Origin of the sequence: Enterobacter pseudoroggenkampii, from assembly GCF_026420145.1 — a bacterium.
Taxonomy (GTDB): domain Bacteria; phylum Pseudomonadota; class Gammaproteobacteria; order Enterobacterales; family Enterobacteriaceae; genus Enterobacter; species Enterobacter pseudoroggenkampii.
Genome location: NZ_JAPMLV010000010.1, coordinates 1 through 91,581 on the forward strand (window position 1 = coordinate 1; position 91,581 = coordinate 91,581).

Annotated in this window: 85 protein-coding genes and 1 riboswitch; of the genes, 42 read left to right on the forward strand and 43 right to left on the reverse strand. The window is 54.8% G+C overall.

Annotated features, from left to right (window positions below; genetic code table 11):
- Positions 1–332 precede the first annotated feature (332 nt).
- Positions 333–1,184 (reverse strand): glutamate racemase, encoded by an 852-nt coding sequence (murI, locus tag OTG14_RS22795; protein ID WP_048989427.1) that lies wholly within the window; start codon positions 1,182–1,184, stop codon positions 333–335.
- Positions 1,129–2,982 (reverse strand): TonB-dependent vitamin B12 receptor BtuB, encoded by a 1,854-nt coding sequence (btuB, locus tag OTG14_RS22800; protein ID WP_024909851.1) that lies wholly within the window; start codon positions 2,980–2,982, stop codon positions 1,129–1,131. The genes murI and btuB overlap by 56 nt, the downstream gene beginning before the upstream one ends.
- A 66-nt stretch (positions 2,983–3,048) precedes the next feature.
- Positions 3,049–3,224: riboswitch (cobalamin riboswitch) on the reverse strand.
- Positions 3,225–3,328: 104 nt separating this feature from the next.
- Between btuB and trmA the strand changes: the two genes are divergently transcribed.
- On the forward strand, positions 3,329–4,429 hold the full coding sequence (gene trmA, locus OTG14_RS22805) for a tRNA (uridine(54)-C5)-methyltransferase TrmA (RefSeq protein WP_024909850.1): 1,101 nt from the start codon (positions 3,329–3,331) through the stop codon (positions 4,427–4,429).
- An 89-nt stretch (positions 4,430–4,518) separates the two neighbouring features.
- Here trmA and OTG14_RS22810 read toward each other — a convergent pair whose 3' ends face one another.
- Positions 4,519–4,878 (reverse strand): YijD family membrane protein, encoded by a 360-nt coding sequence (locus tag OTG14_RS22810; protein WP_008501783.1) that lies wholly within the window; start codon positions 4,876–4,878, stop codon positions 4,519–4,521.
- A 9-nt stretch (positions 4,879–4,887) separates the two neighbouring features.
- The gene (fabR, locus tag OTG14_RS22815; RefSeq protein WP_008501784.1) at positions 4,888–5,526 is read right to left on the reverse strand and encodes an HTH-type transcriptional repressor FabR; all 639 of its coding nucleotides are present in this window, start codon (positions 5,524–5,526) and stop codon (positions 4,888–4,890) included.
- A gap of 196 nt (positions 5,527–5,722) precedes the next feature.
- Between fabR and sthA the strand changes: the two genes are divergently transcribed.
- Entirely contained in the window at positions 5,723–7,123 is a 1,401-nt protein-coding gene (gene sthA / locus OTG14_RS22820; RefSeq protein ID WP_267215791.1) for a Si-specific NAD(P)(+) transhydrogenase, read from the forward strand.
- Here sthA and oxyR read toward each other — a convergent pair.
- From oxyR to argC, 4 genes are all read right to left on the reverse strand, one after another.
- Positions 7,097–8,023 carry a DNA-binding transcriptional regulator OxyR gene (gene oxyR, locus OTG14_RS22825; RefSeq protein WP_023333839.1) on the reverse strand — a complete coding sequence of 309 codons (927 nt, stop codon included), beginning with the start codon at positions 8,021–8,023 and terminating at the stop codon, positions 7,097–7,099. The genes sthA and oxyR overlap by 27 nt on opposite strands.
- Positions 8,024–8,330: 307 nt before the next feature.
- Entirely contained in the window at positions 8,331–9,704 is a 1,374-nt protein-coding gene (gene argH / locus OTG14_RS22830) for an argininosuccinate lyase (protein WP_048989422.1), read from the reverse strand.
- Positions 9,705–9,781: 77 nt separating this feature from the next.
- Entirely contained in the window at positions 9,782–10,558 is a 777-nt protein-coding gene (gene argB, locus OTG14_RS22835; RefSeq protein WP_090420882.1) for an acetylglutamate kinase, read from the reverse strand.
- Between the two features lie 6 nt (positions 10,559–10,564).
- Positions 10,565–11,569 (reverse strand): N-acetyl-gamma-glutamyl-phosphate reductase, encoded by a 1,005-nt coding sequence (gene argC / locus OTG14_RS22840; RefSeq protein ID WP_024909174.1) that lies wholly within the window; start codon positions 11,567–11,569, stop codon positions 10,565–10,567.
- A gap of 88 nt (positions 11,570–11,657) precedes the next feature.
- Between argC and argE the strand changes: the two genes are divergently transcribed.
- The 5 genes from argE (at position 11,658) to gldA (ending at position 18,493) form a co-directional block, all read left to right on the forward strand.
- The gene (argE, locus tag OTG14_RS22845; protein ID WP_008501790.1) at positions 11,658–12,809 is read left to right on the forward strand and encodes an acetylornithine deacetylase; all 1,152 of its coding nucleotides are present in this window, start codon (positions 11,658–11,660) and stop codon (positions 12,807–12,809) included.
- 271 nt (positions 12,810–13,080) lie between these two features.
- Positions 13,081–15,732, forward strand: coding sequence for a phosphoenolpyruvate carboxylase (gene ppc, locus OTG14_RS22850; RefSeq protein ID WP_024909175.1), 2,652 nt, complete (start codon positions 13,081–13,083; stop codon positions 15,730–15,732).
- Between the two features lie 95 nt (positions 15,733–15,827).
- Positions 15,828–16,592 carry a helix-turn-helix transcriptional regulator gene (locus tag OTG14_RS22855; protein WP_248273392.1) on the forward strand — a complete coding sequence of 255 codons (765 nt, stop codon included), beginning with the start codon at positions 15,828–15,830 and terminating at the stop codon, positions 16,590–16,592.
- Positions 16,593–16,720: 128 nt separating this feature from the next.
- Positions 16,721–17,383 carry a fructose-6-phosphate aldolase gene (fsa, locus tag OTG14_RS22860; RefSeq protein WP_208763348.1) on the forward strand — a complete coding sequence of 221 codons (663 nt, stop codon included), beginning with the start codon at positions 16,721–16,723 and terminating at the stop codon, positions 17,381–17,383.
- 12 nt (positions 17,384–17,395) lie between these two features.
- Positions 17,396–18,493, forward strand: coding sequence for a bifunctional L-1,2-propanediol dehydrogenase/glycerol dehydrogenase (gene gldA, locus OTG14_RS22865; RefSeq protein WP_248273393.1), 1,098 nt, complete (start codon positions 17,396–17,398; stop codon positions 18,491–18,493).
- A 90-nt stretch (positions 18,494–18,583) separates the two neighbouring features.
- On the opposite strand, the gene katG is transcribed toward gldA, so the two are convergent.
- The 4 genes from katG to metB form a co-directional block, all read right to left on the reverse strand.
- Positions 18,584–20,764, reverse strand: a complete 2,181-nt coding sequence (gene katG, locus OTG14_RS22870) for a catalase/peroxidase HPI (RefSeq protein WP_090420868.1) — start codon at positions 20,762–20,764, stop codon at positions 18,584–18,586.
- A gap of 209 nt (positions 20,765–20,973) precedes the next feature.
- Positions 20,974–21,864, reverse strand: a complete 891-nt coding sequence (metF, locus tag OTG14_RS22875) for a methylenetetrahydrofolate reductase (RefSeq protein ID WP_024909186.1) — start codon at positions 21,862–21,864, stop codon at positions 20,974–20,976.
- A 226-nt stretch (positions 21,865–22,090) separates the two neighbouring features.
- A complete protein-coding gene (locus OTG14_RS22880; RefSeq protein ID WP_024909187.1) occupies positions 22,091–24,523 on the reverse strand; it encodes a bifunctional aspartate kinase/homoserine dehydrogenase II in 2,433 nt (810 codons plus the stop codon).
- 2 nt (positions 24,524–24,525) lie between these two features.
- Positions 24,526–25,686, reverse strand: a complete 1,161-nt coding sequence (metB, locus tag OTG14_RS22885) for a cystathionine gamma-synthase (RefSeq protein WP_032648472.1) — start codon at positions 25,684–25,686, stop codon at positions 24,526–24,528.
- A gap of 276 nt (positions 25,687–25,962) precedes the next feature.
- On the opposite strand from metB, the gene metJ reads away from it, so the two are divergent.
- The gene (gene metJ, locus OTG14_RS22890; RefSeq protein ID WP_015966498.1) at positions 25,963–26,280 is read left to right on the forward strand and encodes a met regulon transcriptional regulator MetJ; all 318 of its coding nucleotides are present in this window, start codon (positions 25,963–25,965) and stop codon (positions 26,278–26,280) included.
- 48 nt (positions 26,281–26,328) lie between these two features.
- Here the strand turns inward: metJ and rpmE are convergent, their stop codons facing one another.
- Complete coding sequence (rpmE, locus tag OTG14_RS22895; protein WP_003862040.1) at positions 26,329–26,541, reverse strand: 50S ribosomal protein L31; 213 nt, start codon at positions 26,539–26,541, stop codon at positions 26,329–26,331.
- Positions 26,542–26,740: 199 nt separating this feature from the next.
- Here rpmE and priA point away from each other — a divergent pair, with 199 nt between their 5' ends.
- From priA to rraA, 7 genes are all read left to right on the forward strand, one after another.
- Entirely contained in the window at positions 26,741–28,936 is a 2,196-nt protein-coding gene (gene priA / locus OTG14_RS22900; RefSeq protein WP_267215792.1) for a primosomal protein N', read from the forward strand.
- A 119-nt stretch (positions 28,937–29,055) separates the two neighbouring features.
- A complete protein-coding gene (cytR, locus tag OTG14_RS22905; protein WP_023309683.1) occupies positions 29,056–30,081 on the forward strand; it encodes a DNA-binding transcriptional regulator CytR in 1,026 nt (341 codons plus the stop codon).
- A gap of 93 nt (positions 30,082–30,174) precedes the next feature.
- Positions 30,175–31,164, forward strand: coding sequence for a cell division protein FtsN (gene ftsN, locus OTG14_RS22910; RefSeq protein ID WP_267215793.1), 990 nt, complete (start codon positions 30,175–30,177; stop codon positions 31,162–31,164).
- A gap of 94 nt (positions 31,165–31,258) precedes the next feature.
- On the forward strand, positions 31,259–31,789 hold the full coding sequence (hslV, locus tag OTG14_RS22915; RefSeq protein ID WP_008501802.1) for an ATP-dependent protease subunit HslV: 531 nt from the start codon (positions 31,259–31,261) through the stop codon (positions 31,787–31,789).
- A 9-nt stretch (positions 31,790–31,798) separates the two neighbouring features.
- Entirely contained in the window at positions 31,799–33,133 is a 1,335-nt protein-coding gene (hslU, locus tag OTG14_RS22920; RefSeq protein ID WP_023309685.1) for an ATP-dependent protease ATPase subunit HslU, read from the forward strand.
- Between the two features lie 68 nt (positions 33,134–33,201).
- A complete protein-coding gene (gene menA, locus OTG14_RS22925) occupies positions 33,202–34,122 on the forward strand; it encodes a 1,4-dihydroxy-2-naphthoate polyprenyltransferase (RefSeq protein WP_032648463.1) in 921 nt (306 codons plus the stop codon).
- A gap of 92 nt (positions 34,123–34,214) precedes the next feature.
- Positions 34,215–34,700 carry a ribonuclease E activity regulator RraA gene (gene rraA, locus OTG14_RS22930; protein ID WP_023309687.1) on the forward strand — a complete coding sequence of 162 codons (486 nt, stop codon included), beginning with the start codon at positions 34,215–34,217 and terminating at the stop codon, positions 34,698–34,700.
- Between the two features lie 566 nt (positions 34,701–35,266).
- Here rraA and zapB read toward each other — a convergent pair.
- On the reverse strand, positions 35,267–35,506 hold the full coding sequence (gene zapB / locus OTG14_RS22935; RefSeq protein WP_010436935.1) for a septal ring assembly protein ZapB: 240 nt from the start codon (positions 35,504–35,506) through the stop codon (positions 35,267–35,269).
- A gap of 410 nt (positions 35,507–35,916) precedes the next feature.
- On the opposite strand from zapB, the gene OTG14_RS22940 reads away from it, so the two are divergent.
- The 4 genes from OTG14_RS22940 (at position 35,917) to fpr (ending at position 40,234) form a co-directional block, all read left to right on the forward strand.
- Positions 35,917–36,762, forward strand: a complete 846-nt coding sequence (locus OTG14_RS22940) for an MIP/aquaporin family protein (RefSeq protein WP_014885705.1) — start codon at positions 35,917–35,919, stop codon at positions 36,760–36,762.
- A 21-nt stretch (positions 36,763–36,783) separates the two neighbouring features.
- Positions 36,784–38,292, forward strand: a complete 1,509-nt coding sequence (gene glpK / locus OTG14_RS22945; protein WP_014885706.1) for a glycerol kinase GlpK — start codon at positions 36,784–36,786, stop codon at positions 38,290–38,292.
- Between the two features lie 88 nt (positions 38,293–38,380).
- A complete protein-coding gene (glpX, locus tag OTG14_RS22950; RefSeq protein WP_032662725.1) occupies positions 38,381–39,391 on the forward strand; it encodes a class II fructose-bisphosphatase in 1,011 nt (336 codons plus the stop codon).
- Positions 39,392–39,487: 96 nt separating this feature from the next.
- Positions 39,488–40,234 carry a ferredoxin--NADP(+) reductase gene (gene fpr, locus OTG14_RS22955; RefSeq protein WP_267215794.1) on the forward strand — a complete coding sequence of 249 codons (747 nt, stop codon included), beginning with the start codon at positions 39,488–39,490 and terminating at the stop codon, positions 40,232–40,234.
- Here fpr and OTG14_RS22960 read toward each other — a convergent pair whose 3' ends face one another.
- On the reverse strand, positions 40,235–40,654 hold the full coding sequence (locus OTG14_RS22960; RefSeq protein WP_148244648.1) for a DUF805 domain-containing protein: 420 nt from the start codon (positions 40,652–40,654) through the stop codon (positions 40,235–40,237). It abuts the gene before it with no gap.
- Positions 40,655–40,766: 112 nt separating this feature from the next.
- Here OTG14_RS22960 and OTG14_RS22965 point away from each other — a divergent pair, with 112 nt between their 5' ends.
- Complete coding sequence (locus OTG14_RS22965) at positions 40,767–41,363, forward strand: DUF1454 family protein (RefSeq protein ID WP_024909195.1); 597 nt, start codon at positions 40,767–40,769, stop codon at positions 41,361–41,363.
- Between the two features lie 111 nt (positions 41,364–41,474).
- Positions 41,475–42,242, forward strand: a complete 768-nt coding sequence (gene tpiA / locus OTG14_RS22970) for a triose-phosphate isomerase (RefSeq protein WP_014172206.1) — start codon at positions 41,475–41,477, stop codon at positions 42,240–42,242.
- A 48-nt stretch (positions 42,243–42,290) separates the two neighbouring features.
- Here tpiA and OTG14_RS22975 read toward each other — a convergent pair whose 3' ends face one another.
- The 6 genes from OTG14_RS22975 to cpxP form a co-directional block, all read right to left on the reverse strand.
- Positions 42,291–43,595, reverse strand: a complete 1,305-nt coding sequence (locus tag OTG14_RS22975; protein ID WP_267215796.1) for an SLC13 family permease — start codon at positions 43,593–43,595, stop codon at positions 42,291–42,293.
- A gap of 73 nt (positions 43,596–43,668) precedes the next feature.
- Positions 43,669–44,412, reverse strand: a complete 744-nt coding sequence (locus tag OTG14_RS22980) for a CDP-diacylglycerol diphosphatase (RefSeq protein ID WP_267215797.1) — start codon at positions 44,410–44,412, stop codon at positions 43,669–43,671.
- A 108-nt stretch (positions 44,413–44,520) separates the two neighbouring features.
- The gene (locus OTG14_RS22985; RefSeq protein WP_024909198.1) at positions 44,521–45,510 is read right to left on the reverse strand and encodes a sulfate ABC transporter substrate-binding protein; all 990 of its coding nucleotides are present in this window, start codon (positions 45,508–45,510) and stop codon (positions 44,521–44,523) included.
- Positions 45,511–45,720: 210 nt separating this feature from the next.
- On the reverse strand, positions 45,721–46,683 hold the full coding sequence (gene pfkA, locus OTG14_RS22990; protein WP_023309696.1) for a 6-phosphofructokinase: 963 nt from the start codon (positions 46,681–46,683) through the stop codon (positions 45,721–45,723).
- Between the two features lie 174 nt (positions 46,684–46,857).
- A complete protein-coding gene (fieF, locus tag OTG14_RS22995; protein WP_024909199.1) occupies positions 46,858–47,751 on the reverse strand; it encodes a CDF family cation-efflux transporter FieF in 894 nt (297 codons plus the stop codon).
- Between the two features lie 153 nt (positions 47,752–47,904).
- Positions 47,905–48,411, reverse strand: coding sequence for a cell-envelope stress modulator CpxP (gene cpxP, locus OTG14_RS23000; protein WP_024909200.1), 507 nt, complete (start codon positions 48,409–48,411; stop codon positions 47,905–47,907).
- A 150-nt stretch (positions 48,412–48,561) separates the two neighbouring features.
- Here cpxP and cpxR point away from each other — a divergent pair, with 150 nt between their 5' ends.
- Positions 48,562–49,260: an envelope stress response regulator transcription factor CpxR gene (gene cpxR / locus OTG14_RS23005; protein ID WP_006179159.1), complete on the forward strand. Its 699-nt coding sequence runs from the start codon at positions 48,562–48,564 to the stop codon at positions 49,258–49,260.
- Positions 49,257–50,630: an envelope stress sensor histidine kinase CpxA gene (gene cpxA, locus OTG14_RS23010; protein WP_023309731.1), complete on the forward strand. Its 1,374-nt coding sequence runs from the start codon at positions 49,257–49,259 to the stop codon at positions 50,628–50,630. The genes cpxR and cpxA overlap by 4 nt, the downstream gene beginning before the upstream one ends.
- Before the next feature lie 36 nt (positions 50,631–50,666).
- On the opposite strand, the gene OTG14_RS23015 is transcribed toward cpxA, so the two are convergent.
- The 6 genes from OTG14_RS23015 to OTG14_RS23040 form a co-directional block, all read right to left on the reverse strand.
- The gene (locus OTG14_RS23015; protein WP_152680688.1) at positions 50,667–51,917 is read right to left on the reverse strand and encodes an MFS transporter; all 1,251 of its coding nucleotides are present in this window, start codon (positions 51,915–51,917) and stop codon (positions 50,667–50,669) included.
- Between the two features lie 131 nt (positions 51,918–52,048).
- The gene (locus OTG14_RS23020) at positions 52,049–53,002 is read right to left on the reverse strand and encodes a sugar phosphate isomerase/epimerase family protein (RefSeq protein WP_048989395.1); all 954 of its coding nucleotides are present in this window, start codon (positions 53,000–53,002) and stop codon (positions 52,049–52,051) included.
- Between the two features lie 8 nt (positions 53,003–53,010).
- Complete coding sequence (locus OTG14_RS23025; RefSeq protein WP_048989393.1) at positions 53,011–53,715, reverse strand: UTRA domain-containing protein; 705 nt, start codon at positions 53,713–53,715, stop codon at positions 53,011–53,013.
- Positions 53,716–53,903: 188 nt separating this feature from the next.
- Complete coding sequence (gene yiiM, locus OTG14_RS23030; RefSeq protein ID WP_024909204.1) at positions 53,904–54,578, reverse strand: 6-hydroxyaminopurine reductase; 675 nt, start codon at positions 54,576–54,578, stop codon at positions 53,904–53,906.
- Positions 54,579–54,650: 72 nt separating this feature from the next.
- Complete coding sequence (gene sodA, locus OTG14_RS23035) at positions 54,651–55,271, reverse strand: superoxide dismutase [Mn] (protein ID WP_003861999.1); 621 nt, start codon at positions 55,269–55,271, stop codon at positions 54,651–54,653.
- A gap of 203 nt (positions 55,272–55,474) precedes the next feature.
- Positions 55,475–56,023 (reverse strand): helix-turn-helix domain-containing protein, encoded by a 549-nt coding sequence (locus OTG14_RS23040; RefSeq protein ID WP_023309744.1) that lies wholly within the window; start codon positions 56,021–56,023, stop codon positions 55,475–55,477.
- Positions 56,024–56,125: 102 nt separating this feature from the next.
- Here OTG14_RS23040 and OTG14_RS23045 point away from each other — a divergent pair, with 102 nt between their 5' ends.
- Positions 56,126–56,785 (forward strand): AzlC family ABC transporter permease, encoded by a 660-nt coding sequence (locus tag OTG14_RS23045; RefSeq protein WP_023333870.1) that lies wholly within the window; start codon positions 56,126–56,128, stop codon positions 56,783–56,785.
- Entirely contained in the window at positions 56,785–57,108 is a 324-nt protein-coding gene (locus OTG14_RS23050) for an AzlD domain-containing protein (RefSeq protein WP_024909205.1), read from the forward strand. The genes OTG14_RS23045 and OTG14_RS23050 overlap by 1 nt, the downstream gene beginning before the upstream one ends.
- A gap of 39 nt (positions 57,109–57,147) precedes the next feature.
- Here OTG14_RS23050 and OTG14_RS23055 read toward each other — a convergent pair whose 3' ends face one another.
- Positions 57,148–57,360, reverse strand: coding sequence for a YdgH/BhsA/McbA family protein (locus OTG14_RS23055; protein WP_023309747.1), 213 nt, complete (start codon positions 57,358–57,360; stop codon positions 57,148–57,150).
- A gap of 114 nt (positions 57,361–57,474) precedes the next feature.
- Positions 57,475–58,311, reverse strand: coding sequence for a formate dehydrogenase accessory sulfurtransferase FdhD (gene fdhD / locus OTG14_RS23060; RefSeq protein WP_267215798.1), 837 nt, complete (start codon positions 58,309–58,311; stop codon positions 57,475–57,477).
- 372 nt (positions 58,312–58,683) lie between these two features.
- Here fdhD and fdnG point away from each other — a divergent pair, with 372 nt between their 5' ends.
- The 4 genes from fdnG to fdhE are packed head-to-tail and all read left to right on the forward strand — an operon-like array spanning position 58,684 to position 64,207.
- Positions 58,684–61,734 (forward strand): formate dehydrogenase-N subunit alpha, encoded by a 3,051-nt coding sequence (fdnG, locus tag OTG14_RS23065; RefSeq protein ID WP_090420837.1) that lies wholly within the window; start codon positions 58,684–58,686, stop codon positions 61,732–61,734.
- 12 nt (positions 61,735–61,746) lie between these two features.
- Positions 61,747–62,649 (forward strand): formate dehydrogenase subunit beta, encoded by a 903-nt coding sequence (fdxH, locus tag OTG14_RS23070; RefSeq protein WP_267215799.1) that lies wholly within the window; start codon positions 61,747–61,749, stop codon positions 62,647–62,649.
- Positions 62,646–63,281 carry a formate dehydrogenase cytochrome b556 subunit gene (fdoI, locus tag OTG14_RS23075; RefSeq protein WP_008501832.1) on the forward strand — a complete coding sequence of 212 codons (636 nt, stop codon included), beginning with the start codon at positions 62,646–62,648 and terminating at the stop codon, positions 63,279–63,281. Before fdxH ends, fdoI begins: the two co-directional genes overlap by 4 nt.
- Positions 63,278–64,207, forward strand: coding sequence for a formate dehydrogenase accessory protein FdhE (gene fdhE / locus OTG14_RS23080; RefSeq protein WP_148769955.1), 930 nt, complete (start codon positions 63,278–63,280; stop codon positions 64,205–64,207). The genes fdoI and fdhE overlap by 4 nt, the downstream gene beginning before the upstream one ends.
- A 39-nt stretch (positions 64,208–64,246) precedes the next feature.
- Here fdhE and OTG14_RS23085 read toward each other — a convergent pair whose 3' ends face one another.
- Complete coding sequence (locus OTG14_RS23085) at positions 64,247–64,618, reverse strand: type II toxin-antitoxin system VapC family toxin (protein ID WP_032648446.1); 372 nt, start codon at positions 64,616–64,618, stop codon at positions 64,247–64,249.
- A gap of 2 nt (positions 64,619–64,620) precedes the next feature.
- Positions 64,621–64,863, reverse strand: a complete 243-nt coding sequence (locus tag OTG14_RS23090) for a ribbon-helix-helix protein, CopG family (RefSeq protein WP_045909092.1) — start codon at positions 64,861–64,863, stop codon at positions 64,621–64,623.
- 198 nt (positions 64,864–65,061) lie between these two features.
- Between OTG14_RS23090 and OTG14_RS23095 the strand changes: the two genes are divergently transcribed.
- Positions 65,062–65,982 carry an alpha/beta hydrolase gene (locus tag OTG14_RS23095; RefSeq protein WP_267215800.1) on the forward strand — a complete coding sequence of 307 codons (921 nt, stop codon included), beginning with the start codon at positions 65,062–65,064 and terminating at the stop codon, positions 65,980–65,982.
- Positions 65,983–65,990: 8 nt separating this feature from the next.
- Here OTG14_RS23095 and fabY read toward each other — a convergent pair whose 3' ends face one another.
- The 4 genes from fabY to yihX are packed head-to-tail and all read right to left on the reverse strand — an operon-like array spanning position 65,991 to position 68,885.
- Positions 65,991–66,932 (reverse strand): fatty acid biosynthesis protein FabY, encoded by a 942-nt coding sequence (gene fabY, locus OTG14_RS23100; protein WP_023309755.1) that lies wholly within the window; start codon positions 66,930–66,932, stop codon positions 65,991–65,993.
- Between the two features lie 44 nt (positions 66,933–66,976).
- Positions 66,977–67,414, reverse strand: a complete 438-nt coding sequence (dtd, locus tag OTG14_RS23105) for a D-aminoacyl-tRNA deacylase (RefSeq protein ID WP_008501836.1) — start codon at positions 67,412–67,414, stop codon at positions 66,977–66,979.
- Positions 67,411–68,292: a virulence factor BrkB family protein gene (locus OTG14_RS23110; RefSeq protein ID WP_032648442.1), complete on the reverse strand. Its 882-nt coding sequence runs from the start codon at positions 68,290–68,292 to the stop codon at positions 67,411–67,413. The genes dtd and OTG14_RS23110 overlap by 4 nt, the downstream gene beginning before the upstream one ends.
- Entirely contained in the window at positions 68,286–68,885 is a 600-nt protein-coding gene (gene yihX, locus OTG14_RS23115; protein WP_024909213.1) for a glucose-1-phosphatase, read from the reverse strand. The genes OTG14_RS23110 and yihX overlap by 7 nt, the downstream gene beginning before the upstream one ends.
- Before the next feature lie 406 nt (positions 68,886–69,291).
- Here yihX and OTG14_RS23120 point away from each other — a divergent pair, with 406 nt between their 5' ends.
- The 4 genes from OTG14_RS23120 to OTG14_RS23135 all read left to right on the forward strand — a co-directional run bounded on the left by OTG14_RS23120 (position 69,292) and on the right by OTG14_RS23135 (position 73,808).
- Complete coding sequence (locus OTG14_RS23120; protein WP_267215801.1) at positions 69,292–70,068, forward strand: hypothetical protein; 777 nt, start codon at positions 69,292–69,294, stop codon at positions 70,066–70,068.
- A gap of 2 nt (positions 70,069–70,070) precedes the next feature.
- Complete coding sequence (locus OTG14_RS23125) at positions 70,071–70,355, forward strand: hypothetical protein (RefSeq protein ID WP_023309759.1); 285 nt, start codon at positions 70,071–70,073, stop codon at positions 70,353–70,355.
- Between the two features lie 68 nt (positions 70,356–70,423).
- The gene (locus tag OTG14_RS23130; RefSeq protein ID WP_157189888.1) at positions 70,424–71,698 is read left to right on the forward strand and encodes an HlyD family secretion protein; all 1,275 of its coding nucleotides are present in this window, start codon (positions 70,424–70,426) and stop codon (positions 71,696–71,698) included.
- Positions 71,691–73,808: a peptidase domain-containing ABC transporter gene (locus tag OTG14_RS23135; protein WP_024909216.1), complete on the forward strand. Its 2,118-nt coding sequence runs from the start codon at positions 71,691–71,693 to the stop codon at positions 73,806–73,808. The genes OTG14_RS23130 and OTG14_RS23135 overlap by 8 nt, the downstream gene beginning before the upstream one ends.
- Before the next feature lie 156 nt (positions 73,809–73,964).
- Here the strand turns inward: OTG14_RS23135 and typA are convergent, their stop codons facing one another.
- Positions 73,965–75,788, reverse strand: coding sequence for a ribosome-dependent GTPase TypA (gene typA / locus OTG14_RS23140; protein ID WP_023331638.1), 1,824 nt, complete (start codon positions 75,786–75,788; stop codon positions 73,965–73,967).
- Positions 75,789–76,166: 378 nt separating this feature from the next.
- Here typA and glnA point away from each other — a divergent pair, with 378 nt between their 5' ends.
- The 4 genes from glnA to OTG14_RS23160 all read left to right on the forward strand — a co-directional run bounded on the left by glnA (position 76,167) and on the right by OTG14_RS23160 (position 80,440).
- Positions 76,167–77,576, forward strand: a complete 1,410-nt coding sequence (glnA, locus tag OTG14_RS23145; RefSeq protein WP_024909217.1) for a glutamate--ammonia ligase — start codon at positions 76,167–76,169, stop codon at positions 77,574–77,576.
- Positions 77,577–77,745: 169 nt separating this feature from the next.
- Positions 77,746–78,795 (forward strand): nitrogen regulation protein NR(II), encoded by a 1,050-nt coding sequence (gene glnL / locus OTG14_RS23150; protein WP_023333897.1) that lies wholly within the window; start codon positions 77,746–77,748, stop codon positions 78,793–78,795.
- 11 nt (positions 78,796–78,806) lie between these two features.
- Positions 78,807–80,219, forward strand: a complete 1,413-nt coding sequence (gene glnG, locus OTG14_RS23155) for a nitrogen regulation protein NR(I) (RefSeq protein WP_024909218.1) — start codon at positions 78,807–78,809, stop codon at positions 80,217–80,219.
- Between the two features lie 110 nt (positions 80,220–80,329).
- Positions 80,330–80,440 carry a YshB family small membrane protein gene (locus OTG14_RS23160; protein ID WP_267215805.1) on the forward strand — a complete coding sequence of 37 codons (111 nt, stop codon included), beginning with the start codon at positions 80,330–80,332 and terminating at the stop codon, positions 80,438–80,440.
- 100 nt (positions 80,441–80,540) lie between these two features.
- On the opposite strand, the gene hemN is transcribed toward OTG14_RS23160, so the two are convergent.
- Together hemN and yihI are read right to left on the reverse strand one after the other, a co-directional pair.
- The gene (hemN, locus tag OTG14_RS23165; RefSeq protein ID WP_267215802.1) at positions 80,541–81,914 is read right to left on the reverse strand and encodes an oxygen-independent coproporphyrinogen III oxidase; all 1,374 of its coding nucleotides are present in this window, start codon (positions 81,912–81,914) and stop codon (positions 80,541–80,543) included.
- A gap of 188 nt (positions 81,915–82,102) precedes the next feature.
- On the reverse strand, positions 82,103–82,618 hold the full coding sequence (gene yihI, locus OTG14_RS23170; RefSeq protein ID WP_014885763.1) for a Der GTPase-activating protein YihI: 516 nt from the start codon (positions 82,616–82,618) through the stop codon (positions 82,103–82,105).
- A 577-nt stretch (positions 82,619–83,195) separates the two neighbouring features.
- Here yihI and yihA point away from each other — a divergent pair.
- A complete protein-coding gene (yihA, locus tag OTG14_RS23175) occupies positions 83,196–83,825 on the forward strand; it encodes a ribosome biogenesis GTP-binding protein YihA/YsxC (RefSeq protein WP_023309768.1) in 630 nt (209 codons plus the stop codon).
- Positions 83,826–83,922: 97 nt separating this feature from the next.
- On the opposite strand, the gene spfP is transcribed toward yihA, so the two are convergent.
- Positions 83,923–83,970 carry a small protein SpfP gene (spfP, locus tag OTG14_RS23875; protein WP_071892919.1) on the reverse strand — a complete coding sequence of 16 codons (48 nt, stop codon included), beginning with the start codon at positions 83,968–83,970 and terminating at the stop codon, positions 83,923–83,925.
- Between the two features lie 166 nt (positions 83,971–84,136).
- Entirely contained in the window at positions 84,137–86,929 is a 2,793-nt protein-coding gene (gene polA / locus OTG14_RS23180) for a DNA polymerase I (RefSeq protein WP_032648428.1), read from the reverse strand.
- A gap of 440 nt (positions 86,930–87,369) precedes the next feature.
- Between polA and OTG14_RS23185 the strand changes: the two genes are divergently transcribed.
- Positions 87,370–88,278, forward strand: a complete 909-nt coding sequence (locus OTG14_RS23185; protein WP_267215803.1) for an acyltransferase — start codon at positions 87,370–87,372, stop codon at positions 88,276–88,278.
- A gap of 23 nt (positions 88,279–88,301) precedes the next feature.
- Here the strand turns inward: OTG14_RS23185 and dsbA are convergent, their stop codons facing one another.
- The 3 genes from dsbA to OTG14_RS23200 form a co-directional block, all read right to left on the reverse strand.
- Positions 88,302–88,925, reverse strand: a complete 624-nt coding sequence (dsbA, locus tag OTG14_RS23190) for a thiol:disulfide interchange protein DsbA (protein ID WP_024909222.1) — start codon at positions 88,923–88,925, stop codon at positions 88,302–88,304.
- A gap of 27 nt (positions 88,926–88,952) precedes the next feature.
- On the reverse strand, positions 88,953–89,939 hold the full coding sequence (locus tag OTG14_RS23195) for a serine/threonine protein kinase (RefSeq protein WP_024909223.1): 987 nt from the start codon (positions 89,937–89,939) through the stop codon (positions 88,953–88,955).
- 75 nt (positions 89,940–90,014) lie between these two features.
- Positions 90,015–90,284 (reverse strand): YihD family protein, encoded by a 270-nt coding sequence (locus OTG14_RS23200; RefSeq protein WP_008501866.1) that lies wholly within the window; start codon positions 90,282–90,284, stop codon positions 90,015–90,017.
- Between the two features lie 68 nt (positions 90,285–90,352).
- Between OTG14_RS23200 and mobA the strand changes: the two genes are divergently transcribed.
- Together mobA and mobB are read left to right on the forward strand one after the other, a co-directional pair.
- Positions 90,353–90,937: a molybdenum cofactor guanylyltransferase MobA gene (mobA, locus tag OTG14_RS23205; RefSeq protein WP_267215804.1), complete on the forward strand. Its 585-nt coding sequence runs from the start codon at positions 90,353–90,355 to the stop codon at positions 90,935–90,937.
- A complete protein-coding gene (mobB, locus tag OTG14_RS23210; RefSeq protein ID WP_024909225.1) occupies positions 90,934–91,437 on the forward strand; it encodes a molybdopterin-guanine dinucleotide biosynthesis protein MobB in 504 nt (167 codons plus the stop codon). The genes mobA and mobB overlap by 4 nt, the downstream gene beginning before the upstream one ends.
- The last annotated feature ends 144 nt before the right edge of the window (positions 91,438–91,581 follow it).

A 91,581-nucleotide genomic window follows, 5' to 3' on the forward strand; every position in this document is an offset into this window, starting at 1 on the left:
AGAGACTTGGTATTCATTTTTCGTCCGAGGACGTTAAGAATCCATGTCACTTTGAGTGCCCACACAGATTGTCTGATAAATTGTTAAAGAGCAGTTGCAACGCGGCGTTAAGCTCACCGTTGCGAGGTCCCGTATATTACGTTTTCCTCATTCAGAGTCAAGTGATTATTTTCGCTTTTCTCTGCTGGCGTTCATCTCTGAACCCCGCTAACCCGGCGGCCTGTAAGCCGTTGTTCCGTGTCAGTGGAGGCGCATTATAGGGAGTTCTCAGACGTTGACAACCCCTCTTTTAAAAAAAACTTTCAACCGTCTCTTTTTTGCTCAAAACCGTGCTACAGCGCCAGTTTTTCGAGCGTTTCAAAGCCATAACGGCGTAAAACGGGTAAAAGTTGCTCAGTCTCTTTCGTGATAGCCATACAAAACGCGATATTCGCATCGGTAGATTTCGCATCCGGCGCTTCATGCTCCAGCAACCAGGCCGTACGACGGGCAATAGCCGCACCGGAATCCACCAGGCGCGTCCCCTCCGGCAGCACCTCCAATAGCTCTTCCTGTAATAGCGGGAAGTGGGTACAGCCCAGCACAACGGTATCCGGAGGTTCGGGCATTCGCAGCCACGGACGTAGAATACGACGCAGCTCCTCGAGTGATACCGCCTTGCCATGCAGCTTCGCTTCAGCCATCTCCACCAGCTCAGCCGAACCCAGCATCGCTATCTGGCATTCGTTTGCAAAACGGTCGATCAGCTCGCGGGTATAAGGACGCTTTACCGTACCTCGCGTGGCCAGCAAGCCCACAATGCCGTTCGCCGTCAGACGCGCGGCAGGCTTTATTGCAGGAACGACGCCCACAACCGGGAACTGGAATTTTTCACGCAGGGCGGGAAGAGAAACGGTGCTCGCCGTATTACAGGCGATGACGGCCAGCGCAAGGGGATAGCGCTTTTGTACCGCAGTGACGATTTCCACCACACGCTCAACAATAAAATCTTCGCTCTTTTCCCCGTACGGGAAAGCGACGTTATCGAAGGCGTAGATGTAATGGAGATCCGGCAGAAGATGCCGAATCTCATCATAGACCGAAAGCCCACCGACGCCGGAATCAAACACCAGCACGGTGGGACGCGGATTAGAAGGTGTAGCTGCCAGACAAGGTGTATTCCCGTCCTGCAGTTTGGTAGCCATAAACTGTCTCGTAATCTTTATCGAACAGATTGGCTATTTTACCACGAACTGTGAGATGTGAGGTGACAGGATACGAAACTGCGACATCCCACAGACTGACACCGCCCATTTTCACGCGTTCTGACGAATAGGTGTCTGGATCAATCGCGACATCATAGCGGGTGCCCAGATAACGGTAGGCAAGGTTCCAGTCGAGATCCCATACCTGCCAGTCAAGCTGGTACTTAACCTGCTGCTTAGAACGACGGGCCAGTACTTCGTTGGTTTTGGCATTACGCGGGTCGACATAATCATAGGAAATCTGATGTCCGACCGGGCCAGTATCGAACTGTGCCGTCGCTTCCACACCTTTAATACGTGCTTCGTCAACGTTGTAGTAACGATACGTATGCGGATCGCTGCTAATAAGATTATCAATGTCATTGCGATAACCGGTGATACGCCAGTTGACCGGTCCCGTCAGGCCTTCAAAGCCCCCTTCCCACTGCTTACTCTCCTCCGGTTTAAGGTCCGGATTACCGTAAGAGGCACTGTGGATTTGGCTCATGGTCGGTGCTTTAAAAGCGGTACCGTAGGAGGCAATGACGCGATAGCCCTCCACAAACTCCCACGCTGCGCTGGTTTGCCATGTTCCATGGTTACCAAAGTTGGAGTTGTCGTCATTACGCGCCGCCGCTTCAAGCGTCACGCTGCTGAACTGCTGCATCGCCGAAACAAACACGCCGGTATTGCGTTGCTCGTAACCTTTCTCCAGATAGCCCGTTCCAGCCTGGGTCTTCTGCTTTTGCCAGTCCAGACCTGCGCCAATGTTGCCGTGACCGACTTCTACGGTGTTGAGCCATTGGGTGGTGTACTGCTTCACGTCATCCATGGTGGCGGAATCAGCGTAACGCCCTTTCTTCGGATCATAGTTCTGATCTTTACTGCGACCGTAACCCGCCACCAGCTGTGACTGGAAAATCCCCTGGTTGTAACGCAGACCGGTATCCCAGTTCTGGCTGTAGAGCTGGCGAGTATCAGGTCGTCCATCCACCATAAAGTTGGCGTCGTAGTGATCGTAACCGTCATACGCGGTGCGGTTGTCATAACCAAAGCCACGGAAGAAGCCGCTCACGCTGTCGGTAATCTGCTGTTCCACGGAGCCGTACAGCGATTTACTCATAAAGCCATCGCGGTCAGGCTGGCGCGGCGCATCTTTTGCAGCGATGTCAAAACCCCGGGTATAGGTGTAGTTACCGGCCATGGTGATTTTGGTTTTATCCAGCACCTGCTGGAAGGCGCCATCATAGGTCTGATATCCCTTAGAGCCAACGCCCGCTGAGATTTCTGCACCCGGCTTATCACGTCCGGTAATGATGTTAATCACGCCACCAATCGCGTCGGAGCCATACAGGGCTGAACGCGGACCACGGATGTACTCAATACGCTGAATCAGCGAGGTCGGGATTTGGCTCAGATCGGGAACGTTGCTGATCCCGGCGTTATTCAAAGGAATACCGTCAACCAGCACCAGCACATGGCGAGATTCCGTTCCGCGAATAAAAGTCGAAGAGTTCGAACCCATTCCACCGCTTTGCGCGATATCCACACCAGGCAGACGTGACATGATTTCCACCACGCTCTTTGCCTGCCAGCGCTCAATGTCTTCACGCGTCACGACGGACGTCGGTGCCAGAACAGTTTTTGCCGGTTGTTCAAAACGATTTGCCGTCACCACCAACGAGTCGGCGCTGTCCTGCGCCCAGCCCGAAAATGCCGTGACGGACAACGCCGTCAACAGCGATACTTTTTTAATCATTGTTAAAGCATCCACAATATAAGAAGGATGCCGCAGGCCTCATCGATAGCACGCGATGATGAAACCAAATGCGACGTGATCCCGGCAGGTCTTCGGGCTAGGTGGCTATATAAGGATGAAGACTTCCCATTTACACAGTGTCTACAACGCTCATCCCGCCAGTCTTTACCGCTGCGCGTCAGCTCCAGATTTACACTGGATTCCCTTTTCACTCTCAGGAGACCGGAAACAGAATGCTACAATTAGACACGTATGGATGTCCAGACAGCTATTGGCCATTAAATCTGGACATCCCCTGAACAATGCCTACAATCGCCGCGTAATTCTTTATCACTCAGGACGCATCATGACCCCAGAACACCTCCCGACAGAACAGTACGACGCGCAGCTGGCAGAGAAAGTTGTCCGCCTGCAAAGTATGATGACGCCTTTCAACGCGCCCGTTCCCGAGGTGTTCCGCTCTCCTGTCAGCCACTACCGCATGCGCGCCGAGTTCCGCATCTGGCACGACGGTGACGACCTGTACCACATCATTTTCGATCAGCAGACAAAATCCCGTATCCGCGTGGACAGCTTTCCGGCGGCGAGCGAGCTCATTAACCAGTTAATGACGCTGATAATGGACGGTGTGCGTAACAATCCGGTACTGCGTAACAAGCTTTTCCAGATTGACTACCTGACCACGCAAAGCAATCAGGCGATTGTCTCTCTGCTGTATCACAAAGCGCTTAACGACGAGTGGCGCGAGCAGGCGGAAGCGCTACGCGATGCGCTGCGTGCGCAGAACATCAACGTTCACCTGATTGGCCGCGCGACCAAAACCAAAATCATGCTGGATCAGGACTACATCGACGAGCGCCTGCCGGTAGCGGGTAGAGAGATGGTTTACCGTCAGGTCGAGAACAGCTTCACCCAGCCGAACGCCGCGATGAACGTGCAGATGCTGGAGTGGGCGCTGAAGGCGACGGAAGGGTCAACGGGCGATCTGCTTGAGCTCTACTGCGGTAACGGCAACTTCTCGCTGGCGCTGGCGCGTAACTTCGATCGCGTGCTGGCAACGGAAATCGCCAAGCCGTCGGTGGCCGCCGCGCAGTACAACATTGCCGCTAACCATATCGACAACGTGCAGATCATTCGCATGGCCGCTGAAGAGTTTACCCAGGCCATGAACGGCGTTCGCCAGTTTAACCGCCTGGAAGGGATCGATCTGAAGAGCTACCAGTGTGAGACGATTTTTGTCGACCCGCCGCGCAGTGGCCTGGACAGCGAAACAGAGAAGATGGTGCAGGCGTACCCGCGTATTTTGTACATCTCCTGTAACCCGGAGACGCTGTGCAAGAATCTCGAAACATTAGGCCAGACGCACAATATTGAACGTCTGGCGCTGTTCGATCAGTTCCCGTATACGCACCATATGGAGTGCGGTGTACTGCTCACGGCGAAGTAATGTGGCCTTGTAGGGCAGGTAAGCGAAGCGCCACCTGCCAAAAAAGCCGGATGACGCTTCGCTTATCCGGCCTACAATGACAAAACCCTTTACTCTGGTAACTGGCTCTTACGGCTACGCATGCGCGAGCCAATCCAGAACACCAGCGCCACAGACAGTACCGCAGGGAAGAAGTTAGAGCCGATATCCGGATATTCCGCGCGAACCACGGTGCTGTACAGCAATACGCCCAGAATAAAGCAGGCGGCGGCCAGCCCCGGTAACCCCACCGGCATGGTGCGGTTCAGGTAACGTTGATGCAGGCAGTACACCGTCAGCACCAGCGCAATAAGCGGGAAAATCGAAAACGGCACGATTGAGCTAAAAATAGCGGCAAACGTACCATTAATGGATAAGCCAGCGATCAATGCCAGCAACAGCGTCCCTTTATCCTGACCTGACTGTTTCATTACTCACCTTCACTCTTCGGTTTGATGTGCCAGTTTCTCTTGTTCACGGCGATACCAGTAGTACGCGCCTTTGGAGATCATCCTGAGCTGTAATACCAGTCGCTCTTCGAGCTGCTTGCGTTGTTCAATGCTGACGTCCAGCGCTTCGGCACCCGCGCTGAATACAATCGTCACCATCGCCTCGGCCTGTGCTTCAGTAAACGCACGCGGCATATGGTTTTCGAGTTCAAGATAGTCGGCAAGTTCCGCGATGAAGTGCTGAATTTCGCGCGCGACGGCGGCACGAAACGCTGCCGATGTGCCCGAACGCTCGCGCAGAAGCAGACGAAACGCGTTGGGATTGTTGCCGATAAATTCCATAAAGGTCGATACGGAGGTGCGGATCACGCTGCCCCCTTTGGCGATACGCTGACGCGCCTGGCGCATCAGCTGACGCAGCATCAGGCCGCTCTCGTCGACCATGGTCAGGCCCAGTTCATCCACATCACGGAAGTGACGATAGAAGGACGTTGGCGCAATCCCGGCCTCGCGTGCGACTTCGCGCAGGCTCAAACTGGCAAAACTCCGCTCGGCACTCAGTTGACTGAATGCGGCTTCCACCAGCGAACGCCGGGTTTTCTCTTTTTGTTGTGCTCTTACGCCCATCACGATAGTTGAATCCTTCCAAAGGCCTGATGGCACTATACCAGAGAATAAAATTAATCTGTTTGCCTGGCTTTGTGAATGATTGTTTACGTGCGGTTTGTGCTCCACTGCCGGAAAAAAGCACAACGATAATTGGGTTACTCTGGCAATGATGTTATGATTCTGTTGCTTTTATGTATAAGAACAGGTAAGCCTTGCCATGCCACATTCCTACGATTACGACGCAATAGTTATTGGTTCCGGCCCCGGCGGCGAAGGCGCTGCTATGGGTCTGGTGAAACAGGGAGCCAGAGTAGCGGTCATCGAGCGCTACCATAATGTCGGCGGCGGTTGCACCCACTGGGGCACCATCCCTTCGAAAGCCCTCCGCCACGCCGTTAGCCGCATTATCGAATTTAACCAGAACCCTCTTTACAGCGACCATTCCCGACTTCTTCGTTCATCTTTTGCCGACATCCTGAATCACGCGGATACCGTCATTAACCAGCAGACGCGTATGCGTCAGGGGTTTTATGAGCGTAACCACTGCGAAATTTTGCAGGGCAACGCGCATTTTGTGGATGAACACACCCTGGCGCTCGAATGCCACGACGGGTCGGTTGAAACTATTACCGCTGAAAAATTTGTAATTGCCTGCGGTTCACGCCCATACCATCCGGCCGACGTGGACTTCTCGCACCCGCGCGTCTACGACAGCGACTCGATTCTGAGCCTGCACCATGAACCCCGCCACGTCATTATCTATGGCGCAGGGGTCATCGGCTGCGAATATGCGTCGATCTTCCGAGGAATGGACGTCAAAGTTGACCTGATCAACACCCGCGACCGCCTGCTGGCGTTCCTCGATCAGGAGATGTCAGATTCGCTCTCCTACCACTTCTGGAACAGCGGCGTGGTCATTCGCCACAACGAAGAGTACGAGAAGATCGAAGGCTGCGACGACGGGGTGATCATGCACCTGAAGTCCGGCAAGAAGCTGAAAGCAGACTGCCTGCTGTACGCCAACGGCCGTACCGGCAACACCGATTCCCTGCAGCTGGAAATTATCGGACTCGAGACCGACAGCCGCGGTCAGCTGAAGGTCAACAGCATGTATCAGACCGCCCTGCCGCACGTTTATGCGGTCGGCGACGTGATTGGCTACCCAAGCCTGGCCTCAGCCGCTTACGACCAGGGACGCATTGCGGCTCAGGCGCTGGTGAAAGGCGAAGCGACGGCGCATCTGATTGAAGATATCCCGACGGGCATCTACACCATCCCGGAAATCAGTTCCGTAGGGAAAACCGAGCAGCAGCTGACGTCTATGAAGGTGCCTTACGAGGTGGGTCGTGCGCAGTTTAAACATCTGGCGCGGGCGCAAATCGTGGGGATGAGCGTGGGTACGCTGAAAATTCTGTTCCATCGCGAGACGAAAGAGATCCTCGGGATTCACTGCTTTGGTGAACGCGCCGCGGAAATCATTCATATCGGCCAGGCGATAATGGAGCAGAAAGGTGGTGGTAACACCATTGAGTACTTCGTTAACACCACCTTTAATTACCCGACCATGGCGGAAGCCTACCGGGTAGCGGCCCTAAACGGCCTGAACCGCCTGTTTTAACGCGCTGTCGAAATGGCCATCCATCGAACCACGGATGGCCTCTGCCAGCTGCTCATAGCGGCTGCGCAGCGGTGAACCCGGACGATATACCAGGCCGATAGTGCGACGCGGCTCCGGCTTGATGCACGGCAAATAGACCACGCCATCACGCTTACGCTCGCGCGGCACGGCCAGCGCAGGCAGCAGCGTTATACCGCTTCCCGCCGCGACCATGTTACGCAGCGTTTCCAGGCTTGTTGCGCGGAAATGGGTATCCTCATCCGCACCCGCTTCGAAGCAGAAGCCCATCGCCTGGTCGCGCAGGCAGTGGCCATCTTCCAGCATCAGCAGCTTTTCACCCGCCAGATCGGCCATCGGCACGCGATCGCGGTTCGCCCACGGGTGATCTTCATAGATCGCCAGCATCATCGGCTCATCGAACAGCGGCACTTCAATAAAGGCTTCACTCTCTTTTACCAGTGCCAGAATGGCGCAGTCGAGCTTGCCGCTATCTAACTGCGCCAGCAGCTGATGGGTTTGCGCTTCGTGCAGGTACATTTCGAGTTTCGGGAACGTCTGGTGCAGCATCGGAATGATGTGCGGCAACAGGTACGGGCCAACGGTTGGGATCAGGCCAATATGCAGCGGGCCGGACATCGCCTCCCCCTGCTGGCTTGCCATTTCCTTGAGCACTTTGACCTCGCGCAGCACGGTGCGCGCCTGATCCACCAGCAGAAGACCTGCCTGTGTGAACAGAACCTTACGACTGGTGCGCTCCAGCAGCATCACGCCCAGCTCGTCTTCCAGCTTGCGGATCTGGCCACTCAGCGTGGGCTGGCTGACGTGACAGGAATCTGCCGCGCGGCGAAAGTGACGATGCTCGGCTAACGCTACCAGGTATTCAAGATCACGAATATTCATTATTCATCCTCCGTCGCCACGATAGTTCATGGCGATAGATAGCATAGCAACGAACGATTATCCCTATCAAGCATTCTGTTGAATAATACACCACATAGACGAGGCGGCACGTGTTTGACCCTTGACGTCCCCGCACCGTCAGCGAGTTTCTCTCAAAACTCGAACAACTAAAGCCAACGTGAACTTTTGCGGACCCCGTGGTCCGCTTTTTTTTTGCGTAAAAAAAAAGCCCAGCGCTAAGCCAGGCTCCGTTTTTCTCCCTCTCCCTGTGGGAGAGGGCCGGGGTGAGGGCACCAGCCCGCACGGTTCAAACCAGCCGGTTTTTCGCATCCGCAATCGCCTGCGCCACCTGCTTCGGCGACACGCCGCCTTTCGCGGCACGCTTGTCCAGACAGGACTGCAGCGCCAGAATCGGATACACATCATCCCCGATAACCGCGCTGAACTTCTGCAGATCGGCCAGCGCCAGATCCTCCAGCGGTTTACCCTGACGAATGGCTTCCACAACCGCTTCACCGACAATATGGTGCGCTTCACGGAACGGTACGCCCTTCGCCACCAGATAATCCGCCAGTTCGGTAGAGTTCGCATAGCCCTGCTGCGCCGCTTCCTGGCAGCGCGGACGTTTCACCTGAATGCCGTCCAGCACCAGCGCGCCCATGTGCAGGCAGTCCAGCCAGGTGTCGAGCGCGTCGAACAGCCCTTCTTTGTCTTCCTGCATGTCTTTGTTGTACGCCAGCGGCAGCCCTTTCAGAGTCATCATCATGCCGGTCAGCGCACCCTGCACGCGGCCACATTTGCCGCGGATCAGCTCGAGCGCGTCCGGGTTTTTCTTCTGCGGCATCAGGGATGAACCTGAGGTCACGCGGTCGGACAGCTCGACGAACCCGGCTTCACCGGAGTTGAAGAAGATAAGGTCTTCGGCAAAGCGCGAGAGGTGAACCATCCCGATAGACGCATTGGAGAGCAGCTCCAGCACGTGGTCGCGGTCAGAGACGCTGTCCAGGCTGTTACGGGTGGCGGAGGCAAAGCCCAGCCAGCCTGCCAGCTGTTCACGGTCGATTTCGTAAGCGGTACCCGCCAGCGCGCCGCTGCCCAGCGGGCTGACGTCCAGACGTTTCAGGGTATCCTGCAGACGGCTTTCATCACGCGCCAGCATCTCAACGTAGGCCAGACACCAGTGCGCAAAGGTCACCGGCTGCGCGCGCTGCAGGTGGGTATAACCCGGCATCACCGCGTCCTGGTTGTTCTGCGCGGTTTCCACCAGCGCGCTCTGCAGCTGACGGTTGGCCGCCAGCAGTTCGCCGACGGTATCTTTACACCACAGCTTCAGGTCGGTGGCGACCTGGTCGTTACGGCTGCGCCCGGTGTGCAGCTTTTTACCCAGCTGGCCGACTTTGTCGATCAGTTTGCCTTCCACCCAGCTGTGAATATCTTCGGCATCGCTCTGCAGGATTTGCTGCGGATCCAGACGCACCTCTTCCAGCAGATTGTTCAGCGCTTCTTCCAGCTGTAATTGTTCGTCTGCGGTCAGTACGCCTACCGTTACCAGCGCTTTGGACCAGGCCACAGAGCCGACAATATCCTGTTCGGCCAGGCGGTAGTCGAAGCGTAAAGAGTCGTTGAACTGTTTGAACCGCTGATCCGCTGCCTGTGTAAAACGCCCACCCCAAAGTGCCATAACATGCTTCCTTAATATCTTTGAATTTCATTGCCCGGTGGCGCTGCGCTTACCGGGCCTACAAAACATTAAATCGATTACGCTAAAATACGCGTGCCAATCGGCGTGCCGTTAAACAGCGCCGGAAGCTGCTCCGCGTGACGCCATGAGGCGATATCCACCGGGCGGCCGAGCGTGCGTGCCGCATCCAGCGCGGCGTTCACTTTGACGATCATGCCGTCGGTAATAATGCCCTGAGCAATCAGCTGCTCGGCTTTCTCAGCCGTCATTTCCGCGATGCGCTGACCTTTACCGTCCAGAATGCCGCTCACGTCGGAGAGCAGGATCAGGTCCGCACCCAGCGTTGCCGCCAGCGCGGTCGCCGCCTGGTCAGCGTTAACGTTCATCAGCTCGCCCTCTTCGGTCACGCCGATGGAGCTCACCACCGGCAGGAAACCGCCTTCCAGCAGCGTGTTAATCAGCTTAGGCGAACCTGGCTGCGCCAGTCCAACGTGGCCGAGTTCTTCGTCGAGCTGGGTCACTTTTACGCTGTCGCCATCGCCCAGATAGAGGCCCACGGACGCAATATGGTGTTTCTTCGCCCACGCCAGCAGCGTTTTGTTCGCCGTACCCGCCAGCGCGCCGGTAATGATGTCAATCTGATCCGCAGGCGTCACGCGCAGGCCGTTCTTCTTTTTCACCGGCAGGTTGAGCCCTTTCATCAACTCATCCACCACACAGCCACCGCCGTGCACAATCACCAGCGGACGTTGATGTGATTCGCGATAGTTCACCAGCGCGGTAAACAGACGCTCCAGCGCTTCTTCGCTGTCCAGCAGTACACCACCGAGTTTGATAATTAATGGGTTCATCATCACACCTTAAATAAGAGCCTGCGTTTCCGGGAAACCGAAACGAATATTTGCACACTGCATTGCCTGTGCGGCAGCGCCTTTCAGTAAGTTATCTTCTGCGGCCACCACGATGAGATGCTCACCCTGAACGGCAAAGCCGATATCGCAGAACGGCAGACCGACCACGTTTTTCAGCGCCGGCACGCCTTTGTCGTACAGGCGCACCAGCGGTTTATCCGCATACGCCTGCGTGAAGACCTCGCTCACCTGCTCTTTGGTCACGCCCGGTTTCAGGCGACAGGTGATGGTTTCGAGGATCCCACGCGGGAAGCTGCCCAGGTGCGGGGTGAAAATGACGTCCGCGCCCAGATGCGTCGTGATTTCAGGGTGATGACGGTGATTAAACACGCCATACGGCTGAAGGCTCACTTCGCAGAAGCTATTGGAGATTGCCGCCTTACGCCCTGCACCGCTCACGCCGCTGGTGGCGTTGATCACCGGCCACTGGTTCAGATCCAGCAGGCCCGCGTCGATCAGCGGCTTCAGGGAAAGCTGCGCCGCCGTCGGGTAGCAGCCCGGAACGGCAATCAGGTCCGCTTCTTTCAGTTTATCTGCGCTCCACTCCGCCAGGCCGTACACCGCTTTTTCAAGCAGATCAGGGTGCTGATGGGTGAAACCGTAATATTTTTCGTAGAACGCGCCGTCGTTAACGCGGAACGCGCCGGAGAGGTCGAAGACCACGCAGCCGGCCGCCAGAAACTGCGGCGCCAGGTCGTGGCTGACCTCATGCGCGGTGGCTAAAAACACCACGTCGACGCCGTCGGTAAACTCGCTGATGTCAGACATGGGCTGTAGCGGCAGATCGACCAGGCCCTTAAGCTGCGGATGCAAATCGGAAATTAACTTTCCTGCATCATTGCTTTGCGCTGACACGGTCAAAGCGGTTATGGTCATATGTGGATGGCGATTCACGTAGCTTACAAGCTCTGCGCCCGCATAACCGCTAGCGCCTACAATCAGCGTATTCAACATCGGGTTCCTTTATGCTCAACGTTAATGTATTTTTATTCACATTTATTGCATGAATATTGATACTATCACGACCTAAGGTGTGTCAACAATGAAAATGAACTTACCGCCATTTATCGAGATCTACCGCGCCCTGATTGCCACACCGTCTATCAGCGCAACGGAAGAAGCGCTGGATCAGAGCAATGAGTCTTTAATCAATCTGCTGGCGGGTTGGTTTAGCGATCTTGGGTTTAACGTTGAGGTTCAGCCCGTCCCCGGCACTCGCCACAAATTTAACCTGCTCGCCAGCACCGGAACCGGTGCGGGCGGCCTGCTGCTGGCCGGTCATACCGACACCGTGCCGTTTGATGATGGCCGCTGGACGCGCGATCCGTTCACCCTGACCGAGCACGACAACAAGCTCTACGGTCTGGGCACCGCCGACATGAAAGGCTTCTTCGCCTTTATCCTCGACGCGCTGCGTGATGTGGACGTGACGAAGCTGAAAAAACCGCTCTACATTCTGGCGACCGCCGATGAAGAAACCAGCATGGCGGGGGCGCGCTACTTCTCTGAAAACACCTCGATTCGCCCGGATTGCGCCATTATCGGTGAGCCAACGTCGCTGCAGCCGATCCGCGCGCACAAAGGCCATATTTCTACCGCCGTGCGCGTGCTGGGCCAGTCCGGCCACTCCAGCGATCCGGCGCGCGGCGTGAACGCCATCGAGCTGATGCATGACGCCATCGGCCGCATCATGACCCTGCGCGACGATCTGAAAGAACGCTATCACTACGAGGCGTTCACCGTGCCGTATCCGACGCTGAACCTCGGCAGCCTGCACGGGGGTGATGCCTCCAACCGTATCTGCGCCTGCTGCGAACTGCACATGGATATCCGCCCGCTGCCGGGCATGACCCTGAGCGATCTTGACGGCCTGTTGAATGAGGCGCTGGCCCCGGTGAGCGAGCGCTGGCCGGGCCGTCTGACGGTCTCCGAGCTGCACCCACCGATCCCGGGTTACGAATGCCCGCCGGACCATCAGCTGGTTGAAGTTGTGGAAAAACTGCTCGGTGAGAAAACCGACGTGGTGAACTACTGCACCGAAGCGCCGTTTATTCAGACGCTGTGCCCTACCCTGGTCCTTGGCCCTGGCTCCATCAACCAGGCCCACCAGCCGGATGAATATCTGGAAACCCGCTTTATCAAACCCACCCGCGAACTGATTACCCAGGTTGTGCATCACTTCTGCTGGCATTAAAACCATACCGAAGAGTCCCCTCTCCCTGTGGGAGAGGGTTAGGGTGAGGGCAACAAATCGCATGATCTCCGTCACATTCCCATAAGCATCTCTTATCTGACGCAATGCGAATTAAATTTCGTAAATTGCCCGCATTTATTCGTTTGCTGAACCGTTTTCGCAGCAATTGACGACGGGGGTTTTACGTGGCTTTATAAAGGGAGATGACAAAATAATGTCCAGAAGATTTTCGCCTGGGCATAAACAAAAATGATGGGGTGACTGGGTTTTTATGAACGAACAATATTCCGCGTTGCGTAGTAATGTCAGTATGCTCGGCAAAGTGCTTGGAGATACCATCAAAGATGCGTTGGGGGAGAACATCCTCGACCGCGTTGAAACCATCCGCAAGCTGTCTAAATCTTCCCGCGCCGGTAACGAGGCCAGTCGTCAGGAGCTGCTCACCACCTTGCAGAACCTCTCTAACGATGAGCTGCTGCCCGTTGCACGCGCATTCAGCCAGTTCCTGAACCTGGCCAACACCGCTGAGCAATACCACAGCATTTCGCCAAACGGCGAAGCGGCCAGCAACCCGGAAGTCATTGCCCGCACCCTTCGTAAACTGAAAGACCAGCCAGACCTCAACGAAGCCACCATCAAAAAAGCGGTGGAGTCGCTTTCGCTGGAGTTGGTGCTGACCGCACACCCAACCGAAATTACCCGTCGCACTCTGATCCACAAAATGGTGGAAGTGAACAACTGCCTCAAGCAGCTGGATAACAAAGACATTGCCGACTACGAACGCAACCAGCTGATGCGCCGTCTGCGCCAGCTGATTGCCCAGTCCTGGCACACCGATGAAATTCGTAAGCATCGCCCAAGCCCGGTCGACGAAGCCAAATGGGGTTTTGCGGTGGTGGAAAACAGCCTGTGGGAAGGGGTACCGAACTACCTGCGCGAGCTGAACGAACAGCTGGAAGAGAACCTCGGCTACCGCCTGCCGGTTGATTTTGTTCCGGTGCGCTTCACCTCCTGGATGGGCGGTGACCGCGACGGCAACCCGAACGTGACCGCGGAAATCACCCGCCACGTCCTGCTGCTGAGCCGCTGGAAAGCGACCGATCTGTTCCTGAAAGATATTCAGGTATTGATCTCCGAGCTGTCGATGGTTGAAGCGACGCCAGAACTGCGCGCGCTCGCCGGCGAAGAAGGCGCCAGCGAGCCGTACCGTTTCCTGATGAAAAAGCTGCGTGGTCAGCTGATGGCCACTCAGGCCTGGCTGGAAGCACGCCTGAAAGGCCAGCGCCTGCCAAAACCAGAAGGCCTGCTCAGCCAGAACGAACAGCTCTGGGAGCCGCTTTACGCCTGTTATAAATCACTGCAGGCCTGCGGGATGGGTATCATCGCTAACGGCGAACTGCTCGACACCCTGCGTCGCGTGAAGTGTTTCGGCGTGCCGCTGGTGCGTATCGACGTACGTCAGGAAAGTACCCGTCATACCGAAGCGCTGGGCGAGCTGACCCGCTATCTCGGCATCGGCGATTATGAAAGCTGGTCCGAAGCTGACAAGCAGGCGTTCCTGATCCGCGAGCTGAACTCGAAGCGCCCTCTGCTGCCGCGCAACTGGGAGCCAAGCAACGAAACCCGCGAAGTGCTCAACACCTGTAAAGCGATCGTTGATGCGCCGAAAGGATCGGTGGCCGCCTATGTGATCTCCATGGCGAAGACCCCGTCCGACGTGCTTGGCGTTCACCTTCTGCTGAAAGAAGCGGGAATCGACTACGCCCTGCCGGTCGCCCCGCTGTTTGAGACCCTCGACGACCTGAACAATGCCAACGACGTCATGAGCCAGCTGTTGAATATCGACTGGTACCGCGGCTTTATTCAGGGCAAACAGATGGTGATGATTGGCTATTCCGACTCCGCGAAAGACGCGGGCGTGATGGCAGCATCCTGGGCGCAATATCAGGCGCAGGACGCACTGATCAAAACCTGCGAGAAAGCCGGTATTGAACTGACCCTGTTCCACGGACGCGGTGGTTCAATTGGCCGTGGCGGCGCACCGGCGCACGCAGCGCTGCTGTCGCAGCCGCCGGGAAGCCTGAAAGGCGGCCTGCGCGTCACCGAGCAGGGCGAGATGATCCGCTTCAAATACGGCCTGCCGGAAGTGACCATCAGCAGCCTGTCGCTCTATACCAGCGCGATCCTGGAAGCCAACCTGCTGCCACCGCCGGAGCCGAAAGCCTCCTGGTGCCATATCATGGACGAGCTGTCGGCTATCTCCTGCGATCTGTACCGCGGCTACGTGCGTGAAAACAAAGATTTCGTCCCTTACTTCCGTTCAGCCACCCCTGAGCAGGAGCTGGGTAAACTGCCGCTGGGCTCACGTCCTGCGAAGCGTCGCCCAACCGGTGGCGTAGAGTCTCTGCGCGCGATCCCGTGGATCTTTGCCTGGACGCAGAACCGCCTGATGCTGCCCGCCTGGCTGGGCGCCGGTGCTGCGCTGCAAAAAGTGGTGGAAGACGGCAAACAGAACGAGCTGGAAACCATGTGCCGCGACTGGCCGTTCTTTTCTACCCGTCTGGGGATGCTGGAGATGGTCTTCTCGAAAGCTGACCTGTGGCTGGCGGAATACTACGACCAGCGTCTGGTGAAACCTGAACTGTGGGCGCTGGGTAAAGAGCTGCGCGAACTGCTGGAAGGCGACATCAAAGTGGTGCTGGACATCGCCAACGACTCACATCTGATGGCAGACCTGCCGTGGATTGCAGAGTCTATTCAGCTGCGTAACATTTACACCGACCCGCTGAACGTCCTGCAGGCAGAGCTGCTGCACCGTTCGCGTCTGGCGGAAGAAGAAGGTAAAGAGCCGGATCCGCGCGTTGAACAGGCGCTGATGGTGACGATTGCGGGCGTTGCGGCGGGTATGCGTAACACCGGCTAATGCTTTATGCCCGGCGGCGCTAACGCTTGCACGGGCCTACGTTAAGTAGGCCAGGTAAGCGTTAGCGCCACCCGGCAAATTTCGGTAGTCTCCTTATGCATTCCGATATCACCCAGATTTTGACTGACTTGGTGAACCGCACGTTACCGCTGGGTCAGATTCATTTCTCAGCGCTGGCTGAACAGCATCCCCGCACATATCCCTGCCTCCGTATTACCCTTGGTACCCCCAGCGAGGCGATTTTTTCTTTTTTTGGACAAACCACGCATCCTGCGCCTCACGTCATGAGCATACATTTCGGTAAGCAGCAGCTTACAATCGAGTTACAGCGTGACAATGTGCTCTTACAACAACTCCAGGTTGCCCGACGTGGTCCGCGAACGGGGGCTTTTCTTCTGCAAACGCTCACCGAATTACAGATGCAGCCTGAGGAACAAGACACAGCAAGGCTGGTAGTTTTAAGCCTGCTCAGCCACTGCCGGGATCTGCTTGGCAGTGAAATTCACACTGACAGCCGCAGCCGGGCACTGTTCGAAGCCGTTCGGAGCTATATCGAAGAAAATTATGCCTCTTTGTTAACTCGCGAATCCGTGGCACAGGCGTTCTACATCTCACCAAACTACCTTTCCCATCTATTCCAGAAAGTCGGCAGCGTCGGATTCAATGAATATTTAACAAAAACGCGCCTGGAACATGCGCGTCAGCTGCTGAAAGGCTACGATCTCAAAATTAAAGATATCGCCACACGCTGCGGATTTACGGACAGCAACTACTTTTGCCGTCTCTTTCGCAAGCACACCGAACGTTCCCCTTCCGAATATCGACGCCAGTACCACAGCCAGCTGATCGCCAAAAAGTAGCATTGTGATCGCTCTCTCACTTCTCTAAGGACATTACATTTGTCCAGTATTTGGCAAAATTGACCTGTATTCGCCGCACCTGGGTGCGCCGTATCCTTTATTCAACCTTTTTGACTTAAGGAAAAATAATGGAACTGTACCTGGATACCGCCAACGTGGCGGAAGTTGAACGTCTGGCGCGCATCTTTCCTATTGCGGGCGTCACCACCAACCCGAGCATCATCGCCGCCAGCCGCGAATCCATCTGGGACGTGCTGCCGCGTCTGCAAAAAGCCATCGGACCGGAAGGCACGCTGTTTGCTCAAACCATGAGCCGCGATGCCGAAGGCATGGTGGCGGAAGCCAAACGTTTGAGTAACGCCATACCGGACATCGTGGTGAAAATCCCTGTCACGGCTGAGGGCCTTACCGCGATCAAGGCGTTGAAAAAAGAGGGGATAACCACTCTGGGGACCGCCGTTTATAGCGCTGCACAGGGCTTGCTCGCCGCACTCGCAGGGGCGAAATATGTCGCGCCGTACGTAAACCGCGTTGATGCGCAGGGCGGTGACGGCATTCGCATGGTGCAGGAGCTGCAGTCTCTGCTGGAACTGCACGCGCCGGAAAGCAAGGTGCTGGCCGCCAGCTTCAAAACGCCGCGTCAGGCGCTGGACTGTCTGTTGGCGGGATGCGAGGCAATCACGCTTCCCTTAGACGTAGCGCAACACATGCTCGGCACGCCAGCGGTAGAGTCAGCCATAGAGAAGTTTGAGCAGGACTGGAAAAACGCGTTTGGTAACCTCAACCTCTAAGGGAGAACTGTTATGGACCGTATCATTCAATCGCCGGGGAAATATATCCAGGGCGCTGATGTGCTTACCCGTCTCGGCGACTACCTGAAACCCCTGGCCAATCGCTGGCTGGTGGTCGGCGATAAATTTGTGCTGGGTTTTGCCGAAGAGACCCTGCGTCAGAGTTTTAAAAAAGCCGAACTGCATGCCGAAATCGCGCCGTTTGGTGGTGAATGTTCACAAAATGAAATCGATCGCCTGAAAAAGCTGGCCGACAGCGCCGACTGCCTGGCAGTGCTGGGCATTGGCGGCGGTAAAACGCTGGATACCGCCAAAGCGCTGGCCCATTTCATGGACGTACCCGTCGCTATTGCGCCAACTATCGCCTCCACCGATGCGCCATGCAGCGCCCTTTCCGTCATTTACACCGACAGCGGTGAGTTCGATCGCTACCTGATGCTGCCTCACAACCCGAACATGGTTATCGTCGATACCAAAGTGGTAGCGGGTGCGCCGGCACGTCTGCTGGCCGCCGGGATTGGCGATGCGCTGGCGACGTGGTTTGAAGCACGCGCCTGCTCGCGCAGCGGTGCGACCACCATGGCGGGCGGCAAATGTACGCAGGCAGCACTCGCGCTGGCCGAGCTGTGCTACAACACGCTGGTTGAAGAGGGTGAAAAAGCCATGCTGGCGGCGGAACAGCATGTGGTTACACCGGCGCTGGAACGCATTATCGAAGCCAACACCTATCTCAGCGGCGTAGGCTTTGAAAGCGGCGGGCTGGCGGCAGCACACGCTATTCATAACGGCATGACGGCGGTGCCGGACGCGCATCACTTCTATCACGGCGAAAAAGTGGCGTTTGGTACGCTGACGCAGCTGGTACTGGAAAACGCGCCGGTAGAAGAAATAGAGACCGTCGCCGCGCTTTGTCACAGCGTTGGGCTGCCGATCACGCTGGCACAGCTGAACATCAAAGAGGATATTCCGGCCAAAATGCGTCTGATCGCGGAAGCGTCCTGTGCGGAAGGAGAAACCATCCACAACATGCCCGGCGGCGTAACGCCGGATCAGGTGTATGCGGCACTGCTGGTAGCCGACCAGTATGGGCAGCGGTTCCTGCAGGAGTGAGAGTAAATAGCGTGAATAAAAATCCCCGCATCAGCGGGGATTTTTTTTGCCCGTAGGCCGGGTAAGCGTTAGCGCCACCCGGCACAAGGGTTACTGCAGGTCAAACCGGTCCAGATCCATCACCTTCGCCCATGCGGCAACGAAGTCACGGACAAACTTCTCATGCGCATCATCGCTAGCGTAAACCTCTGCCAGCGCGCGCAGAACGGCGTTCGAACCGAAGACCAGATCGGCGCGGGTGGCGGTATATTTCACTTCACCGCTGGCGCGATCGCTTCCGGCAAACAGCTCATTGGATTCGTCGGTCGCCTTCCACTGCGTGTTCATGTCCAGCAGGTTCACGAAGAAATCGTTGCTCAGCACGCCCTCGCGGTCGGTGAACACGCCATTCTTGCTGCCATCAAAGTTGGCACCCAGCACGCGCAGGCCGCCGATCAGCACCGTCAGCTCCGGCGCGGTCAGCGTCAGCTGCTGGGCTTTGTCGATCAGCAGTGACTCCGTGGTGGACACATCCACCTGCGCACGGTAGTTGCGGAAACCATCGGCAACCGGTTCGAGCAGGTTAAACATCTCGATATCCGTCTGATCCTGACGCGCATCCACGCGGCCTGGGGCGAACGGTACGGTGACGTACACGCCTGCGGCTTTTGCGGCCTGCTCAACGCCTACCACGCCCGCCAGCACGATGATATCGGCCAGTGAGGCTTTGTTGGTGGTGCGCTGAATAGCTTCCAGAGCCGGCAACGCGCGAACCGCCGCGGCGTTCACATCCCAGTCGCGCTGAGGCGCCAGCGCCAGACGCGCGCCGTTAGCGCCGCCACGCTTATCGCCACCGCGGAAGGTTGAAGCTGACGCCCAGGCAACGGAAACCAGTTCGCTCACGGACAGACCAGAGGCCGCAATTTCCGCCTTCAGGCTTTCAATGTCTTCTTTCGACGGGTTGAACACCGCCTGCGGCAGCGGGTCCTGCCAAATCAGATCTTCTTTCGGCACTTCCGGGCCAAGGTAACGCGATTTTGGCCCCATATCACGGTGGGTCAGTTTGAACCACGCGCGCGCGAAGGCTTCGTTGAAGGCCTGCGGGTCGTTCAGGAAGCGGCGGGAAATTTTCTCGAATTCCGGGTCAAAACGCAGCGTCAGGTCGGTGACCAGCATGGTAGGTTTGCGTTTTTTCGACGGGTCGAACGGATCGGGCATGATTTCCGGTGCATCTACGGCTTCAAACTGAATCGCCCCTGCCGGGCTGCGGGTCTGCACCCATTCGTATTTGAACAGGTTTTCGAAGAAGTAGTTGCTCCACTGCGTCGGGGTTTGTGACCAGATGACTTCCAGACCGGAGGTAATGGCATCAGCACCCACGCCCGTGCCGAGCGTGCTCGCCCAGCCCAGGCCCTGCGCTTCAATTGGTGAGGCTTCCGGGTCGGTACCCACGTGGGTGGCTTCACCCGCGCCGTGAGTCTTACCGAGGGTGTGGCCGCCTGCAATCAGCGCGACGGTCTCTTCATCGTTCATGCCCATGTTGCCGAAGGTCGCGCGAATCGCTGCCGCCGCTGACAGCGGTTCACCGCTGGCGTTTGGCCCTTCCGGGTTCACGTAGATCAGGCCCATTTCGGTGGCGGCCAGAGGACGCTTCGCCAGCGCTTCCGGATCGCGGTGGGTCAGCCAGGCTTTTTCATCACCCCAGTTTACGTCCAGATCCGGTTCCCAGACGTCTTCACGCCCGGCACCGAAACCAAAGGTGCGGAAGCCGGAGTTCTCCAGCGCCACGTTACCCGCGAGGATAAACAGGTCAGCCCAGGAAATTTTTTGTCCGTATTTTTGCTTGATGGGCCACAGCAGACGGCGCGCCTTATCCAGGCTCACGTTATCCGGCCAGGAGTTCAGCGGCGCAAAGCGCTGTTGACCGCGTCCTGCGCCACCGCGTCCGTCAACGGAGCGATAGGTACCCGCGCCATGCCAGGCCATACGGATAAACAGGCCCGCATAGCTGCCCCAGTCGGCAGGCCACCACGGTTGGGAGTCGGTTAAAAGTGCTTTGAGATCGCCTTTCAGCGCGGAGTAATCAAGCTTGCTAAATTCTTTGCGGTAGTCAAAGTCTTCACCCAGCGGGTTCGAACGATTGGAATGTTGGTTAAGAAGATCGATGCGGAGTTGTTTTGGCCACCAGTCGCGGCTGCCTGTACCTGCGCCCGCGCTGTGATCGACGCCGCCCTGATGGAACGGGCATTTGCCGACTGATGCCGCTTTATTGGTTTCGTCTGACGTGCTCATCGCTATGCTCCCTTTTACAGTGTTACCGTTACGATATACGCCCTTGTTGATAAGGTATAGTTGAGATAACCCACAGATTCGATAGTTAAATCCGTTTAATTTCCCATGGAAAATACATGAGTTTTGTACGTCAAAGGCAGCATTGCTGATATGGCAGGAAAATAAAACCCTTATAAATCAAAAAACCCTCCGAAGAGGGCTCTTTTTTGTTACACGCCTGGTCTAACGCCGAGCGTGTGGCATATGGCGTAACTCATCTCAGCACGGTTCAGCGTGTAGAAGTGGAAATCCTTCACCCCTTCACGACTTAAGATCTTCACCATGTCCATCGCGATATTTGCGCCCACCAGCTTGCGTGTTTCCGGGTCATCGTCCAGCCCCTCGTACATTTTAGACATCCAGAGAGGAATACGCACATTGGTCATATCAGCAAATTTCTTCGCCTGTTTGAAGTTAGAGACCGGCAGAATACCCGGGATAATTTCAACGTCGATGCCCGCGGAGACGCAGCGGTCACGGAAGCGCAGGTAGCTTTCCACATCAAAGAAGAACTGAGTAATGGCGCGGTTCGCGCCGGCATCCACCTTACGCTTGAGGTTAAGCAGATCGGCCTGAGCGCTTTTCGCTTCCGGATGAACCTCAGGATAAGCGGCCACGGAGATATCAAAGTCCGCCACCCCCTTCAACAGCCCCACCAGATCGGCGGCATACATGTCCGGCTTACCGCTCCCAGGAGGCAGGTCACCGCGCAATGCGACAATATGACGGATACCGTTATTCCAGTAATCCTGGGCGATGGCGCGCAGCTCGTCGCGGGTGGCGTCGATACAGGTGAGGTGCGGGGCCGCTTCGAGACCGGTGCGATCTTTGATGCCTTTAATGATGCTGTGCGTACGGTCACGCTCGCCGGAGTTCGCACCGTAGGTCACGGAGACAAACTTCGGTTTCAGGCTGCTGAGACGATCGATAGAGCTCCACAGGGTTTGCTCCATTTCACTGGTGCGCGGCGGGAAAAATTCAAAAGAGACGTTAATCTGGCCGTTTACTTCGGCCAGGCTCTGATTCAGTGCTTCCCGCTGGTTGGCGTGAAAAAAGCTCATACCTTACCTCTATCAATCGCGTGTCATTGTCTGTTGTGTTGTGAACTTCTATACGTTTAGACGTCCAGATGTAAAAATGACGGAAAAGCGGAGGGACGTCAATAGAAATAATCAACAATAACGGTGAGGTTTGCTCAGGGAATATGAGAAAAATTCAAGATGAGGGTGAGTGCGGTCTGATGCCCTCACCCTAACCCTCTCCCACAGGGAGAGGGAAATGCAGATGTTACAGCAGCTTAGCCAGACGGTTGATGTCGGACTGGATGGCCCCGGCGGTGACATCGCGCCCCGCGCCAGGACCGCGGATCACCAGCGGGTTATCGCGGTACCAGCGGCTTTCGATGGCGAAGACGTTATCGCACGGCAGCAGCGCCGCCAGCGGATGTTCAGGACGCACCGCCTCGACACCGACTCGCGCTTTTCCGTTGGCCTCGAAACGCGCCACGTAGCGCAGCACCAGCCCCATCTCGTTCGCCGCTTCCAGACGCTGCACCATTTGCTCGTTAAGTTCTTCTCCATTTTCAAAGAAATGGTCCACAGAGCCTTCTTCACAGCCGGCAGGTACCAGCGATTCGACGCGTACGGAATCCGGTTCGATGTCATAACCGGCTTCACGCGCCAGGATCACCAGCTTGCGCATCACGTCTTTACCGGAGAGATCAACACGCGGATCGGGTTCCGTTAAGCCCTGCTGCCACGCCTGATCCACCAGGTCGGTGAACGGAACGGTGCCGTCAAACTGCAGGAACAGCCAGGAGAGCGTGCCGGAGAAGATACCGCTCAGCGCCAGAATGCTGTCGCCGCTTTCAATCAGGTCCCGCACGGTGTGGTTAACCGGCAGCCCCGCACCAACGGTGGCGTTGTAGAGCCAGTGACGACCGGTTTTTTCAAACGCGTCGTGGATCTGACGGTATTTATCGGTGCTGCTCGCCCCCGCCAGCTTGTTCGCACTGATGACGTGGAAGCCGTGGCTGGCAAAATCAAGATACTGATCGGCAAGCTGTTCGCTGGCGGTCACGTCCAGCACTACCAGGTCATCGTAAGGGTGCGCGCGCATCCACAGGAACAGCGACTCTTCATCCTGCTCTACGGCTTCATCATTAAAGAAGGCAAGCGCGCGGCTGGCGTCCAGCCCTTCGTAGTTCAGCAGGCTGCGGCGGCTGTCCACTACACCCGCGAGAATGAATTCGAACCCGGTACGCGCCGAGAGCGTGACCTGTTCGCGGGCGAACAGCTCCAGCCAGCGGGAACCGATGTTGCCTTTACCAAACAGCACCAGGCCGATGCGTTTTTCCGCGCGGAACAGGGAGGTATGCAGACCCTGAATCAGGCTTTCGGTTGGCCCTTTGCGCAGAACGGCCACCAGGCTGATGCCCTCTTCCGACTGCCAGGTGAACTCCACCGGCTGGCCTTTCAGCTGCTGCCAGAAGCGGTGGCAGTGCAGCGGGTTACGGGTGACGCCCGCGCCCACCATCGCCACCAGCGCCAGCCCCTGACGCAGGCGAAGCTCGCCCGGCAGGCCCGCTTCATCCAGAATTTTCAGGGCGCTGTCCGCCACTTCAGCGGTATAGCAGAACTGCAGCAGCTGGCGGTCATTGTGAACGCCAACGGCCAGCGGGCGCACCTGAGCACGCTTTAACACCAGGTCGATCTCTTTATGCGCCAGTTTGAAGTCCTGGCCCGCAGGCACCTGGAACTCAATCAGGCAGATGTCGTCGTGGCTGGTGACAATACGCGCCCCGGTGCCGGACGCCAGCACGCGTTCAATACGGGTAGAGCCTTGATCCGGGGTGTAGCTGCAGCGCAGCTGGAGGTCGATATCGCTACCGGAAACCGGCTGCAGCGTGCGCGCGTGCAGTACCGGCGCCGCCAGACGCGCCAGCTCGCTGGCTTCGTCGAGACGCAGCAGCGGCAGCAGACAGGCATCTTTCACTTTACGCGGGTCGGCGCTGTAAACACCGGCCACGTCGCTCCAGATGGTGACGCGGGACACGCCCGCCAGGGCACCGATTTGCGTTGCCGAGTAGTCGGAGCCGTTACGGCCCAGCAGCACGGTTTCACCCGCGTTGCTGCGGCTGATAAAGCCGGTAACCACAATACGTTTGCCCGGATGCTGCACCAGCAGCTGTTGCAGCAGCGGATAGGACAACCCTTCATCCACCTGCGGCTGCGCGGCGCGTTCGGCGCGCAGGAAATCACGCGCATCGAGCCAGGCCGCCTCCACGCCCAGGTGTTGCAGCACCGCGGCCATCAGGCGCGCGGACCACACTTCACCGTGGCCCACCACTTCGGCATACACCGCATCGGTGATCCCGCTGTCCAGCAGGGCGGCCAGACGCTCAAGGTCATGGGTAAAGGCGCTGATCAGCCCGTCCGCTACGTCCGCAGGCAGCAGGCCAGCAATCAGCTCGCTCTGGTAACGGCGTAAGGACTGTTGCACCTGATGCGCAGAAAGGCGATCGGTCTGGCTCAGTTTCAGCCAGCTAATCAACTGGTTGGTGGTGCTGCCCGCCGCCGAGACAACCATCATGTCACCCGGCTGTGAATATTCCGTCATGATCCCTGCGACACGCAGGTAACATTTCACATCAGCAAGACTACTACCACCAAACTTGTGCAGCTGACGACCCTTCGCCCCTGCCTGCGCTATCACACTCATGATTACCCCTTGGCTGCGATCCGGAAGCCATTTTCCAGATCGGCAATTAAATCTTCAGAATCTTCAATACCGGTTGAGATCCGCAGCAGCGTCTCAGAAATACCGGCGGCGGCACGTGCTTCCGGTGCCATACCTGCGTGCGTCATGGTCGCGGCGTGGGAGATCAAGCTTTCAACCCCACCTAAGGATTCCGCCAGCGTAAACAATGACAGCCCGCTCAGGAAGCGACGCAGCGTTTGCTCGTCACCGTCCAGTTCAAAACTTAACATCGCGCCAAACCCTTTCTGCTGGCGCGCGGCAATCTCGTGCCCCTGATTTTCCGGCAGCGACGGGTGATAGAGCTTCTTCACCAGCGGCTGGGTTTTCAGGAAATCGACAATCGCCTGCGCATTGCGTTGCGCCACTTCCATGCGCGGCGACAGCGTGCGGATGCCGCGCAACAGCAGATAGCTGTCGAAGGCACCCGCGGTGACGCCAATATTATTGGCCCACCATGCCAGTTCGGTTACAACGTCGGGATCTTTGGCAATCACCACGCCCGCGACCACATCAGAATGGCCGTTCAGATATTTAGTGCATGAATGCAATACCAGATCGGCACCCAGTGCGAGTGGGTTCTGAAGGGCCGGACTGAGGAACGTATTATCCACTACACTTATCGCTCCCGCATCCCTTGCGAGCTGACAAATTTTCGCAATATCGACAACGCGCAACAATGGATTGCTTGGACTTTCCACCAGAACCAGCTTTGGCTTCTCTGCCAGCGCCTGTTTCAGCGCCTGTTCATCGTTTTGATCGACAAACAGTACGCGATAGCAGCCGCGTTTTGCCAGGCTATCAAACAGGCGATAGCTGCCGCCGTAGCAATCGTGCGGCGCAACCAGCAGGTCACCTGGTTTCAGGAACACGGTGGTCACCAGGTGAATGGCGGACATCCCCGTATTGGTTAATACGGCGCCTGCGCCACCTTCCAGCTCGGCCAGCGCGCGTTGGGTCACGTCACGCGTAGGGTTGCCACGACGCGAGTAATCATGCGCGCGGGGTTCATTAAATCCGGTGAAGTTGTAGGTACTGGAAAGATGAATGGGCGGGACAACGCAGCCGTACTGCTCGTCATCATTTAATCCGCTACGCACTGCGATAGTGGCCTGTTTACGCGTCATGGTGAGGGCTTCCTGGCGAATGAGGTGAAAAGTCAGGCACCAGAGTAAACATTGAAAGTATGGACGTCAATACATCTGGACATCTAAACTTCTTTGCGTATAGATTGAGCAATGCGCAAATAGCCGTTAAAATTATATGCTTTAGTGCACGCTGCAGCGGCAATATCCGTGCCACGGTATCGTCTCTACGGTAAACTAGGCAAGATTGCGGTTCAAAACGGGTGGTTACAGGTTTTGCACCTTTAGATAAATGACTGAGAGGATTAAAGGTATCTCATGGCTGAATGGAGCGGCGAATATATCAGCCCATACGCTGAGCACGGTAAGAAGAGTGAACAAGTAAAGAAAATTACGGTTTCTATTCCTCTGAAGGTGTTGAAGATCCTCACCGATGAACGTACGCGTCGTCAGGTGAACAACCTGCGCCACGCGACCAACAGCGAACTGCTGTGCGAAGCGTTCCTGCATGCGTTTACCGGTCAACCGTTGCCGAACGATGAAGATCTGCGTAAAGAACGCAGTGATGAAATCCCGGAAGAGGCGAAGGTGATCATGCGTGAACTGGGTATTGACCCGGAGACGTGGGAATACTGAGAAGCGGATACAAAAAAGGCACCTTGCGGTGCCTTTTTTTCGGGAAACTTATTTAGCGCCCGGGATGCTGAAACGCTTGTTGAAGCGGTCAACACGGCCACCGGTTGCAACATCACGCTGCTTACCAGTGTAGAACGGGTGGCATTTGCCGCACACGTCCAGGTTCAGATCGTGACCCACGGTAGAGCGGATCTGGATAGAGTTACCGCAAGAACAGTTTGCAGTAATCATTTCGTATTTCGGGTGAATATCTTTTTTCATGGGAGAACCTCAGTTAAGGCCGCGTCGCTCTTCCAGCCCTAACGCCAGACACCACGCGATGTTGATTGTAAGTTCTTTGGCGTAAAGTCACCAAAGGCGGCGAATCATACAGAATTTGACCAACGTATGCAAACTGATCCGCACGCCGCTTTCACTAATGTGTATACTAACGCGCCACTTTTCAAGTCAGGAAGATTCGATGCCCGTCGCTCACGTTGCCCTGCCCGTTCCGCTTCCCCGCACCTTTGACTACCTGCTGCCCGACAGCATGAGCGCCAAAGCGGGCTGTCGCGTGACCGTGCCGTTTGGCAAGCAGCAGCGCGTGGGGATTGTTGTCTCCGTCAGCGATCGAAGCGAACTGCCGCTCAATGAACTGAAGTCGGTGGTTGAGGTGCTCGACAGCGAGCCCGTTTATTCCACCAGCACCTGGCGACTGCTGCTGTGGGCGGCGGATTATTATCATCACCCCATTGGCGACGTCCTGTTCCACGCTCTGCCCATCATGCTGCGTCAGGGCAAAAGCGCCAGCCATGCGCCGATGTGGTACTGGTTTGCTACGGAAGATGGCCAGGCCGTCGACATTAACAGCCTCAAGCGCTCACAGAAACAGCAGCAGGCCCTGGCGGCGCTGCGTCAGGGGAAAATCTGGCGGCATCAGGTCGACGAACTTGAAGTCAGCGAAACGGCGCTACAGGCATTAAGAAAGAAAGGGTTGAGCGACCTGGCAAGCGAAGCGCCTGCCCTTTACGACTGGCGCGAGAGTTTCTCCGTTTCAGGGGATCGCCTGCGTCTGAATACCGAACAGGCCACCGCCGTTGGCGCGATTCATAGCGCCTCCGATCATTTCTCCGCCTGGCTGCTGGCGGGCGTGACGGGCTCCGGCAAGACGGAAGTCTACCTGAGCGTGCTGGAAAACGTGCTTGCACAGGGCAAACAGGCGCTGGTGATGGTGCCGGAAATTGGCCTGACGCCGCAAACCATCGCCCGCTTTCGCGAACGCTTTAATGCGCCGGTTGAGGTGCTGCACTCTGGCCTGAACGACAGCGAACGCCTCAGCGCCTGGCTGAAAGCGAAAAACGGCGAAGCGGCGATTGTGATCGGCACCCGCTCGTCGCTGTTTACGCCGTTTAAAAATCTTGGCGTTATCGTGATCGACGAAGAACACGACAGCTCCTATAAACAGCAGGAAGGCTGGCGCTATCACGCCCGCGATCTGGCTGTTTATCGCGCCCACAGCGAGCAAATTCCTATTATTCTCGGCTCCGCCACGCCTGCGCTCGAAACGCTGCACAACGTGCGCCAGCGTAAATACCATATGCTGCGCCTGACGCGTCGCGCGGGGAATGCCCGTCCGGCCATTCAGCACGTACTGGATCTGAAAGGTCAGCAGGTCCAGGCCGGGCTTGCGCCTGCACTGATTACCCGCATGCGCCAGCACCTGCAGGCGGGCAATCAGGTGATCCTGTTTCTTAACCGTCGCGGATTTGCACCCGCCCTGCTGTGCCACGACTGCGGATGGATTGCCGAGTGCCCGCGCTGCGATCACTACTATACCTTCCACCAGGCCCAGCGGCATTTGCGCTGCCACCACTGCGACAGCCAGCGCCCGGTGCCGCGTCAGTGCCCGTCATGTGGTTCCACGCATATCGTGCCGGTGGGGCTGGGAACGGAACAGCTGGAACAGGCCCTTGCGCCCTTCTTCCCCGACGTGCCCCTGTCCCGAATCGATCGGGACACCACCAGCCGCAAAGGGGCGCTGGAGCAGCAGCTGGCGGAAGTGCATCGCGGCGGCGCGCGCATCCTGATTGGCACTCAGATGCTGGCAAAAGGCCACCACTTCCCGGACGTGACGCTGGTCGCCCTGCTGGACGTGGACGGCGCGCTGTTCTCGGCAGATTTCCGTTCAGCCGAGCGCTTCGCCCAGCTTTACACCCAGGTGGCAGGGCGCGCCGGGCGCGCCGGTAAACAGGGCGAAGTGGTATTGCAAACGCACCACCCGGAGCACCCGCTGCTACAAACCCTTCTGCACAAAGGCTATGACGCCTTTGCCGAGCAGGCGCTGGCCGAACGCCAGGCCATGCAGCTACCGCCGTGGACCAGCCACGTCATCATCCGCGCGGAAGACCACAACAACCAGCAGGCGCCGCTTTTCCTGCAGCAGCTGAGAAACCTCCTGCAGGCCAGTCCGCTGGTGGATAATCAGCTGTGGATTTTGGGCCCGGTGCCGGCACTCGCCCCAAAACGCGGCGGCCGTTTCCGCTGGCAAATTTTGCTCCAGCACCCCTCTCGCGTTCGTCTTCAGCACATCGTCAGCGGCGCGCTGGTGCTGATTAACACCCTGCCCGAGGCGAGAAAAGTGAAGTGGGTACTGGACGTCGATCCCATCGAAGGCTGAAGCTGGATCGAAAAATTTAACGCTCCTCACACTTTTTATGAAAATTCTGTAACCGATTCCATTAACTATCTGTAAAAATGGTGATGTCAGAAGTTCGGTGTTCAGGCGAGGAGAAGACGTTGAAGTCCAGGAAAGAGGTTGCACCGGCGACCATGAAAGACGTTGCCCAGAAAGCGCAGGTCTCTACGGCAACGGTATCCCGCGCATTAATGAACCCGGATAAAGTCTCCCAGGCGACCCGTAACCGGGTGGAGCAGGCTGCGCTTGAAGTGGGCTATTTCCCACAGGCGATGGGGAGAAACGTCAAACGCAATGAGTCGCGCACTATCCTGGTGATTGTACCGGACATCTGTGACCCTTTCTTCAGCGAGATTATCCGCGGTATTGAAGTCACCGCAGCGGAACAGGGTTACCTGGTGCTGATTGGCGACTGTGCTCACCAGAACCAGCAGGAAAAAACCTTCATCGATCTCATTATCACCAAGCAGATCGACGGCATGCTGCTGCTTGGCTCTCGCCTGCCGTTTGATGCCAGCATTGAAGAACAGCGTAATTTACCGCCGATGGTCATGGCCAACGAGTTTGCGCCAGAGCTGGAGCTGCCGACGGTCCACATTGATAACCTCACCGCCGCATTCAACGCCGTAAACTATCTCCAGGAACTGGGGCATAAGCGTATTGGCTGTATTGCCGGACCGGAAGAGATGCCGCTGTGTCACTACCGCTTACAGGGCTACGTTCAGGCGCTGCGCCGTACCGGCGTCACCGTCGATCCGCACTATATTGCGCGCGGTGATTTTACCTTCGCTGCGGGTGGACAGGCGCTGGAGAAACTTCTGGACCTGCCTGAGCCGCCAACCGCCGTATTTTGTCACAGCGACGTGATGGCGCTGGGTGCATTATCGTATGCCAAACGCCGCGGCCTTCGCATACCGAAAGATTTATCGATCATCGGATTCGATAATATTTCGCTTTCGGAATTTTGCGATCCGCCGCTCTCAACGGTCGCTCAGCCGCGCTATCAAATCGGCCGCGAAGCAATGCTTCTGCTGCTGGATCAGCTTCACGGTCAAACAGTTAGCAGCGGCTCGCGGTTGCTGGACTGCGAACTGATTGTTCGCGGCACGACCCAGGCATTGACTTAAAGTAAACGTCTTTCGGATACCCTTATCTGGTCAAAGCCCCGCCGCTTAAGTAACATGGCGGGCTGACGAACGAATAAATACAGCGAAACGATAGTGGCACAACGAGATTATGTACGTCGCGGCCAGCCGGCACCTTCGCGACGCAAAAAGAGTAGCTCAAGGAAAAAGCAACGTAACCTGCCTGCTGTCTCGCCAGCAATGGTCGCTATTGCTGCGGCTGTAGTCGTCGCCTTTATTGGTGGCCTGTATTTTATCACGCACCATAAAAAAGAAGAGTCTGAGGCGCTTCAGGCCAGTAAAGTCGCCGGAAACGGCCTTCCTCCGAAGCCTGAAGAGCGCTGGCGCTATATCAAAGAGCTGGAAAGCCGTCAGCCTGGGGTACGTGCGCCAACAGAACCTTCTGCGGGTGGTGAAGTACAGAATGCGAATCAGCTGACGGATGAACAGCGTCAGCTGCTGGCACAAATGCAGGCCGATATGCGCCAGCAGCCTACGCAGCTGAACGAAGTGCCGTGGAATGAACAGACGCCGGCGCAGCGCCAGCAAACTCTGCAGCGACGTCAGGCACAACAGCAGATTCAGCAGCAGCAGCAGTGGGCGCAAACCCAGCCGGTGCAGCAGCCTAAAACGCAGCCGCGGGTAACGGAACAGCCATACCAGCAGCAGACGCGTACGGTGCAGTCTCAGCCTGTCCAACAGCAGCCGAAAACGCAGCCGCAGAAACAGGCGGCTCAGCCGTATCAGGATCTGCTCCAGACGCCAGCGCATACCACCGCGCAGCAGCCGAAAACGCAGCAGGCCGCACCGGTCACCAAAGAGACCGAAGCGCCGAAGCAGACGGCCGAGAAAAAAGATGAGCGCCGCTGGATGGTACAGTGCGGTTCGTTCAAAGGTGCCGAGCAGGCGGAAACGGTACGTGCTCAGCTGGCCTTTGAAGGGTTTGATTCGCGTATTACCACCAATAACGGCTGGAATCGCGTGGTGATTGGTCCGGTCAAAGGCAAAGAAAATGCCGATGGCACCATTTCGCGTTTGAAAGTCGCCGGCCACACAAACTGCATTCGACTCGCCTCCGGGGGTTGAAACCCCCGAAATCCCCCCCATCTATCATTTAATTCAGCCCTGAGCACAGGCTCAGGGCTTCTGTTTCCCGATTCTGTAACCAGGGGGTCTGCTCGTGACAACAATAGTAAGTGTACGCCGTAACGGCCATGTGGTAATCGCCGGTGATGGCCAGGCCACGCTGGGTAATACCGTCATGAAAGGCAACGTGAAGAAAGTGCGCCGTCTCTACAACGACAAAGTGATCGCCGGTTTTGCAGGCGGCACGGCGGATGCCTTCACGCTGTTTGAACTGTTTGAACGCAAACTGGAAATGCACCAGGGTCATCTGGTGAAAGCTGCCGTTGAGCTGGCGAAAGACTGGCGTACCGACCGCATGCTGCGCAAGCTCGAAGCGCTGCTGGCGGTCGCCGATGAAACCGCATCGCTTATCATCACCGGTAACGGTGACGTGATTCAGCCGGAAAATGACCTGATTGCCATCGGCTCTGGCGGCCCTTATGCCCAGGCTGCTGCCCGCGCGCTGTTGGAAAATACCGACATGAACGCACGTGATATCGCGGTGAAGGCGTTGGATATTGCAGGTGATATCTGCATCTATACCAACCACAACCACACCATCGAAGAATTGACCTCCAAAGCGTAAGGATCTCCCATGTCTGAAATGACCCCACGCGAAATTGTCAGCGAACTGAACAAACACATTATCGGCCAGGATAACGCCAAGCGCTCTGTGGCTATCGCCCTGCGTAACCGCTGGCGTCGTATGCAGCTTGACGAAGAGCTGCGCCACGAAGTCACGCCGAAGAACATTCTGATGATCGGCCCGACCGGCGTCGGTAAAACCGAAATCGCCCGTCGTCTGGCGAAGCTGGCCAACGCGCCGTTCATCAAAGTTGAAGCCACCAAGTTCACCGAAGTGGGCTACGTGGGTAAAGAAGTGGACTCCATCATCCGCGATCTGACCGACTCGGCGATCAAAATGGTGCGCGTCCAGGCGATCGAGAAAAACCGCTATCGCGCGGAAGAGATGGCCGAAGAGCGTATTCTCGACGTGCTGATCCCACCGGCAAAAAACAACTGGGGCCAGGCAGAACAGCAGGCGGAACCGTCCGCTGCGCGTCAGGCGTTCCGCAAGAAACTGCGTGAAGGCCAGCTGGACGACAAAGAGATTGAGATCGATCTCGCTGCCGCACCAATGGGTGTGGAAATCATGGCGCCTCCGGGCATGGAAGAGATGACCAGCCAGCTGCAGTCCATGTTCCAGAACCTGGGCGGCCAGAAGCAGAAAGCGCGTAAGCTGAAAATTAAAGACGCAATGAAGCTGCTGATTGAAGAAGAAGCCGCGAAGCTGGTGAACCCGGAAGAGCTGAAGCAGGACGCTATCGACGCGGTTGAGCAGCACGGTATCGTGTTTATCGACGAAATCGACAAGATTTGTAAGCGCGGCGGCAACAGCTCCGGCCCGGATGTGTCCCGCGAAGGCGTTCAGCGCGACCTGCTGCCGCTGGTAGAAGGCTGCACCGTCTCCACCAAGCACGGCATGGTGAAAACGGACCACATCCTGTTTATCGCATCAGGTGCCTTCCAGGTTGCCAGCCCGTCGGATCTGATCCCGGAATTGCAGGGCCGTCTGCCTATCCGCGTTGAGCTGCAGGCGCTGACCACCGAAGATTTCGAACGTATCCTGACTGAGCCAAACGCCTCTGCTACCGTACAGTACAAAGCGCTGATGGCGACCGAAGGCGTGAACCTTGAGTTCACCGAAGACGGTATCAAACGTATTGCTCAGGCTGCATGGCAGGTGAACGAAACCACCGAAAACATTGGTGCGCGTCGTCTGCATACCGTGCTGGAACGCCTGGTCGAAGATATCTCTTACGACGCGAGCGACCTGAACGGTCAAACCGTTACCATTGACGCAGAATATGTGAGTAAACATCTGGATGCGTTAGTGGCAGATGAAGATCTGAGCCGTTTTATCCTATAATCGCGGTTACTGGATTCTCATCACGTTTAATGGGGGCTAATGCCCCCATTTTTATTGGCTAAATACTTATGACTGACATCAGCCGTACTCAGGCGTGGCTCGAAAGTCTGCGCCCTAAAACACTTCCTCTGGCCTTTGCCGCGATTATCGTCGGCACCGCCCTTGCCTGGTGGCAGGGTTATTTTGATCCGCTGGTCGCCGCGCTGGCATTGATTACCGCCGGCCTGCTGCAAATCCTCTCCAATCTCGCCAACGACTACGGTGACGCGGTAAAAGGCAGCGACAAGCCGGACCGCATAGGGCCACTGCGCGGAATGCAGAAAGGGGTGATTACCCAGGCGCAGATGAAGCGCGCGCTGATTATCACCGTGGTGTTGATCTGTGCATCCGGCCTGGCGCTGGTGACGGTGGCGTCTAAGACTCCCAGCGATTTTATTGGCTTCCTGGTGCTGGGTTTACTGGCCATTATCGCAGCCATTACCTACACCGTCGGCACGCGTCCTTACGGTTATATTGGGCTCGGTGATATCTCCGTACTGGTTTTCTTCGGCTGGCTGAGCGTGATGGGAAGCTGGTACCTGCAGGCGCATACGGTGATCCCTGCCCTGTTCCTGCCCGCGACCGCCTGCGGCCTGCTGGCGACGGCGGTGCTCAACATCAACAACCTGCGCGACATCGACAGCGATCGCGAGAATGGCAAAAATACCCTGGCCGTGCGTCTGGGGCCGGTGAATGCGCGCCGCTATCATGCCTGCCTGCTCACTGGCGCGCTGGTTTGCCTGGCGCTGTTTAACCTGATTTCCTTGCAGAGCGTGTGGGGCTGGCTGTTTGTGCTTGCCGCGCCGCTGCTGATTAAGCAGGCCCGCTTTGTGATGCGTGAGCTCAGCCCGTCCGCCATGCCGCCGATGCTGGAGCGCACGGTAAAAGGCGCGCTGCTGACTAACCTGTTGTTCGTCATCGGGATTGTATTAAGCCAGACGCTCAGTTAGCTGACAAATATCAATTAACAATTGATGATTTTGCCAACAACGCATTTCGCACGATATACTGAACACATTCGCAGCAACTGAGCGTTAAACCTATGAAATACGATACCTCCGAGCTTTGTGACATCTACCAGGAAGATGTCAACGTCGTTGAACCGCTGTTCTCCAACTTTGGTGGGCGGTCGTCGTTTGGCGGACAGATCGTCACGGTGAAATGTTTCGAGGACAACGGGTTGCTGTACGATCTGCTCGAACAGAACGGCCGCGGCCGCGTACTGGTGGTCGATGGCGGCGGTTCCGTGCGCCGTGCATTGATTGATGCTGAGTTGGCCGGCATTGCCGTGCAGAACGAGTGGGAAGGCCTTGTGGTATACGGCTCCGTGCGCCAGGTGGACGATCTGGAAGACCTGGATATCGGGATTCAGGCCATCGCGGCCATACCGGTAGGGGCGGCGGGTGACGGCATCGGCGAAAGCGACGTGCGCGTTAACTTCGGCGGCGTGACCTTCTTCTCCGGCGACCATCTCTACGCCGATAATACCGGCATTATCCTTTCCGAAGATCCGCTGGATATCGAGTAATAAAACCGTAAGCGTGGACCATAAAAAAACCGCCAACAGCAATGTGGCGGTTTTTTTGTCCCTCGGGATTCGCGGTCCGTTGGGAAGTTTTGCAACCTTTAACCAGGATTTTTATCTTACCCTGGTTCAAATCTCAGGTAACCCCATCGACCCTTTATAAATTCCTAATTAACTATTAAAACCTTAACTACGCTGCTGCTGCTCATTATGATGCATCGTCCCTTTCCGCCATCTCGCACATGGGCATCGGTCCAGGGAAAGGTGTATTCACAACCGTAAAGCAACCTTTAACCGGGCTTGTGTCCACCGACTTATCACCGGTGGTGAACGGTGGAGCGGTTAGCTGCAGGGACCGCATAATGAAACGCTATTTATGTATCGCGTTCATTGTCGCCAGCGTACTCGTTGTAAAGAGTGATGAACCGAATGTGTTCGTTGCTTTTGCTATGACAGCGCAGGACAAGTAGCGTTAAGGCCGCCTCTGGCGGCCTTTTTTATAACTGGCATAAAAAAAGCCGGGTAGCGGCATCGCCTTACCCGGCCTGTTCAGTTCATCCCAATGGGAATCAGACTTCTTCCATACGTCCCAACAGCGCCTGCAGGCGATCCTGCCAGCCGTTCTGCTGTTCGCGCAGCTGGTTGTTTTCGCGCTCCAGTTCTTCGCGGCCGTGCTGCGCGTTCTGAACTTCCTGCGCCAGGCTGTTGTTCTTCTCTTTCAGCTCTTCAATTTCCATCTGCAGCAGGGTGATGGTGTCAATCGCCTGCTGTACTTTCGATTCCAGTTTCTCAAACACTTCTAAAGACATGATGCTACCTCTCCTGAATTGCAAGGCGACGCTTTAACATAAACGCGCACGACATATACCGTCGATTGTATGGAGCGCGGCGCTCTGTGTCCAGCGACACACCGCGCAGATCGCGGTTTGCAACACTTTTAGGTCTGGTCCTGGTGCGTTCGCGTCATATACCCCTAAATTGTTAACTGATTCGTTAATGAAATGATTCAGCTCACATTCCTGTACCGATCCTGCACTGCTGCAAAAATGTGCTTTATGGCGCGAAAACGCTCATTTTATTGACGCAGACCACACATTTTGATTTCGATATTTCTCGTTTTTGCTCGTTAACGATAAATTAACACTATGTCTACAGGGCATCGTGGCTGTCACGGGCGGCCATGCTAACAATAAACATCAATTTCTTCAGGATTCCGATTATGAGTCAGACATCAACCTTAAAAGGCCAGTGCATTGCCGAGTTCCTTGGTACCGGGTTGTTGATATTCTTCGGAGTGGGCTGTGTCGCTGCACTGAAAGTGGCGGGTGCCAGTTTTGGTCAGTGGGAAATCAGTATCATCTGGGGTCTGGGCGTGGCGATGGCCATCTACCTGACCGCAGGGGTGTCTGGTGCACATCTTAACCCGGCGGTGACAATCGCACTGTGGCTGTTCGCGTGCTTCGACGGACGCAAAGTTGTTCCTTTCATTCTTTCTCAGTTTGCCGGCGCGTTTTGCGCAGCGGCGTTAGTTTACGGGCTTTATTACAATCTTTTCATCGACTTCGAACAGACGCATCATATGGTACGCGGCAGCGTCGAAAGTCTGGATCTGGCAGGCATCTTCTCAACCTACCCAAACCCGCATATCAATTTTGTGCAGGCGTTCGCAGTTGAAATGGTGATTACCGCTATTCTGATGGGCGTTATCCTGGCGCTGACCGACGACGGAAACGGCATTCCGCGCGGCCCGCTGGCCCCCCTGCTGATTGGCCTGCTGATTGCGGTGATTGGCGCCTCCATGGGCCCGCTGACCGGCTTCGCGATGAACCCGGCACGTGATATCGGACCAAAAGCGTTCGCCTTCATCGCAGGCTGGGGCGACGTCGCCTTCACCGGAGGCAAAGACATTCCTTACTTCCTGGTACCGCTGTTTGCGCCGGTTGTCGGGGCTGCGCTGGGTGCGTTCAGCTACCGCAAATTAATTGGTCGCCATTTACCGTGCGACACCTGTGTGGAAGAGGAGAAGGAAACGACTTCTACCGCACAACAAAAAGCTTCGCTGTAATCTGACTACGGGACACATACCATGACCGAAAAAAAATATATCGTTGCGCTCGACCAGGGCACTACCAGCTCCCGCGCTGTCGTAATGGATCATGACGCGAACATCGTCAGCGTGTCACAGCGCGAATTTGAGCAAATTTATCCTCGTCCAGGCTGGGTAGAACACGACCCGATGGAGATCTGGGCGTCACAAAGCTCCACGCTGGTCGAAGTGCTGGCGAAAGCCGATATCAGTTCCGACGAGATTGCCGCGATTGGTATCACTAACCAGCGTGAAACGACGATTGTCTGGGAACGTGAAACCGGTAAGCCTATTTACAACGCCATCGTCTGGCAGTGCCGCCGTACCTCTGAGATCTGCGAACAGCTGAAGCGCGACGGCATGGAAGAGTACGTGCGCAGCGCCACCGGTCTGGTGGTTGACCCGTATTTCTCCGGCACCAAAGTGAAATGGATCCTCGACCATGTGGAAGGTTCACGCGAGCGTGCTAAACGCGGCGAGCTGCTGTTCGGTACCGTTGACACTTGGCTCATCTGGAAGATGACCCAGGGACGCGTTCACGTCACCGACTACACCAACGCCTCGCGCACCATGCTGTTCAACATCAACACCCTGGAGTGGGATGACAAGATGCTGGACGCCCTGGATATCCCACGCGCGATGCTGCCTGAAGTGCGCAAGTCTTCAGAAGTGTACGGTCAGACCAACATCGGCGGTAAAGGCGGCACCCGTATTCCTATCGCCGGTATCGCCGGTGACCAGCAGGCGGCGCTGTTCGGCCAGCTGTGCGTCAAAGAAGGGATGGCGAAGAACACCTACGGCACCGGCTGCTTTATGCTGATGAACACCGGCGAGAAAGCGGTGAAATCAGAAAACGGCCTGCTGACTACCATCGCCTGCGGCCCGCGCGGCGAAGTGAACTATGCGCTGGAAGGTGCGGTGTTCATGGCCGGCGCGTCTATCCAGTGGCTGCGCGACGAGATGAAGCTGATCAGCGATGCGTTCGATTCCGAGTACTTCGCGACCAAAGTGAAAGACACCAACGGCGTGTACGTGGTACCTGCGTTCACCGGTCTGGGCGCACCGTACTGGGATCCGTATGCACGCGGCGCGATTTTCGGCCTCACGCGCGGTGTGAACTCTAACCACATTATTCGCGCCACCCTGGAATCCATCGCCTACCAGACGCGCGACGTGCTGGAAGCGATGCAGGCTGACTCCGGCATTCGTCTGCACGCCCTGCGCGTGGACGGCGGTGCGGTCGCGAATAACTTCCTGATGCAGTTCCAGTCCGACATTCTGGGCACCCGCGTTGAGCGTCCTGAAGTGCGTGAAGTGACGGCGCTGGGCGCGGCGTATCTTGCCGGTCTGGCGGTAGGCTTCTGGCAGAACCTGGACGAGCTGCAGGAAAAAGCGGTGATCGAACGCGAATTCCGCCCGGGCATTGAAACCACCGAGCGTAACTTCCGCTACAGCGGCTGGAAGAAAGCGGTGAAACGCGCCCTGGCGTGGGAAGAGCACGACGAGTAAGCCCCCCAAAGGGGAGAGGGGACTTAAAACCCCCCTCCCCACTCTGTGATAAACTTCGTGCAATTCCTTTTGATTGCACGAGTACCTCATGAAACGTGAACTTGCTATCGAGTTTTCCCGCGTCACCGAAGCGGCCGCCCTTGCAGGCTATAAATGGCTGGGTCGTGGCGACAAAAATACCGCAGACGGCGCAGCCGTCCATGCCATGCGCATTGTCCTTAACCAGGTCAACATCGACGGCACCATCGTGATCGGCGAAGGCGAGATCGACGAAGCGCCAATGCTCTATATTGGTGAAAAAGTCGGTACCGGCAAAGGCGATGCCGTGGATATCGCCGTCGACCCGATCGAAGGTACGCGCATGACGGCAATGGGTCAGGCCAATGCCCTGGCAGTGCTGGCCGTGGGCGATAAGGGCTGCTTCCTTAACGCGCCGGATATGTACATGGAAAAGCTGATTGTCGGGCCTGGCGCAAAGGGCGCAATCGACCTCAGCCTGCCGCTGGAAGAGAATCTGCACAACATCGCCAAAGCCCTGGGCAAACCCCTTAGCGAACTGACCGTGACGATTCTGGCCAAACCGCGCCACGACGCCACCATCGCGCAGATGCAAAAGCTCGGCGTGCGCGTGTTTGCTATTCCTGACGGTGACGTTGCCGCCTCGATCCTGACCTGCATGCCGGACAGCGAAGTAGACGTGCTGTACGGCATCGGCGGCGCGCCGGAAGGTGTCGTCTCTGCGGCAGTGATCCGCGCGTTGGACGGCGACATGCAGGCCCGTCTGCTCCCCCGCCATGAGGTGAAAGGCGACAGCGAAGAGAACCGCCGTATCGGAGAAAACGAGCTGGCGCGCTGCGAAGCGATGGGCATCGAGGCCAATAAAGTGCTGGCTCTGGACGAGATGGCCCGTAGCGACAACGTTGTCTTCTCCGCGACCGGCATCACCAAAGGCGATCTGCTGGACGGTATCACCCGCAAGGGCAATATGGCGACCACCGAAACGCTGCTGATCCGCGGTAAATCGCGCACCATTCGCCGCATCCAGTCTATCCACTATCTCGACCGCAAAGACCCGGACGTACAGACGCACATTCTGTAAAACCGTTTGATCGATAGAGCTTTCCGGCCCTGACGGGCTGGAAATTGTCACCACAAGTACGGAAGATAGAACAGAGAAACAGCACAGGAGAAGATCATGGCGGACTGGGTAACAGGTAAAGTCACGAAAATAGAGTTCTGGACCGATGCGCTATTTAGTCTCACCGTCCATGCTCCCGTCCACCCGTTTAAAGCCGGGCAATTCGCCAAGCTGGGGCTGGATGTCGACGGCGAGCGCGTGCAGCGCGCCTACTCTTACGTTAACGCGCCTGATAACCCGGATCTTGAGTTCTATCTGGTCACCGTTCCGGACGGTAAGCTCAGCCCGCGTCTTGCCGCCCTCAAGCCCGGCGACGACGTGCAAATTGTGAGTGAAGCGGCAGGCTTCTTTGTGCTCGAAGAGATCCCTGATTGTGACACGCTCTGGATGCTGGCAACCGGTACAGCCATCGGCCCTTATCTCTCTATTTTGCAGTACGGCAAAGATCTGGAGCGCTTTAAAAACATCGTGCTGGTGCACGCTGCGCGCTACGCTGCAGACCTGAGCTACCTGCCGCAGATGCAGGCGCTGGAACTGCAGTACGGCGGAAAGTTAAAGATTCAGACGGTGGTCAGCCGCGAAACCGTAGCAGGAGCGCTGACCGGTCGCGTGCCGGCGTTAATTGAGAGTGGAGCCCTGGAGGACGCGGTGGGTTTGCCGCTGAACGCTGAAACCAGCCACGTCATGCTGTGTGGCAATCCGCAGATGGTTCGCGACACGCAGCAGCTTCTGAAGGATACCCGGCAGATGACGAAACATCTTCGCCGCCGGCCGGGCCATATGACCGCCGAACACTACTGGTGATCAGCGGTACTTCACCTCAACGGTGTCTTTACCGTATTTGTTTTCGCTCTGGGTGCCAATAAACGCGCCCAGATCGACAATCATCATCACGAAGATGATCGACGGCAGCAGCCTGCCCACAACCCACGGCAGGATGGACGGAAGCATTGCCCAGTTCCCCGCTACCAGCATCCACGCCAGAATAATCAGAAATGCCCACGCGCCGGAACGTCCGCGATCGTGCAGCCGTTTCACGACGACAGCCGCCGTTGGCCATAGCAGACAGACCAGCGCGAAGGCCGCCGTTTGCGTGCTCAGCCATGCATTGTAAGCAACGAAAAACAGAAGCAGCATGGCGACAATCCACGTCACCATCCAGATCCAGAAATCACGGCGTCCAATACGCCCTTTGAACGAAAACAGCCACTGCTGTATGGTCATGTAAGGTTCCTTATTATCGTATAGCGCGCATTTTACCCTGGAGTTGTGACCTTTTGACAAGCCGACCAGATATCGTTTTAATCATGAGCACTTACGGCCAGGGGCAATGTTGATGAAAAGTTCGGCACGTTCTCTCTTCCTGTGTTTAGCGCTGCTCAGCGTGGGTTACCCCCTGCACGCCGCCGAAACCACTGCCCCGACCACAGCTCCGTATCTGCTGGCGGGCGCGCCGTCATTCGATCAGTCCATCAGCGAGTTTCGTGAAACCTTCAATCAGGCCAACCCCACGCTGCCGCTGGATGAGTTTCGCGCTATTGATGGCCCCCGTGACACGCCTACCCTGACCCGTGCGGCAAGCAAGATTAACGAGAATTTGTATGCCTCCACGGCGCTGGAGCGCGGGACGTTAAAAATCAAAAGCATGCAAATCACCTGGCTGCCAATACAGGGGCCAGAGCAGAAAGCCGCTAAGGCGAAAGCGCTGGAGTACATGAGCGCGGTATTGCAGGCCTTTACCCCTGCGCTGACGAAAAAGCAAAGTCAGCAAAAGCTGCAAAAACTCCTTACCGCCGGGAAAAACAAGCGTTACTACGCCGATACCGAAGGCGCGATCCGCTATGTTGTAGCGGACAACGGCGAAAAAGGACTGACCTTCGCTGTTGAACCGATTAAGCTGGCACTATCTGACACTCTCGACGGGGCGAATTAATGACAAAAAGCAAAGCCTTTCGAGGGAAAATCTCTATACTGATTCACAGACCATGCTGCCCGACAGGGTGGCCATATTCCTTAATTCGCTTATTGAGCGTGGAGAATTGAAATGCGACATCCTTTAGTGATGGGTAACTGGAAACTGAACGGCAGCCGCCACATGGTAAACGAACTGGTTGCGAACCTGCGTAAAGAGCTGGCTGGCGTGACGGGCTGCGCGGTTGCTATCGCTCCGCCGGATATGTACCTGGATCTGGCTAAACACGCCGCTGACGGCAGCCACATCATTCTGGGCGCGCAGAACGTTGACGTTAACCTGTCTGGCGCGTTCACCGGTGAAACCTCCGCTGAAATGCTGAAAGATATCGGCGCGAAATACATCATCATCGGCCACTCCGAGCGTCGCACCTATCACAAAGAATCTGATGAGTTCATCGCGAAGAAATTCGCCGTGCTGAAAGAGCAGGGTCTGATCCCGGTTCTGTGCATCGGTGAAACCGAAGCAGAAAACGAAGCGGGCAAAACCGAAGAAGTGTGCGCACGTCAGATCGACGCCGTGCTGAAAACCCAGGGCGCGGCAGCGTTCGAAGGCGCGGTTATCGCTTACGAGCCAGTCTGGGCGATCGGTACCGGCAAATCAGCAACCCCTGCGCAGGCTCAGGCGGTTCACAAATTCATCCGTGACCACATTGCGAAAGCTGACGCCAAAGTCGCTGAGCAAGTGATAATCCAGTACGGCGGTTCCGTAAACGCCTCCAACGCTGCTGAGCTGTTCACCCAGCCAGACATCGATGGCGCGCTGGTTGGCGGTGCATCCCTGAAAGCGGACGCTTTCGCGGTGATCGTTAAAGCGGCAGAAGCGGCTAAACAGGCGTAATTGCCTTTGTGGCGGGTGGCGCTTGCGCTTACCCGCCCTACAAAAACGCTACAACTTACCTAACACGCTAAACCACAGATAATCCAGCGGCAGCAGCACCAGATAAGTTGCCACCGCCAGCGCCAGACAAAGCACCATCCCCGCCCTTGCAGGCACCTTCCCGAGCCCCATCGCCACCACAATCGGCGACGCCTGATACGGCAGCAGCGGCGTAGAATAGCCCAGCACCTGAATCATGATCACCGACAGCAGCGGGAAACCGGTCGCATCCGAGAAGCTCTGCGCCAAGGTGGTGTAAAGCGCCGGCACGCCGTTGGCGGTCATAATGAAGTTGAGTGCGGTGGTAATACCGGTCAGCGCCAGGAAACTGGTGAACGGTCGGTCTGCATTCAGCGGCATAATGCGGAGCAACGCCTCGCCCACCGCCGTTCCGATACCGGTTTGGGTCACGACGATCGCCAGCCCCAAAATACCGGCAACGTAGATACAGGTGCGCATATTCACCCCCGCAGAAAACTCCTCCCCGGTGATAAAACCTATACGCGGTAGCATAACGATGATCGACGCCGCCAGCCCCGTCCACGCGGGTCCCACGCCGTGCCAGCTCTCCGTCACCCACATCCCCAGCACCACCGCCAGCAGCCAGGCGAGACGCTTTTCGTCCCGCCCCATAGGCTCAGAGGGCGCCTGTTCCTTCGGCGGTTTCGGGCTACCGGGAAATAGCCAGCAGATCAGGCCAATCAGGATCAGGCCTTTGAGAATGCCCAGCACCGGCGTGTGCAGCAGCAGATACGGGACATAGTTCAGATGGATGCCGTACGAACCTTCCGCAGCACCGCTCATCACCAGATTAGGGACGTTAGCGGGCAGAATCGTCGCCGAAAGCTGGAAAGTCCCAAACCCTACCGCCAGCGCCAGACCAAACCAGGCGCGGGAGCCGTCGGCGATACCGGCGCGTTTTGCCATCGCCGCGACAATCGGCATCAGCAGCGCAATACGTCCCATGTTCGACGGCATCACAAACGCCAGCGCATAGCTCAGCAGCACCACGCTCGCTACCATTAATACCCAGGAGTCGGTGAGCTTTGACGACACCGCCCGGGCGGCCCTGTCCGCCAGTCCGGTTTTACGGATCGCCACGCCGAGCACAAAGCCGCTGAATACCAGCCAGAAAGCCGACGAGGCAAAACCGCCGAAGATGACCTCCGGCGGGGCGATTCTGGCGGTCATCGCCGCCGTGAAGAACAGCAGCGCGGTGATGAATTCCGGCAATAGCGACGTCGCCCACAGAACGATGGTGACGCCAACGATCAGTGAGGGTAGCAGCAGAGGATACGTTAACCAGAACGACATACCTGTCTCCTGTAGAATTTTTCAGCAAGTCTACGGTGACAGGCAGCCCGAGTAAACGCGATTTATGGTGGGGTTACTTCAGGATAGCGCATTGATGATCCTGCAATTCCTCTGCCGACGCGCGGTTGAGCATCAACAGATTGCGCTCGGTCGCCAGCAACACAAACGAGCCATCCGACTGCTGCGCCATCGCCAGGGCAAAGCGCCCCATATGATCGCGCGCTTCCGGCAGCTCTTCCGCCAGCATTATGAACGGGCTGCGCTGCACCAGTTCATTTTCCGTCACCCGGCGAGCAAGATACTCATGTCCTTCCAGCCCTCCGGGAAGAGGCAGCCACTGGGTGCTGATTTCTCCCTGTGCCGCGTTGAGCTTCTCGCGCACGTCCGGACGCAGGCAGGAGATATGAATATGGAAATGGTTCTGCGTGCGCCCTGTCGGCGAGTTAATCGTCAGCGAAATGGCGCTGTCAGGCACCTCGGATCCGCGCTTCAGGGTCATAAAGCTGCGCGACTGCCACGCCAGCCAGAAAAAGTTCGGCGTGTGCGCTTCGGTCAACAGCGGGCTCTCGGTACCGTTGATGCGATATGTCGGCATCAGCAGGTACTGCAGCGGCCCGTTGCGATCTTTAAATACCACATAGCCTGCATCCGTTTTCACCTGCGCACACGGCGCCGGGTTACGATTCTGGATCTGATTCGGCACACACTGGTCGAGAACGATATGTCGCAACGCATTCGGATTACCCGCTTTCATCCAGTACACGCCGCCAGCGGCAAGGGCGATGACAATGAGGATCAATAAGATAATTTTTTTCACAACGCGTTCCCTGTTTTCAATAGAGGCAAAAGAGTAACGCAAAATGATGACCAAATAAAAAACCCGGCGGATTTCTCACGCCGGGTCACCGTGTCATGGGCTAAGGGGTTAGCGCTGGCTGATCTGGTCGAAGGTGCCGCCGTTAGAGAAGTGCTCTTTCTGCGCTTTGGTCCAGCCACCGAACTCGTCATCAATGGTGAAGAGTTTCAGTTTAGGGAATACGCTTTCGTATTTCTTCGCAACGGCCGGATCGCGTGGACGATAGAAGTTTTTCGCCGCAATTTCCTGGCCTTCTGGCGAGTACAGATACTTCAGGTAGGCTTCCGCCACCGCTTTGGTATCTTTCTTCTCAACCACTTTATCGACCACGGAGACGGTCGGTTCAGCCAGAATTGATTCGCTTGGGGTCACGATCTCGAATTTGTCTTTACCCAGTTCGTTAGTGGCCAGCAGGGCTTCGTTTTCCCATGCGATCAGCACGTCGCCAATCCCACGCTCGACGAAGGTGTTGGTGGCGCCACGTGCGCCGGAGTCCAGCACCTCAACGTTTTTATACAGCGCTTTCACGAATTCCTGCGCTTTGGCCTGGTCGCCATTGTTATGGTGCAGCGCGTAGCCCCATGCGCCCAGGTAGTTCCAGCGAGCGCCGCCAGAGCTTTTCGGGTTAGGCGTGATGACTGACACGCCCGGCTTAATCAGGTCATTCCAGTCATGGATCTGTTTCGGGTTGCCTTTACGTACCAGGAAAACGATGGTCGAGGTGTATGGCGCGGAGTTATCCGGCAGGCGTTTGATCCAGTTTTTGTCGATACGGCCACGCTCGGCGATCGCGTCAACATCGTAGGCCAGCGCCAGGGTCACCACGTCGGCTTCAATCCCGTTGATGACGGAGGTCGCCTGCTTGCCAGAACCACCGTGAGACTGGCGAACCACGACGTTGTCGCCGGTTTCCTGTTTCCAGTGTGCTGCAAACGCTTTGTTGTATTGCTCGTACAGCTCACGCGTCGGGTCGTATGACACGTTCAGTAACTGGATGTCCTTAGCCAGAACGCTGGTCGATGCCAGCAATAATGTTAAACCCACGCCCCATTTATTCATCGCCCAGCTCTCTTGTGTAGTGTTTTGATGAATGCAGCGTGCCAGAAAGCGATTCGCGGATTAAAGAATAAAAAAAGATTGGCTATAACGTAGTGGAATAAAAAAGCGTGCACACATAAAAAAGCCGGGTGGCGGCTTCGCCTTACCCGGCCTACGAACCGTGCTTTTGTAGGCCCGGTAAGCGCAGCGCCACCGGGCAAAAAACGCCGATCAGTACAGTTTTTTCGCGCAGTCCAGCCAGTCACCTTTGAACGGACGCTTCATGTTTTCAATCGCGTCGATGATGTCATGGTGAACCAGTTTTTCGTTCTGAATACCGACGCAGCGGCCGCCGTGACCCTGCAGCAGCAGATCGATAGCGTACGCGCCCATACGGGACGCCAGAATACGGTCGTAAGGGCCTGGAGAACCACCACGCTGGATGTGACCCAGTACGGTCGCGCGGGTTTCGCGTTTGGTTTCGGCTTCGATGTACTTCGCCAGCTCGTCAACGTCACAGATGTGCTCGGTGATAGCCACGATTGCGTGTTTTTTACCCTTCGCGATGCCCGCTTTGATTTCAGCCACTAGATCTTCACGGCTAAATTCGACTTCTGGCACGACGATAAATTCGCAACCGCCCGCAATGGCTGCCGCCAGGGTCAGGTCGCCGCAGTAACGGCCCATCACTTCAACGATAGAGATACGCTGGTGAGAAGACGAGGTATCACGCAGACGGTCAATCGCTTCAACAACGGTACCCAGCGCGGTAAAGAAGCCGATAGTGTAGTCAGTACCTTTGATGTCGTTGTCGATGGTGCCCGGCAGACCGATGCACGGGAAACCCATTTCGGTCAGACGTTTTGCACCCATGTAGGAGCCGTCACCACCGATAACCACCAGGGCGTCCAGGCCGCGTTTCTTCATGTTTTCGATAGCCACTTCACGAACGTGTTCATCACGGAATTCCGGGAAGCGCGCAGAACCGAGGAAAGTACCGCCACGGTTGATCATGTCAGACACGCTGTAACGGTCGAGCTGAACCATACGATCTTCATACAGGCCCAGATAACCGTCATAAACGCCAAAAACTTCCAGGCCTTCCGTCAGCGCTGCACGGACAACACCACGAATTGCCGCGTTCATGCCCGGCGCATCACCGCCGCTTGTCAACACACCGATTTTCTTAATCATGACTACCTCTGAACTTAGGAATGCAAAATTGAAATCTGTTGCCGGAAGAAACTTATCGACCAACGAATACTGCAAATAGTATATCAATCCCTTCCAGCTGAATTGATTCAGGTCAGACCAAATGGCGGTAATTTATACACAAAATGCTGGCCTGGCTCACTTTTTTACAACGAATTACGAAAGCCCAACATGACCGGGTACAACCGAGCAGGGATCCTGGTGAATGATGACGTCTGAACCAGGAAAACGCTGCAAAATCGCCTGCTCGACCTGCTCAGCTATCACGTGAGCCTGAACCAGTGGCAGGTTGTCTTCCATTTCAATGTGAATCTGAATAAAGCGGGTCGGCCCTGACTGCCGCGTTCGAAGATCGTGTGCACCGCTGACGCCGGGCCAGGAGGTCACGATAGAAAAAATTTCATTTCGTTCTGAGTCCGGGAGGGCGCGGTCAAGCAGTGATTGCACCGCTTCATACCCCATCCGCAGGGCGCTATATAAAATATAGATACCAATCCCTAACGCAAACAACGCATCGGCCCGATGCCAGCCATACCAGGCCAGACCGAGCGCAATAAGAATAGCCCCATTCATCATAACATCAGATTGATAATGAAGCATATCTGCCCGTACAGCCTGACTTTGCGTTTTGCGCACAACCCAGCGCTGGAACGTTACCAGAACAAGTGTGCATATAAGCGCGACAATCGTCACAACGACGCCGACGCCGGGATCGTTCATCGGTGTTGGCGAGACGAGATGCTGAATGCCGGTGAGAAACAAGAACAGCGCAGAACCGGATATAAACATGCTTTGCGCCAGCGCGGCCAGCGACTCCGCTTTACCGTGCCCAAAGGTGTGCTCTTCATCCGCTGGCTGCAGCGAGTAACGCACCACCAGCAGGTTGGTCAGCGAGGCGGCAATATCCACCAGCGAGTCCACCAGCGCCGCCAGAATACTGACCGAACCGGTATACCACCACGCGAAAACTTTGATGACCAGCAAGCACGACGCCATTACCGTCGCGGCCATGGCGGCCCGGTTTACCAGTCTTCCATAGGATTGATTCATAAACGCTCCTGTCATGTCATGCCGCTAGTATAACGGAAGCATGTGGAGTCGAAGGATGAATAAACGGTTAACAAATCAGAATGCGGGGCAAAAAAAACCCCCACATCATGTGGGGGAAGACAGGGATGGTGTCTATGGCAAGGAAAACAGGGTTTACTGGTTACTACGGGTACTGCTATTGCTACTGAAAAACGTCGTTTCTGAGCTTCGCTGCATCCGTGCAACCTCACGCAGCTGGTCCATTCGCTGCTGATGTCTGGTGTTCAAAACCGCTTGCTGCTCGGGCGTTAGCAGGTGGAACATCTGGTTGCGGACCTTCGCCATTTCGACCTGGCGGGCAACCTGTTCCTGTGCCATTTTTTCGGCCTGAGCGCGTACAGCGCTTTCGTCAAAATTTTCTGCGGTGACAAGGCGATGCATTGTCTCCATTTCGCTAACATTAACAGGGGGCTGGTCGTGTCTCGCCCTCTGCATCAGATCTCGCATCTGTTGACGCTGATGTTCGGTTAAACTTATGCCGTCAAACATATGGCTTTGGCTGCTGTTCTGCGTTGCACCCTCTTGTAAGGGACTGTTATCGCTGATGATAGCTTCAGCAGCCTGGCTAAACGCACTGAACGCCAGCGTTGAGGCCATGACGGCAGCGGTAACTTTGCGCATCACTTGCTCCCAAAATCTTTCGTGTCGCGATTCAACGAGAGACAGTCTACGATTCAGGCTGCAAACATGCGTCAGGGGGTGTAAAACAACGTAAAGTCATGGATTAGACAGCCTTGATGTCGTAATTTCTGCCTCGGAGGTATTTAAACAATGAATAAAATCCTGTTAGTTGATGATGACCGAGAGCTCACATCCCTTTTAAAGGAGTTGCTCGACATGGAAGGTTTCAACGTCCTGGTTGCCCATGATGGCGAGCAGGCGCTGAGTCTCCTTGACGACAGCATCGATTTACTTTTGCTCGACGTGATGATGCCGAAGAAAAACGGCATTGATACGTTGAAAGAGCTTCGCCAGACACACCAGACTCCCGTTATCATGCTGACCGCACGCGGCAGCGAACTCGATCGCGTACTCGGCCTTGAGCTGGGCGCGGATGACTATTTACCGAAGCCGTTTAACGACCGCGAACTGGTCGCCCGTATTCGCGCGATCCTGCGTCGTTCCCACTGGAGCGAGCAGCAGCAGAATACCGACAACAGCTCACCTACCCTTGAAGTCGACTCCCTGAGCCTGAACCCGGGCCGTCAGGAAGCGAGCTTTGATGGCCAGACGCTGGAACTGACCGGCACGGAGTTCACCCTGCTGTATCTGCTGGCGCAGCACCTCGGCCAGGTGGTTTCGCGTGAACATTTAAGTCAGGAAGTGCTGGGCAAGCGTCTGACCCCGTTTGACCGCGCCATCGACATGCACATCTCTAACCTGCGCCGTAAGCTGCCGGAGCGTAAAGACGGTCACCCATGGTTTAAAACCCTGCGTGGTCGCGGTTATCTGATGGTTTCCGCTTCATGATAGGAAGCTTAACCGCCCGCATCTTCGCTATCTTCTGGCTGACGCTGGCACTGGTTTTAATGCTCGTACTGATGTTGCCAAAACTCGACTCACGCCAGATGACGGAGCTTCTCGACAGCGAGCAACGTCAGGGCGTGATGATCGAGCAACACGTGGAAGCCGAGCTGGCAAACGACCCGCCGAACGATTTAATGTGGTGGCGCAGATTATTTCGCGCTATCGACAAGTGGGCGCCGCCCGGACAACGCCTGCTGCTGGTGACCAGCGAAGGCCGCGTCATTGGGGCCGATCGCAATGAAATGCAGATTATCCGCAACTTCATTGGCCAGGCGGATAACGCCGATCATCCCCAGAAGAAGAAATATGGCCGCGTAGAAATGGTAGGGCCTTTCTCCGTCAGAGACGGAGAGGATAATTATCAGCTCTACCTGATCCGTCCGGCGAGCAACTCCCAGTCTGATTTTATCAACCTGCTGTTTGACCGCCCTCTCCTGCTGCTGATTGTCACCATGCTGGTCAGCTCGCCGCTGCTGTTATGGCTGGCGTGGAGCCTGGCAAAACCAGCGCGTAAGCTGAAAAATGCCGCCGATGAAGTGGCGCAGGGTAACCTGCGACAACACCCTGAACTGGAAGCCGGACCGCAGGAATTCCTTGCCGCCGGGACCAGTTTTAACCAGATGGTGAGCGCTCTCGATCGCATGATGACCGCACAACAACGTCTGCTGTCGGATATCTCGCACGAACTGCGTACCCCGCTTACGCGCCTGCAGCTTGGCACCGCGCTGCTGCGCCGCCGCAGCGGTGAAAGCAAAGAGCTGGAGCGTATTGAAACAGAAGCTCACCGCCTGGACAGCATGATCAACGACCTGCTGGTCATGTCGCGTAATCAGCAGAAAAACGCGCTGGTCAGCGAAACGGTGAAAGCCAATCACCTGTGGCACGAGGTGCTGGACAACGCGGCGTTCGAAGCGGAACAGATGGGTAAATCCTTCACCGTCAACTTCCCACCGGGTCCATGGCCGCTGTACGGTAACCCCAACACGCTGGAAAGCGCGCTGGAGAATATCGTGCGTAACGCCCTGCGCTACTCGCACACGAAGATTGAGGTGGCGTTCTCGGTGGATAAAGACGGGATCACCGTCATTGTCGACGACGACGGTCCTGGCGTCAGCCCGGAAGACCGCGAGCAGATTTTCCGTCCGTTCTATCGTACCGATGAGGCGCGCGACCGGGAATCGGGGGGTACGGGGCTGGGCCTGGCGATTGTGGAAACCGCCATGCAGCAGCACCGTGGCTGGGTGAAAGCCGATGACAGTCCGCTGGGTGGATTGCGATTGACCCTCTGGCTGCCGCTGTACAAACGTTCATGACGCCCTGTCCCCGGCGTTTGCCGGGGACAGCTTACCTTACACCTCCGCGGTGACTGCCGCGCGGTTCTGCTTTTTGATCCGTTTCACCAGCAGCGTTGAGCAGACGAATCCCATCAGGCTGAACGCGATCATCACGCTAAAAACATAGTTGTAGCCTGCGATACCGGTGTGGGTATCCAGCAGCCAGCCATAAAGCGTGTAAGCAAACATGGCGGGCATGTAACCGATGATGCAGCCAAACGCCATTGCCGAGCCGGCATACTCACGCGGAGTGCCTATCTCATCCATCGGCGCGAAGAAAATGGCGCGCTGCGAGAAAATAATCGCCCCAAAACCTAAGGTTGCCGCCATCCCGATATAGACGTTCATCGATTGGTGGGGTAGCTGCATAAAGACAATCATCGCCGCGGCGGCAATCAGGAAGGTCCACTTCAGGTAGACAGTAGGCGATTTTGCCACTTTATCCGCCAGGAAACCGCCCACCGGTCCCCCCACCATTTTCAGGGCATACTGGTTGATAATGCCGTAGGCTCCCACCAGCGCAACCGGAAGCATATAGATATCTTTGAGGAAAGGGATAAAGTATGTCAGCCCGCAGTAGGCAGCGTACACGAAGAAAATGCCAAACGCGGCCAGCCAGACGTTGGCGCAGGAGAGGATATGTTTGATCCCCTTGAGCACCTCCATGTTGGCACTCCCCTTTTCGCTGCCTTTGACCTTGTCGTCATCGACAATGAAGTAGGTGATCACCCCTGCGACCAGGGTAATCAGCGTGTAGTATAACAGCCCCGCCTGCATGCCCGCTTTGCCTTCCCCGAAGTGCACAAAGACGAACAGTGCCCCGGAGGCAACAACCACGTCCACCACGCCGCGGCCAGCCTCAAGAAAGCCAAACATACGCCCCTGTTCCTCCTGCGTTCCCAGCAGACGCACCGCTTTCAGCAATACTGGCCAGTAAACTACGTCAGCGAAAAAGGCCATCGCCGCAAAACAGAGCAGATACCCGGTAAATGACGGCAGCGTGGATAAGTAGAGGCCGCACAATCCCACGCCGATTAAACCAAACGGCAGCAGTATTTTTTTAGAGTAACGGTCGGCAATATACAGAGAGAGGAACAGGCCCGTTGTCTGGACAATAGTATATACCGTAAAGCTTAAACCAATTTGGGTATTGGTTAATCCCCAGTCATTTTGCATAGGTACATAAAAGACATCTTTCATACTGGAAAGTTTGAATATCGTCCCGCCGCCTAAAATCAAAAAGCAGAGTCGTGCCCATTTATTCATGAACATAATTAACACCCTTAGCGTAGGTTGAGAAAACGTTCTCAATCAGAAAATGAATGCAATAATCCTCAGCCAGCTCAAAATGAAATGGCCTTCATGTTGACGTTCTTTTTTAACGATCTAAATACTAGTCAGGTTGTTATAAATTTTTGACACACGTTACGTATATACTGAATTTGAGAAAGGGCGTGATGTTTTTCCTCCGCAAGACGGGCATCTACCATCGTGCTGTCGGGCAATGGGGTATAGCTCGCATTTCGCCACGGTATCCAGGGGTTATTCCCTTCATCGTCGAAACGGAACGCAGGAGCATAATATTCCACCTCTTCTTCTAAGCCAAAAGAGGTGACCTGGGGTTGCTCATCGCCTAAAAGTAGTAATCTTTTTAGCATCTCCTCCACAGGTAGATCACCGTATCCGGTACGACAGGCTTCATGTCCCCAACCTTTCCCCTCGTTAATAATCCGCGCATCTTTAATATGCACCTGGGTAATCAAGGGGGCCATAACCTCTAATGCCGCCAGCGGCTCTTCGTTGGCATTAATCATATTGCCAAAGTCGAACAGAATGGAGAGGTTTTTCATCCCGCTGTTTTTCACCAGCGTCACCAGTTCATGGCCCTGTAAATCTTCATGTTGTTCAATAGTAAAACTCAGGCCGCAATCGTCATAACGAGATAAATACGCAATATCGCTGGCAATTTTATCGAGCACGTCTTTCAGATACCCTTCATAACGCGGGTAGAAGCGCACCGAGGTCGCTCCCGTCGCCAGGGCGATACGGATCGCATCATCCAGCGTCGCTTTATCCGAAGCGCTGGTTTCAATATGAATATCCAGATGGTAGCTTTGCGCTTTTTCTTTAAACGTGCGTAACTGTTGGTCATTTAATTTTTGCAGGGATTGCGTTTCACCGTCTTCGACATGAATTTTTACCCCCTTTAATTTCTGCTGATGCGCTATATCTAACAAATCACCCGGCAATACGCGTTCATAGCGCATATTTAAATGAAACGCGTAGGCGTGCAGATAGAGAGGTATATTTCTCGCACGTTCCGCCAGCCGCACTTTATCAATATTTTTCATTTTTCTTCTCATTCATCATGAATAACGAGTTCCACTGATTCAAGGCGCCAGTATTCAAAATCGACCTGCACCACTTTTTTATCCCGTGTCGCTCGGTGTTTTTCCACCAAAATTCCGTAAGTATTCGGTGCCACACCCAGTTCTTTGCAGGCCAGCTCCGGCATATTGACCGGTTTGAAGATCATCTCTTTAATGGTTAAGGTATGACCGAATTCATCTTCCCAGACGCTGGCAAACGACTGGTTCTCCAGTTTATGGATATATCCCGGCGCGGTTTCTGCATCAATATATGACTCGTGGTAAAAAACCTTATGTTCATCGAGCCCACACCATCCTGTTACCCGATAGCAATTCTCAGACGCGGGAAACACCCTCTCAACCTGATGCGGCACGCTCTCCATGCTCTCACGGGATAAATAGCCCCAGGAGGGATTTCGCCCCTGGGCACGGGCTTCCGCATTAAAACTGGAGAGGGATTTTGGGTTATAGATAAAGCGCTTAGCAGAAATAAACCAGCCGCTGCGGTTCTTTCTAAATATCCGTGCACCCACCTCCAGCTCAATCAGCACCTGCCGTAAGGTCATGCGTTTGGCATCCAGCAGTTCGCACAACTCGCGCTCAGACGGTAGCTTCGAGCCAGCCGGTAAGTTTTGTTCACTCAGCCAGCGTTCAAAACGCTCCCTGAGCACATCCACGTAGTTTTTTTCTTTCATCCCACACCATCTGGTTTAAACCAATTTGATCATAAGATATTTGAGCTGGAAGAATTCTCAAGTGTTTTTACATGGCCAACACTTTTTTTGTGGGCCATGTATCAGGAATGAAGCAAGGAAAGGTTAAGTACGGTGTAAAAGAAGGGAGCATCCCCCGTTAGCACGGGGGAGACGAACGAAAGAGAAACCTATTTACCCCATAACCGACGGGCATTGTCTTCAATTTTGTTACTGAGCCGCCGTTTTTGCATGGTGCGCGTCCAGCTGGTCGATAGCCCCGCCGCCGACAGCAGGCGGTGATACTGTTCGTCATCAAACGGCATATGCCAGGCAATGGCGCAGGCGTCATAAACAGACACATCGCTCAGGCGTGATGCCAGCTCAAGCGGTGCGTCCGCTGAAACCTGCCCAGCCAGCACCACACGGTACAGCCAGCCGGTTTTACCCGCGTTTTGCATCTGAGCCGACATGTCATGAATGCCGAAATGGTAGTTGAGCTTGAAGCACGGCGAGCGCGGCTGCGTCACCTGAATCAGGGCATCGCCCCAGCGGTAAATATCACCGATAAAGACGTTTTGCTCGGTCAGCCCTTCGGTCGAGAGGTTCTCACCGAACGCGGGCGCGACAAACAGATCCGCCTGTTCGGGGAATTCGGCTTTCCAGTGCTGATAGTGCTCGCGCGGGTAGTGGCACAGCGCACGCTCGGGCCCGCCGTGGATTTTCTTTTCGGCCTGCTCGTCACCCGCCAGCCCGAGGTCGGTAAGCGTCAGCTCACCGTCGACCTGAATTTTAGCGATGGCGCTCGGGCGACTGCCGTCGTACTCCCTTACCTTGCCTGTAAACACGTTCACCGGGTAATGCATTGCTGCCTCCATTACGCAGATACAAAAAAAAGCGAGTCATAAGACTCGCTTCTCACAGGCGTCAACGCAACCTTATTTTTTAGCGGCGAAACGTGCTGCAGCTTCGTCCCAGTTCACCACGTCCCAGAAGGCTTTGATGTAGTCCGGGCGACGGTTCTGGAATTTCAGGTAGTAAGCGTGTTCCCACACGTCCAGACCCAGGATTGGGAAGCCGGATGCGCCAGAGATCGCTTCACCCATCAGCGGGGAGTCCTGGTTAGCAGTAGAAACCACCGCCAGTTTGTCACCTTTCAGAACCAGCCACGCCCAGCCAGAGCCGAAACGAGTAGCAGCGGCTTTTTCGAACTCCGCTTTGAAGTTGTCCACGGAACCGAAGTCGCGCTCGATAGCCGCTTTCAGGTCGCCCTGCAGGGTGGTACCGGTTTTCAGGCCTTTCCAGAACAGGCTGTGGTTAGCGTGGCCGCCAGCGTTGTTACGCAGAACGGTTTTCTTGTCCGCTGGCAGCTGGTCCAGCTTGGTGATCAGCTCTTCAACAGGCAGGTTAGCGAACTCTGGCAGGCTTTCCAGCGCGGCGTTCGCGTTGTTCACATAGGTCTGATGGTGTTTAGTGTGATGGATTTCCATCGTCTGCTTGTCGAAATGCGGTTCCAGTGCGTCGTAGGCATACGGCAGGGATGGCAGTGTATAACTCATAATCCTCTCCATTATTGTCGGGCGGCACAGCTGTTAATGCCGCGTAAGCAGTTGGTTCATTATAGTTAATTAAATGATATTGAAAATGATTATCAATGCCGTAGTTTTTATAAGGTTATTCACATTCTGACAAAAGCTAAAATGGGTAATTCACTCAGGAGGTTAACGGAAGATGCTGCCGCGAAGACGACAGCATTGTCGGGTTAGTTTTGTTCCGCCACCAGCAGCGCGTAAGTGTCTGGCTCCAGGGCTTTAAAGATGTGCGGCTGGTCGGCGGGATAACAAATGTAATCCCCTGCGCCGAGCTCTTCCGCCGCGTCAAGCAGGCCAACCAGCGCCCGTCCCTGCGTGACAATGATATGCTCAACCGAGCCTGGCGGATGCGGCTGGGAAATACGGTCAGCACCCGGCTGGGTCATCAGAAGATAAACATCGCGGCGCGCGCCGGGGGGGCATGCGGCCAGTAAAATAGCCTCGTAATTAGCCTGTCCGGCGACCACTTTCGTCCCTTCGCCGCGGCGGATCACCTGTGTGGTCGGCAACTGCGGCTCAAGCAGGCGGGCGAAAGGAATATCCAGCGCCACGCAAAGCGACCACAGCGTTTCCAGGCTAGGGTTACCGTTGCCGGACTCCAGCTGGGAAAGGGTGGATTTTGCGATCCCGGCACGGCGGGCAATTTCCGCCAGTGAAAGCCCGGTTCGCAGGCGTTCTCGCACCAGACTTTTGGCGATCAGGCTGATCGGCTGCGTCATATAACGGCCTCTTGTTCTATAAAACGAACGAATCGTTCGTCTTGAAAATCAGTTTCGTTGCGTTCATTATAATGGATACACGTTCGATATGGCTAAAAATGTATGAAGCATCATCTCTCTTGCCTGAAAGGCGACACCATAAAAGCAATTATCCTGGTCTGCCTCGCGGTGGGCGTGGTCGGGATGTCCTACGGCTCCCTGGCGATGGCCTACGGTTTCCCGGTCTGGGTACCGTTTGTACTCTCCATCACCGTACTCGCGGGCGCGTCAGAGTTTATGTTTATCGGCATTGTGGCAAGCGGCGGTAACCCGCTGGCGGCCGCAGCCGCGGGGTTGCTGGTCAACGCGCGGCACGTGCCGTTTGGCGTGACGGTGCGTGAACTGGTAGGCAAGCGCGGCCTGAGCCTGTTGGGTTGCCACATTATGAACGACGAAAGCGTGGTGTTTGGCCTGTCGCAAAAAACCGCCGAGCAGCGTAAGGCCGCCTACTGGCTGTGCGGCTTAGGCGTCGCCATCGTCTGGCCGCTCGGCGCGCTGCTGGGCGCAATGGTTGGCAAACTGTTACCTGACCCGGAAACCATCGGCCTGGACGCGGTATTCCCGGCCATATTACTGGCGCTGGTGGTTCCCGCATTTAAAAACCGTACCACGCTAATCCGCGCCTGCAGCGGTGCCGCGCTATCACTGGCTGCCGTGCCGTTTGCCCCGGTAGGATTACCGGTGCTGCTCTCTTTACTGGGTCTTGCTGCGAGGAAAAAATAATGGGAAATATGACGTTTTTTATTCTCGGCATCGCCATTTTGTCTGCGGGAACGTACCTGATGCGTCTTGGCGGGGCGAAACTGGGCAGCAGGCTGGCACTGTCAGAACGCTCTCAGGCGCTGCTTTCAGACGCGGCAACAGTGCTGCTTTTTTCCGTGGCGCTGGCGACCACGTTTTATGAAGGCGAACATTTCGCAGGCATGGCGCGCGTGCTGGGCGTGGCGTTTGCGGTGTTTTTGGCCTGGCGGAAAATGCCGTTAATTGTGGTGATCGTGGCGGCGGCAGTGGTAACCGCGCTGCTGCGCGTGGCGGGCATAAACTAAAAAAGCGCCCCGGGGGCGCTCTTTCGACGGTGTGACAGCTTATTTCGTCAGTTCAGCGGTCATGTGTACGCGGTTACCTGAGAACGCCTGGGTAATTTTGTAAGATGACGCGCCGGCTTCCTGAGCCTGAGCCGCGATTTTCGCTTCTGCGCCGTCAATGGTTGACGCGGTTGCGGTCACGGTCTGAGCAGCGAAAGAACCGAAAGAAGTAGCCAGAGCGATTACAGCGACAAAAGTTTTGATGCTTTTCATAATATAAACCCTTTCATTAAGTTGTTTAGGTAAGGCACCGTGCCTTGATGAGATAAATACTAGACCTCATCATGAACAACTAAAAGCGGAAGGATTTGCTATTATCATTCAAAATTATTGATTAAGAATTAATCGCTGTGGATGGGTATAAATGGTTGCCCTTCCCGGCTTGCAGAAGCCCACCAGCGTCAGGTTACAGCGCTCCGCCACCTTCACCGCCAGCGTCGTTGCGGCTGAGACCGCAAACAGAATTTCCACACCGCACATCGCGGATTTTTGCACCATCTCGTAGCTGGCCCGGCTGGAAACGAGAGCCGCCCCCTGCTTCCAGACGTCACTTTCACGCGCCCGGCGCCCCAGCAGCTTATCCAGCGCCACATGGCGGCCAACGTCCTCATGCCCACCGGCAATCTCTCCCGACGGCAACACCCATGCCGCCGCGTGCGTACAGCCGCTCAGCTGGCCGATGGGCTGTACATCGTTCAGGTGCTCAAGCGCATGGTCGAGGTGAGCCAGATTAAAGGTCTGAGTAAACGACAATGGCGCAACGGGTTTACCAATATCATTGAGTTGCTCAACGCCACAGACGCCGCAGCCGGTACGCCCGGCCAGCGCGCGGCGGCGCTCTTTCAGCCCCATAAAGCGGCGGCTGGAGAGTTCGATTTGCACTTCGAGACCGTTGCAGGCCTGCACCACGTCCATGCCGTAGATGTCTTGCGGATGCTCGATGATGCCTTCCGAGAGGGAAAAACCGATGGCGAACAGCTCAAGATCTTTTGGCGAAGCCATCATCACGACATGCGAGATACCGTTGTAAACGAGCGCAACGGGCACTTCTTCCGCCAGAAAATCCGGCGTGGCATGGGTGATGTGGGGCGGTCTGTGTACCGACAGTTCCACAATGCCCGCAGGCAGTGGTGACGAGTGGGGAGCACGGTTTTGTTTAGACACAGCGGTATTCCTGAACAACCACGGAGGTGAGCCTGCTATTGCAGCATAATCCACAGGCGTTACGCATAGTATGGATCAACTTTTCGACAACCATTCTCCTACTCATTTAGCAGGGGTGCAACCTGCCACCGGCTACACCGCTTTAACATGCAGAGCTGTTAATGTGATCAATATCACACTTTATAATCAACATGGTGATAATACGTTCACTTTGTATTAACGCCATTAGAACAGCGGTACCGACAATGTGGTATTCTGATGATATCCCTCGTGGAATTGAGGGATTAACGCAAATTTTTCTCCTTTGCGGTCATTCTTCAACCGCGAAGTCAAAACTACATATGTAAGCAATGTCGAAACAAGGAGTGACCCATGCAGGTCAGCAGAAGGCAGTTCTTTAAGATCTGCGCTGGCGGTATGGCAGGCACCACGGCAGCGGCACTGGGCTTTGCGCCCGGCGTAGCGCTGGCGGAAACGCGGCAGTATAAACTGCTGCGCACCCGTGAAACCCGTAATACCTGTACGTACTGCTCTGTCGGTTGCGGGCTGTTAATGTATAGCCTCGGCGACGGTGCTAAAAACGCCAAAGCGTCTATTTTCCATATCGAAGGCGACCCGGATCATCCGGTCAACCGCGGCGCATTGTGCCCGAAAGGGGCCGGTCTGGTGGACTTTATCCACTCCGAAAGCCGCCTCAAATTCCCTGAATATCGCGCGCCTGGCTCCGACAAATGGCAGCAAATCAGCTGGGAAGAGGCGTTTGATCGCATCGCAAAACACATTAAAGAAGACCGCGATGCCAACTTTGTTGAGAAGAACGCCGACGGCGTTACGGTCAACCGCTGGCTCTCCACCGGGATGCTGTGTGCCTCTGCTTCCAGCAACGAAACCGGTTATTTAACCCAGAAATTTACGCGCGCACTCGGTATGCTCGCGGTCGACAACCAGGCGCGTGTCTGACACGGACCAACGGTAGCAAGTCTTGCTCCAACATTTGGTCGCGGTGCGATGACCAACCACTGGGTCGACATCAAGAACGCCAACCTCATTGTGGTGATGGGCGGTAACGCCGCTGAAGCGCACCCTGTCGGGTTCCGCTGGGCGATGGAAGCCAAAATCCACAACGGTGCGAAACTGATTGTGATCGATCCCCGCTTTACGCGTACTGCGTCAGTGGCGGATTTCTACACCCCTATTCGTTCAGGTACTGACATCACTTTCCTGTCAGGCGTATTGCTGTACCTGATGACCAACGAAAAATACAACCGCGAATACACCGAAGCCTATACCAACGCCAGCCTGATCGTGCGTGAGGATTACCACTTCGAAGATGGCCTGTTCAGCGGTTACGACGCCGAAAAACGCAAATACGATAAAACCAGCTGGAACTACGAGCTGGATGAGAAAGGCTTTGCGAAGCGCGACACCACCCTGCAACACCCGCGCTGCGTGTGGAACCTGCTGAAAGAGCACGTCTCCCGCTACACGCCGGAAGTTGTCGAAAACATCTGTGGTACGCCGAAGGCGGACTTCCTGAAGGTGTGCGAGCTGATCGCCGAAACCAGCGCGAAAGATAAAACCGCGTCGTTCCTGTACGCCCTCGGCTGGACGCAACACTCCATCGGCGCGCAGAACATCCGCACCATGGCGATGGTTCAGCTGCTGCTCGGCAACATGGGGATGGCAGGCGGCGGCGTGAACGCCCTGCGCGGTCACTCCAACATTCAGGGTCTGACCGACCTCGGCCTGCTGTCTCAAAGCCTGCCGGGTTACATGAACCTGCCAAGCGAAAAACAGACCGACCTGCAAACCTACCTGACGGCCAGTACGCCGAAACCGCTGCTCGAAGGCCAGGTAAACTACTGGGGCAACTATCCGAAGTTCTTCGTCTCCATGATGAAAGCATTCTTCGGCGATAAAGCGACGGCGGAAAACAGCTGGGGCTTTGACTGGCTGCCGAAGTGGGACAAAGGCTACGACGTTCTGCAGTATTTCGAGATGATGCACCAGGGCAAAGTGAACGGCTATCTGTGCCAGGGCTTTAACCCGGTGGCCTCGTTCCCGAACAAGAACAAGGTTGTTGAGTCTCTGTCGAAGCTGAAGTTCCTGGTGACGATTGACCCGCTCAATACCGAGACCTCGACCTTCTGGCAGAATCACGGTGAATCGAACGACGTCGATCCGTCGAAGATTCAGACCGAAGTGTTCCGTCTGCCGTCAACCTGCTTCGCGGAAGAGAACGGGTCTATCGTTAACTCCGGACGCTGGCTGCAGTGGCACTGGAAAGGCGCGGACGCCCCGGGCATCGCCATGAACGACGGCGAGATCCTGGCCGGTATCTTCTTGCGCCTGCGTAAGATGTATGCGGAAGAAGGCGGCGCGAACCCGGAACCGGTCCTGAACATGACCTGGAACTACTCGACGCCGGAAAACCCTGCGCCAGAAGAAGTGGCGATGGAGAGCAACGGTAAGGCGCTGGCGGACGTTATCGACCCGGCCACCGGCACCGTACTAGCGAAGAAAGGCGATCAGCTCAGCACCTTCGCGCACCTGCGCGATGACGGCACGACCTCCAGCGGCTGCTGGATCTTTGCCGGTAGCTGGACGCCGAAGGGCAACCAGATGGCCAACCGCGATAACGCCGATCCGTCGGGCCTCGGCAATACGCTGGGCTGGGCATGGGCATGGCCGCTTAACCGCCGCATCCTCTATAACCGCGCATCCGCTGACCCACAGGGCAACCCGTGGGATCCGAAGCGTCAGCTTCTGAAGTGGGACGGCGCGAAATGGGGCGGCGTGGATATTCCGGACTACAGCACTGCCGCACCGGGCAGCGACGTTGGGCCGTTTATCATGCAGCCTGAAGGGATGGGACGTCTGTTTGCTATCGATAAGATGGCGGAAGGTCCGTTCCCGGAACACTACGAGCCGTTTGAGACGCCGCTGGGCACCAACCCGCTGCACCCGAACGTGGTCTCTAACCCGGCAGCCCGTATCTTTAAGGGCGATTTCGAAGCGCTGGGTAAAAAAGACAAGTTCCCGTACGTGGGCACCACCTACCGTCTGACCGAGCACTTCCACTACTGGACCAAGCACGCGCTGCTTAACGCCATCGCGCAGCCGGAACAGTTTGTGGAGATCGGCGAGAAGCTGGCGAACAAGCTCGGGATTGCCCATGGCGATACCGTGAAGGTCTCCTCTAACCGCGGCTACATTAAAGCCAAGGCGGTGGTGACCAAGCGTATTCGCACGCTGAACGTTCACGGTCAGCAGGTGGATACCATCGGTATTCCGATTCACTGGGGCTATGAGGGCGTGGCGAAGAAAGGGTTCATTGCGAACACCCTGACGCCGTTCGTCGGCGATGCGAATACGCAGACGCCGGAGTTTAAGGCCTTCCTCGTGAACGTGGAAAAGGTGTAACGGAGACGACTTATGGCTTATCAATCTCAAGACATTATCCGTCGTTCCGCGACTAATGGTTTCACGCCCGCGCCTCAGGCACGGGACCACCAGCAGGAAGTGGCGAAGCTTATCGACGTGACCACCTGTATCGGCTGTAAAGCCTGTCAGGTGGCGTGTTCAGAGTGGAACGATCTGCGTGACGAAGTGGGTCACAACGTCGGGGTGTACGACAACCCGGCGGACCTGACCGCCAAGTCCTGGACGGTGATGCGTTTCTCGGAAGTGGAGCAGAACGACAAACTGGAATGGCTTATCCGCAAAGACGGCTGTATGCACTGTGCGGATCCGGGCTGCCTGAAGGCATGTCCGTCAGAAGGGGCTATCATTCAGTATGCCAACGGCATCGTCGACTTCCAGTCCGAACAGTGCATCGGCTGCGGCTACTGCATCGCGGGCTGTCCGTTCGACGTACCGCGCCTGAACCCGGAAGACAACCGCGTCTACAAATGCACCCTGTGCGTGGACCGCGTTACCGTCGGCCAGGAGCCTGCATGCGTGAAGACCTGCCCAACCGGCGCGATCCAATTTGGCTCCAAAGAGGATATGAAAACGCTGGCGGCAGAACGCGTGGGCGAGCTGAAGACCCGTGGTTACGACAACGCGGGCCTGTACGATCCGGCCGGGGTTGGCGGTACGCACGTGATGTACGTGCTGCACCACGCCGATAAGCCGAACCTGTATCACGGCCTGCCGGAGAACCCGGAAATCAGCGCTACCGTGAAGTTCTGGAAAGGCATCTGGAAACCGCTGGCAGCGGTGGGCTTTGCTGCCACCTTCGCAGCGAGCATCTTCCACTACGTCGGCGTTGGTCCGAACCGCGCGGAAGAGGAAGACGACAACCTGCATGAAGAGAAAGACGAGGTGCGCAAATGAGAAAACGTGACACCATCGTGCGCTACACCGCGCCGGAACGCATCAACCACTGGGTCACCGCCTTCTGCTTCATGCTGGCGGCGATAAGCGGGCTGGGGTTCTTCTTCCCGTCCTTCAACTGGCTGATGCAGATCATGGGGACACCACAGCTGGCGCGCATCCTGCACCCGTTTGTGGGCGTCATCATGTTCGCGTCGTTCATCATCATGTTTTTCCGCTACTGGCACCATAACCTAATCAATCGGGATGATATCTTTTGGGCGAAGAATATTCGTAAGATCGTCGTCAACGAGGAAGTGGGTGATACCGGGCGTTATAACTTCGGCCAGAAATGCGTATTCTGGGCGGCGATTATCTTCCTGGTCCTGTTGCTGGTGAGCGGCGTGATCATCTGGCGTCCGTACTTTGCGCCTGCTTTCTCAATCCCGGTGATCCGATTCGCGCTGATGCTGCATTCATTTGCCGCAGTGGCGTTAATTGTGGTTATCATGGTGCATATCTACGCCGCCCTTTGGGTGAAAGGCACCATTACCGCGATGGTGGAAGGATGGGTAACCAGTACGTGGGCGAAGAAACATCACCCGCGCTGGTACCGTGAAGTCCGCCAGAAACAGGAAAAGTCATCTGAATGAGTATTCGCATAATCCCGCAAGATGAGCTGGGGTCGAGCGAGAAACGCACGGCGGATTATATTCCGCCGTTGTTATTCCCCAGACTCAAGAACCTCTACAACCGCCGCGCAGAGCGTCTGCGCGAGCTGGCAGAGAACAACCCGCTGGGCGATTTTCTGCGCTTTGCCGCGCTGGTCGCCCACGCGCAGGAAGTGGTGCTGTACGACCATCCCCTGCAAATGGACCTGACCGCGCGCATCAAAGAAGCCAACGCGCAGGGCAAGCCGCCGCTGGACATTCACGTCCTGCCGCGCGACAAGCACTGGCAGAAGCTGCTGCATTCGCTGATTGCCGAGCTGAAGCCCGAGATGAGCGGTACCGCGCTGTCGGTCATTGAGAATCTGGAAAAAGCGTCCGAACAAGAGCTGGAAGAGATGGCAAGCGCGCTGTTTGCCTCTGACTTCTCGCTGGTGAGCAGCGATAAAGCGCCGTTTATCTGGGCTGCCCTGTCGCTCTACTGGGCGCAAATGGCAAGCCTGATCCCGGGCAAAGCGCGCGCAGAATACGGCGAAGCGCGCCAGTTCTGCCCGGTCTGCGGCTCCATGCCGGTATCGAGCATGGTGCAAATCGGCACCACGCAGGGGCTGCGCTACCTGCACTGCAACCTGTGTGAAACCGAGTGGCACGTGGTGCGCATCAAGTGCAGCAACTGCGAGCAGACCCGCGATCTGAACTACTGGTCGCTGGAAAATGAAGACGCGGCGGTGAAAGCCGAAAGCTGCGGCGACTGCGGCACTTACCTGAAGATTCTGTATCAGGAAAAAGACCCGAAAGTCGAAGCGGTGGCCGACGATCTTGCCTCGCTGATTCTGGACGCGAAGATGGAGCAGGAGGGCTTTGCCCGCAGCTCGATCAACCCGTTCCTGTTCCCGGGTGAAGGGGAGTAATTCCCTGTGACAGTGCCGGGCAGCGCGTGCTTGCCCGGCCTACAGCTGGTACGGTGAAACAACCCCAGGAATGCCCTGAAAGTCTTTAGTATTCCGGGTGATTAACGGGCAATTTCTGCTTTGGGCAGTCGCTAAAATAATGGCATCCGGCAGTTTCATGCCATGCTTCTCACGGAGCACGACGCTTCTTTCAGCGATCTCTCGGGTTACATCGATAATCTCAAATGCGCCCATTACCGACGCTGTTTTCGCTTCGTGGCCATGTTTGCGTGCCCCCACCATGACTTCCATCCATGTGATTAGACTGATTGACCGGTGCGACGCTGTGTTTTCGATCGTATTTGCTGCCTCGACGCGATTGTTGAAAAGGTCGATCAGGATATTGGTATCAAAAACCGCCATGTGTTCCATAGCTACCACTCCTCACGCAGCTTGCGTTCATACTCTAAACCGTCTTCTTGCTGGTTCCCCCACAAACCAAGCGCATCACGGATAACGGATGAGCTTTGCTGATCGAGATACTGCTCAATTGCTTCACGCAGTAATTCGGCACGAGGTTGGTTGCGCAGCTGCTTGAGGTTATCGAGACGTTGAATAACGTCATCCGACAAATCGATCAGAATTCTGCCCATGTTAAGCTCCGCCAGTAAACTCATATATCACCTCAGTATATCATTATTGTCTATTTTCAAGGCAACATACACTTTCTCTCAGTAGGGTTAAAGCCCCAGCCAATAGTTTGCCTTCTGTTTGCGGGCTGCTTTCCAGATTGTTATCCGCAACAATATTCTTGTTTTCTTTTGAATCAAACCAGGCTATAAAACTGTTCATCCATACAGTAAAAGGGAATTTTAATGGTGCTGGAACAGGGTATTGCACAACTGGTTCAGGGATTTATCGCTGCGGGTCGGCCCTCGTCACGTCGCCAGAGCATTGAAGTGCGACGAGCAGGCTATATTGCCAGCACGGGGCTTGCCGGGGAGACCGAAACGCGCGTTCAGGTGGAGACGCTTGTTCTTGAGGGTCTTACCATTCGGGTATTTTCACCTCTCAATGCACCTGAAATATTGCCTGCAACCATCTACTATCACGGCGGATGCTTTATCAGCGGCGGCTTTGATACCCATGACAACCAACTTCGTCAGTTAGCCTGCTACAGCAATTGTCGGGTGATTGCGATCCAGTACAGGCTGGCGCCGGAGCATACCTTCCCCGCCGCGCATGACGATGCGGAAAGAGGTGCGGAACTGGTATGGCAATATGCGGACAAATTAGGCGTCGACAGGAACCAGCTCACCCTTTGCGGAGACAGCGCAGGGGGACATCTTGCGCTGGTAACGTCATTGCGGCTCAACGCGAAAGGGCGATGGAAACCCGCACAGCTTATTCTTATCTACCCCATGCTCGACGCCACCGCCAGTTTTGAAAGCTATGCCCTCAATGGCACGGATTACGTTATCACCCGGGATACTCTGCTCAGCGGGTATGAAATGTATCTCGCAGAGACTGACCGTCAGCATCCCGAAGCGAGCCCGCTGTGGCGCGATGATTTTTACGGGCTTCCGCCAGTGCACATTATTACCGCAGAGTACGATCCGCTGTGCGATGAGGGAGAAATGTTGTATCAGCATCTGACTGAGCAGGGTGTGAAGTGTACCGCTCAGCGCTGGCTGGGCGTCATCCATGGCTTCTTTCAGCTTGGCGGCATCAGCCAGTCAGCGCGAGATGTTATGCGGGATATCGCCGGGCGGATTCAGCACGCCCGGGGAGCGTGAACAGGAGATTACTCCTCCTCGTTCCCACCCTCTTCATACGCGCCAAAAGGCTTCGCCGGAAGAACGATATAGGTGCCTTCAAACACCGCGCCCGGTGTTTTATCGCCAAACAGTTCAACCTGCATTTGGACGCGAGCCTTGCGGCCACGTGCCAGACGGTCCAGATCGCCGCCCAGTGACCCCAGATCGGCCACCGCGCTCGGCTTGCCGCTGATCGGTGCGCTATAGCGGATGTGAGCATCGGCCAGAATGATGGTGCCACCCAGATGGCGCTCGCGCAGCATCAGCCAGATCAGCCCCCAGCCGGTGAGCGTGGCCAGTGAGAACAGGCTGCCGGCAAACAGCGTGTGGTGCGGGTTCTGATTGCCGGTTTCCGGCATGGTGGTAATAAATTTTTGTCCGGTGTACTGCTGAATACGCACGCCCATTTTTTCACTGAGCGGAATGTGCTGATACCAGGCCTGCTGGAGCTGTCCGCACCAGTCGGCGCGATGCAGAATATCGTCCAGCGTGGCGATGGGTTTGATCATCAAAAAATGACGAATCGGCGTGGTTTGCGGGGTCGTGATCTCCCCCTGATTCACAAAACCAAGTTTGGCAAAGAATTCTACGGCATCTTCGCGGGCGCTACAGGTGACGCGCTTAACGCCTTCCTGACGGGCGACGGACTCCAGGGTCATCGCCATTAGCGTCCCCAGACCTTTGTCCTGCACGGAGGGATGAACCGCCATAAAGCGAATAGACGCTTCGTTATCGGCGTTGATATACAAACGCCCGACGGCGACGAGGTTACCCTCTTCGTCCATCACCATCTGATGGTGGGCCATCGCGTCCCAGGCGTCGCGTTCAGAGCCTTTTGGCTGATGCAGTGGCTTGCGCAGCATTTCCCAGCGGAACTGGTAATAAGCGTCTAACTCTTCTTCCGTTTGCGGTACTCGAAGGTGATACATAGCTGTACTCTCTCTTGTTACCCGCGGCCACGCCGCCAGTATGCTCATACCTGGAGCCAGAATGTGACGGGGCCATCGTTCACCAGCGACACCTGCATATCTGCAGCGAATCGTCCGGTTTGCGTATTCATTTCCTGCTGGCGACAACGCTCAACAAAGTACTCGTAAAGTGCTTCTGCACGATCCGGCGCGGCGCCTTTAGAGAAGCTCGGGCGCATGCCGCGCTCGGTATCCGCTGCCAGCGTAAACTGGGAAACTACCAGCACGCTGCCGCCCGCCTGCTGGACGTTCAGGTTCATCTTGCCTTCCGCATCGCTGAAAATACGGTAGCCCAGCACGCGCTCACATAAGCGGTTGGCTTTTTGTTCGTCGTCATCCTTTTCGACACCTAACAACACCAAAAGTCCTGGGCCAATTTCACCCGTCACCTCTCCCTCCACGGTGACGCTGGCACGGGTTACGCGCTGTATCAATGCAATCATGGTTGGTCTGCTTCTTGTTGTTTTTCAGCTGCTGCTGCTTTTTTAAGTTCGCGGTATACACCGAGAGTGACAGTTATTTCAGCACCAAGCAAGACGATACACCAGGTCCAGTAGACCCAGACAAACAAAATGGGGATCACCGCCAGCACGCCGTAAATCAGCTGATAGGACGGAAACATGGTGATGTAGAGGGCAAACCCTTTCTTACCGAGCTCAAAGAGCAACGCCGCCACCAGCGCCCCCACGACAGCATCACGGTTAGGCACGCGGGTGGTCGGTACGACGCTATAGAGCAGCCAGAACGAGAGCCACGACAGGATCAACGGAAAGATGCGAAGCGCATTATCAATTACGCCGTTTAAATCACTCGCCCAGCGCAAGGAAAGGAGATACGAACTGATCGCCAGGCTCGCCCCGGCCAGCAGCGGCCCCAGCGTGAGGATCATCCAGTACACGGCAAAGGAATAGACCTTTGGCCGCGCTTTTTTGCTCCGCCAGATCGTGTTCAGCGCGTTATCGATGGCGTACATCAACAGCAGCGCGGTGACGATAAGCCCGCATGCCCCCACTGCCGTCATCTTGCTGGAATTGGCGACAAACTGCTCAATGTAGTTCTGGATGACATCCCCGGTTGCAGGAATGAAATTCGCGAAGACAAAATGACGAAGCTGCAGGCTGACGTCCGCAAACATCGGAAAGGCGGAAAACAGGGCAAAGATAACCGCCACCAGCGGTACTAATGAGAGCAACGACACGTAGGCGAGGTTACCCGCCAGCGTGGTCATATTGTCCTCATCAATACGGTGCCAGAGCAGTTTCAGCCAGGCCCGCAGCGGGCGAGTATGGTGCGTGGCTTTTTGATGAACGGTTTTTAGCATAGCTGCTTCGCGAAGTAGTTTGGTATCGTCTCTTTTCCGGTCACCAGAATTGACGTGATACCCAACTGATTAGCTCCCTCTATATTATCGGCGTTGTCATCGAAAAAGACCGCATCGGCCGCGGTGAATCCCTCTGACTGCAGAACAGCCTGGTAAATTCGCGCTTCAGGCTTACGCATACCCATCTCCTGCGAAAGATAGATCTTATCTGCCGCCGCCTTAACTTCAGGGTATTCCTCAGGCCAGAACGTCGTGTGCAGACGGTTGGTATTTGATAGCACAACGACCCGATGCCCCTGCTCGCGCAGTTTGTGCATGATGTCTATCACCTCAGGCCGAATGGCGACAAATACCGCCTGCCAGCCGTGGGAAAACTGCTCGTAGCTTAACGGTAGATCCATCTCCTGACAGAAACGTTCCGCGAATTCCTCATCACTGATCTCGCCCCGCTCATGCTGATGGAAGGTCTCGCCCATCGCGAAATTCTGCTTCAGTGTCGCCAGCGGAACGCGGCTAAAGTCGCTCCACGCACCCAGCACGCGATTAAAATCGATATCGACGATTACGTTTCCTAAATCAAAGATATAAAGCATGGTTATCTCCTGCTCGCCGTGGAGAGGTAACTGTAGCGGGAAAGATAAAGTTTGGCTATGCACGAGATTCAGCTGAGAGGGAGCAGTATGAAGAACAAAAATTTAGCCCGGGAAGATGATATTGGCTTTCGGGCGATAGGCTGGGATGAGTTTTATTTAAGTGCGTTTTTGCGAAGATATACGTTTTAGTTCATTTTGCAAAAAATTATAGAAAAACGCTTCCATAAGCTTTTTCTCATCACCATATTCCCCCAGTTTTTTCCATGGCAATCCCATTTCTCGCGGCTTTGCGAGAAATTGCAACAAGTTTACTTTACTTAAATTTACATTTAGATACAAATACTCTATTTATCTTCTTTTTTATAATGATAAGTTTACATTACTTTACATATGGAGCTGCACTTTCGTGAAGATTAAAAAGGGATACGTCCTCAGTGCCGTATTAATAGCAATACTCTGCGCATTCGCTATTTATTCATACAATGCCTACCAATTTAAAAAAGCCAGCAGAGATATTTTATATCAACTCTCTAGCCAATTAATTGTGAAGCAAGGGCTTGAACCAAAATCTTCAACCCACCTCGTTTTTGATACGTTATATATCGACGGAAACATATCCAAAGATGATGACAAAATCATTGTGGGACTTATCAAAAAAAACCTTATCCCTGTCAGAACAATATCGATAAACAGTGGTGGCGGCGATGTCGAAACTGCAATCAATATAGCACGAATTATTCATGATAAAGAAATTAACATTGAGGTCAGGCGATTATGCCTTTCTTCCTGTGCTAACTATCTTTTCCCAGCGGCAAAAAACAAAATCATCAACTATGGTTCGATTATTGGTTTCCATGGGTCGCCTAATTCTGATGACAATAAGTTAACAACTACGGTTAACGGAGAAATCAATACAGACACAACGATAACAGATCGCATTTTCTCAGAAATAAGAAAAACGGATAAAGCATTCTACAAAGATATAAATGTGTCATGGATGATGCCACTTTGCGGGCAAAAAGAAAATATTGGTGATCCAGACACAGGTCTGTCGACGTACAGCGAAAAGGATTTTACGCGTTTTGGCGTAAAAAACATTTCATTCACGGATGGTGAAATGGTATGGAAAAAGTCTATGGATATTATGGGTATACCTTTTGCTCACTATTGCAAGGAAAATTAATAATGCGTGAACTCAATGAAAGTGAATTAAGTAACGTCAGCGGTGCAGGAATGTGGGGTTCTATCGGTAGTGCGATTGGTGGGATGTTCGGTGGTGGTAGCGCTGGTTGTAATGGCAGCTATTCTCACACCAGCACCACTAACAAAGATGGTTCTCACTCTGAAAGCACATCCTTTAGCGGTGGTTGCTCGGTTAACGTTGGTGGTAAAAGCGGTGGTTCATCAAAAGGTAATGGTGGTTCGAAAAGTGGCGGTGGCCGCCAGGGTAATGATCACGGTAGACATTAATTCCTGAACCATTATAACTCATAGCCGCTGATATTTGGCGGCTATTTCCACCCCGCAGGAGGCCAGATATGTTTCGCAAGGAAGCTATTGAATATCAGAGTACACGGTGGGAAGGGAAAGCTGTTCTTCTGCCGGGCATCCCTTTTGCTCTTATCATATTGCTCAGCATTTTTTTTATTGCTTCCATTTCTATTTTTATTACCAAAGGTTCCTACACCCGTCGCGTCATCGTTCACGGTGAAATAACCACTTTCCCTGGCTCAGTGAATATCTCTGCATCAATGCAGGGTACAGTCGTGCAGAGTTTTGTTAATGAAGGCGATCGCGTAAAAAAAGGTGATGCTCTCTTTCTCATTCATTCGGGTGTATCGACGCAATCAGGCCTGGTTGATGAGAATAAAAAAAAGGAGATCGCGCTACAGATAAAGAGTATCAGCGTAATGATGGCAAATTTGAACTCTTCGAAAAACCGTACGCTCAACGCGCTGACGACTCAAAAAGATCATTATCAGTCCAGTTTTAATACCTCATCTGGGCTACTGGTGCAGGCTGAGCGGGAACTGCATCAGATTGAGAAGAACGTTAACGATTACCGTGGTTATCAGGAAAAAGGTCTGGTCACCAAAGACCAGATGAGTAGCCAAAACGCACTACTCTACCAACAGCAGAGCAATGTTTCTGACCTGGTCGCCAGAAAATCACAGGACCAGGTTCAGATCGATGCGCTCAATCAGCAAATCCAGTCCCAGAGCGCTGATTATGACCAACAGATTTACCAGCTTGAGCAAAAAATATACGAACTGCAAAAAGAAAAGTTAAATACAGAAGCGGAAGGTAATTATGTCATCGTGGCAACAGCCGATGGCTTAATCGACTCCATCAATACGGCGCAAGGTAAGATGATCGGCGCAGGCGATGTACTGGCGCGAGTTCAGCAGAATATCCATTCTCCATGCTATCTCGAAACCTGGGTTCCGGATGAAGTTCTTCCTTATCTGGCGATTGGCCAGCGCGTTAATGTTAGTTACGACGCCTTTCCTTATGAAAAATTTGGTCAGTTCAGGGCATCAATATCAGCAATATCCAGGCTTCCGGCATCGAAGCCAGAACTCCTGTCAAAGCAGACCATCGCACATGAATTCTATGACGATAAAAAGTCCTGGTACAAAATCATGATCAAACCTGACCTACAGTCTGTGCAAGTTCATGGAAAACAACTCTCACTGAGCCAGGGAGCCAAAGCGCAGATTTCTCTTTTCCTTGAAAAGAGACATATCTATGAGTGGTTATTATCGCCATTTTACGAAATGAAAATGAGCGTAACGGACGCAGGTAATGAATAATCTTTATACACTTGAGACGCTGCTGCGCAAGTTGGATCTGAAAATATTTAAACGCATCCCAGTTGTCTTTCAAACCGAAGCGTCCGAATGTGGCCTGGCCTGTCTTTCAATGATATGCAGTTTTTATGGCAAGCAGGTGGATCTACTGCAACTCCGGCAACAATTCAATTTGTCATCACGTGGGGTCAACCTCAATGCGATAAAAGCAATTGCCAGTGAACTGGAGATGTCGTCACGCGCATTGTCCGTGGACCTTCAGGAATTACATGACGTGCGTAAGCCCTGCATATTGCATTGGGATTTTAACCATTTTGTCGTACTGATTAAGGTCGATAAGAACAGCGCGGTGATCCACGACCCTGCGTTTGGACGACGGGTGATTAGCATGCCCGAATTGTCCCAACATTTTACTGGTGTTGTGCTTGAGGTATGGCCGGGAACCACTTTCTCAGTTCAAAAGAAGCAAAACAGGTTAAAAGCGACCACGTTATTAAAGAATATCAATGGACTGATAACTTCACTGACGAAGGTATTTTTCTTATCGCTGGTGATTGAGTTGATCAGCCTGCTAATGCCAGTGGGGACACAATTAGTCACGGATAATGTGATTGCATCCGGAGATTACGGTTTACTTAATATCATCTGTCTTGGGTTGTTTATTCTGATTCTGTTACGTTTGACGGTCAGTGTCATACGCTCCTGGACCACGCTGATACTGGGAACACTCATCGACGTCCAGTGGAGTTTTAGCCTCTTTTCTCACCTTATTAAGCTACCGACCACCTATTTTGAAAGACGCAAACTGGGGGACATTCAGTCTCGCTTCCACTCGCTTGATGTTATACGGGCCACTTTTACCACAGGTTTGACTGGTAGCATTATTGATACGCTAATGCTCATGGGTTTGCTGGTAATGATGTTTTTATACAACCTGCAGCTCAGCATGATAGTGGTCTCTTTTACCGCAATATACACCTTCATTCGGTTTGCTACCTATCGATACTATCGCCAGCTATCCGAAGAAGAGTTAATCAAGGAAGCACGCCTTAATTCTTATTTTATGGAAACCCTGTACGGTATCGCGACGATTAAGATTCAGGGGATGACTGACCTGAGAATCAATAACTGGTTTAATCTTTTTTCAGATAAGGTCAATACAGGCATTCGTTTGACGCGAATGGATCTTTTCTTTGGTGGCGTCGTCTCTTTTATCGCCGCCTGCGACCAAATTGTTATCCTGTGGGTTAGCGGCAGGCTGATGATGGATAGTCATTTAACCATCGGTATGTTTATCGCATTTAACACCTTCAGGAGTCAGTTCTATGACCGAATAAATGCCCTGATCAACTTTATCATTCAGCTGAAGATCATCAACTTACACAATGAACGCGTTGCCGATATTGCGCTGCAGGAAGCATCTTCTTCAACGGCCACCAGCCCGCTGCGTTTACCACACGGAGCCTTAACGCTCGAAACTCAGGATCTGACTTACCGTTATGATAACCATGCGGACCCTATCTTCAGCAAACTGAATCTGACCATTCATGCCGGAGAGAGTATTGCTATTACGGGCGTATCGGGTTCAGGTAAAAGCACCTTGATGAAAGTGTTGTGCGGTTTATTCGAACCGTCGAACGGCTGCGTCCGAATTAATGGCATTGATATTAAGCAACTTGGTTTCGAGCATTATGCTGAACGCATTGCCTGTATCATGCAGGAAGATAAGCTGTTTTCAGGCTCAATCAAAGAGAATATAGCCGGTTTTCGGCCTGACATTGACGAGCAGTGGATGGTGCAATGCGCTATCGCAAGCCATATTCATAATGACATTTTAAAGCTACCAATGGGTTACGAGACACTGATTGGTGAACTTGGGGAAGGGTTGTCCGGCGGTCAAAAACAGCGGATTTATATTGCCCGGGCATTATACCGTAAACCGGGTATTTTATTCATGGACGAGGCGACCAGCCACCTTGATAAAACCAGTGAAAGTCAGGTCAATCAGTCTATACAGGCGATGAACATTACGAGGATTATTATCGCGCATCGCGAAACCACGATTTCATCGGCAGATCGGGTGTTCGTGATAAATGGAGCAGAGTTACCCTAATCCGTGAATTTCGCAGGAAAAAGATAGCGTTGGGACATAACGTCCCCGGGTAATGAAGAATTCTGGCGATCATCGAATAAAAAAGCCGCTGAGGGATCAGCGGCTTTTTACCTGCCGGGTGGCGCGTGCGCTTACCCGGCCTATAGATTGACCGTATTAGTCTTCTTTCGCACCGCGCATAGCACGTTTACGATCGTTCTCGGTCAGGTGACGTTTACGGATACGAATTGACTGTGGAGTCACTTCTACCAGTTCGTCATCATCGATGAATTCCAGAGCCTGCTCCAGAGTCATCTTGATCGGTGGAACCAGAACCGTTGCTTCGTCAGTACCGGACGCACGCATGTTGGTCAGTTTCTTACCGGTCAGGCAGTTTACGGTCAGGTCGTTAGAACGACTGTGAATACCGATGATCTGGCCTTCATAAACTTCAGCACCGTGACCCAGGAACAGCTTACCGCGATCCTGCAGACCGAACAGCGCAAACGCAACCGCTTTACCCTGACCGTTGGAGATCAGTACGCCGTTGTTACGCTGGCCCACTTCGCCCGGACGAACGTCGTCGTAGTGGCTGAAGGTGGAGTACAGCAGGCCGGTACCAGAGGTCATGGTCATGAACTCTGAACGGAAGCCGATCAGGCCACGGCTTGGGATCACGTAGTCGAGACGTACGCGGCCTTTGCCATCTGGATTCATGTTTTTCAGGTCGCCTTTACGCTCACCCAGAGCCTGCATCACAGAACCCTGGTGCTGCTCTTCAACGTCCAGCGTCACGTTTTCGAACGGCTCTTGTTTACGGCCGTCGATTTCGCGGAAGATTACTTTCGGACGGGAAACCGCCATTTCGAAACCTTCACGACGCATGTTTTCGATCAGAACAGACAGGTGCAGCTCACCACGACCCGAAACGCGGAATGCATCAGCGTCTTCGGTTTCTTCAACGCGCAGCGCAACGTTGTGCACCAGCTCTTTGTTCAGGCGGTCAAGGATCTGACGAGAGGTAACGAACTTACCTTCTTTACCACAGAACGGAGAGGTGTTGACGTTGAAGAACATGGATACGGTTGGTTCATCAACGGACAGGGCTGGCAGCGCTTCGACGTTCTGCGGATCGCAGATGGTGTCGGAGATGTTCAGTTCACCCAGACCGGTGATAGCGATAATGTCGCCCGCTTCAGCGATGTCGCTCTCGATACGCTCAAGACCCAGGTGAGTCAGCACTTTACCAACTTTACCGTTACGGGTTTTGCCTTCACTATCGATGATAGTAACCTGCTGGTTAGGCTTCACTTTACCGCGCTTGATACGACCAATGCCGATTACGCCAACGTAGTTGTTGTAGTCGAGCTGAGAGATCTGCATCTGCAGGGTACCGTCAAGATCGACGTTTGGCGCAGGAACACGGTCAACAATCGCCTGATACAGCGGGGTCATGTCTTCAGCCATGTCTTCGTGGTCCAGACCTGCGATACCGTTCAGCGCAGAGGCGTAAACGATAGGGAAGTCCAGCTGCTCGTCGGTCGCGTCGAGGTTAACGAACAGGTCGAAGACCTGGTCAACAACCCAGTCAGGACGCGCGCCAGGGCGGTCAACTTTGTTGATAACAACGATTGGCTTCAGACCATGGGCAAAAGCTTTTTTGGTCACGAAGCGCGTCTGTGGCATTGGGCCATCCATTGCGTCAACGACCAGCAGAACGGAGTCTACCATGGACATTACACGTTCAACTTCACCACCGAAGTCGGCGTGCCCTGGGGTATCAACGATGTTGATACGGTAGTCATTCCATTTAATCGCGGTGTTTTTCGCGAGGATGGTAATCCCACGCTCTTTCTCCAAATCGTTGGAGTCCATCACGCGTTCTTGGGTTTCGGCACGCGCATCAAACGTACCGGATTGCTGCAGCAGCTTGTCAACCAGGGTAGTTTTACCATGGTCTACGTGCGCGATGATGGCGATGTTACGCAAATTTTCGATCACAACTTTGCCTCAGGCATTTAGAAATAGCGCGTTATTGTACACGGATTAATCGCACTACAAAACAGGATCACAAACATCCCCCGCAAACAAGTCATGCAGGGATGCTTTGTGATCGCTTTCACGGAGCGGTAAAAGGGCTCTTTAACGTAAATTGCACCAATATGGTGCTCAATGTTCACATTGAAGCACTATACTGGTGCAACAAATCCATCGTGGTGCAGCCCTTTTGCACTATGGTGCGCATGATAACGCCTTTTTGGGGTGTTTTAAAAGTTGGCACAGATTTCGCTTTATAAAAAATACATGGCACCAGCCAGTACAAACAGAAATTGAAGACCTCGTTACCACGACGACAATGACCAATCTGGAGAGTTAAGTATGTCCGCTGAACACGTTTTGACGATGCTGAACGAACATGAAGTGAAGTTTGTTGATCTGCGCTTCACCGATACCAAAGGTAAAGAACAGCACGTCACAATCCCTGCTCATCAGGTGAACGCCGAATTCTTCGAAGAAGGCAAAATGTTTGACGGCTCCTCCATTGGTGGCTGGAAAGGCATTAACGAATCCGACATGGTTCTGATGCCGGACGCGACCACTGCGCTCATTGACCCGTTCTTCGAAGAACCAACCCTGATCATCCGTTGCGACATCCTCGAGCCAGGCACGCTGCAGGGCTACGACCGTGACCCACGTTCTATCGCAAAACGTGCTGAAGAGTACCTGCGTTCTACCGGCATCGCAGACACCGTTCTGTTCGGACCAGAGCCAGAGTTCTTCCTGTTTGACGACATCCGTTTCGGCGCTTCAATTTCTGGTTCCCACGTGGCTATCGATGACATCGAAGGTGCATGGAACTCTTCCACCAAATACGAAGGTGGTAACAAAGGTCACCGTCCTGGCGTGAAAGGCGGTTACTTCCCGGTTCCTCCGGTCGATTCTTCACAGGACATCCGTTCTACCATGTGTATGATCATGGAAGAGATGGGCCTGGTTGTTGAAGCGCACCACCACGAAGTGGCGACTGCTGGCCAGAACGAAATCGCTACCCGCTTTAACACCATGACCAAGAAAGCGGATGAGATTCAGATTTACAAATACGTTGTGCACAACGTTGCGCACCGTTTCGGTAAAACCGCGACCTTCATGCCAAAACCAATGTTTGGCGATAACGGTTCCGGTATGCACTGCCACATGTCTCTGTCCAAGAACGGTACCAACCTGTTCTCTGGCGACAAATATGCCGGTCTGTCCGAGCAGGCGCTGCACTACATCGGTGGTGTTATCAAACACGCTAAAGCGATCAACGCCCTGGCGAACCCAACCACTAACTCCTACAAGCGTCTGGTCCCGGGCTACGAAGCGCCAGTGATGCTGGCCTACTCTGCACGTAACCGTTCTGCTTCTATCCGTATTCCGGTGGTGGCGTCTCCTAAAGCACGTCGTATCGAAGTGCGCTTCCCGGATCCAGCGGCTAACCCATACCTGTGCTTCGCAGCACTGCTGATGGCCGGTCTGGACGGTATTAAGAATAAGATCCACCCGGGCGAAGCGATGGACAAAAACCTGTACGACCTGCCGCCAGAAGAAGCGAAAGAGATCCCACAGGTTGCTGGCTCTCTGGAAGAAGCCCTGCAGGCGCTGGACGCAGACCGCGAGTTCCTGACTGCGGGTGGTGTGTTCACTGATGAAGCGATTGACGCTTACATCGCCCTGCGTATTGAAGAGAACGACCGTGTGCGTATGACGCCACACCCGGTTGAGTTCGAGCTGTACTACAGCGTTTAATAAAGTTGTTTTACCCGGCGTGACAAGCGCCGGGGGTAGTTGCCGTGGAAACTTTTAGCCCATCTCCGGATGGGCTTTTTTCTCCACCAACAACCTGATCTCACGCGCTATTTACGCCGAAAACGCTATACTGCACTAAAACAGTGCAACAACTCCAGGAGACTGCTGAATGGCAACTGGCACGCTGCCCGATGCTGGGCAGATCCTCAATTCTTTGATTAACAGCATTTTGCTGGTCGATGACGAGCTGGCCGTTCATTACGCCAACCCGGCGGCGCAGCAGCTGCTCGCCCAAAGCGCACGTAAACTGTTCGGCACCCCGCTTCCTGAACTCCTGAGCTATTTTTCGCTGAATATTGGCCTGATGCAGGAAAGTTTGCAGGCTGGCCAGGGGTTTACCGATAACGAAGTGACGCTGGTGATCGACGGACGCTCGCACATTCTGTCGCTGACCGCGCAGCGTCTTCCCGATGGGATGATCCTGCTGGAAATGGCGCCGATGGATAATCAGCGTCGACTGAGCCAGGAGCAGCTTCAGCATGCGCAGCAAATTGCCGCCCGTGACCTGGTGCGCGGTCTGGCGCATGAAATCAAAAACCCGTTGGGTGGATTACGCGGCGCGGCGCAGCTTCTGACCAAGGCACTCCCCGATCCCGCGCTGGCGGAGTACACCAACGTCATCATTGAGCAGGCGGACCGTCTGCGAAATCTGGTAGACCGTCTTCTTGGTCCGCAGCAGCCGGGCATGCACGTCACTGAAAGCATCCATAAAGTGGCTGAACGGGTGGTGAAGCTCGTCTCAATGGAGCTGCCGGAGAACGTCACGCTGGTACGTGATTACGACCCAAGCCTGCCGGAACTGGCCCATGATCCGGATCAGATTGAGCAGGTCCTGTTGAATATTGTGCGTAATGCCCTGCAGGCGCTGGGGCCTGAAGGGGGGGAGATTATTTTACGCACCCGCACCGCCTTCCAGCTCACGTTACATGGCGTGCGCTACCGGCTGGCGGCCCGAATCGACGTTGAGGATAACGGACCCGGCATTCCATCGCATCTGCAGGATACCCTGTTCTACCCGATGGTAAGCGGTCGCGAAGGCGGGACCGGCCTGGGCTTATCCATTGCCCGCAGTTTGATCGATCAACACTCCGGGAAAATTGAATTTACCAGTTGGCCGGGACATACCGAGTTTTCGGTTTTCCTGCCGATTAAAAAATAAAGGTGACGTTTATGCAACGAGGGATAGTCTGGGTAGTCGATGACGATAGCTCCATCCGTTGGGTGCTTGAACGCGCGCTCACAGGGGCAGGATTAAGCTGCACGACGTTTGAGAGCGGCAGCGAAGTGCTCGATGCACTCACCACCAAAACGCCGGATGTTCTGCTTTCGGATATTCGTATGCCGGGCATGGACGGGCTGGCGCTGTTAAAGCAGATCAAACAACGCCACCCTATGCTTCCGGTCATCATAATGACCGCTCACTCCGATCTGGATGCCGCAGTGAGCGCCTACCAGCAAGGGGCGTTCGATTACCTGCCCAAACCGTTTGATATTGACGAAGCGGTGGCGCTGGTTGAGCGCGCGATTAGCCATTATCAGGAGCAGCAACAGCCGCGCCACGCGCCCGATTTTGGGCCAACGACAGACATCATCGGCGAAGCGCCGGCGATGCAGGACGTGTTTCGCATTATCGGTCGTCTGTCCCGCTCGTCCATCAGCGTCTTGATTAACGGCGAATCGGGAACCGGTAAAGAGCTTGTGGCGCATGCATTGCATCGCCATAGCCCGCGGGCAAAAGCGCCGTTTATCGCTCTGAATATGGCGGCGATCCCGAAGGATTTGATTGAGTCCGAACTGTTCGGCCATGAAAAAGGGGCATTTACCGGCGCTAATACCATTCGTCAGGGGCGTTTCGAACAGGCTGACGGTGGCACGCTGTTCCTGGACGAAATTGGCGATATGCCGCTGGATGTCCAGACCCGCCTGCTGCGCGTGCTGGCCGACGGACAGTTTTACCGCGTGGGCGGCTATGCGCCGGTGAAGGTAGACGTGCGCATTATTGCCGCGACCCACCAGAACCTGGAGCAACGCGTGCAGGAAGGGAAATTCCGTGAGGATTTATTCCATCGCCTGAACGTCATTCGCGTTCATCTGCCGCCGCTGCGTGAGCGTCGGGAAGATATTCCCCGCCTGGCGCGCCATTTCCTGCAGGTAGCCGCCCGCGAGCTGGGTGTGGAAGCCAAGCAGCTTCACCCGGAAACCGATGCCGCTCTGACGCGCCTGGCGTGGCCGGGCAACGTGCGTCAGCTGGAAAACACCTGCCGTTGGTTAACCGTGATGGCCGCCGGGCAGGAAGTGCTGATTCAGGATTTACCCGCTGAGCTGTTTGAAGCGACCGCGCCTGAAAGCACTACCGGGCACGCGCTGCCGGACAGCTGGGCGACGCTGCTGGCGCAGTGGGCCGACCGCGCGTTGCGTTCCGGTCATCAAAACCTGCTGTCTGAAGCTCAGCCAGAGATGGAGCGTACGCTGTTAACTACCGCGCTTCGTCATACGCAGGGTCACAAGCAGGAAGCCGCTCGCCTGTTGGGATGGGGACGTAATACCCTGACGCGCAAGCTTAAAGAGCTGGGAATGGAGTGATCGTCCCCGAAGTGTAAAGGTTATTAATTGAGCGCAAATCGCCGTTATTTTGCGCTTTACTGTTCCGATGAGTTTTGTATGATCGTGCCCGGAAATTGGGGGTGAACATCATGCTGGAAACAATCGTGAATATGCTCTCTAGCGGAGCCGCTGAAAGCCACACGTCACAAACCGCCGTTGCGGCTATGTTGTGTGCGGCGCTGGTTGGGCTGTTTAGCTAACGAGCTATCAATGAAAAGCCGGGTGGCGGCTTCGCCTTACCCGGCCTACAAAAGCGTGAAATGTAGGCCGGGTAAGCGAAGCGCCACCCGGCATTTCCGCTTAAATCACCCGCGAGAACTGCTGCATACGCGCTTTCTGGCGCAGATACGCGTCGAAGCACATGCAGATATTACGGATCAACAGACGCCCTTTCGGCGTGACCTCAATCGCGCTCTCCGACACATCCACCAGCCCATCTTTCGCCAGCGGCGCCAGAAGCTTCAGGTCTTCTGCGAAATAATCGCTGAAGTTCAGCTCCCAATGCGCTTCCACGTCGCTGAAATCGAGACGGAAGTTGCAGATAAGCGCCTTAATCACATCGCGGCGGATACAGTCGTCGCGCGTTAATGCAATGCCGCGCCACAGCGCGTTGCCCGTCTCATCAACCTGCTGGTAATACAGCTTCAGTTCTTTCTGGTTTTGCGCGTAGCAGTCGCCAATCATGCTGATGGCGGAGACGCCCATTCCCAGCAAATCGGTATCGCCCTGGGTCGTGTAGCCCTGGAAGTTGCGGTGCAGGACCCCTTCGCGCTGAGCTACCGCCAGTTCGTCATCCGGACGGGCAAAGTGATCCATCCCGATAAACTGATAGCCGGTTTCGGTCAGCGAGGTGATCGTTTCCTGCAGGATATCCAGCTTCTGCTGGGCAGAAGGCAGATCGGCATCTTTGATTTTGCGCTGGGCAGCAAACAGCGTCGGCAGATGCGCGTAGTTAAAGACGCTCAGGCGGTCCGGGTTGAGTTCGGCCACGCGCTTCAGGGTGAAGGCGAAGCTTTCCGGCGTTTGCTTTGGCAGGCCGTAAATCAGGTCAATATTGGTCGAGGTGAAGCCAATCTCACGCGCGTGATTGAGTAAGGCAAAGATAAATTCTTCGTCCTGCTCGCGATTCACCAGACGCTGAACCTCTTTATTGAAATCCTGCACGCCCATGCTCAGACGATTGAAGCCTTCGGCGCGTAAGTGATCCAGTACATCCAGCTCAATTTCACGCGGATCGACTTCGATCGAGATTTCAGCGTCGGCGTTAAAACTGAAATTGCCGCGCAGCAGGGTCATCAGGCGGCTTATTTGCGCTTTATTCAGATAGGTTGGCGTACCGCCGCCCCAGTGAAGCTGGCTGACGTGACGGCCAGCAAACAGCGGCGCGCGATGCACAATTTCTTGTTCGAGCGCATCAAGGTACTGGTCGGCTTTATGCTGCTGACGGGTCACGATTTTATTGCAGCCGCAGAAGTAACACAGCTTATGGCAGAACGGAATATGGACGTAGAGAGACAGCGGACGCTCAGGATAGCGCGCGACAGCCTGCTGGAAATCACGCTCTCCGAAGGCATCGGAGAACTCCAGCGCGGTGGGGTATGACGTATAACGCGGCCCGGAATAGTTATATTTCTGGATTAGGGCCAAATCCCAGTCGATAGTTGGTGCTGACATGCTCACTCCTTCCGTTGGTGTCGCGTTCGTATACGGCGGCCCGTTCTGGCCCCATCGCGGGCCATCACTCGGGTGCGCAGCCACTTCTGTCGCCGCGACAACCGCCGTAGTTTAACGAATAACCACACCAGATAACATATAACCGGAAGGGTTATAAGCAGGACTATCGTGCCTGCCGGGTGCAAATGTTAGTTTCCACCCTTCAGAAGACGCATCATATCTTCCTGCTTTTCGTCTTCTTCTTCGTCGTCTTCGTCATCGTAAGACAGGCCCAGCTTCTGCATCAGCTCGTCGATGCGATCCAGTTTGGCATCCACCCATGACTGCTCTTCGGCGGTCAGGGTTTCACCCTCTTCAAGACGTTCCAGCAGCGCGTCCAGGCGCTCATCGTTCTCCAGCAAATCCAGCTCAGCCTGCGGTGAAAGCATAGGTTTCTCGCTCTTTGGTTTGTGCTGCTTAGTGACCGGGGTGTCTGTCACGCCCAGTGGAATGGGAGTTTTACTGCCGATACGAGGATCTTTCTGCTGTTTGCCTTTTGCAGAAGCGCCCGCTGCACCACCACCGTTGGCACGGCTACCCGCAGCATGACCGCGATGTTTTTTGTCGCGTTTGCGATCGCGCGCTTCCTGGTTCAGTTCTTCGCGCGTTTTGCGGCGTGCTTTTGCAGGGCGTTTCGCGCCCGCAGCGGAGGTTGGTTTTTTCATGATGTTTTATCTTTAAGTCGTTTTCTTCAGTATAGAATTGCGGCGAAATCTAGCAGAAAGCAAGCAAAGAAAAAAGGCGACAGAGCAATCTGTCGCCTTTTTTCCTGACTCACAACCCTTAGCGGGTCAGACATTCCGTGTTTGCCAACAACAAACCCTGTTTATCCCTTGGCTAATACCGTCCGTGATACGGTTCCCTTTCCTGTTTAAACGCCTCCAGGCGCTGGTCATCCTGACAATCCTGCGTCTTCGCCTCCTGGCGCTCCTGACCCTAATCCTTAAGTCGATATCCTGTTGGCTTCCTCGCCCTGACGCACACTTTACCTTGTTCCGTTAAACTAACAAGCAACGAAACGGTACAAAAAGGGATTTTCAGACAATTACCCGAAAATAAGCTTATGATTTAAAACAGTTTGGCTTTTTTGACGCCTGCGAATTCTCTGAAATCTCCCATAGCATCTCTGGCCGATCTCTCACACCGGTTGGGGCATTCGCCTACAAGTCCTGGCAATCAGAAAAGCCTTTTGCCTGCATTCAGGTATAATCCCCCTCAGATTACGATTTTGGAGACGACCACGTGACTACCTGGAACTACCAACAGACGCATTTTGTCACCAGTGCGCCCGATATTCGCCACCTCCCTTCTGATACCGGTATTGAAGTGGCCTTTGCTGGCCGCTCCAATGCGGGGAAGTCCAGCGCCCTGAATACGCTGACCAATCAGAAGAGCCTGGCGCGTACCTCAAAAACACCTGGCCGTACCCAGCTCATCAACCTGTTTGAAGTCGCAGAGGGCAAACGCCTGGTCGACTTACCGGGCTACGGTTACGCGCAGGTACCGGAAGAGATGAAAATCAAGTGGCAGCGTGCGCTGGGGGAATACCTGGAAAAACGCCTGTGCCTGAAAGGTCTGGTGGTGCTGATGGATATTCGCCATCCCCTGAAAGATCTGGATCAGCAGATGATCGACTGGGCTGTGGCAAGCGATATCGCCGTGCTGGTGCTGCTGACGAAAGCCGATAAGCTGGCAAGCGGCGCGCGCAAAGCGCAGGTGAATATGGTTCGCGAAGCGGTGCTGGCGTTCAACGGTGACGTGCAGGTTGAGCCGTTCTCCTCGCTGAAAAAGCAGGGTGTGGACAAGCTGCGTCAGAAGCTCGACACCTGGTTTAGCGAGCTGGAACCCGCGACGGAAGCGGAAGAAGAGTAATACCGAGCGCGGCCATGGCCGCGTTTTTTTTGCCTGAATTTTTCTTTGCCGCAATAAAAAACGCCCCAGTCATTACTGACTGGGGCGGCTAAAATATTCAGCCAAATCCGATTACGTGAAGTAAAAGGTCTGAAAGATAGAACATCTTACCTCTGTACCCTACGCCGATAACTCTACCCCTTTTTGTGCTGCAGAAAAAGCACTTTTTGTAGTTTTTTTTCATTCTTTACATAGGGAATTCTAATGATCGTCACAAAACGCGCGTTGTTATGTTGCAAACTTACATAAAAGGCGCGTTATGCGAAGAACCGTTAGTGAGCCTGATCCCAGTTTTCACCACTTCCCACTTCCACCAGCAACGGCACGTCAAGCGTCATGCTGCTTTCCATCAGTTCGTGGATCTTCTTCGACACGGCGTCGAGATCGTCTTTGTGCACTTCAAATACCAGTTCATCGTGTACCTGCATGATCATTTTCACGCGAGGCTTCTCTTTTTCCAGCCAGGCATCAACGGCGATCATTGCACGCTTAATAATGTCCGCCGCGGTACCCTGCATCGGGGCGTTGATCGCCGCACGCTCTGCGCCAGCGCGACGCGCCGCGTTGCTGGATTTGATGTCAGGTAAGTAGAGACGGCGACCATCAAGGGTTTCGACATAACCTTTCTCCTTCGCCTGCGCGCGGGTGCGTTCCATATATTCCAGCACCCCCGGATAACGCTCGAAGTAGAGATCCATATACTTCTGCGACTCTTTACGCGGAATGTTGAGCTGGCGCGAAAGCCCGAATGCACTCATGCCGTAAATCAGACCGAAGTTGATCGCCTTAGCGCTGCGGCGCTGTTCGTTGGTCACGCTGTCCAGCGGCAAACCGAAGACTTCTGCCGCGGTTGCCCGGTGGATATCCTTCCCTTCGGCAAATGCGCTCAACAGGCCTTTGTCACGGGACAGGTGCGCCATAATGCGCAGTTCGATTTGCGAGTAGTCCGCCGAGACAATCAGATAATCCTCTGGAGCGATGAAAGCCTGGCGAATACGACGGCCCTCTTCGTTACGTACCGGGATGTTCTGCAGGTTGGGATCGGTAGACGAGAGTCGACCGGTCGCCGCGACAGCCTGATGGTATGAGGTGTGCACGCGGCCCGTTTTCGGGTTGATCATCAGCGGGAGCTTATCAGTGTAGGTAGACTTCAGCTTCGCGAGACCACGGTACTCCAGAATCACTTTCGGCAGCGGATAATCCAGCGCCAGCTCTTCCAGCACCTCTTCAGAGGTTGACGGCGCGCCGCCAGGGGTTTTCTTCAGCGGCTTGATGCCCTGCTTTTCAAACAGGATGGTTTGCAGCTGCTTCGGTGAAGAGAGGTTAAACGGCTCGCCTGCAAGCTCATGCGCTTTTTGCTCCAGCTCGGTCAGGCGCTGCGCCAGTTCCCCGGAGTGGTTATGCAGCACCGTTGGATCGATTTTCACGCCGTTGCGTTCAATGCGGGACAGCACGGGCACCAGCGGCATCTCAATATGCTGGAACACGTTCAGCGGACCTTCGTGCTTCTGCAGCTTTGGCCACATCTTCAGATGCAGCTGCAGCGTGACGTCAGCGTCTTCCGCCGCGTAGCGTCCTGCCTCTTCGAGAGCAATCTGGTTAAAGGTGAGCTGATTTTTCCCTTTGCCGGCAATCTCTTCGAAGGTGATCGTTTTGTGCTTGAGCCAGCGGTCAGATAAGGAATCCATGTCATGGCGGCCCGCGACGCTGTCCAGAATGTAGGATTCGAGCATGGTGTCGAAGGCGATCCCGCGCAGTTCAATGCCGTAGTTTTGCAGAATGCCGCGGTCGTACTTGAGGTTTTGCCCAACCTTAAGCGCCTTTTCGTCTTCCAGGATCGGCTTCAGCAGCTCAAGCACGCGTTCACGGGAGATCTGCTCCGGCGCATCCAGGTAATCGTGCGCAACGGGAACATAGGCCGCATGACCAGGCTCTGTCGCAAATGACAGGCCTACCATATTGGCAGAAATGTTATCGAGACTGTCCGTTTCGGTGTCAAAGGCGAAGACCGGCGCTTTTTTCAGTTTCTCGATCCAGGCGATCAGCTGTGACTCTTCAAGAAGGGTTTCGTAGTTGTCGAAGGTAAGCACCACGGCTTCTTCTTCCGCCTGCTCTTCTGCGTCAACGACAATCGTCTCCTTCGGTTTTGCAGCAGGTTTCGCCCCTTTTGCCTGCAGCCATTTACCGGCTTCCACGTCAGTGATCCAGCGCTTAAATTCGTATTTCTTAAACAGGCTCAGCAGATCGTCAGCGGAAGGTTGTTGCACTTCCAGCTGCTCACAGCCCAGCTCCAGTTCGACATCGGTTTTGATGGTTGCCAGCTTATAGGAGAGATAAGCCACCTCTTTGTTCTCTTCCAGTTTTCCGGCCATGGTTTTTGCGCCACGGAAGGAGAGCCCGGCGATTTTGTCTGATTCGGCGTAGAGCGTATCCAGCCCGCCAAGCCCCTGAAGCAGCGCCTGCGCGGTTTTCTCACCGACGCCGGGAACACCAGGGATGTTATCCGAGGAGTCGCCCATCAACGCGAGGAAGTCGATAATCAGCTCAGGCGGCACGCCATACTTAGTGACCACTTCTTCTGGCCCCAAAATGGTGTTGGTCATGGTGTTAATCAGGGTGATACCTGGCGTTACCAGCTGCGCCATATCTTTATCACCGGTGCTGATCAGCACAGGACGCCCCATTTTTTCTGCTTCACGCGCCAGCGTGCCGATGACGTCATCGGCTTCAACGCCGGAGACGGCCAGCAGCGGCAGCCCCATCGCTTTTACCATGGCGTGCAGCGGCTCAATCTGCGCACGCAGATCGTCAGGCATTGGCGGACGGTGGGATTTGTAATGCTCAAACAGCTCATCGCGGAAGGTTTTACCTTTCGCATCAAAGACGACAGCCGCATGGGTTGGCTGATACTGAAGGATCAGGCTGCGCAGCATGTTCAGCACGCCGTACATTGCGCCGGTGGGTTCCCCTGCGCTATTGGTCAGAGGAGGAAACGCATGGTATGCCCGATACAGGTAAGAAGAGCCATCGACGAGAATAAGAGGGTTTTCTGGGATCTGAACCATAATGTCCGTGCCTTTAATCAATTTATGGGTAAAGGATGCCACAGAAGGATGAAAACATCAGTTATTAGCGCCAGATACAGGAAAAGATTTTGCGATCGTGAGGATCGCTCGCAAAAATCAAACTGTGGATAAGTTTGTGTATATTTTCACTTCATATGAATAACAGACGCAAAAACCACATATGAGGTAATATTTAGTTCTTAATTATCATGCTGTTATGTTGTTAGATCTTATCTATATGGCCAACTGATGGCAATTTAGTCTATGTGGATATAAGCCTTGATTCGCGCAGAACCCCAGAGAAATCTGCTGCGCCAGGGTAAAAGCCGCCAAATCATCATGTGAAAGCGCCATTCATTTGTCTGTTTTCTGGTAAAATCAGCGCCCAGCGTCGACTAGTCGGTCGCTCACTTACAGCTAACTATTTGAAAAAGCTCATCATGTCGAGATTGCTCGCTGCAATAACATTACTGCTAAGCATCATTTTAACTATTCTGGTGACGATCGCCTGTTCCGTGCCGATCATTCTCGCCGGGATCATTAAACTGCTGCTGCCTGTACCCGTGGTGTGGCGAGCCGTGTCCGCATTTTGTAACTTCATGATGTATTGCTGGTGCGAAGGGCTGGCGATCCTGTTGTGCCTTAACCCGCATCTGAAGTGGGATGTCAAAGGGCTGGAGAGTCTCAACAAAAAGAACTGGTACCTGCTGATCTGCAATCACCACAGCTGGGCGGACATCGTGGTGTTATGCGTGCTTTTTCGCAAACACATCCCGATGAACAAATACTTCCTGAAACAGCAGCTCGCCTGGGTGCCTTTTATCGGGCTGGCCTGCTGGGCGCTCGATATGCCGTTTATGAAACGCTATTCGCGCAGCTATTTGATTCGTCATCCGGAACGTCGCGGTAAGGATGTGGAGACCACGCGCCGTTCCTGTGAAAAGTTTCGCGCACATCCAACGACCATCGTGAACTTTGTTGAAGGCTCCCGGTTTACGGAAGAGAAGCGCCAGCAAACTCGCTCTCCTTATCAGCATCTGTTGCCGCCAAAGGCGGCGGGGATTGCGATGACGCTTAACGTGCTGGGAGCACAGTTCGATAAACTTCTTAACGTCACGCTCTGCTATCCGGAAAACGACAGGACGCCGTTCTTCGATATGCTCAGCGGCAAACTGACGCGCATTGTCGTGCACGTCGATCTGGTCCCGATAGACGCTGAACTGCACGGTGATTACGTAAACGATAAGAACTTCAAACGTCGTTTCCAGCAGTGGCTTAATACGCTCTGGAAAGAGAAAGACGAACAGATAGACAAGATAAAATCTTCATACAAAAACGCCGGTCAGTGACCGGCGTTTTTACATCAGCGAAATTACTTCTTCTCAACCAGGTATTTCACGGTATCAGCATACTGCTGTACGAAGATATCCATGCTGCTGGTGTCCATACCCTGCATGTTCAGCTGGTATTTGCCGTTAACAAACATCGCCGGAACGCCCTGAAGCTGGAGGTCAGCAGCCGCTTTTTCCTGCTGGGCAACCAGTGATTTCACCACGAAGCTGTTCCATGCGGCATCGTACTCTTCACCTTTCACGCCAGCATCAACAAACACTTTACGGATATCCGCAGTAGTCTGAACGGTCTGGGTTTTCTGTACGGCTTCAAACATTGGCGAAGTGATCTTATCTTCCACGCCCAGTGCCATCGCCACCGCCCATGCCTGAGTCAGGTCTTTACCCAATGGGCCCAGGAACTCAACGTGGTACTTGGTCATTTTGGTGCCTTCCGGCAGCTTTTTCTTCACGCTGTCAGAGACATGCAGCACCTGCTCGAACTGATAGCAGTGTGGGCAATAGAACGAGAAGAACTCCAGAACCTGTGGCTCGCCAGCGACCGGCTTGTCCAGCGTGATATACTGTTTTCCGTCGGTAAACTGCGCAGCAGAAGCGCTAAATGCCAGAATCATACCTGCCAGCGCCAGCCAAATTTTTTTCATGATTAACTCTCTCCTGGGTGTGTCCAATTAATACATCGGCGTTAATTGCAGAGGGGGCTCCTGAAGAACCTTAACCTGCTCAGTAAATGTAGATATCTGGCTACGCCAGTAATCCTCTCCGGTAAGCCACGGGAAATTTCGGGGAAATGCCGGATCGTCCCAACGCCTGATTAACCATGCGAGATAATAAACAAAACGCATCGCACGTAAAGGCTCAATCAGGGCAATTTCGTCTGAATTAAACGGGCTAAATTCTTCATAAGCTTCAATAATGGTTTCAAGCTGCATGCGTTGCTCGGCTTTGTCGCCATTGAGCAGCATCCACAGGTCCTGAACCGCTGGCCCCATACGCGCATCATCGAGATCGACAAACAGCGGGCCATCACGCCAGAGAATATTCCCGGCGTGACAATCGCCATGCAGGCGCAGAACGGAAATATCATCGCGCCAGCAGGTTTTCACTGCAGCAATAAGCTTATCGGTGGCGTTGAGGAAATCATCCTTTAGCGCAGCGGGGATCATTGCAGACGTTTCGAATAGTTCGCGCGGTTCAAGAAGGTATTCCTGAATCCCCATCGTCGGGCGGGCAATAAAGGCTTTTTTGCGTCCCGTCTGGTGGATACGCCCAAGATAGCGGGCAACCCATTCCATCTGATCGATATTATCCGCTTCAAACTGACGACCACCCAGGCTTGGGAATACTGCGTAGTAATACCCTTCGTGCGTGAGGAGCGTTTGGTTATTGAATTTTAGCGGTGCGGCAACGGGAACATCGTCATCCAGCAGATCGTGAGCAAACTGATGCTCTTCCTGAATTTGTTCTGCGGACCAGCGTTCAGGACGATAGAACTTTACGACGAAGCGCTGACGATCCTCGTCCTGAAATTGATAGACGCGGTTTTCGTAGCTGTTTAATGGGGTTAGCCCGGAATCCACCCGAATACCCTGTTCAAACAGGGCATCCATAATGGTGTCCGGGTGTAATGTCTGGAAAGTAAAAGCCTGGTCGTTCATCCGATCATCCGGAAATTATACGAATGATTCAGGATATCATCTTGTGGCGATTTCGGTGCCGCCGCTTACAAGCTTTTACTCTTTAATTACGCCTCGGGCGCGCAATAATGCGGTCTTAAAATCTTCCTCATAATCTTTCTGAATACCAGGAATAACAGCATCTTTGGCAGAGTCGCGCATTTTAAGGTGGTAGATCAGGATGTCGTCAGAAAGGTCTGCCAGATCGCCGTCAAAACCTGACTCTTTCGCCAGTTTCTGTAAAAATTGCATCAGATTTAGCTCTGGCTCTTTTTGCCAGGCGGGCTGGAGGAGTTCAATAACTTCATTCAGACGTTTACATTTCATGGTGGTGCTCCTTTCATTTAGAGTGACACGTTAGCAGGGTCAATCCCACAATAAAAGAGGCGATATTCGTGAATGTTAGCCAGGAAATCATCGGGGTCGTTCTGGCAGGCGGCAGAGCAACGCGAATGGGCGGTAAAGATAAGGGGCTTCAGCTTCTTAATGGAAAACCCTTGTGGCGGCATGTCGCCGATACGCTCGCCGGCCAGGTGACGGCAATGGCCATCAGCGCGAACAGGCATATCGACACTTACCGGCGCAGCGGGTACGCCGTTTATCAGGATAGCCTTGAGAATTACCCGGGACCGCTGGCTGGTATGCTTTCAGTCATGCAACAGTCGCACGGAGAGTGGTTTATCTTCTGCCCCTGCGATACCCCGTTTATTCCGTCCTGTCTTGTCGAGCGTTTGTTATTGCTTCGCGGTACGGCCCCTGTGGTCTGGGTACATGACGGCGAGCGTGACCATCCTGCTATCGCGTTGATGCATCGTTCGCTAGCGCCTGCTCTGCAGAGCTATCTGGCTGCGGGAGAGCGCAGGGTGATGGTCTTCATGCGTGAGTCTGGCGGCCATTCCGTTGATTTTAGCGATGTGAAATCAGCGTTTGCGAACGTGAACACGCATGAAGATTTGCAGATGATGCAGGAGAAAAAATGATACCTCTTTTAGCCATTTCCGCATGGAGTGGGACCGGGAAAACCACGCTGCTGAAAAAGCTGATACCCGCGCTGTGTGCCAGAGGCCTTCGTCCTGGATTGATTAAGCATAGTCATCACAACATGGATATCGATACGCCAGGAAAAGACAGCTATGAGCTGCGTAAGGCCGGAGCAGCACAAACGATGGTAGCAAGTCCTCAGCGCTGGGCGTTAATGACAGAAACGCCGGACGAGGCGCCGCTGGATCTCGCTTATCTGGTCAGTCGGATGGATCATTCCACCCTGGATCTGGTGCTGATTGAGGGATTTAAGCATGAGGCAGTGCCTAAGATCCTGCTGTTCAGAAGCGATGCCGGGCATGATTTCAGCGAGTTAACGCTGGATGAGCATGTGATTGCGGTGGCCAGTGATGTGGTATTGCCACTTGAGGTTCCGGTGCTGGACTTAAATGATGTGGATGGGATTGCGGGCTTTATTGTGACGTGGAGTGCGGTCTGACGTGCCGGGTGGCGGCTTTGCCTTACCCGGCCTGCCGTTTTTTTGGCGCATAAACGCAAAAAGGCCATCCTTTCGGATGGCCTCTTCACTTGTTTGATGCCTGGCAGTTCCCTACTCTCACATGGGGAGACCCCACACTACCAT

Bases quoted from the DNA above. Each gene is read 5' to 3' on its own strand.
- metJ (WP_015966498.1), top strand. From the start codon at position 25,963: ATGGCTGAATGGAGCGGCGAATATATCAGCCCATACGCTGAGCACGGT.
- menA (WP_032648463.1), top strand. From the start codon at position 33,202: ATGACTGACATCAGCCGTACTCAGGCGTGGCTCGAAAGTCTGCGCCCT.
- murI (WP_048989427.1), bottom strand. From the start codon at position 1,184: ATGGCTACCAAACTGCAGGACGGGAATACACCTTGTCTGGCAGCTACA.
- OTG14_RS23200 (WP_008501866.1), bottom strand. From the start codon at position 90,284: ATGAAATGTAAACGTCTGAATGAAGTTATTGAACTCCTCCAGCCCGCC.
- OTG14_RS23015 (WP_152680688.1), bottom strand. From the start codon at position 51,917: ATGAATAAATGGGCACGACTCTGCTTTTTGATTTTAGGCGGCGGGACG.
- tpiA (WP_014172206.1), top strand. From the start codon at position 41,475: ATGCGACATCCTTTAGTGATGGGTAACTGGAAACTGAACGGCAGCCGC.
- metF (WP_024909186.1), bottom strand. From the start codon at position 21,864: ATGAGCTTTTTTCACGCCAACCAGCGGGAAGCACTGAATCAGAGCCTG.
- cpxR (WP_006179159.1), top strand. From the start codon at position 48,562: ATGAATAAAATCCTGTTAGTTGATGATGACCGAGAGCTCACATCCCTT.
- glnL (WP_023333897.1), top strand. From the start codon at position 77,746: ATGGCAACTGGCACGCTGCCCGATGCTGGGCAGATCCTCAATTCTTTG.
- glnG (WP_024909218.1), top strand. From the start codon at position 78,807: ATGCAACGAGGGATAGTCTGGGTAGTCGATGACGATAGCTCCATCCGT.
- rpmE (WP_003862040.1), bottom strand. From the start codon at position 26,541: ATGAAAAAAGATATTCACCCGAAATACGAAATGATTACTGCAAACTGT.
- OTG14_RS23130 (WP_157189888.1), top strand. From the start codon at position 70,424: ATGTTTCGCAAGGAAGCTATTGAATATCAGAGTACACGGTGGGAAGGG.
- fsa (WP_208763348.1), top strand. From the start codon at position 16,721: ATGGAACTGTACCTGGATACCGCCAACGTGGCGGAAGTTGAACGTCTG.
- OTG14_RS22940 (WP_014885705.1), top strand. From the start codon at position 35,917: ATGAGTCAGACATCAACCTTAAAAGGCCAGTGCATTGCCGAGTTCCTT.
- fdoI (WP_008501832.1), top strand. From the start codon at position 62,646: ATGAGAAAACGTGACACCATCGTGCGCTACACCGCGCCGGAACGCATC.
- yiiM (WP_024909204.1), bottom strand. From the start codon at position 54,578: ATGCATTACCCGGTGAACGTGTTTACAGGCAAGGTAAGGGAGTACGAC.
- katG (WP_090420868.1), bottom strand. From the start codon at position 20,764: ATGAGCACGTCAGACGAAACCAATAAAGCGGCATCAGTCGGCAAATGC.
- cpxA (WP_023309731.1), top strand. From the start codon at position 49,257: ATGATAGGAAGCTTAACCGCCCGCATCTTCGCTATCTTCTGGCTGACG.
- OTG14_RS23020 (WP_048989395.1), bottom strand. From the start codon at position 53,002: ATGAAAAATATTGATAAAGTGCGGCTGGCGGAACGTGCGAGAAATATA.
- OTG14_RS23045 (WP_023333870.1), top strand. From the start codon at position 56,126: ATGAAGCATCATCTCTCTTGCCTGAAAGGCGACACCATAAAAGCAATT.
- OTG14_RS22855 (WP_248273392.1), top strand. From the start codon at position 15,828: ATGCATTCCGATATCACCCAGATTTTGACTGACTTGGTGAACCGCACG.
- metB (WP_032648472.1), bottom strand. From the start codon at position 25,686: ATGACGCGTAAACAGGCCACTATCGCAGTGCGTAGCGGATTAAATGAT.
- gldA (WP_248273393.1), top strand. From the start codon at position 17,396: ATGGACCGTATCATTCAATCGCCGGGGAAATATATCCAGGGCGCTGAT.
- argC (WP_024909174.1), bottom strand. From the start codon at position 11,569: ATGTTGAATACGCTGATTGTAGGCGCTAGCGGTTATGCGGGCGCAGAG.
- yihI (WP_014885763.1), bottom strand. From the start codon at position 82,618: ATGAAAAAACCAACCTCCGCTGCGGGCGCGAAACGCCCTGCAAAAGCA.
- glnA (WP_024909217.1), top strand. From the start codon at position 76,167: ATGTCCGCTGAACACGTTTTGACGATGCTGAACGAACATGAAGTGAAG.
- ppc (WP_024909175.1), top strand. From the start codon at position 13,081: ATGAACGAACAATATTCCGCGTTGCGTAGTAATGTCAGTATGCTCGGC.
- OTG14_RS22975 (WP_267215796.1), bottom strand. From the start codon at position 43,595: ATGTCGTTCTGGTTAACGTATCCTCTGCTGCTACCCTCACTGATCGTT.
- OTG14_RS23160 (WP_267215805.1), top strand. From the start codon at position 80,330: ATGCTGGAAACAATCGTGAATATGCTCTCTAGCGGAGCCGCTGAAAGC.
- OTG14_RS23085 (WP_032648446.1), bottom strand. From the start codon at position 64,618: ATGGAACACATGGCGGTTTTTGATACCAATATCCTGATCGACCTTTTC.
- glpX (WP_032662725.1), top strand. From the start codon at position 38,381: ATGAAACGTGAACTTGCTATCGAGTTTTCCCGCGTCACCGAAGCGGCC.
- argB (WP_090420882.1), bottom strand. From the start codon at position 10,558: ATGATGAACCCATTAATTATCAAACTCGGTGGTGTACTGCTGGACAGC.
- btuB (WP_024909851.1), bottom strand. From the start codon at position 2,982: ATGATTAAAAAAGTATCGCTGTTGACGGCGTTGTCCGTCACGGCATTT.
- OTG14_RS23185 (WP_267215803.1), top strand. From the start codon at position 87,370: ATGTCGAGATTGCTCGCTGCAATAACATTACTGCTAAGCATCATTTTA.
- yihX (WP_024909213.1), bottom strand. From the start codon at position 68,885: ATGCTTTATATCTTTGATTTAGGAAACGTAATCGTCGATATCGATTTT.
- OTG14_RS22880 (WP_024909187.1), bottom strand. From the start codon at position 24,523: ATGAGTGTGATAGCGCAGGCAGGGGCGAAGGGTCGTCAGCTGCACAAG.
- priA (WP_267215792.1), top strand. From the start codon at position 26,741: ATGCCCGTCGCTCACGTTGCCCTGCCCGTTCCGCTTCCCCGCACCTTT.
- OTG14_RS23050 (WP_024909205.1), top strand. From the start codon at position 56,785: ATGGGAAATATGACGTTTTTTATTCTCGGCATCGCCATTTTGTCTGCG.
- OTG14_RS22985 (WP_024909198.1), bottom strand. From the start codon at position 45,510: ATGAATAAATGGGGCGTGGGTTTAACATTATTGCTGGCATCGACCAGC.
- fpr (WP_267215794.1), top strand. From the start codon at position 39,488: ATGGCGGACTGGGTAACAGGTAAAGTCACGAAAATAGAGTTCTGGACC.
- hemN (WP_267215802.1), bottom strand. From the start codon at position 81,914: ATGTCAGCACCAACTATCGACTGGGATTTGGCCCTAATCCAGAAATAT.
- OTG14_RS23125 (WP_023309759.1), top strand. From the start codon at position 70,071: ATGCGTGAACTCAATGAAAGTGAATTAAGTAACGTCAGCGGTGCAGGA.
- dsbA (WP_024909222.1), bottom strand. From the start codon at position 88,925: ATGAAAAAAATTTGGCTGGCGCTGGCAGGTATGATTCTGGCATTTAGC.
- hslU (WP_023309685.1), top strand. From the start codon at position 31,799: ATGTCTGAAATGACCCCACGCGAAATTGTCAGCGAACTGAACAAACAC.
- OTG14_RS23040 (WP_023309744.1), bottom strand. From the start codon at position 56,023: ATGACGCAGCCGATCAGCCTGATCGCCAAAAGTCTGGTGCGAGAACGC.
- oxyR (WP_023333839.1), bottom strand. From the start codon at position 8,023: ATGAATATTCGTGATCTTGAATACCTGGTAGCGTTAGCCGAGCATCGT.
- OTG14_RS22965 (WP_024909195.1), top strand. From the start codon at position 40,767: ATGAAAAGTTCGGCACGTTCTCTCTTCCTGTGTTTAGCGCTGCTCAGC.
- dtd (WP_008501836.1), bottom strand. From the start codon at position 67,414: ATGATTGCATTGATACAGCGCGTAACCCGTGCCAGCGTCACCGTGGAG.
- OTG14_RS23095 (WP_267215800.1), top strand. From the start codon at position 65,062: ATGGTGCTGGAACAGGGTATTGCACAACTGGTTCAGGGATTTATCGCT.
- OTG14_RS23195 (WP_024909223.1), bottom strand. From the start codon at position 89,939: ATGAACGACCAGGCTTTTACTTTCCAGACATTACACCCGGACACCATT.
- OTG14_RS23135 (WP_024909216.1), top strand. From the start codon at position 71,691: ATGAATAATCTTTATACACTTGAGACGCTGCTGCGCAAGTTGGATCTG.
- OTG14_RS23025 (WP_048989393.1), bottom strand. From the start codon at position 53,715: ATGAAAGAAAAAAACTACGTGGATGTGCTCAGGGAGCGTTTTGAACGC.
- OTG14_RS23090 (WP_045909092.1), bottom strand. From the start codon at position 64,863: ATGAGTTTACTGGCGGAGCTTAACATGGGCAGAATTCTGATCGATTTG.
- fabY (WP_023309755.1), bottom strand. From the start codon at position 66,932: ATGTATCACCTTCGAGTACCGCAAACGGAAGAAGAGTTAGACGCTTAT.
- fieF (WP_024909199.1), bottom strand. From the start codon at position 47,751: ATGAATCAATCCTATGGAAGACTGGTAAACCGGGCCGCCATGGCCGCG.
- sodA (WP_003861999.1), bottom strand. From the start codon at position 55,271: ATGAGTTATACACTGCCATCCCTGCCGTATGCCTACGACGCACTGGAA.
- zapB (WP_010436935.1), bottom strand. From the start codon at position 35,506: ATGTCTTTAGAAGTGTTTGAGAAACTGGAATCGAAAGTACAGCAGGCG.
- sthA (WP_267215791.1), top strand. From the start codon at position 5,723: ATGCCACATTCCTACGATTACGACGCAATAGTTATTGGTTCCGGCCCC.
- polA (WP_032648428.1), bottom strand. From the start codon at position 86,929: ATGGTTCAGATCCCAGAAAACCCTCTTATTCTCGTCGATGGCTCTTCT.
- glpK (WP_014885706.1), top strand. From the start codon at position 36,784: ATGACCGAAAAAAAATATATCGTTGCGCTCGACCAGGGCACTACCAGC.
- OTG14_RS22960 (WP_148244648.1), bottom strand. From the start codon at position 40,654: ATGACCATACAGCAGTGGCTGTTTTCGTTCAAAGGGCGTATTGGACGC.
- OTG14_RS23055 (WP_023309747.1), bottom strand. From the start codon at position 57,360: ATGAAAAGCATCAAAACTTTTGTCGCTGTAATCGCTCTGGCTACTTCT.
- mobB (WP_024909225.1), top strand. From the start codon at position 90,934: ATGATACCTCTTTTAGCCATTTCCGCATGGAGTGGGACCGGGAAAACC.
- cpxP (WP_024909200.1), bottom strand. From the start codon at position 48,411: ATGCGCAAAGTTACCGCTGCCGTCATGGCCTCAACGCTGGCGTTCAGT.
- OTG14_RS23110 (WP_032648442.1), bottom strand. From the start codon at position 68,292: ATGCTAAAAACCGTTCATCAAAAAGCCACGCACCATACTCGCCCGCTG.
- pfkA (WP_023309696.1), bottom strand. From the start codon at position 46,683: ATGATTAAGAAAATCGGTGTGTTGACAAGCGGCGGTGATGCGCCGGGC.
- argH (WP_048989422.1), bottom strand. From the start codon at position 9,704: ATGGCACTTTGGGGTGGGCGTTTTACACAGGCAGCGGATCAGCGGTTC.
- OTG14_RS22810 (WP_008501783.1), bottom strand. From the start codon at position 4,878: ATGAAACAGTCAGGTCAGGATAAAGGGACGCTGTTGCTGGCATTGATC.
- fdhE (WP_148769955.1), top strand. From the start codon at position 63,278: ATGAGTATTCGCATAATCCCGCAAGATGAGCTGGGGTCGAGCGAGAAA.
- fdxH (WP_267215799.1), top strand. From the start codon at position 61,747: ATGGCTTATCAATCTCAAGACATTATCCGTCGTTCCGCGACTAATGGT.
- argE (WP_008501790.1), top strand. From the start codon at position 11,658: ATGAAAATGAACTTACCGCCATTTATCGAGATCTACCGCGCCCTGATT.
- trmA (WP_024909850.1), top strand. From the start codon at position 3,329: ATGACCCCAGAACACCTCCCGACAGAACAGTACGACGCGCAGCTGGCA.
- rraA (WP_023309687.1), top strand. From the start codon at position 34,215: ATGAAATACGATACCTCCGAGCTTTGTGACATCTACCAGGAAGATGTC.